The sequence below is a fragment of the Novosphingobium sp. SG754 genome (assembly GCF_013149315.1).
Classification (GTDB): Bacteria; Pseudomonadota; Alphaproteobacteria; order Sphingomonadales; family Sphingomonadaceae; genus Novosphingobium; species Novosphingobium capsulatum.
Genome location: NZ_JABGCC010000010.1, coordinates 1 through 103,705, shown reverse-complemented (window position 1 = coordinate 103,705; position 103,705 = coordinate 1). Strand labels below are relative to the sequence as shown.

Genomic DNA, 103,705 nt, shown 5'->3' with positions numbered 1-103,705 from the left:
GTGAAAACACCGTCGATGACGCGCGACTGCATCATGCCGCCAGCGAACAATCAAAACCGATCAGACCGGAACAGCGACCTCATGAATAAGACGGGTTAGGGCGCTTATTGATATAATAGGCATATTTTACATGCATTTACTACAGCAGTGAGTCTGTCAGCACTCCACATAACTATACTTTCTCGTGATGGTTCAGCATCGTGAGGAGAGCAATATGGACGCCGACAAACGTAATCACTGGTTCCTCGATCCGGGACCTTTGCTGCCATGGATCGATCGTTTCGCAGCCGATCTTGCCGCTCAGAGATACACACATCTGACCATCGGGAACTACACGGACGCGGCTCGTCATTTTGCGGCCTGGCTTGGCATCGCAGGCATCTCGGTCGACTTCATTGATGACGACGTCGTTCGCCGCTTTGCCGACCATCGGTGTCGATGTCCCGGTGGGCGACAATGGTCGCGTGTTTCACAAAAATATTCGCGCCGTGTCGGGCGGTTCGTTGTTTTCCTGCAAAAGGCGGGTGTCGCGCGACCAACCGTGATGGCCGCGTCACCATATCCCCTGCTTGAAGATTATCGGAGCTGGTTGCGCGCTCACCGGGGACTGTCGGAACGGACTATCGCTCGGCATCTTTACCACCTGCATAAGCTGATGCCGGAGCTTGGTACGGCGACCCATGACTATGATGCCGCCCGGATCCGTAATGTTGTCCGCGAGTGGCGCGAGCGTACCGGATCGGCCGACCTGAGGACCATAACGAGCGCCTTGCGCAGCTATCTTCGCTTCCTCGCGGGCGTCGGCCTGTGTCGGCCCAACCTCGACCACGCCATCCCGCCCGTCTTGCAATGGCGCCTTTCGTCGTTGCCACGGTATCTGACCTCCGCCGATGTCGAACGGGTTATTGCATCCTGCGATCAACTCACCAGAGGGCGCCTGCGGGATCGCGCGATCCTGCTACTGCTGGCACGCCTGGGACTGCGGGCCGGGGATGTAGCTGGGCTCAGACTCAGCGATGTCGACTGGACGTCTGGCATGCTCCGCTTGAGTGGCAAAGCGCGTCGCCAGGTTCGATTGCCGCTGCCGCAGGACGTTGGAGATGCGCTTCTCGCGTACATCGAGCAGGAACGCCCGCGCGTGCATCAAGAGGCGGTATTTCTCATGATGGTCGCACCCTACCGGTCATTTGCGCAGTCCAGCCATGTCTCCACGATCGTAGCGCTGGCGCTGAAGCGTGCGGGCATTTCCGATCCTCCGTCGACCGGAGCCAGTCTGCTGCGCCACTCTGCAGCAACCTCGATGCTGCGATCGGGCGCCACGCTTGAGGCTGTCGGCACGGTACTGCGTCACCGCTCGCTCGATATGACCGCGCATTACGCCAAGGTCGACATTGCGATGCTGGAGCAGATTGCCCAGCCTTGGCCGGGAGAGCTGGCATGCTGAGTCAGCTCCTCGCCGACCACGCAGCGTTACGCCGCGCACTGGGATTCAAGTTCCGGACCCCGGGCATCCTCCTGCGCAACTTTGTCGCCTTCGCCGAGCATCGCGGCGAGCATGTCGTAACGACGGCGACTGTGCATGAGTGGGCGCTTCAGGCGCCATCGCCTGAGCAACGACGTAACCGTCTGCTGACGGTGCGCCGATTCGCGATCGCGCTGCACGCGGAAGATCCGCGCCATGAGGTTCCCTCGGCCGACCTCTTCGGCCGCGCCAGTCATCGGCGCCGCACACCCTATATCTACGATCCCGGGGACATTCGGCGGCTGATCGATGCCGCGCTTCGCCTTGGGCCCGAGGGCTCGATCCGACCGATTACCTATGCCACGATGTTCGGGCTGATAGCGGCCACCGGCATGCGCGTTGCCGGCAGCGGCGATCGGACTGTGAAAACCGAGATGCTCGATGCACCCAGCGTTGGGACGCATAGTATCGATGTGCGGGTCGATGGTGATACAGTCGAGCAGGTCACCCTCGACATCCGGTTCAAGCGCATCCACGTGCGCCCACCGATTGGCAAACAGAAGCGCTATCCTGCGCTCGACCTGACCGTCATCCATGCCGCCGAGATCGGAACTCCGACAGGCCGCAAGCCGATCTTGTGGAAGCTCGTCACCGACCTCAAGGTCGATAATCTCGAAGACGCGCTCGAGAAGATCCGCTGGTACGCGATGCGCTGGAAGATTGAGGTCTTCCACAAAATCCTGAAATCCGGCTGTCGCGCCGAGGACGCCAAGCTGCGCACTGCTGATCGTCTGGCCAATCTCGTGGCACTCTTTTGCATCGTCAGCTGGCGCGTACTCTGGATGACTATGGCAGCCCGGGCAGATCCCGAGGCTAGCCCGACAGTTGCGTTTACAGCAAGCGAGATCATCATCCTCGACCAACTCGTTGCCGAAACCGGCAACCGGAACGCAAAGCCAGCCACCATCGAGCTCTATCTCATCAAGCTGGCGCGTCTCGGTGGTTACCTCGCCAGAAAGGCCGACCCGCCACCAGGTAACACAGTCATATGGCGAGGCATCAGACGCCTCGCCGACATCCAGATCGGCGCTGAGCTCGGCAGATGTGGGTAATCGCAAGTCACGCCGGATGGGTACGATACCGCTCACCGACTGCTTCAATCAATTCCCTCCGCGTCGCCATGCTCACCTTTCGCATCTTTCCCTCCCGGCATTGGCCGGGAGCAGTTTAGACGAGGCAACGGCAGCTTTGCCGGGAGCATTTTAGGCGAGGCAATGCGTTTTTCACCCTGAATGTCGCGCGACACTAGTCCGTGCAAATTGTGGACTTTGGCAAGCTTGAGGGTTGCTGAGCGAGGTGGGCCGCCTCCTGAGTCAACGCCGTGATGCGAGCATTATTGGAGGGATGGGTAAGGCCCCAGCGCAGGGATCCGCTCTTGGCGAGGGCATTAAACAGCATGGCGCCCCCCGAAAGGCTATAGCCTGCTGCCTGAGAGAAACGCAGGCCAAGGAGATCTGCCTGGCTCTCTTCCTGGCGAACGTGGCCGGCGCCGATGCCGAAAGCGGCGAGCGGGCGTTCCGCCTCTTTGGCATGACCAAGCGCAACATGAGCGAGTTCGTGTGCCATCGCGAAGGCGAGCGCATCATCTCCAACGAGATCTGTCAGCCCGGCTGTTACCGCGAGATAGCGTCCGTCAGTCCACGCGTCTGGCTTTCGGCCAGGCAGCAATGCGAACGACACATCGCAGCCGGGTTGCTGGGCAAGGATCACGTCACGCTCCTGTCCGGCATGAACGATCCTGAGGTGAGCAGGCCCGTGCGACAGGGTTTTGGATAGCGTTGCAGTGAAGGCTTCAACCCTTGCATAGGTTGCCCCGGCGCTTTCCAGATCGGTCCGCCATTCCGTAAGGGGCGCCCCGTCCAGTCCGATGATCTCGTCCCCTGCGGTTAGTCCTGCCGCGTCGGCCGGGCTGCCGGCGACGACGCCAAGTATGCCAAAGCCGTTTCCGAGACCGGTGAGCGTCCGGCGCGTTTTTTCGCTGTAGGCAGCGCGATCATGCAGCAACAGCCCGGACAACATCGCGTGTGAGGGACAATCGGCCTTATTTGCAACAGCCAGCTGATAGCCGATGGTGGCAACGCGCAAAGCTGGCGAGCCGGCTGGCTTTGCGGTGATGCAAGGCGGAGGCTCTGGCATTGCGGCAGGCTCCAGCAGTCCCGCGCCTGCCGCCAACGCTTGGCTCGCGGCGCATGCCAGCACACAGCCTACGGCGACCAGCAGCGTGTCAGGCTTCAGCAGGCGCCCGGCAATATCAGCGATGATCATCGGCTTTATGCTTCACGCAGTTGTCCCTTCAGAAGGACTTGGCTAGTCCATTGGTGACATGGCGGACTTCATACAAAAAATCGAGCAAGGCAAGGCCACTGCGTATAGCGCTGTCCGCCCCGGTGGCACGAAAGCGATTGGCGAACGATTGTCGCTGACGTTCTTTTGCGCGGCCTTGCTGTTAGGCGGAGCGGGAACCGCCTATCCCCTGATCTGGTGGGGCATTCTGCTCATGGCGATTGCCGTTATCGGGCTCAATCTTGCGCGCCACCCCAGCGCGCGACTTCCAGGCGTGGCGAAAGGGGGATTAGCGCTCGTGGCCGCATATTGGCTGCTCCTGGCAGGGCAAGTCGCGCCGCTTCCGCACGATTTGTGGGCTAGCCTACCTGGCCACCACCTCGCCGCCGAGGTGGCCACCACTGCTGGCGTAGATCCATGGCGCTCGTGGAGCCTGGCGCCAGGGCGTAGTCTGCAAAACCTTCTCGACGTGCTGGCTCCGCTTGCAGCCCTTCTGCTGCTCGCGACTGCCAGTACGCGCCACCGGATCGTGGTGTTGAGGCTGCTCGTGGCGGTCGCGCTGTGCAACGCATTGCTTGGTATTGCCCAATTCGGTGCAGGTGCCGATGCTGCCCCGATTATCTTTCAGACGACCCATCGCGGCGTAGCGGTCGGGCTGTTCGTCAACCGCAACCATACTGCCGTCTTCCTGATGGTTGGCATGCTTTTGTCGGTGTTGCCCGGTGTCGTGCGGCTGGCAGGACGTGACGAGGGAGGCGCGGTCCAAGCGGTGCGCGCGGTGATCGTGAGTGTATTGGCACTCAGTGTACTGGCGACGCTGTCGCGGTCGGGGGTGTTTCTGCTGCCCGTCGCCCTCGTAGCGGCTGCTCTGCTCGCCCGCCCGCGCCGACTGCGTCTGCATTGGATGATAATTGCCGGGCTGGGCTGCGTGATCGCTATGGCGCTGATCGTGCAGACCGCGCCTGTGCAGGAGCTGGCGGCGCGTTACGCGTCGGCGGCAGATGACGCCCGGTTCGATTACTGGCGTAATACCTGGTTGGCGGTGCGCGATTCGTTTCCGCTGGGGACCGGGTTTGGATCGTTCCAAAAGGTCTATCAAACCTTCGAACCGCTTAATCAGCTGTCGCCGGCGACGGTGAACAAGGCGCACAACGATTTTCTCCAATTGCTCTTGGAGGGCGGAGTCGCCGGCCTGGCCCTACTGGCCATGGCGGTGGGCTTGATCGGTTTCCAAGTGGTCCTGGCGCGCCGCCGCGCCGGCGATCGTTTTGAGCGGCGCCTGCCGGTCGCCGTGGCCGTCAGTCTTGGCATCATTGCCGGTGCGAGCAGCGTTGATTATCCGCTCTACGGCGCGGCGATGAGTACTACTGCCGGCGCGCTGATCGGTTTGCTCGCTCCTTCCCCAAGCAGAAAGCGGCGCAGCGACATCACACCACGGGAGAGATGGGCTCGCATCGCAGGCGGTGGAGCGCTGATCTGCCTAACCATTTGGGCCACTATGGTCTGCTGGTCGCAACATTTGTTGCTGACCGGCAACGCCTCCTTGGCGGCTCGTCTTCAGCCGCTCAACGCAGCGGCCTGGTCAACGCTTGCCAATGAGCGCGAAAATGCCGGTGATGCCGATGGCAGTCTGAGGGCCGCCAGACACGCTTTGGCGCTTGACCTTCTCGATGCTTCGGCCCTGCGTGCGGTGGGTATGGCGCGCCTCCAGCAGGGCGATCAGGCTGGCGGCGCAGCTGTGCTGATGTTGGGGGCGCAGCTTGGCTGGCGGGACGCTTTTACGCAAATCTGGCTGGTGCAGCAGTCGCTCGCGGCCGGCGCCTACGGCTTTGCTGTCCAGCGCATCGATGCCTTGCTGCGCACCCAAACCCTGTTTGAGCAGATGATCGCTCTGCTCCCCCCGCTGATGGCTGAGCCATCCGGGCGGCAAGCCCTTGCAGAGCAGATGGGCTATGATCCTGGCTGGCGCATCTCTTTCTTCAACACGGCAGCCAGATCGCAAGGGTACGCGCTTTCCGACTTGTTCGCCTTACTGGCCGAAATGCGCAAGGGACCCAAGCCCGTGCGCCCCGACGAGACTGCCCTGATCCGCGCTGTCCTGGGGCAGCAGGGGCATTACGGCGCGGCCCGCGAAGTGTGGCTGGCCAGCGGCGGTCACGGCAACCTGGCAGATCCTGGGTTTGAGACGCAGACGAATTTCACGACTTCCACCGGGCCATACGTGTGGCAGGCGACGCAGCTGCCGGGCACCAGTGTCCGTTCCGACCGCGCGGGATCCCCGCTATCGGGGCGCGCGCTTGCGGTTGCTTCGGACGGGGCCGCCGCTGGCGCGGTATTAACCCAGACAGTCGCACTGCAGCCGGGGCGCTACCGCATCGGCCTCACGGTGCTCGCGCGAAACACCGCCGTGGCGAACCGGATCGGGCTGACCCTCGCATGCCTGTCTGACGCAGTGCCCGAGCGTGCCAATCTGCAGGCAGGCACAGCCCCTGCGGCGTCACCAGCGACCGTTGTGGGTTTGGCCTGGCAGCAGCGGTCCGGCGGCGTCCTGGTGGGCACTGGCATTGCCCAAGTTGATGCGCATTGCGCGGGCCAGCGTCTCGCGCTGACCGTTCCGGTCTGGGATGAAGGGCCGTATTCGGTTTGGGTTGACGATATCATTCTCGCTGCGATGAAATAATCGCGAATCCCGCGTAGTTGGAATTTTTGAGAGACATCCAGGGACGCACGCGGCATAGGTGGCTAGCGTTAGGGTGGCGAGCGTTGGCTGCTCGTGCGCAAGTGCGCCGTGCGGGCGGTTGGCAAAGGTCAAGGGGAATTGCGAAGCATGGTTCGACCAATCTGGTGTGTGGCTGCAGGTATGCTTGCTTTGACCGGCTGCACGCCCAGCTACGTCAGCCCCCAGGTTCGCACCGGCAAGGCCGCGAGCGACCTAATCCCTGCGCCGACCGCAAATCAGGTTGGTGAAGAGTATGTGATCGGACCACGCGACACGCTCAATATCTCGGTTTTCAACGAACCGGAAATCTCCGGCCAAGGTGTCCCGGTGGACGCAGTGGGCAACGTGGCGCTGCCATTGATCGGCCCCGTCCATGTGAGCGGCATGACGACAACCCAGGTATCTGCGCAACTCCAGCAGCTGTACGATCGGTTCTACGTCAAACCCCAGATCACTGTGCTAGTCACCAGTTCGGTTTCGCAACGTGTCACCGTTCAGGGCGATGTGATGGAGCCGGGTGTCTACGATTTCCGTGGGACCTACACCCTGCTGGATGCCATCGCGCTGGCCAAGGGCGAGAGCCAGAATGCCAAATTGCGCGAGGTCATTATCATTCGCCAGATTGGCGGGAAGCGCATGGCCGCCGCTTTTGATCTCACTCGCATTAGGAGCGGGATCGATCCGGACCCTGCTGTTTTGGGGCGTGACGTCATCATTGTAGGGCATTCGAACACCAAACAGGCCTGGAATGACCTCCTCAAGGCCGCCCCGCTGCTCAATGTCTTTGCCCAGTTCTGAACCGGATACCCATGATGCGTCCTATGACCCTGCCCAGCGGCCGTCCTTACGAACTCGAACCGGGTGATCTTGCAGACCCGGCAGAGGAGCGGCTGTTTACGGTTGATTCCGGACGCCGGCTGATCGATCCGCGCGTCATTTGGAGTGCGATCTATCGCCATCGCCTGGCAGTTGGCATTATATTGCTCGTTGCTATCCTTGCCGGCATTGCTTCGATCGTCTTCATGCCGCGCGTTTATGAAGCGACGGCCAGCGTTCAGATTGATCAGCAGACCACCAAGGTGCTCGGCACCGAGGATGTCGAGCCCACGGTGAGTGGCTCGGATGCTGACCGTTTCCTCCAGACCCAGATGGATATCCTGGAAAGTCGCGGCATGGCCAAACAGGTCATTGCGCGGCTAGGGCTGGACAATGACTCGTCGTTCTTGGCCGGAATGGGAATCACCAGCGTTGAAAAGCTGTCGCCAGCGGAAAAGGATGAACTTCTGCTCACGACAATGCAGAAGAATCTCACTGCTGAGCTGCCGCTCAATTCGCGCATTCTGAAAATCAGCTTTCGCAGCCGCGATCCCGAATTGTCCGCGAAAATCGCCAATGCTTATGCCGATCAATTCATTCAGGCGAACATCCAGCGCAAATTTTCAACCGGTGAATATTCGCGAACCTTTCTCAAGAACCAGCTCGACAAGGCCAAGGAGCGTTTGGAGAACTCTGAACGCGATTTGATCAGTTACGCCCGCGCGGCGGGACTGATCGATGCCAGTGCCGGCGCTGCGCAAGCGGGCTCGCCAGAAGGTCCGCGTTCGCTCGTCACCGCCAATCTCGTGCAGCTGAACCAAGACTATGCCCAAGCCAATGCCACGCGGCTGGAAGCCGAGCAGCGCTGGAACCAGGCGAAAAGCGTCCCGGCCACGACCTTGCCGGAAGTTCTCGGCAATCTGGCGATGCAGCAGCTGCTGCAAAAGCGGGCGGAACTGAACGCGGATCTCAGCCGCATGCAGCAGCACATGCGACCCGACCATCCCAGCGTCCTGCAGGCTCAAGCGCAGGTCAAGGAATTGGATGGGCGTGCCAACGCGCTGGCCGAAAACATTCGCGCTTCGATTCGCAATCAGTATCTCACTGCGCTCAAGCAAGAGGAGGCGATCGAGCGCCAGCTCGGGTCACTCAAGACAGCAACGTTGTCCGAGCAGGACCGCGGCGTGCACTATACCATCCTCAAGCGCGAAGTTGATACCAACCGCGAGATGTACGAAGGGCTGCTGTCGCGCTTCAAGGAGCTGAGCGCGGAGGCCGGTGTCACGACCAACAATATTACGATCATCGATCGTGCCGATGCGCCGCTCAAGCCCTCCTCGCCAAAGAAGAAGGTGAACCTGGCCCTGGCCATCGGTGCCGGCTTGCTGCTGGCCTTGCTTTATGTCTACGCGCGTGAAAAGCTTGATGACGCCATCCGTGACCCGCGTGACGTCGAAGCCAAGCTGCACCTTCCGCTGATCGGTATCGTTCCGGCCGTTCCTGAAGGAACGATCATCGAAGCCCTGGGCAGCCAGAAGTCCACACTCAGCGAAGCCTACCATTCGATCCGCAGTGCGGTCGAACTCTCCTCGCAAGGCTTGCCGCGGTCGCTGGTTGTCACCAGCAGTGCCATGGGCGAAGGGAAGTCGACCACCTCCTATGCGCTGGCCTGCGACTTTGCGCGGGTTGGGCGTCGCGTGCTGGTCATTGATGCCGACATGCGTCGGCCTTCGCTGGGTAAGTACTTCGGCAGCCCCAAGGATGCGCCGGGACTTTCAAGCGTTCTTGCCCGTCTCACCGATGCCCAGGGCGCGATCATGTCCGCCCCGCAGCCCAATCTCTCCTATATGCCGGCCGGCCCGCTGCCGCCTGATCCGGCTAGCCTGTTCAGCGGCAATGGTCTGGTCAAACTGCTCGAAGCCTTGGCAGACGATTATGATCTCATTGTCCTGGACGCACCGCCCGTGATGGCGCTGGCTGATTCTGTTCAGATCGCCTCGGTCGCCCAGGTCACGGTTTTCGTGGTCGAAGCTGGCAGCGCGCACTTTGGTCAGGCGCGCAATGCTGTGACCCGCCTCTTGCGTGCCAAGGCGAATGTGATCGGTGGGGTCATTACCAAGTACGATCCGCGCACATCGGGCTTCGATCAGACGTACGAAGGCTACACGATGGAATATGGCTGAGCGGGTTTGGTTCCTAGCAGAAGCGGAGCGCAGCGTTCCTAGCAGAAGCGGAGCGCAGCGCTGGCGGCGCTCCGCTTGAGCGTTATGGGCCCGAATGGCTTCAACTGACGACCACGGAAACGCCGTAAAACAAAAGTCTTGAGCGATCCGCTCAATGCAAGCGGAACGGATCGGTCGCGTGCAGGGCTAGCGTTATTGCTGGACGTTGATGGCGGCAAAGCGCCCCGGCCGTAGGGCTGCTTTGTCGCGTGGATGCTTATGGTTTGGGTGCAGCGCCAATAATCCAGCGATTGGCAAGCGCTGTGGAAGAGGTGGCGGCTGAGCCGACAGTCGCCCTGGCGGCAGCGGCCGGCGGCAAAGCCGCCTCCGGTGCGGCCACCGATGACAGTTCCTGGATGCGGCGGTCGGTGGCTTGGGCGGCAATGATCGGCCGCTCGCTGGCAGTAACCCGCGCGACGCCCTCGACGCTGGGCGCTGCGACTAGGGTCTCGCTGGTGGGAGGCGTCAATGGTGAAATATCCGGCTCTTGTGGCAGGACTCTGCTGGCGAAACTTGCACCGTCACCAACGGGGCCATTCCAGCGGTAGAAGATGTGTCGTCCGATAGTGACGAGCTTTTGCATGCTTTGCGCCCAATAGGGCACAACGTAGTTGGCGTGGTAGTGCGTTGACCAGCCAACTGGCGCGAAAACTGCTCCCTGCAGCGCTGCGGCGGCAACGCCTTCGGCCTCGCGCCATGCCGAGGCGTTTGGTTTGCGCTGCAGCGAGCCATCGCAGGTGAACGAGAACTGGCAACCGGTCTTCCGTTCAGAACCCTGGAACACGACGCCGCACACGCTGTGGGGATACTCCGGGTGCCGGACTCGATTGAGGACGACCTGAGCGACGGCACGCTGGCCGTCGAGCGGCTCGTTTCCGGCTTCATAATAGACCGCAGCGGCGAGACATTCGAGCGAGCGAGGAAAAGTCGCGCTTTGCGGAGAAAGCGCCAAAGGCGATGCCGGATGCGAGGCAAACGGATCGCCGGGGACTTTCGCGTTCCACAATTCGGCGTCTTGCGTCGACAGCGCGCGCAGGGACTTGGGCGCGAAAGGCGCATCAATCACCGGCGCCTTGGGGGTGATGAAGGAGGGGGGCGGCGTGGCAGTCCCGCGTGAAGGCGGGGTGCCAAAGCGGATATTGTGGAATTGCGGGGCTGCCAGGAGGGTGATGATGACGGCAGCCCGGCCATAGCGTAGCGCGCGTGCCTTGCGCCGCAGCCGTCGCGACGGGCTCAGCCAGGGGAACTCGTCGAGCAGGTGGGGCCGTGCAGCAAACATATTGGGCAGGGGCATGGTCACGGCGCTCTGCTTAGCGGCATCTGGCGGTTGTGACGACCCGAAAGTTTGCTAGGGCTGGACGCCAAGCGTGTCGCGTGCTGACGTGCCCTAGCGGATCTTAAGGAACGTTTGATGCTGCACTTTGCCCTGCTGACCCTCGTTGCGACAGCGATCCCGGGCCCCAAGCCGGTAATGGCTGGTGCTGTAGCGGCCAGCCCGCCCGTCGCACCGTCTGCAGCGCTTCCCGATTCGGTGCCATCTGCGGCACTGCCGCCAGCGCCTGCGGGGCGGATTGCCGCAACGCCGGCCTTCCTGACCGCAGGCGAACTTCACCGCAAATGCCAGGACAAGGCTTTGGCTGCGGTCTCGTACTGTTATGCCTATGTGACAGGCGTTCACGATGCAGTGAAAGCTTATGAAACCTGGCTCAACATGCGTGAGTTTTGTCGTCCGCTGCGCATGTCTCAGTCCGAACTACGGCAGGCCTTTTTGGAATACATGCAGCAGAACCCCCTTGCCGCTTCGGGCGAGGCGGCATCCGTGGTAGTTGTTGCGTTGCGACAGAAATATGCCTGTGATGCACCTACCGCCCCCGCGACCCCCTGACGCGACGTTGGCCCGGCCAGCCCGGCCCGCATTGCTGTCAGCAGGCGGGGCTGGGACGGGATGGGGCTTAGCAAGGCTGCAGGCCGATCATCTCCAGCGAGCCACGAGCGCGGGTCTGAGACGAGGTTGCGGCGCGCCGCCTTGCCGGACGAATCGCTGCGGATGATCCCTGCCCGCACGCGTGAGGGCGGCGCTGCTCGTTGCTGACCAATGCCGCAGGTGCAGCATCGGGCGGTGAGCGCGAAAGCACCTAGGCAGAAATGCGATTTCCACGTATCGTTGATGCCAGCTGTCGCTCAAGGCTAGTGAGGCAACGGGCTGTCGGGCAGGTCCGTATTCGGGCCATGCGTTGGCAGGCAGTTGCCATTGGATAGTTTTGGTTCCAGCGGCGGCGCTTCCTCCTCGCAGGCAGGTTTGAAAATGTGCTTCGGATCGAGGCCAGGGCGCAAAATCCCGCCGCGACGGCGCTAGTGGTTCAAACGTCGCCCGATGGCCTGGCAATGGCCAGTGTGGTTGACGGATGCGCGTGGAGCATCTTCCTGGGGTGGCTTTGGGGCACGACGACGATGACGGTGAAGGGGGGCAGATGAACCAGAAGCGGGAACTGATCGGTATCCAATTCCTGCGCGGTTTTTGCGCTCTGGGCGTGGTGATCGGCCATGCTGCGGGCATGCTGGCAAAGCCGAAATATGGCGGGCTGGAAATCCTGGGCGGGATGCTCGAGATTGGTACCCTCGGTGTCGATATCTTCTTTATCATCAGTGGTTTCATCATCGCTGTCGTTGTGCTCAACGGACCCGACCTTGCTCCGCGCATGTCTATCGGTGCGTTCCTGCGCCGCCGCTTCATTCGGATCGTCCCGATGATGTGGTTGGCGATAGTGTCCTATGCGCTGCTGCAGCGAGTGTTCGCGCGCGAAGGCATCGATCTTGGTGCGTACTTGCGTGCGATTTTTCTGGTTCCGTACTCGGTGGTCAAGCCTGACATCATCTGGACTCTGCGGCAGGAGCTGATCTTCTATATCGTGTTTGCGCTGTGCTTTTTCTGGCCGCGATGGGGGCGCTGGGTCCTTGTCCTGTGGCTCGTATCGCCAATTGCCTTCCTGCTCTCGCTGGGCTCGATCTGGCACACCACGGCGTATATTGACACGTTCTGGTCGGTGCTGTGCAGTACCGTCAACCTCGAGTTCGGCATGGGCCTTGCCCTAGGAATCCTGTGGGTCCGCCACGCACCGGTGCCCTCGCTGCGGGTTCCTGTTCACCCGTTCTGGCTGCTGGCCGTGGCATCCTGTGCGATCGTGGGCGCGTCATGGGCGCTGGGCTTGGCCAGCCAGACATTGCCGAGCGTTCTCTTCATTGGCTCGGTCGGCACGCTTGTTGTCGGACTGGCCGCGCGCGCCGATTGTCCCGACGGCTGGTTGACCGCGCTAGGCCGCCTGCTCGGTGATGCGTCGTATTCCATCTATCTTTTCCATCTGCATGTCCTGGCCGGATTTCTCGCGATCCGCATGAAACTGGGCGTATTCAACAATGCCCCTGTAGCTCTCGTGGTGACGGTGGTGGCGGCCGTTGCGGTCAGTGTCGCCATCCATCTCTGGATCGAACGGCCATTGACGCAACGTTTGCGGGCCAGATTTGCCGGCCGTGCAGCGCGCGGTCCACTCCCGGTGGCGGCCTGAGATCGGGTGATGGTGCACGCGTCGCCTCCAGCCCATGTTGAGCTACATCGGACTTTTAGGCAGATTGGGCTAATTTCCAGGTTGCGCCATTTTTGGAGGTTTATTGCAGGTTGCCTCGTGTGCGCGAAGCCGTCGTTGAAACGAGGAGGCTGCTTGCCGGCAGGAACGAAGCGTCAATGGGCAAGCGATCGGTTTCCCCAAGCGAGAGCCCCGCAGTGGTGATTGCGACGTCGCAGACTGTCCAGGGCCAAACGCGCTATGAGCAGTTGACCGCCTTGCGGTTTTTCGCCGCCATGCTGGTCATGGTCTCGCATGCTGCGATGCTGCCCCGCACAGATAATGCGTTGTCGTGGTTTGGGCGCCATGTGATCGATTATGGTCATGGCCGCGTTGGCTTTTTCTTCATGCTGTCAGGTTTTGTGTTGTGTCATGCGTATGAAGGCAAGCTGCTGCGGGGCCAGCTTTCGTACCGGGCCTTTGTGACACGTCGCTTCCTGCGCATCTGGCCCTTGCACATTCTGGTAGCCGTGCCACTCGCAGCATGGCTGCTGTGGCGGACCGGGGCTGCCAGCTTGCCGATCGTGCTGGTCAACTTCGCGTTGCTGCAGAGCTGGATCCCTGTCTACGACTACTATGCCTCGTTGAATGCGCCGTCGTGGAGCCTTTCTGCCGAGTTGTTCCTCTACACCGTGTTTCCGCTACTCGTCCTGATGTCGCCACGCCATTTGCGTATCTTTGCGGCGATGCTGGTGGTGTGGAGCGTTCTGGCGCCTGCGGTATTGGCGCTGTGTGGCTATGGGCATGTCATGAATGCGGATGGCACGGTCGGCTTCGGATACTGGTTCACGGGGATCAACCCGCTGATGCGGCTCACGGAGTTCGTCATCGGTATGGTGCTGTGCCGGTTTGTGCGCAGCAGCGAGCGTTATAGCTTGCCGGCTTGGGCGGATGGCGTTGCGCTTCTTGCCTTTGTCGGATCGATGGTGCTGTTTTCTTCTCTGCGCAGCGTCTTGCCCGATGTGTTTTTGAACCAGGCGTTCTATCTTCCGGGTCTGACGTTTCTGGTCTTGGCTCTAGCCGAAGGCAGGGGGCGCGCATCCCTCTGGCTGGCTCGCCAGCGGACGCTGCGTTTTCTCGGAGAATCGTCGTTCGCGCTCTACATCATTCATGGCCCCGTACTACGCCGCGGGTTCGATCTCTATTATCGTTTCCATGAGCCCATGCCGTTGCTGTCGTTCACAGTCCTTTTGCTGGCCGGCTGCGTCGCTGCGGGGTGCGTCATGCATCTGTACGTAGAAATGCCTCTGCAGCGTGCGGTTCGCGTCTGGCTGGATCGGCCCGGACGCAGGGTTGCTGCCTAAGCAGGAAGCGTTCTAGGCAGCCAAGCCTGGCGCCCAGACAACGTTTGTGGGCCGACTAACTTGGGCAGCCAGTATACTTGGCGATGGTCGACGCGGAGACTGTGAACCGGCCGACGCCATCGCGCGATACAAAAAACCCCGCCGGAACGTCCCGGCGGGGTTCTTTAAAATTCTGACCTCTGCGGCGCAGCGCATCAAAGCTGGCAACCGTACGGGCTACTCAAGCCCGCAAAGATCGAAAGCGTCCCGACCCGATTACTGCGGGCTGGCGTTGTTGTCGCTGCCGCTGCTCGCGAGGACACCGACGCCAACGCCCACCGCCGCAACAGCGCCGACGGCCAGAAGCGTGGAGGAGGCGGTCAGGCCCTTGCGCTTGGCGACTGCGGGGGTAGCCGGAGCAGTCTGGGGAGCAGAGATGAACGGCGCCGGGGCGGGGCGCTGATTGGCCGCGAAAGCGGTGGTGGAGAGGAGGGAGGCACCTAGGGCCATCGAAACTGCAAAAGTCTTCATGAGCTCAGCTCCTTTGTCGCGGCCGACACGATTCGACGGATTCGGCGCATAAAACTACGCCTCTTGCTTTGCCGCATCGCACAAGGCGGGGATTAAGTCAATCTACTAGGGTTTGTCTGGCGCTGCCCGCTGCGTAACTGGTCGCGGAGATTGGCTGAGTATGTCAGCCGCTCCCCCGATGACGGCAGGCTTTGCCGCATCGAACCCTTTTGCACTCACGCCGGCACGGTTGCCAGGCTCATCACCGATGGGGCGCCGGGCGGGCGGACATGTTTAGTCGCCGCCAGTTTTGGCAGGCGAACCCGGTTACAATCAGGGCGGTTGGTGTGACGGCGTGGCTCTCGCGTGGCAGTCCGTAGCGGCATTGCCGGGCTTTGCGCCATACTATTGCGCTCGGCGATGTCCATCACCCTTCCAGCTCTTGGCCGTGCATTTGGTCGGACGGCATCGTCGCCATTGCAGGGGTGCCCCACCCGCATCCTGGGATCGGAAAGTTGGCATGGTGGCGAGGCAGCGCTTGGGCTTGCCGTTGGCGGACCATCGTTCAGCCTGAGGCACCGCCAAGACCCGCGCCTACTGCATCAAAGCCGTGAGGAACGTGGTGGCGATGGCGTCGGTCGGTAAGCGCGTGGTTCTTGGCCAACCCCGTCACGTTCCAGATCGGCGTATCCATCAACAACCCGATAAATCGCCCACACCGCGTTATCCGGCGCCGCTCTGACCACGATGATTTTGTGCGCAGGCTGGATCACACCGAGGCGGCAAGGGTGCGGTCATTTTCCGCAGTCTGTCAAGTCATTGCCGTTGAGATCGGGCGCTGGCAGTGCGCGCATCACAGCGTCCGTAGTGAGCGCATGGCCGCTTAGCCTGTCACATCATACCCTATATGGATGATTGTTAAATTCCGTAATTTTTTCTAGGGAAGTGGCTAGAAAGTAACAATAAATTCCATATGCTCGGCGCTTGCCGCGCTGCGCGGACCTTTCTTGTCGCCAGCTTTCGAGGAAATGATGGACAGAAATTGGGATGAATTGGCGTGGTTGGAATGGATGGCGCCAGAAGAGGGGCGTGCTCTTGGGCGCGGGTATCAGCGTATCGGCAGCGTTCGGCCAGAGGCTCTGGCCAAGGTCATGCTTATGCTGCTGCGCTGGGAAACGCAGGATCGCAGTATTTTCCGGGTGGTCACGGAGAGTGGGGTGGTGATCGCCGGCGGCGACGTCGAAGCCGAAGCAGGTGAAGCCGGTTTCCCGTTTCGTCTGCCACAGCGTCAGCTTGATGCCACTGTAATGCCGATTAAAATTTAAAGGCTGTGTTCAAAATTTCCAGGATAATATGGGATTTTGTCGTCATAATCTGATGTATTTCAATATTAGCGATAAATTTATCGCTAATATTTTTTAAGGGCATTGTGCCGAGAGCTTCGGCCGCACCGGCAATGCGGGGCTGAGTGCAAGCACCATCCGCGCAAAATGACCACCGATCCGGCACTGGCTCGGCCCAGACTGCTCAGATCAACGCGGTAATCGAAAAGGCCGGTGTCAGCTCTGACCGCGGCATGCGAGGCTCTTGACCGGTTCCATGCCATGGTAGGCTCGAAAAAGGAGGTCCGGCGCGGTCGGCGGGTCACAATGGCGACCCAGAGCAAGCTCGCCGCCTTCGCTGCTGGCATCGAGGCCGACAGGGATGCGGCTGCCGCTGCGATCGCGATGCCGTGGTACAGCGGTCAGGTGGGAGGCGAAGTCAACCGCTTGAGGGCGATAAAGCGTCAAAGGCACAGGCGCGCCAACATCAACCTGCTCAAGGCCAAAGTTATGGCGCCAACATGATCCGAATATACCGAATACGAATCAGCTTAGGTTTGACGCACCGGTGGATAGGGTCGAAAGTATAGATATTGCTCCAGTAACGCTTGATGTAAATTTCGAGTTAAGCAGATATGAATTTTTCGGGAATTGTTGAATCATTAGGATTTGTCGGACGAGATTCGCCTGATTGGTGGGCGGTCATTGGCGTTCCGTAACGTTGAACGCCAGATTTTGGCCTCAATGAGGTGCGCGCTTGGAAAACATGTTCACCCAATTCTGCCGAGATCCCTAATCCTCCGGCGCGATTCGGACAAAAGCACCGTCATATTCCGCCGACAGCAGGACCTGGCAGGAAAGTCGCGAATTGGCGCTACGGTGGGCAGAGGAATCGAGCAAGTCGTCCTCGTCGCCCGAAATGCCGTTTTGGCCCAGCGGGCATTCGACATAGACATGACATGTGGCGCACGAGCAGCACCCACCACATAGGGCCAGCAACTGGTCGAAGCCATTGTCGCGAATGGCTTCCATCAAAGATGTGTTGGTATGGGCTGAAATCGCGGTAGTATTGCCCTGACGATCCACAATATTGAGTGTGATCACGAATATAAGGCCCTTAGACAGTGATCGTGCGGGCGCGTGCCAAGACGCGCCCGGCACAGTTTCAGTTGGTTCCCCAACGCAGGATGAACGGCTCGCAACCGCCGACGATGCCGCCGCGGTGGCGCAGCGTCTGGCCCGGTGCCAATTCGAACCGGGGGATGCGGGCAAACCACTCTTCGAGCAGCACTTTCATTTCCATGCGAGCCAGGAATTGGCCCGGGCAGGTATGGTGGCCGCTGCCAAAGACCATGTGGTTGCGCACCTTGCGGTCGAGGTCGAAGTCGAGCGGCCGCTCGTTCATTTTGGGGCTCAGCGCGTACAGTTCGGTGGGGGCGACCACCATGTCTCCCGCGCGCAATTGCACCCCATCGACAACCGTATCGGCGATCACTTCGCGCGCGGAGGAAACCAGCGGCAGGCGACGCAGAGACTCGTTGATCGCGGCGTGATGGAGGCCGTGATCGGTGGCGAGGCGGGCTTGGATGTCCGGCGCCTGGGCAAGGGCTCGCATGGTAAAGCTCATGAAGTTCACCACCGTGTCGAGCCCGCCGACCAGCACCTGGATTGCCAGGCGGGCTGCCTCGCTCAGCGTCATTGGGCGGCCGTTGACTTCGCTCGTCGCGATGTGAGTCAGCAGGTCGTCCCCGCCTGAAGCGCGCCGCTCCTCCAGGATTGGCGCGACATAGGCCTTGAACGCCTCGGTCGCCTGGGCCGGGGTAATGCTGCCGTCGGGGCGGGTGAACTGGTCGGCCAAGTGCTTGAGCCGGGGAAGATGCTCCACCGGCAAATCGACCAGTTCCATGAATACCCGCAAGGGCAGCTGTTCTGCGAACTCATGCACGAAATTGCAGCGTCCATTGGCGACAAAGCCGTCAATCAGGTCGGCCGTCAGCTTGCGCACCTTGGGCTCCAGCGGGTGGATTGCCGCACCATAGAGCTTGTCGTTCAAGACTTTGCGAAATGGACGATGCTCGGGCGGATCGAGCGAAAGCGGAATGAATTCGGCATAGGCTTCGCCTGCGGTCGACTTGGGCACCAGCACCACGCGGCTGGAAAAGCGCGTGGCGTCGGAATAGACTTGGCCGATCAGTTCTGGCGAAAGGGCGATCCAGTGCCCTTCGTTGTGCGGGGTCCACACGATCTCGTGTGGTGTCGATTGCTGCAACTCGGCCCAGGCCACGTGCAAGTCGAACTGGCCATGGAACGGGTTGTAGATATCGAAGTCGACGATCCGGTCCGGGGGCAGATCGACCGCCGGTGTGGCGAGCGTGGCGGTGTCGGTCATTCAAGCCTCCGCCTTGGCAAATGCGCCGCTGGGGAGTTTGGGTGCGATGTCCTGCGCCAGGCGGCGCATCGATTCGTTCCAGGGCGTGGGATTGTCGATGTAGTCGTAGCTGTAGAGCAGCATGGTGCCGAAGCCCCCGCCGAGCTTGTCAGTCCAGGCTTCCAGCTTTTCGGCCACGGTCTCGGGCGAACCGACGATCCAGAAGTTGTCGGCCAGGAATTCGGGCGTAACGTCGGAAACAGACTTGTCGGTGCCCTCGACCAGCGCTTCGGCAATGCCGAATGAGTGGTAGGTGGGCAGCAGATATTCGGTCCACGCCCGGCCCATACCCCCTTCCAGGGCCAGTTTGCGCGCCTCGGCATCGGTATCTGCAACGAACACGTCGCGTACCACGCGGTGCTTGGTGCGGTCTCCCGGGCGTCCGGCATCCGCTGCTGCCTTGGCGAAGATATCGAAATGGTCGAGCAGCGCCGAATTGCTCGAGAACACCGAGCAGGGCGAATACCCGTGGGCACCGGCATAGCGGATCGAGGGAGAATTGGGGCTAAGACCGGTCATCGCCATCGGCATGGTGCCACCCCATGGCTTCTGGTCGCGCACCGGGTGCGCCGCGTCACCCTCGGGCAGGCCGGCATTCCAGAATTCGCCTTCATATTCGAAGGGTTCGCCCTTCCACACCATTTCCATGATCTTGACGGACTCGCCCATCATGCGGTGGTTCTTCGACATGTCCTTGAGGCCGCGCAGCCGCGCATCGCTGGGATAGGCGCCGGGTGCCACGCCCATCTGGTAGCGGCCCTTGAGGATGTGGCTGAGCCAAGCGGCCTGGGCGGCCAGCGTGGCGGGGTGGTAATAGGGAAGCAGGTGGGCCAGCGGGCCCAGCTTGATCCGTTCGGTTTGGCGCGCGGCGGCGGCGATCACCAGTTCCGGGCTGGGAATGGCTTCCCAGTTCAGCGTGATGTGCTCACCGATCCAGTATTCGCTGAAACCCGCCTGATCGGCCGTAACAGCCTGCGCGACGGCCCAGTCGAACACTTCAGCGGGCGTGCGCTCGGGTGGCAGGAACGGCGTCTGGAACATACCAATTTCCATGGCATCTCTCTCCTTAGCGTAAATCAGCTTTGAGCAACTGAATTATTACAACTGTAATATAGGTATGCCGCTTATGCCGATTCGTCCAATCCTAATTCGGCGATATCGATGAAAAAATAGCACAGCCGTTATAGCGTTGACATTTTATCCGGCCAGATTAGGCCCTTGGTGATGCCCACCACGACCGCCCCAGCCCGCAAGGTCCGTCCGCTAGCCACCGGCACGCGCGAACGGTTGATTCTGGAAGCAGAGGCATTGTTCGGCGAGCGCGGCATCGATGGCGTGACGATGCGGATGATCTGTGAAGCGGCAAACCAGAAATTTGCCGGTTCAGTGCAGTATCATTTCGGGGACCAGCTCGGGCTGCTCTATGCCGTGTTCGAATATCGTGAGGAGCAACTTCAGCCGCAGCGCGAAGCGTTGCTCAAGGCTGGGCGCAAGACAGGACAGCTGGACAATTTGCGGTATCTTTTGCGGATTTTGTTCGAGCCCAATTTTGCCATGTATGAAGAAAAGGGCGTCATTTCCTATATGCGGTGCCATGCGGCCTATCTGGCGACGCACCGGCCACGTGGCGTGCCCCATCCGGTGGACCAAGGCAGCCCGGCGACGCGCGCACTGCGTGAGGCGATGACGCTGCTCGAAGCGAGGTTGGCCGCGCTGGGGCCGCAACTGGCCGCGTTCCGCCTCGAATGCGTGGGCGCGATGTTCCTTCAGGGGGTGACGCAATATGCATCCAGTCCTGAACATTCGGGCATGACCGCGCGGCAATTCTACGATGATATGCTCGACATGATGACGCAGGCGATTTCAGTGCTGCCGCGCACGCCGCCTAGGGTCTGTGGGGATTCAGCGTGAGTTGATGACGGCAGCGGCGAGATAGATCATGGCCGAGAAGCTCTGGTCTGTTTTGCAAGCGCGCATCGCGATGCGCTTGAACTCTTTGAGTTTGCAGAAATAGTTTTCGATCAGGTGGCGCCATTCATACATCTTGGCATCGATCTTGAGCTTCTGGGCGCGCGCGGGGCGCTGTGAGATGATCACTTGCGCGCCGCGCTGATTCAAGTCCTCAACGATCCAGTTGGAATCGAAAGCTTTATCGCCGAGTAAGGCATCGAATTGGATGCCTCTAATTAACGGTGCAACGCCGATGGTGTCGAACCGATGGCCCGGCAACAGCTCAAAGCGGACAAGGTTGCCCAAGGCGTCTGTTAGCGCCAAAATCTTGGTCGTCATACCGCCCTTGGAACGGCCAATGGCCTGGCTCTGAGTCCCCCTTTTGCGCCTTGGCCGTGCCGGTGGACCTTGACGATAGTGGCATCGACCATGGCGTATTCCATGTCCGGTTCTTCCGATAACGCATCGAAAATTCGCTTGAAAACATCAGCTTCACGCCAGTCACGAAATCGCCGGAATGCGGTGCTCCAGTTGCCAAACGTCGAAGGTAGATCCCGCCAGGGACTGCCCGTCCTGACAATCCACAGCACCGCTTCTACGAAAAGCCGGTTGTTCTTTCCGCTGCGACCAGGGTCAGCCGGCTTACCCAGACAATGCGGCTCGATCTTTGCCCATTGGGCATCAGTCAGTACGAAGCGATCCATTCGAAGTGTGAATCACATCTCCACCGTCTTGGGAATCCTAAATCCCCACAGGCCCTAGCCCAAGCGCGTCGCCTGGGAGCTAAAGAGCGGCGGGATCAGGGCCAATTCGTCTGCCGTGGCGGCAATGTCGAGGAAATTGCCCAAGGCGCGGATCGTTGCGGCATGGTCCCGCAAGCCTTCCGGCCCGTGGTCCGGATCGAACCAGCCTTGGCCCACGGCAAAGCCGACGCGCGCCACCTTGCCCGACGAACTGCTGAAGATTTCGCCGTTGATCGGGGTATCGCAATGGGCAAGCCACAGTACGGTGGGGGCAACAGCCTCGGGCGGGCCCATTGGGATCCGGCCCGCGCGCATGTCGGCGCGCCAGTCGCCGGCCTCGCCATTTCCCGCCCCTGACTTGCTGGAACCTGCGTCTTTCCCGCCGAAGAAGGCGTCGCGGTTCATGCGCGTGATCGCCATGGGCGCAACCGCGTTCACGGTAACGCCCGTGCCCGCCACCTCGTGCGCCAGGCACCGGGTCAGGCCCGCCACCGCCATCTTGGCGGCGCCATAATGGCCCAGCGTCGAGGCGCCGCCAAACCCGGCATTCGAGGTGGTGTTGACGATGCGCCCGCGACCTTGTGCCAGCATGTGCGGCAAGACCGCGCGACACATGAAGAACGTGCCATCCACGGTTACCGACTGCATGGTGCGCCAGGCTGCATCGTCCAATTGCGCGATCGGTGAAAAGTCGATGATCCCCGCATTGTTGACCAGCACCGTCACTTTGCCGAACGCGGCAATGGCGGCGGCGACCACGGCATCGGCGTTGCCCGGCTCGGTGATCGACCGGTGGTCGGCCAGGGCGCGGCCGCCTCTTCCGCGAATTTCGGCGACGACCTCGTCGGCAACCGGACGCAGCTGGCCTGCACCATCGGGTTCCTGGCCGATGTCGTTGACCACAACCGCCGCGCCGCGCTCGGCAAAGGCCAGGGCATAGGCACGCCCCAGCCCACGCCCCGCACCGGTGACGATGACGACATCGTCGTCGAACCGCATCGGCCCTTGGGCAAGCGCGGTCATGCCGGAATCTCGAACAGCCCGGCGGCGCCCATGCCGCCGGCGATGCACATAGAGACTACCGCATAGCGCACCCCACGGCGCCGCGCCTCGATCAGCGCATGACCGGCCAGACGGCTGCCCGTCATGCCGAAGGGGTGCCCGATGGCAATGCCGCCGCCATCGACATTCAGCTTTGCAGGATCGATGCCCAGCTTGTCGCGGCAGTACAGAGCCTGACTGGCGAAAGCCTCGTTGATTTCCCACAGGCCGATGTCGTCCACCGACAGGCCTGCGCGTTCCAGCAGCTTGGGAATGGCAAAGACCGGGCCGATGCCCATTTCTTCGGGCTTGCACCCGGCTGCCTGGAAGCCGCGAAAGATGCCCAGCACCGGAAGGCCTTCGCGCTCCGCCGTCTCGCGGTCCGTCAGCACTTGCGCCGAGGCGCCGTCGGAGAGCTGACTAGCGTTGCCGGCCGTGACGAAACGGCCTTCCTTCACAAGCTGTCCGTCCTTCCAGACCGGCTTCAGCTTGGCCAGGCCCTCGAGCGTGGTGTCCGGCCGCACGCCCTCGTCGGTGTCGAGCGTCATTTCCTCGCGGCCCGAGATTGTGCCATCGCGCTCGACCACGTTGCGCGTCACCGTGATCGGTACGATTTCGTCGGCGAGCCGGCCCTCACGCAGCGCCGCGGCGGCGCGCAGGTGGCTTTCAACGGCAAAGGCGTCCTGCGCATCGCGCGGTATGCCATAGCGTTCGGCGACGATTTCGGCCGTCTCGATCATGGCCATGTAGGCGTGGGGATCGCCGGCCAGCACTTCGGCCGGCTGGGCACGATAGGTCGGTGCGTGGGCGTTGCGGGTGTGGGTGATACTTTCGGTGCCGCCCGCTACCCCCACATCGATATCGCCCGCGATGATCGCGCGGGCGATATAGGCCAATGTGGTCAGTCCCGATCCACACTTGCGGTCCAGCGTGGTGCCCGGAATGGTTTCGGGCAGGCCCGAGGCAATGATGGCCGTGCGCGCCAGATTGGAGCCTTGCGTACCCCATTGTGTGCCCACCCCGATCGCCACGTCGTCGATCCGCGCAGGATCGATGCCCGCGCGTGCCACGGCGGCTTCGATCACGTGCGCGGTCAGGCGCGGGGCATCGGTGTCGTTGAAGGCGCCTTTGAAGGCGCGGGCGACGCCCGTGCGGGCAGTGGAAACGATAACGGCTTCACGCATGGTCATGGGTCCTGTTGTGGGCATCGAGAAACGCACGCGTTTCGGCGATGAACCGGGATGTGAACTGGTGGTGCAGCCAGTGACCGGCACCGGTATAATGGCTGATCTGATGGTGTTTCAGGCGGGCCAGGCGTGCCGGGCCGGGCACGGGCACCCAACTGCCCGTGCCGTAGAAAAGCCGCACGGGGCACGCGATGGCATCGAGCACGTCGTCCAAGTCGTGCGCGCGCTGGTCTTCCGGCGCGCGCAGGCGCACGCGCGGGTCGAACTTCCACCGCCAGCCTTTGTCTGCATCGTGCACCAAGGCGTGGGCTGCCAGTGCATCGACCAGCTCCGTCGCCAAGTCAGGGTGCTGTCCATGCATCCGGGCCATGGCCTCTGCCCGGGTGGGATAATGGCGCGGGCCACGCGCACGGGCCTGCGCGCGCCGGTCCAGCCATTGGCGCAGGCGCACCGCATAGGGCGTGGGCCCCGCTGCCTCATCACGCTGGATCGGCAATTCGATGCATTCGATTCCGGCCAGGGCCCATACGCGATCGGCGTCGGCCGCGGCGAGGCGCAAGGCAATGGCCCCGCCCAGGGAATGGCCGACCAACGCATAGCGCACCAGCCCAAACGCGCGCGCGATATCATGGACGTCGGCCACAAACGCTGCCAGGGCATAGCCATCCGGTCCGGCCCAGTCGCTGTCACCATGGCCGCGCAAATCCGGTGCGATGACGCGATAACCGGTGGCAAGCGCGGCGGCGACACGGTCCCAACTGCGGCCGTGATCGCGCAATCCATGGAGCAGGATCACGGCGGGCGCATCGCTATGGCCCCAGACGGCTACCTGGATGTGTCGCCCGTCGACGACCAAAGCCACCGTTTCAGGATGCCCGGTCATGACGCTGTCGCCAGGCTGGCCGCGCGATCACGCAGTGTGCGCCGCAGGATCTTGCCGGTCGACCCCTTGGGCAGTTCGTCGAGAAAGCGCACCGCGCTGGGCCATTTGTAGCGGGCCAGGTGGGCCACACAATGCGCTAGCACCTGATCGTCGCTCAGGGTGCAGCCCGGCCGCGTAGCGACAAAGGCAACCGGCACTTCGCCCAGCACCGCGTCGGGCTGGGCAACCACCGCCACCTCACTGATCCCGTCGATGGCGTAGATGACCTCCTCGATGTCGACCGGATAGATGTTCTGGCCGCCCCTGATAATCACATCCTTCTTGCGGTCGACGATCCAGGCAAGGCCATCGGTATCGAGAAAGCCGATATCGCCAGTGCGCAGCCAGCCATCGTGCATGGCGTGGGCAGTATCGGTCGGCGCGTTGAAATAGCCCGCCATGACATTGGCGCCGCGCACGACCAGTTCGCCCGTGACACCACGCGGCAGGATCATGCCATCGTCGTCCATCGACTCGAGCGTCACGCCGGGCAGTGCACGGCCGATGGCCTTGCCACCGGCCAGCTCGCCGACAGGATCGCACGATACCCGATGCAATGTCACCAAGGCGGTCGCTTCGGTCAGGCCATAGCCGGTGCGCACGTCAACGGCAGATCCGGCCGCGGTAACGATCCGCTGCAGCAACGCGGCGGGCACGGGGGCGCCCCCGGTCATAATGCGCCGCAGGCTGCGCAGCGCGCCGGCCCGCAGACCGGGATGATCGAAGATCTTCTGCAGCATCGTGGGCACGGCAGGCATGAATGTGCAGCCATGCTCGCCGATCGCCTCGATGCAGCGGGCCGCGTCGAAGCGGGGCAGCAGCACCATGCAGGCACCGGTGACCATGATGGCATTGATGCCCTGGTTGAGCCCGAACGTGTTGAACAGCGGCAGCGCGCAGAGGATCACATCCTCGGCGCCCAAGCCAAGCCAGCCGGGCGTGGCGTCGTAGTTGGCGGCGAGGTTGCCGGCGGTGAGCATGACGCCCTTGGATTTCCCGGTCGTCGCGCTGGTATTGAGCAGGAACGCCACGTCGGTCGGGGCGACGGTGGCGGGATCGGTCAGCGGCCGGGCCTTCGCCCTTGCATGATCGAGCGAGGCATAGCCGGGCAGCAGGTCCCGGCCCACGGCGCCCGCCGCGATCTTGATCGGCGGGGCCTGTGCGGGCATGCGGTCGCACCAGTCGGCGTGCAGCACGATGGCCTGCAGCCCGCAACTGTCGATCGCATGCGCCAGATCGGACTTCGTATAGGCGACGTTGAGCGGCGACACCGTGGCGCCCAGCAGCAGCAGGGCCTGTTGCACGACGATGAACTCGGGCTCTGCCGGAAGTATGATGCCCACCCGCGTGCCCGCGCCGATGCCCAGATCGCGCAGGGCACCGGCCGTGACGCGGGCGCGTTGCGCCAGCGTCGCAAAATCGATCCGCTCGGCCCCGGCGATGATCGCCATCCGCTCGGGCGTCTGTTGCGCCCGATGCAGCAGATGCAGGGCGCGGTTGAAGTTGCGCGGCTCAGCCATGGACCAGCCGGCCTGGCGAGACGACTGCTTCGGGGATGCGATAAAACCGGGCGGCAGTGCCGCTGAACAGCGCCTGGCGCTCGGCGCCGGAGGCAGAGGCTGTGAGACGCGCGAACGCGTTCCACAGTGTGCGATAGGAGTACATCGCCTTGTCGACCGGAAAATTGCTTTCGAACATGCAGCGATTGGCGCCGAACAGTTCGATGCAGGTTTCCACATAAGGCCGCCACGCCTGCGCCAGGGTGGCGGAAGAGGGCGGGCATTCCGCTTCGTGCCAGTGCGCCCCGCACACGATCATGCCAAAGCCGCCGATCTTGACCGAAACGTTGTCGCGCTTGGCCAGGTCGGCCATGTCGAGGCGCCAGCGCGCAAATAGTTCGCCGGCCCGGCCAGCATAAGGGCCGACACCCAGGATGCAGCCGATGTGATCGAGCACGATCGGCAAGCTGGGGAGTGCATCGGCCATGGCTGCCAGTTCGCCGATCTGCCCGTGATATAGCATGGCATCGTAGCCAAGGCCGAGCCGCTGGACCGTGCGCAGCCCCGCACGATAGGTAGGGTCGCCCAACAGTCCGGCGGGAGCAGGCCGGATCACCACGCCATCGGGAAAGGCCAGATCGCGTGAGACGCTGTGGCGGATACCGCGTAGCGCACCCTCGGCGGCCTGGGCATGGGCCTCGATCACGGTCTCAACCGCATCGCCCAGGGCAAGGTCGGCAAAGGCGACGATCGCCGACGCGACGTGGGGCAGCCTCTGCGCGCGGGCCGCGCGGGCGATAGCTGCCACCTTCTCGGTTTCGCCGATGGGGGCGAGGTGGGCGGGGCCGTTGTCGCGATAGCCATAGTGAGCCTGGACGAAGACGGTGGCCTTCACGCCCGGTACCGTGGCGAGATCGTCGGCCAACTGGTCGAGCAGATAGGGATGCCCATCCTGGACCCACAGGTGATGGTGCGAATCGATGATCGGGAGGTCCGGATCGAGCAGGGGCTCTTCGTGCCGCGCGAGCCAGGCAGCGTTGGGTGGCGGGTACCGAAACCGCCCCGTTACATCTAGTCCCACATTCCGCTCCCTCGCCTTGTTCTATCCGATAATGTTTCGGGGAAAATGAAATTGCAAGGCCCAAAAACCGCAGATATCACGGGTTGGATCGTGCATATACTGAAATTCCATCTCCAAAATTCCGACGAAACGTCGAATTTTGTTTTTGACATCGGCGACGCGCCGGGCATACAAGATGGGGGAGAGGCCGAAGGAGTCCGCAGCGGCGAATTTCGGCGAATGACAGGGTGAGGAAGCCAATGGGTCTCAGTAAGGTTGCGGTGCTCGCCTCCGCACAAACCGAGTTGCGTCCGGCGTGGCGTGACGCGCAGCACATCGATCTTATTTCGTCCGTCGTCGCCAACGTGTTCAAGGGCACCGGCCTGACGCTGGACGATGTCGATTTCGTCATCGACTCCGGCAGCGACGTTCTAGACGGTCGCTCGATCTCAAATTGCGGTTTCCTGGGCGCGCTTGGCGCGCACCACAAGGAAGAGGCGCGCGTCGAGGAGGACGGGCTGTGGGGCGCGCTTTATGGCGTCAACAAGATCCGCTCGGGCGCTTCGTCGATCGGACTGATCGTTGCTTATTCCAAGCCTTCGGAATCCGACATCGACCTTTACTGGTCGGCGATGGTCGAGCCGTTCTACCAGCGCCCGGTGGGCTTTGGCCAGAAGGCCGCCCTGGGTATCCAGGCGCAGCGCTATCTTGCCGCGCACGGGATCACCGATGAAGCCCTTGCCGCGATCGTGGCCAAGCGCTGGGCCGACGCGGCCGCCAACGGCAAGGTGGCAATCGATACCTTGCCCGATGCCGCGGCCGTGTTGGCTGGCGACGAGGCGGCCTGGCCGCTGACGGATTTGATGATTTCCCGCCCGCTCGATGGCGCGGTCGCCGTGCTGATTTGCAACGAAGACGTGGCGCGCCGCACGGGGCGTCCGCCGGTGTTCATTACCGGCATGGGCACCAGCCTGGAAACGCACAACTTTGCCGACCGCAGCATCAACCGGCTGGATTCGGTCGCGGCCGCCACGCGCATGGCGCTGGGCAAGGCCGGTTGGGACAAGGCGGCAGCCGACGTGGTCGAAACCAGCGGGAGTTCCGTCGTGGGCGAATTGCTCGCGCTTGAAGGACTGGGCCTGGCGGCTGCGGGCCGGGGCGCCGAGATCGCGCTCGATCCGGCGGTCAACGCTTCGGGTGGGGCGCTGCCGGCTGATCCGATCATGGCAACTGGCCTGGTTCGGCTGGCCGAGGCGGCCAAGCGGCTTTCGACGCCGGTTGCGGCAGGGGCAAAGGCTCCCGCGACCGCACTCGTTCATGGCACCGGCGGTGTCGCGATGCAGACCAACTGCGTCTTCACTCTCGAGGTTTGATCATGGGTCGCGAAGTAGGAATCGTTGGCGTCGGGCAGACGCATCACGCGCGTCGCCGTACCGACGTCAGCCAGGCAGGCCTTGTGCGCGAGGCGGTCGATCGGGCATTGGCCGACGCCAATCTGTCGATGGACGACATCGATACGGTGGTGATTGCCACCGGGCCGGTGCTGTTTGCCGCCGTGAACCAGCCCGAAAAGTGGGTGGTCGATGCGATCGGGGCGCAAGGCAAGTCAGTGGTGCGGCTTACCAGCGGTGGCGGCGCCGGGTTTGCCGGTGCGCTGGCTGGCTATTACCAGGTAGCCGGCGGCTATTCCGACCGGACGCTGGTGGTTGCCTACGACAAGCTGTCCGAAGGTCAGCTGCAGTACTCGATCTCGACGCTTTACGATCCCTTCTGGGGCCGGGAATTCGCGGTAGGGATCATGGGCTTTTCGGCCGCCTACTGGCGCGCCCGCATGGACGTGCTGGGTCACACCGAGGAAGCGGCGGCCATGGTTGCGGCCAAGAACCGCAACAACGCCCTCAAAAACCCCTATGCGCACCAGAAGAAGGCGGTGACGGTCGAGGATGTGCTGGCGTCCACGCCGCTGTGCTGGCCGATCAAGCTGCTCGACGTGCCGCCGATTTCCGACGGTGCCGCAGCGATCGTCTTGGCGTCGGACAAGGTGGCGCACCATTCGACCACGCGCCCGGCCTGGATCCGTGGCATGGCCTATTGCTGTGAGGCGGACAATGCGCCGGAGCGCTCGCTGATGCTGTCCGAGCCGCTCGCCATCGCATCGCGCCAGGTCTATCGTGCCGCTGGCATTACCAACCCGCGTCGCCAGTTCGACGTGGTCGAGGTGCAGGAACCCTACTCCTGCTTCGAACTGAACTATTACGAAAGCCTGGGCCTATGCCCGCCGGGGCAGGCGGCGGACCTGGTGGCTTCGGGCGCAACACAGGTCGATGGCGACATTCCGGTCAACCCCTCGGGCGGGTGCATGGGCGCAAATCCGATCGGTGCGGTTGGGGTCATTCGTCTGATCGAAGCGGCGACCCAGGTGATGGGCCGCAACGAGACGCACCAGATCAAGGACGCCAAGCTGGCGCTGGTCCAGTCCGGCGGAGGTTGGGCCAACTTGCGCGGCTGCGCCGTGCTTAGCGCCTGAGGAGGGATAGACGATGTTCTACGCACCTGAAACCGCACCGATCGATCTGCCCACGTTCAAGAGCACGATCTCGCTGCCCTACACGCTCACCCCCGGCAAGTCGGCGGGGACGTTCCTGGCCGAAATGCCCAATCGCCGCATCGTCGGCACGCGGTTTGCCGATGGCGCGGTGATCGCGCCGGCGCAGGATTTCTCGCCGGTCGATGGCGAGGAACCGGTGGCCCTCGTCCAGGCGCCGGAAACGGGCGAACTGACTGCCTTTACCCGCACCGGTGGCGGGGTTCTCGGCCTTGTCCGGCTGGACGGCTGCCGCAATGCCTTCGTGCACAAGATCCTTGCCGATATCGACACGCTGGCGGTGGGACAGCGCGTGGCAGCGCGCTGGTCGACCAGCGAGCAGTGCACGTCGATCACCGCGATCGAAGGCTTTGTGCCAGCGCCGGACGCTCCGGTTGGGAACGTGCTGCCACTCGATACCCCGGCCGAACCGCTTGGCGTAATCAACTATGCCATGGCGCTGCACTATGACCATGCCTACGGCCCCTATTACGGCCGCATGTTCGACGAAATCCGCCAGAATGGCGTGGTCATGGGGGTGCGTGGTTCCAACGCCGACGAGGCCCTGCTGCCCCCGCGCGAGATCGACGACATCACGCACAAGCGCACCGGCACGTGGAAAGCCTGCGCCGATACCGGCACGATCCGCGCCTGCTCGCTGATCAACATGGAAGTCTATGGCCAGACCCGGCCGGTTCCTTACGCTTACGCGGAGATCGTGCTCGACGGCGCTTCCACCAAGATGATCCACATCATCGAAATCGATGACCTGGAAACCGCCAAGCAGACGATCAAGCCCGGCACGCGCGTGCGCGCGGTGTGGACGCAAGGCGAACGCAAAGGTGCGGTTTCCGACATCGAGCGTTTCGAGGTGATCGGCGAATGACCCACTGGACGGTCACCACGCTGCGCATCGGCGAGCTATACCTGCAGCACGGCGGGGCCATCGTACGCGATCCTGTGCACGTGTGGCTTGTGCGCGGCGCGGTGGCCGGCAAGGCGGTGAACCTACTGGTCGATAGCGGCATGGCCGACATTCCAACCGTGCATCAGCGCCTGAAGGTCAAAGGTTGGGGCGGCGGCCACGCCGCGCTGACTGCGGCCCTGGGGCAAGAGGGACTGGGGCCGCAGGACATCGACTATGTCGTGTGTACTCACCTGCATTTCGACCATGCCGACAACCTCGACCTGTTTCCCCAGGCTTGCGTGGTGGTACAACGGGCCGAACTGATGGCGGCGGTCGACCCCGTGCCCTCGCAGCGGATCTTTTACTGGAAATCCACGCTGCGCAACCTGATCGAGCGCAAGCGACCAGCGCAGTTGCGCCTGGTCGAAGGCGACACCGACCTTCTCCCCGGCATCCGCGTGCTGAGCGTGCCGAGTCATACCGAGGGCATGCAGGTGGTGGTGGTGACGACGGAAAAGGGGCGCGTCGCGCTCGTTTCGGACCTGGGCGATCACTATCGCTATTGGTATCCAGCCGATCCGCGCGCGACCGACCACCCGCTGCGTTCGCTGTCCGACGCATTCCTTACCGGAAACATCCGCAGCGAGAGTGAGCGCGTGTGGCAAGCAGCCATGCGCCGCGTTCTGGACAATGCAGATATCGTCGTGCCCGCGCACGACTTCCGCATCCCGCTGCGCATGCCGGAACAGTGGTTTGCCATCCCGGACAGCACCGACGGCGATCTGGCGCACGTGCCGCCGGCCGACGACGAAAATTGACAGGGGCCGACATGGACTACGAGAACATTATCTACGATGTGAGCGAGCGCATCGCCACCGTTACGCTCAACCGGCCCGACGCGATGAACGCGACGACGGACCAGCTCTACAGTGAACTGCAGCATCTGATCCCGCGCATCGCCGCCGATCCGGGCGTGTCGGTGGTGATCCTGACCGGTGCGGGCCGTGGCTTTTGCGCCGGTGCCGATCTCAAGGCCAGCAAGGACAGCCTGACCCCGCTGCAACGCCGCGCGCGCCATCGCTGGATCCTCAAGGAAGTGCTCGAACCGCTCTACAAATTGGAAAAGCCGGTGATCGCTGCCGTCAACGGCGCAGCGGCCGGCGCTGGGGCTAACATCGCCCTGTCTTGCGACATCATCATTGCCAGCGAAAAGGCCAGTTTCATCCAGGCTTTCGCCAAGGTGGGCCTAATGCCCGATCTGGGCGGCATGTTTTTCCTGTCGCGCGCGGTCGGGATCAACAAGGCCAAGGAACTGTGCTTTACCGCGCGCAAGGTTCCCGCCGAAGAAGCGCTGGCGCTGGGCATTGCCAACAAGGTCGTTCCGCACGACGCGCTGATGGACGAGGCGCGTGCCATGGCGCGCCAGATCGCCGCTGGGTCGCCCACGGCCATGGCGATGAGCAAGCGGCTGCTCAACATGTCGCAGACCGCGACGTTCGAGCAAATGCTCGAATTTGAAGCCTATTCCCAGACCATCGCCTATCTCACTCCCGAATACCGCGAGGGTGTCATGGCGTTCCGCGAAAAGCGCGCGCCCGATTTTGCCGGGGCCGCGGACCGAGCTTCGGCGGGCCAGGACTGACAGGGAGCACCGCGATGGATTTCAACTACACGCCTGAGGAGAGCGCGTTCCGGGCCGAACTGCGGGCGTGGCTGGCCGATGCGCTGCCCAAGGGTTGGGGCGACACCGTATTCGAGCCCGAGGACGAGCACGAACGGGCGATGTTCCGGCTCGATTGGGAACGCAAGCTCCACGCCGGCGGCTGGAGCGGGATCAACTGGCCCAAGGAATATGGCGGGCGCGGCGCGACGCTGATCGAGCGCGGTATCTTTGCCGAGGAAATGGCCCGCGCTTCCGCGCCAGAGGGCATCAACATCATCGGCCACAACCTGGCCGGGCCAACCATCCTGGCCCACGGCAGCGACGCGCAAAAGCAACGCTTCCTGCCGCCGATCATTTCGTCCGACGAAATCTGGTGCCAGGGATTTTCGGAACCCAATGCCGGTTCCGACCTCGCCTCGGTGCGCACCCGCGCGGAGCTTGTGGGTGACAAGTTCATCGTCAACGGCCAGAAGATCTGGACCAGCTATGCCCAATATGCCCAGTGGTGCTTTGCCCTGGTGCGGACGAATCCCGATGTGCCCAAGCATCGGGGCCTGTCGTTCCTGCTGATCGACATGCGTTCTCCGGGCATCACGATCCGCCCGCTGCGGCAGATTTCCGGCGAATCCGAGTTCAACGAGACCTTCTTCGACAATGTCGAAGTGCCGGTGGAGAACGTGGTCGGGGCGGTCAACGAAGGCTGGAAGATCGCGATGACCACGCTGGCCTATGAGCGCGGCCCGGAAGACGCGCTGGGGCGCCAGGTCCGCTTCAAGCAGGAACTGGACAAGTTGGTCGCCACATTGTGCCAGACCGCGCAGGGCGGCCGCGCCGCGATCGACAATCCAGCGATACGTCAGCGCCTGGCGCGGGCCATCACCGAGATCGAGATCGTCCGTCTCAACGCTCTGCGCTCGTTCAGCCGCTATCTCGACGGTGCGGATCGCGGTGCCGATGCCTCGATGACCAAGCTCTACTGGAGCCACGCTGCCCAGCGCATGTACGAATTGGCGATGGACGCGCTCGGCCCTGTCGCGCCGATATCGGGTCACGATCCAGCCGCTCTCGCGCTGGGTCGTTTCCAGCTCAGTTGGCTGCAATCCAAGGCCTTCACCATCTACTCCGGCTCGTCGGAAATCCAGCGCAACATCATCGGCGAGCGCGTGCTCGGGCTTCCGCGCTGACGCGCGGCTGCTGCAAGGATACTGAACCATGTATTTTGCCTTTGACGAGGACCAGAAAAGCCTGGGCGATACCGTCGCCCGGCTGCTTGCCGACCAAGCCGGGTTGCGCGCGCCAGACCTGGGTCGCGATGCCGTCGAGCCGGCGCGTGCCGCGCTGGCCGAGCTGGGCCTGTTTGCCATGATGGTGCCCGAGAAACAGGGCGGAGCAGGGCTCAAGGCTGTCGATCTTGCTCTTTCGCTGGAAGCCCTGGGTGGCGCGCTTGCTCCGGCAGCGGTGCTTGATACTCTTCTGCTCTCCGAAGTGTTGGGTTCGCATGGCACGGCCGCACAGCGGGACGCATTCCTGCCGCCGCTTGCCGCTGGCGAATTGCGCGTTTCCGTCGCCCTGTCCGAAAAGGGCTGCGACGACGCGCCCCATGCGGTGCTGGCGCGCGTGTCCGACGGGAGGTTGACCGGAACCAAGCTGCTGGTCCGCGAGGCCGCCGATGCAACCCACTTTGCGGTGGTGGCACAGGGGCCCGCCGGGCCAGGTCTGTTCCTCGTGTCCGCGAACGCCGCTGGCGTCTCGATCCGGGCGCACCAGGACATCGATCCCACGTCGGGCCTGGGCGCTGTAACGTTCGACGATGTCGTCCTCGATCCCGACGCATTGGTCGGCGCTGGCCATTCCGCTGCGGCAGTCGAGCGCTTGTTCGATGGTGGGGCGGCAATGAGCGCCTGCCTGCAATTGGGCATCGCGGCACGGATGCTGGATGCAGCCGTGGAATATGCCCGAACCCGTGTCCAATTCGGCAAGCCGATCGGTTCGTTCCAGGCGCTCAAGCATCGCTGCGCCGATCTTGCCGTGGCATTGGAGGCCGCACGCTCGGCAACCTATTATGGCATCTGGGCTTATTCCGAGGATGCCCCCGATCGCGCCCGCGCCGTGTCCATGGCCAAGGCCTATGCCGGCGAAGTGGTGCGTGAGGTTTGCAACGAGGCCATCCAGATCCACGGGGGCATGGGGTTCACCTGGGAACTGGGCCTGCACCGCTATTTGCGTCGCGCCAAAGTGATCGAACATGCCTTTGGCGCCGCCATCTGGCACAACGAACGGATTCTGGTCGAAACCCTGCGCGACGAGTTTGGGCAAGACGCCACCGTCGATCGGAAAGTGGCCTGAGCGATGGCCGCCGCCGGTTCGATCCCGATCGATAACGAGTGATGGTTCCGCCTGCGGCATGACGTGGGCTGATGGAAGGGAGAGCGTGGGGTATGGCCCACATTGATTTTCTCGACGAGACGATGCGCGATGGCCAGCAGAGCCTGTGGGGCTTGCGGATGCGTGCGGGAATGGCCTTGCCGGTCACTCCGCTGATCGACCGCACCGGCTTCAGCACGATCGACCTGACGGGCGGCGGCATGCTCGACGTGCTGACGCGCTATTGCCAGGAAAACTATTGGGAGGGCCTCGACCTGCTGGTCGCCTCGATGCCCAATACGCCGTTGCGAGCGGGCCTGCGTGCCAATGCCAACGTGACGTTCGGGATCACTCCGCCGGCCTTGATGGACTTGTGGGTGCAGCGGCTTTGCGCGCACGGCATCCGTTCATTCTGGATCTACGATGTGCTGTTCGGCATGGACAACATGCTGCGCCTCGCCAGGGTTGCCAAGGAGGCTAATGGTGCCTGTGTGGCCGGGGCGATCATGTTCGCGCTTTCTCCGGTGCACACGGATGCATTCTTCATCGCGAATGCGAAGAAGCTGGCGGACAGCCCGCACATCGATTCCATCCTACTTTATGATACGGCGGGAGTTCTGGAGAAGGACCGGATCCAGCAACTCGTGCCTGGGCTGGTCCAGGCAGCCGGCGGCAAGCCGATCGAATTTCACTCGAACAACCTGCTCGGGCTTTCGGCCAAGGCCTATCTCGACGCGATCGACTGCGGGGTCTCGGTTATCCACACCGCCAGCAGGCCGATGGCCAACGGTCCTTCGGTGCCCTCCACCGAAATCATGGCGCGCAACATCCAGCTGCGCGGCCACAGCCACAGTCTGGATGAATCGCTGTTCCAGCCCGTGGCCGACCATTTCCGGGCGGTGGGCAAGGCATCGGGCAACCTTGTCGACCAATATGCCGAATACGACGAGTTCTCGATCCAGCACCAGATTCCCGGCGGGATGATGGGTACCTTCAAGGCCCAACTGGCCATGCACAAGATGATGGACAAGCTGCCCGAGGTGCTCGACGAAGTCGCCGCCGTGCGTCGCGACTTGGGCTATCCGGGCATGGCCACGCCATTCAGCCAGCTGGTCGGCATCCAGGCGGTGCTCAACGTGGTGACCGGCAAGCGCTATGGCACCGTGCCCGACGAAGTGATCCAGTATGCGGCCGGTTTCTATGGCGAACCCGTGGCGCCGGTCGATGCCGATGTGCTGGACCGGATCATGGCGGCGCCGCGCGCCAAGGACCTGATCGCCCAGCCGCCGGAAATGCCCGATCTCGACACGCTGAAGAAGCGCTACGGCACGCAGGACGAGGACGAACTGCTTTACCGCGCATTCGTGCCCCAGCCCGATATCGACAAGATGCGTGCGGCCGGCCCGGTGCGTCGCGACTATCCGCTGCTCTCGTCGCCCGAATTGGAAGATGTGCGCAAGCTCATGCAGGTCGCCACGCTGCCGGTGGTGGAACTGAAGTCCGAAGGCCTGAGCCTTAGCCTTCGCCGTTGAACGCGCCCCTACGGGGGCAGACCGCCACGCCACGGCGTGCTGAAAACCAACACCAGAGGATGGTTCTGAGCCATGACGCACAAACCAGTCATCGACAATCCGGTCGATCAGGTTCGCCTGCTGATCGAGGAGTTCACCCGGTCCGGGATCGCGACGCTGCACATGCGGTCCGGCCCGTTCGAACTGCTGCTGTCCAACGATCCGGCGGCCGGCACGCTGGTCACTGCCCAGCCGGCCGCAGCCGCGCCGACTACGCCCGCTGCTGTCGCAGTTGTGGCGCCGGCAGCAACGCCTGCGGCGTCAGCGGCGCCAGCCGCAGCACCCCCGGTGACCGCGCCTGGTGCCATTCCCGAAGGCGCAGTGATCATCGTTGCGCCCAATCTCGGCACGTTTTACCGCGCGCCCAAGCCCGGCGCGCCGGCCTATGTCGAAGTAGGCGGCAAAGTGGGCGGCGAAGATGAAATCTGCCTGATCGAGGTGATGAAGCTGTTCACGGCCGTCAAGGCGGGCCAGGCCGGCACCATCGTCGCCGTGCTGGCTGACGACGGCGCGATGGTTGAGGCGGGGCAGCCGCTGTTTGCGCTGGCGGCCGACTGATGGCGATCCGGCGCCTTTTCGTCGCCAACCGTGGCGAGATCGCTTTGCGCATTGTCCGCGCCGCGCAGGCGCTCGGGATCGAGACGGTCGTGGCCGTGTCCGATGCTGATCGTGACAGCGCGGCGGCGCGACTGGCCGATCGGGCGGTCGTGCTGGGGCCGGCACAGGCTGCGCGCAGCTATCTCGATCCGCGTCTGGTGGTCCATGCGGCCAAGGCCAGTGGTTGTGATGGCCTCCATCCCGGTTATGGCTTCCTGTCGGAACGGGCCATCCTGCCCCGGCTCTGTGCTGAAAACGGGATCGCTTTTGTCGGCCCGGAGCCCGATGTGATCGACTCGCTGGGCGACAAGATCCAGGCGCGGGCCATGGCGCGCGCGGCCGGGGTGCCGCTGGTGCCGGGCTGCGATGGCGTGGCGACGGCGGCCGATGCCCGCCGCGAGGGGGACAGGATCGGCTATCCCGTGCTGCTCAAGGCCGCAGCCGGCGGCGGTGGGCGCGGCATGGTCATTGCCTACAATGGCGACGAGGCCGAAGCCGGCTTCCACCGCGCCTCGGCCGAAGCGGTTGCTGCCTTTGGCGATGGCACGCTGTTCATGGAACGCTTCGTGCCCCAGGCCCGCCATGTCGAGGTCCAGTTGATGGGCGACGGCAAGGGCGGGGTGGTCCATTTCGGCGAGCGCGATTGCTCGGTGCAGCGCCGCTACCAGAAGCTGATCGAGGAAGCGCCCTGCGTGGCCATGCCCGATCACTTGCGCCAGCAGCTGCACGAAAGCGCCTGCGCGCTGGCAGCTTCGGTCAACTATCGCAACGCCGGCACATGCGAGTTCCTCTATGACGTGGCGCGCGAAGAATTCTACTTCATCGAGGTCAACGCCCGCATCCAGGTGGAGCATCCGGTCAGCGAGATGATCGCGGGCTTTGACCTGGTGCAGGAGCAGTTGCGCATTGCCGGAGGGTCGCCCCTGTCCGTATCGCAGGACCAGGTCAGGCTCACGGGCCACGCCATCGAATGCCGCATCAACGCCGAAGACACCGCACGCGATTTCATGCCCTCGCCCGGGCGGATCACGCGCTGGTCGCCGCCGACCGGCGAGGGGGTGCGTCTCGATAGCCATATGTCGGAAGGGGCGATGATCCCGCCTTACTACGACAGCATGATCGGCAAGCTGATCGTCCATGCGCCAACGCGCGACCTGGCGATCGACCGGCTCGATGCGGCGCTTGCGGAATTCCGCGTGGAAGGCATTGCCACGACCATCGGCTTGCACCGCGAAATCATCGCGCACCCGGATTTCCGGGCCAATCGCATCCATACCCGCTGGCTTGAACAAGTGCTGCTGGCCGAACGGAAAGGGGCCGCCGCATGATCGCACTGGACGACAATGCCCGCCGCATGATTACCAATGCGCGCGCCTTGCTCGACGCGATGCTGGCGGGCGGCTGGCAGCGGGTTTGCCTGCAAAGCGCGGAATGGGATTTCTTCCTGGCCCGTTCGCCGGGGACGTCCAATCCGCTGCTGGCCCCCGCACCCGTGGTGGCGCCGGCCGTGTCGCCTCCGCCGCCGGCGGTCGCCGCCCAGGCTTGCACGATCAGAGCACCGCATGTCGGCACGGTGGCATGGTTGCTGCCTGTCGGGAGCCAGACGGGCAAGGGCGACGCGGTGGCGCGGCTGGCTGTGCTCGATACGCTGGTCGATGTGCCCGCGCCGCTGGCCGGGGTGGTCGTATCCCATGGGATGGCTGCGAACGACCTTGCCGAATACGGCACCATCCTGCTCGGCATGGAGGGCTGATATGGCGTCGATAGCGCGCATTGATCCCTCCGTCCGCACCGACTGGAGCCGCGAGGAAATCGCCGCATTGTTCGACTTGCCGTTTACCGAGCTGGTGTTCCGCGCCGCCGCCGTGCATCGCGACCATCACCGCGCCGGTGAGGTGCAGCTGTGCACGCTGCTGTCGATCAAGACCGGCGGTTGCCCGGAAGATTGCGGCTATTGCTCGCAAAGCGTCAAGGCTGACAGCGGCGTGGCCGCGAGCAAGCTGATGGATGTGCAGGCCGTGCTGCAATCGGCTGCCCAGGCGCGCGACGCCGGGTCCAAGCGGTTCTGCATGGGCGCGGCCTGGCGCAACCCCAAGGATCGCGACATGGACGCCATCGTGCAGATGGTGAAGGGCGTGCGCGAGATGGGGCTCGAAACCTGCATGACGCTGGGCATGCTCACCCCCGATCAGGCCAGCAAGCTGGCCGAGGCGGGCCTCGACTATTACAACCACAACATCGACACCTCGCCCGAACGCTATCACGAGGTGATCACCACCCGCACCTTCCAAGACCGCCTTGATACCTTGAGCGTGGTGCGCGAGGCCGGGATCAACGTCTGCTCGGGCGGCATTGTCGGCATGGGCGAAACCCGCGCCGATCGCGTCGGCTTTGTCCACGCCCTGGCCACGCTAGAACAGCACCCGGAAAGCGTGCCGGTCAACGCGCTGGTGCCGGTCAAGGGCACCGTGCTGGGCGACATGCTGGCCGATACGCCCATGGCCAAGATCGACGATATCGAATTCGTGCGCACCGTGGCGGTGGCGCGCATCACCATGCCGCTGTCGATGGTGCGCCTGTCGGCCGGCCGCGAAAGCATGAGCGAGGCCACCCAGGCGCTGTGCTTCCTCGCGGGGGCCAACTCGATCTTCACCGGCGACAAGCTGCTGACCGCGCCCAATGCCGGCGACGACAGCGACGCGGCGATGTTCGCGCGCCTGGGCCTGAGGCCCATGGCAGGCGAAGAGCCGCTGCGCGCGATGAAAGCGGCCCATCCTGTTCAAGTGGGCGGCTGCTCGGGCGGCTGCGCGGCCTGAGCTGCACCGATTCAAGAACACCGGAGAGTGAGACGTGAACGAGGTATCCAGGATCGGTGTCTGCGGTGCCGGCACGATGGGCAGCGGCATTGCCCAGGTCGCGGCCCAGGCCGGCCATCCCGTCGTGATCTATGATGTCGATGCGCTCTCGCGCGATCGCAGCCGCGACCAGATCACCAAAGGTCTCGCCACTCTTGTGGCGCGTGGAAAGCTTGAGCCCGGGCAACCGGAGGTTATCCTGAGTACCTTGGTCTGGACCGACGAACCGGCCGGATTGCGCGATTGCGACCTGGTGATCGAGGCGATCGTCGAGAACCTGGCGATCAAGCAGGACCTGTTTGCGGCGCTGGAAGCCAACTTGCGCAGCGATGCGGTGATTGCCAGCAACACGTCCTCGCTGTCCATCGCACGATTGGCTCGTGGGCTTGCCCACCCTGGCCGGTTCATGGGGATGCACTTCTTCAACCCGGCAACGGTGATGAAGCTGGTCGAACTGGTCTCCGGACCGGCGACCGATCCCGCCGTGGCGGCGCGCGTGGCCGATGTGGCCAAGCGCTGGGGCAAGGTCGGCGTTCCGGTTGCCGACGTACCCGGCTTCATTGTCAACCGCGTGGCGCGGCCATTTTATGGTGAGGCATTCACGTGCCTGCAGCAGCATGGCGCGCCAGCCAACGTGATCGATCACCTGTTCAAGCACGCCGCCGGCTTTCGCATGGGGCCGCTGGAACTGACCGATTTGATCGGCCAGGATGTGAACTTTGCCGTCGCGCGTTCGGTGTTTGATGCCTATTTCGGGCAGACTCGGTTCGTGCCCCAACTGGCGCAGTCGGCCCTGGTCGACGCCAACTGGCTGGGCCGCAAGACCGGGCGCGGGGTCTATGATTATGCCCAGGGTAAGGGCTTTGAGCGACCGATTGCGCCTGGTGCCGCGATACCGCCTGACGTTGCGCCCCAGCCGGCCGAATTGCACTGGTGCCTGCCGGCGTTCGACATAGGCAAAGTTCAGGTCCGGGTTTCGCGTGGGCGGACTGCGCGGGACGAAGCCCGCGAGATCGGCCGCCCGGTGGTGGTGCTCGACTGGTTCGACGAGAGTTGCGCCGGTTCGATCGGTTACGCTGCCAGCGACGATGATGCCGCGACTGCGGTGGAAGCCAAGCTGGCGGAATGGGGGCTTGAGGCCTATCGCCTTGCGGATCGGCCGGGGCTGGTCGTGCTGCGCACGTTGGCCCAGATCGCCAATGCTGCGGGCGATGCCGTGCTGGAACAGGTCAGCGACGAGGCCGGTATCGATGCGGCGCTGCGCTTTGGCGCCAACTATCCTTTCGGGCCCTGCGCCTGGGCGCGTCGTTTCGGCGTGGCCGCGCTGGTCGAGGCGCTGCGCGCGATTGCTGCAGCGACCGGACAAGCGATGTACCAACCTTCGCAATATTGGGTGAATTTGGCATGACCGACAATTCTCGCCTGCTGCTCGTCGATCGCGCGCCATCGGGCGTGCTGACCCTGACGCTGAACAATCCGGAAAAGCGCAATGCCTTGGCAACCCCACTGCTGGCGCTGGTGGCCGAGGCACTTGACACCGCAGCAGGTGACGCTGCGATCCTGGCGGTGGTGATCACCGGCTCTGCCAAAGTGTTCGCCGCCGGGGCTGACATCAACGAATTGATCGAAAAGGGCGTCGCCGGGGCGCTGGCCGATCCACGCCCGGCAAACTGGGCCCGCATCCGCGCTTTTCCCAAGCCCATCGTGGCGGCGGTCGAAGGGTGGTGCCTGGGTGCGGGCAATGAGTTGCTGATGTGCTGCGATCTGGCCATTGCCGGGGCCAGCGCCCGCTTTGGCCAGCCGGAGAGCAACCTGGGGATCATCCCCGGGGCAGGGGGGACCGCCACCCTGCCACGCGTGGTTGGCCGCATGGCGGCGATGCACATGGTGCTGTTGGGCCAGCCGATCGATGCCGTCACAGCGCAGCGACTGGGGCTTGTCCTGGAAGTCGTCGAAGACGGCGCTGCTCTTCCGCGCGCCACGGTTCTGGCCGAAGCCATCGCCGCGCGCGCACCAGTGGCAGTCCGCCAGGCCAAGAGCCTGGTCAACGCCGCGTTCGATTTGCCCCATGCCGCGCATCTAGGCGCCGAACGGCAGGCGTTTTCCGCTTTGTTCGGAACCGCCGATAAGCGCGAGGGCATTGCCGCGTTCCTGGAAAAGCGGCAGCCGGACTGGACCGGCGCATAAAGACCCGCCCGGCGCGAATCCCCAGTTCGCACCGGCCTACGCGCAGCCGGTGTCGGAAACACCCGCGCGCGGGGGTGTCAGGCTTTCGCGCCTTTGCGTTCCCTGCCTCGGCGCAGGGCGGCGAGCACGGCCGCTTCACTGGCGGGATCTTCGACGAGCGCCGAAGACAGCTCCTGCGCTTCGAGATAGGCGTCCATCCATTCCGACCCCTCCCATTCGAGCGAGGCCAGCTTGCGGGCGCGCAGCACCGGCATGTTCTTGCGGGCGATTTGTTCGGCAAGGTCCAGCGCAATGGGCAATACGGCCGGACGCGGTACCACGTAGTTGAAGAAGCCAGTCGGTTCCAACTCGCGCGCGGTGAAAGTGCGGCCGGTGTAGATCATCTCGCGCACTTTGGCTTCCGGCATGCGCAGCGTGGCAAACAGACCGGCACTGCCCCCGATCAGCCCATAGTCCACTTCCGGGCACGCAAAGCGGGCGTTTTCGCTAGCGACACGCAGATCGCACATGCCCGCCAGCATCATGCCAACGCCCATGGTCGCCGCTTCGATCGCCGCGATCATCGGCTTGTCGATCGCGTGAAAGCGCGGCAACTGCGCATTGATGAAGTGATAGCGTTCCTTGCGGCGCGCGGCCGTCATGCCCTTGAACTCGTGCAGGTCCGCCCCGCCGCACCAGGCTCGGGCACCAGGTGGGGCGGTGATCACCAGCACCCTGACACTGTCGTGCTGCGTGGCATAGTCGGCCAGGCGGCCGATGTCTTCATAGACGGTCAACGACACGGCATTGACCGGCGGACGCGAGAACGTGACGATCACCACGCCGTCGTCACGATGTTCGAGGACGAAGGCCCCGAGATCGATCGTCTGTGACATCATCATGCCTCTGCCAGTTCAAGCCCGGTAAGAGCGCGCAGCGTATCCAGCGTCATGCCCTCAACCATTTCGATCACGTGAGCGCCGTCGGGGCCGACATCGAATATCGCGACGTCGGTGTAGACACGCGACACGCACGCCAGCCCGGTCAACGGATATGTGCATTGGCGCACCAGCTTGCTCTCGCCCGACTTTGTGAGCAGGTCCATCATCACGAACACGTCGCGGGCACCGATCGCCAGGTCCATGGCGCCCCCTACGGCCGGAATCGCATCTGGCGCGCCGGTATGCCAGTTCGCCAGGTCTCCATGGATCGAGACCTGGAATGCGCCCAGCACGCAGATGTCGATATGGCCGCCGCGCATCATCGCAAACGAATCGCCATGGTGGAAATAGGAGCCGCCGGGCAGGATGGTGACGGGCTGCTTGCCCGCGTTGATCAGTTCCCAATCGATATCTTCGGGCTCCGGTGCCGGCCCCATGCCAAGCAAGCCGTTCTCACTTTGCAGGAAGATGTCCTTGTCCTTGGGCAGGAAGTTGGCGACCATGGTGGGCGCGCCGATGCCAAGGTTGACATAGGCCCCTTCGGGAATGTCGCGCGCGACGCGGGCGGCAAGAGCATTGCGGTCCATGCGCTGCATGTCAGGTCTCCTGGTGGTCAGACGGTCGGCGCGGGCTGCATGGCCACGACGCGATCGACGAAAATGCCGGGGGTCACGATGGTTTCGGGATCGAGTGCGCCCAATTCGACGATCTCGGCGACCTGAACGATCGTGGTCTTTGCGGCCATCGCCATGATCGGGCCGAAATTGCGGGCCACCTTGCGATAGACGAGGTTCCCCCAGCGATCGCCCGCGCGCGCTTTCACCAGCGCAAAATCGGCGTGGATGGGATATTCCAGCACATAATGGCGGCCATCGATCTCGCGGGCTTCCTTGCCCTGGGCCAACATCGTGCCATAGCCGGTCGGCGTGAAGATCGCGCCCAACCCGGCACCCGCAGCCTGGATCCGGGCGGCGAGGTTGCCTTGCGGGACCAGTTCCAGTTCCACTTCGCCCGCGCGATAACGTGCGTCGAAGTGGTGCGAGGCGGCTTGTCGCGGGAATGAACAGATGACCTTGCGCACGCGGTTGGCCCGCATGAGCGCGGCAATGCCGGTTTCGCCGGCGCCGGCGTTGTTGCTGATGATTGTGAGGTCCGTGGCGCCTTGGGCGATCACGGCCTCGATCAGTTCCGCCGGAGCCCCGGCATCGCCAAAGCCACTGATCATGATCGATGCGCCGTCCTGCATATCGGCAACGGCCTCGGCCATCGAGGCGACGATCTTGTTAATCATTCCGCTCGGTCCTCTCTGCCACGCATATTGTTATGGGCTATGTTGTATGGGGCAATGTTCACGCGGGCACGGCTGATGCGAATTTGCCATCTAAATAGAGCAGCGCTGCCGCAGTTGCATTGCGGTGCATCGCGCCCACCTTGCCGATCAGGATCGTGTGCGTCCCGTGCGAGTGGGTGGCTTCCAACGCGCACTCGAACGCCACTGTCGCGCTTTCCAGCAGGGGTTGGCCGGCGGGCCCGCGTCGCCATAATCCCGGGGCGAAGCGATCCTTGCCAGCCAGCGCGGCCTTGCCGGCGAATTGGCCCACCACGGCGCTGTCCTGGGCCGAAAGCAGGCTGAGCCCGAACGCTCCGGTGGACAGGATCAGATCGTGCGCGCTGGCCGAACGGTTGACGCACGCCAGGAGCATGGGGGGATCGGCGCAAAGCGAGGACCAGGCGGTTGCCACCAGCCCGCCGGCATCGTCGTCTTGCGCGCTGGCAATGATGGCAACCGCGCCGGGCACTTGGCGCATCTGTTCCAGAAAGGCGGTGCGCAAGACCGTGTCGTCGGGCGCAATCGAGCTCGCGTTGTCCATCTTTGCCTTGCTCATAAATCCGAAAAAACGTCGGATATAACTAGCGAGCGCGGCGTGCTGCGCAAGTGAAATCGTGTCGCACAGGCGCCGCCTGCGCCCGCGCGACACCCGGTTCACAAGGCTGTGAGGCCGCCGTCGATGATGTATTCCGATCCAGTGATGAAGCCGGATTCGTCGGATGCGAGGAAAACCACGAGGTTGGAGACATCCTCCACTTCGCCCACCCGCCCGATCGGGACGGAGGCCGATGCCACGCGGATGCCGTCTTCGTCGAGCGCGTCCGTCATCATTTTCGTCTTGATATAGCCGGGATGGACGGAGTTGGCCCTGATGCCCTGCTTGCCGTATTCGATGGCGACTTGCTTGGTTATGCCGCGCACTGCGAACTTGCTGGCGGCGTAAGCGACGTTGGGGGTGCCATAGATCGCCACGATGCCCGAGATCGACGATATGTTGACAATCGAGCCGCCGCCGGCGCGGATCATTGTGGGGATCACGTGCTTGGTGCCGAGGAACACTGCAGTCTGGTTGATAGCGCAAACGCGCTGGAATTCAGCTTGCGTGAGGTCTGCACAACGTGTGGGTGAACCGATGATGCCAGCGTTGTTGACCAGCGCGGTGACAGGGCCAAAGCGGGCCTCGGTAGCACCGACAACCGCTGCCCAGTTCTCTTCGTCGGCAACGTCGAGGCGATAGAACGCAGCCCTTTCGCCCAGTTCCCGGGCAAGCGCTTCGCCACGCTCCGCATCGATGTCGGTAATCGTGACGGCGGCGCCTTCGGCCAGAAAGCGCCGCGCGTGGGCAGCGCCCATGCCCTGTGCGGCACCGGTGATGATGGCAACTTTGCCCTGGAGTCGTCCCATGAAGCCTCTCCCAATTAATCTCGACGATAATTCGGATATTATGGCAACGAATGGACGGGTTGGGAAGCGTGTTCACACGCGTTGGCTGCGCAGCGCTGAAGGGGGGGTAGTCAAAAGCGGGCGTCGGAGGCGCTGGTTGCGCCGGCAAGGGTGTCAGGGGCGTTCGTTGGCGATCATGGTGATCACGCGATCGGCCATCTCCGCGCTGGCTTTCGTCAGGTTGCGCGGGCGCCGGTACAGCAGCCAGGTGATGATCACCTGGTTGACCGCGCCGAGCAGCAGTGACGCTGTTTCATAGCTGTTCCGGCCGGCGGGAAATTCACCCTGGCGGACGCCTTCGTCGATGAGGTAGCGTGCGATCCGCGCAAAATCATCGACGCTGTGGCGCAATTCGGTTTCGCTGACGAGCACGCTGGGCCAAATTTCCAGATAAAACAGGCGGCCCCAATCGGCATGTTCCCGCGCGAAATCGGCGGACATGGATAGGTAGAGTAGCAGCTTTTCCCGCGCGGATGTTTTTCCGACAACCGCGGCGCGATACTCCTGAAAGAAGCTGACCAGATGCGAATTGGGCAGGTCGTACGCCAGGTCTTCCTTGCTCTTGTAATACTCGTAGAGCGTGGACGTGGATATCCCGGCTTCGGCGGCGATGTCGGCGATGCGCGAGCGCGAGATGCCGTCCCGCGCAAAGACGCGCAGGGCGGCATTGAGAATTTGCTGTTCCGTGCGCTTGCTGCGGTTCTGCTTGCGGTCAGGAGCGCGCTTGGGGCGGCTGGTGACGAGCTCGAGCAGCGTGTCCCAGGCGTGGTCGCCGGCTTCGGCCCGATCCTCGGGTGCAGTGTCGTTGCAGTCTTGCGCGTCAATCCCGCGGGTCGATAGGGGCATTCGAGCAGCCTTATAGTGGGGTTGTATGCTACTATCAGGATATTTGTTGCCGACCAAGAGTCGGTTTGGAATGATAATATCGTCTAAAAACAATTAGATAGTACTTCATTTCCAAAATAACCCGACAAAACGTCGAAAAAAATTGACGACGTCCTTTCGGGAATCTAGGCTCCTTGCAACAAACAGCAGGGCTCGAATCGAGCATTTCCGCAAGCGCGGTGGAGATGCGCGCTGCATGCGGCAATGCATGGGTTCGGAGAACCACCTGAATTCGCGGAGAGGACGATGGCCGACCTTGCCAACCGTGCCGAGCGCTTGATCCAGGCTTACAATGCCAAGGATTTCAATGCGATGGCAGATATGATGGCACCGGATGTGGATTTTGCCCATTACAACCGCGACTTCACGTTGACGTCGCGCGACGCGCTGCTCGAGGTCTTGCGCGGCTTTGCCGAAAATTATGTTCCCGATCGTCATTTCGAAGATGCAGACTTGGTCCTGGAGGTCGGTGACACGGTCATCCGCCAGGCCTGGTATGTCGGCACGCCAAGCGTGGACTTGCCCGGTTTTGGCAAGGCCGGGGCAGTGTTCCGGCTCAAATTCTGCAGTTTCATCCGCTTTGATGGCGATGGCTGCATCATCGAATGGAAAGATTTCGGCTGACGGCAGGCCCGGCTTGCGGGGCCGCGCTGTGACGTCCGACCAACGAGGTGATCCCATGAAAATTGGCATGTTCCAGACCCCGTTTCTCCGTCCCGAGCGGACGGCAAAGCAGGTTTTTCACTGGGCAGTACAGCAGGCGATCCATGCCGACCGCGTCGGCTTCAGCGAATATTGGGTTGGTGAACACGGCACGCTGGACTGGGAAAGCATTCCCAGTCCGGAACTGGTGATCGCCGCTGCCGCAGCCCAGACGAGCCAGATCAAGTTCGGCCCGCTGGCGCATCTGCTGCCCTACCATCACCCCGCAACTCTGGCCATTCAGACGGCCTGGCTCAGTCAGGTGCTGGAAGGTCGCTATATGCTGGGTGTCGCCACGGGGGCCTATCCCACTGATGCGGCGGTGCGCGGCATTACGGATATGAGCAAGAACCACGCCATGATGCTCGAGGCGATCGCCATTATGGAGCGGGTGTGGAACAACGAACCGTTCCAGATGGAAGGCCAGTTCTGGAATGCCGGCTATCCGAAGAGTGATCCGGCCCACCCGTTGCGCGATACCCGCCCGTGGGGCGGGCAGATGCAGATGGCGATGACCGGTCTGTCTGCACCGTCGCCCTCGATCACTTTCGCCGGCCGGCATGGCTTCATTCCAGCCTCGGTCTATGCGGGCAATGCATTCCTGCGCAGCCATTTCGAAACTTATCGCGAGGAAATGGAGCGGGCCGGGCGGCCGAGCGACCGCTCCGCCCACCGTGTGGTGCGCGACGTCGTCGTTGCCGAGACCGACGCCGAGGCGCGGAAGCTGGCGCTAGAGGGCGGGCTGGGCCTCGCTTGGGAAAGCTACATCAAGCCGACGTACAAGCGGTTTGGCGTGCTCAAGGGCCTGCTGCACGATCCCTCGGTTGATCCCGACACGGTCGATGCCGAATACCTCGCCGAGCATGTGTGGATTGTCGGGTCCGTCGAAACGGTACGCCAGAAGATCCAGGCCTGGTGCGACGACCTGGGCGGTCCGTTCGGCACGCTGCTGGTCTACAGCCACGACTATATCGACAATCCCGAGCCATGGGAGCATTCGATGAAACTGCTGGCGCAGGACGTAGCGCCGCAGATCGCCGCCCCGGCCGTGGCAGGAGTGGCCTGACCATGTCGCGCCTTGCCGGAAAGGTTGCGATCATCACCGGCGCCGCGCAAGGCATGGGGGAGGCCCATGCCCGCGCTTTCGTGCGCGAAGGGGCGCAGGTGGTGCTCACCGATGTCAATGCTGTGCGCGGTGCAGCCATCGCGGCCGAACTGGGCGAAGCTGCCTGCTTCGTCGAGCATAACGTGGCCGATGCAGCAGGTTGGCGGCGCGTGGTGGGCGTGGCGGAAGCGCGATTTGGCCCGGTCACCGTGCTGGTCAACAATGCGGGCGTGATTGGCCCGGTCAAGGGCGTGCTCGATCTCACCGAGACCGAATTCCTGGAGGTCTGTGCCGTCAACCAGTTGGGGACATACCTTGGGATGCAAGCCGTGCTGCCGGGCATGCAGAGCGCAGGCGGCGGCTCGATCGTCAACGTATCGTCGATTGCCGGGATGGTCGGCGCGGCCGCCTCGTCGAACGCCGCCTATTGCGCCAGCAAGTGGGCCGTGCGCGGAATGACCAAGCTGATGGCGGTATGGCACGGCAAGGATGGCATCCGCGTCAATTCCGTGCATCCCGGCTACATTCTTACGCCAATGATGGTGGCCGCCACCGACGAGCGCGGCGGGGGTGCCGCAGCGGCCATTCCCCTCGGGCGGCTGGCCGAGCCGCATGAAGTTTCCAATGTCGTCGTATTCCTGGCGTCGGACGAGGCGTCGTTCGTTTCCGGTGCCGAGCACGTGGTCGATGGGGCGATGATCGCCGGTTGAGCCGACGCCCCACGGCAACGCGGATAGATGCCTGCTTACCTGATCTAACAGAAAAAAATGGGAGGTAGAGATGCGCCTGAATAAACAATATCTGTTCGGCGGAGCCGCCGTTGCGCTGGCGATCCTGTCGGCCGACACCGCGTTGGCCCAGGCAGCCGCCAAGCCCGACGCCAAGCCGGAAGAGGCACCCGCTGCACCAGAAATCATCGTGACTGCCAACAAGCGCGAGCAGTCGGCCAACAGTGTCGGGCTGACCATTTCTGCGGCATCTGGTTCGGAATTGCTTCAGCGTGGCGTTTCCGGCCCGGCTGACCTCGCCAAGCTGGTGCCCGGCTTCACGTTCACCCAGTCGCTCTATTCCACGCCGGTATTCACCCTGCGCGGCATCGGCCTTTATGACGCGACCTTTGGCGCGCCGCCGTCCGTTTCGGTCTATACCGACCAGATCCCGCGCAACGTGCCGGTCATGTCTGACGCGCTCGATCTCGATATTGAGCGGGTCGAAGTGCTCAAGGGCCCACAAGGCACGCTGTTTGGCCAAAGTTCGACCGGCGGCGCCGTCAACTACATCGTCGGCAAGCCCACGCCTGACTTCCATGCTGGCTTCAACGCCTCCTACGAACGCTTCGATCGCGCCGAAATCGGCGGTTTCGTCAGCGGTCCACTGGGCGACAAGATTTCCGCACGGCTTGCAGTCAAGGGAATCAGCGGTGGCGCCTGGCAGCGCAGCCTGTCCCGGCCCAACGACGACAACGGTGATGCGCGCAAGATCATGGGGCGCCTGACCGTCGACATTGCCCCGGCCGATGGCGTTAAGATCGAACTCATGGCCACCGGCTCGCGCGATCGGTCCGATCCGCTGGCCCCGCAATATGCTGGCACGATCTACAATATCTATGGCAGCCAGTCGCAACTCGCCGCGTCAGGCAACCCCTATGGCTACGTTGATGCCAAGCGCTACGCCGATCTGACCACGCCCGGTTCGGCCGGGTATAGCGGCAGCTTCCTGGGTGCCCAATCCACCCTGGTCAGCCGGCTCAATGGCGCGGATCCGGCCGTGGCTGCTGGCGCCCGCGCCGTGCTGGGCACGAAGATCAGCAACAACGCGCGCGATGCGGAATGGACGCAAGGGCTGCTGGGCAAGTCAGACAACAGCTATTACCAGTTTGCCGGGCGCATCGATGTGGATGTGACGGACACGATCACGGTCACGTCGGTCACGGCCCTCGCCAAGCAGAAGTTGGCTTACAACCAGGATCTCGACGGAACCACTGCCCGTGCGGTCGATGTGCCGCTGTTTGGCGATGTGCGGTCGTTCAACCAGGAACTGCGCCTGGCAGGCAACTCGCCGACCTTGCACTGGATCGTCGGGGCTAGTTATGACAACGTGCGTACATCACAGAACAACTATTTCCAGCTGAACGATTATTCGGGAAATCTGGGACTTATTACGCTCACCTTGAACAATTACGCGTCCAGAATGCGCTCCTATGGGCTGTTTGCGAACGCCGAAGCCGAAATCGTCCCTAATCTGACGATCCAGGGCGGTATCCGCTACACCAACAACAAACAGAGCGCGACCTACTGCTACAACGACCCTGCCATCGACACCGCGCAGGGTACCGCGACGATCTATGGTGCAGCGCTCAACAGCGTGCCTATCACCATCCTGCCCGGCCAGTGCTTCCCGACATCAGGCGATCTGCTGTTGGGTACGGCCAAATCGACGCTCAGCCCGGTCACCAGCCACCTGCAGGAAGACAACGTGTCGTTCCGCGCAGGTGTGAATTACAAGTTCGACCAGGGCACGCTGCTCTATGCCACGGTCAGCCAAGGTTACAAGGCCGGCACGTTCTCGGCGATCGGCGCCTCGCGTATCCTGCAATATACCCCCGCTACCGAAGAAAAGGTGCTGGCATTCGAAGCCGGCTTCAAGGCGCCGCTGGCGGATCGTAAGGTCCAGCTCAACGCGGCGGCGTTCTACTACGACTATTCCAACAAGCAGGTCCGCGGGCGCATTGCCGACCCGGTATTCGGCCTGCTGGAGAAGATGCTCAACGTGCCCAAGTCCTATATTTTCGGGATCGAGGGTGAACTGGTGGTCAAGCCGCTGGCTGGCCTGCACTTGAGCGCGAGCGCGACCTACCTCAAGGCCAAGGTGACCTCGGACTATTCCAAAACGCCTGACGGGCAGGCAGTTTATAACGCTGCTGGCTATACCGGCAATTTCCGCAATTCGGAGTTGCCCTATACGCCCAAATTCAGCGCGAACGTCGACGCACAGTACGAACGCTCCATCGGTGACAACCTCGTCGGCTTTCTGGGCGGCACACTGACGTACCAGGGCCGGCAGAACACTACGTTCCACAATGCGGCGCTGCCCGCCGACGATTTCGAGATCGCCGGCTATGCCACGCTCGATGCGCGGATTGGCGTGGGTTCCGCCGACGGGCGTTGGCGCGGGACGATCTATGGCCGCAATGTGACCAACAAGACCTATACCACGGCGATCTCGACCTATCTCGACACGCTGATCCGCTATCGTGGCAAACCGGCGGTCTATGGGGCGTCCATCGCCTATCGCTTCTGATCGTGACCTGACCCGGTGAGGGCCAGGCAAAAAATCCCGGGGCCGCTCCATCGTGGGCGGCCCTTCGTTTCTGTCCATGCCGTTGATGAGAGTGCACTGCAATGAAAGCCCTGGTCTGCGTGAAGCGGGTGATCGACTACAACGTGAAGCCGCGGGTGAAGGCGGATGGCACGGGTGTCGAGCTGGCGAACGTGAAGATGAGCATGAACCCGTTCGACGAGATTGCGGTCGAGGAAGCCATTCGCCTGAAGGAAAAGGGCGTGGTGAGCGAGATCGTGGCGGTGTCGGTCGGGCCTGCCAAGGCAACTGATACGCTGCGCACGGCGCTGGCGATGGGTGCGGACCGCGCGATCCTGGTGCAGAGCGATGACGAGGTCGAGCCGCTGGCCGTGGCCAAGATTGTGACGGCGATTGCCGGCGAGGAACAGCCGGGCCTGATCATCACCGGCAAGCAGGCGATCGACGACGATTCGAACCAGGTGGGCCAGATGGTCGCCGCGCTGCTCGGCCGGCCGCAGGGCACCTTTGCCAATGAAGTCAGCGTCGAAGGCGATCACCTGATCGTCAAGCGCGAGATCGATGGTGGCCTGGAAACGGTCAAGCTGGCGCTGCCGGCGGTGGTAACCACCGACTTGCGCTTGAACGAGCCGCGCTATGCCTCGCTGCCCAATATCATGAAGGCCAAGTCCAAGCCGCTCGCCACCAAGACCCCGGCGGACCTCGGCGTCGATGTGGCGCCGCGCCTCAAGACGCTGAAAGTGGCCGAGCCGCCGGTCCGCGCGGCCGGCGTCAAGGTGGCCGATGTCGATGCGTTGGTGGCCAAGCTCAAGGAACTGGGAGTCGCGTGATGGGTAAGGTTCTTCTCTGGGTCGAGCATGACGGCGCGGCCATCAAGGACGCGACGCTGAGCGCGGTGACGGCAGCGGGCCAGCTGGGTGACGTGGTCGCGCTGGTCGCGGGCGAAGGCATCGATGGCGTGGCCCAGGCCGCCGCGCAGATCGCCGGCGTGGCCGCCGTGCTCAAGGCCGATGACGCGGCCTATGCCCATGCCTTGGCGGAAAACGTCGCGCCGCTCGTCGCCGGGCTGATGGCCGATCACGACGCGTTCGTGGCGCCGGCCACGACCACCGGCAAGAACGTCGCGCCGCGCGTCGCCGCGCTGCTCGACGTGGCGCAGGTCTCGGACATTCTCTCGGTCGAAGGCGCGAAGACCTTCACCCGGCCGATCTATGCCGGCAATGCCATCGCCACGGTCGAATCGAGCGATGCCAAGCTGGTGGTGACGGTGCGTGCCACGGCCTTCGCCAAGGCCGAGGCGAGCGGCGGCAGCGCTGCGATCGAGGCCGTGAGCGGCGCGGGGGACGCGGGCCTCTCCAGCTTCGTCGGCGCGGAAATCGCCAAGAGCGAGCGGCCGGAACTGACCAGCGCCAAGATCATCGTCTCGGGCGGCCGCGCCTTGAAGGACGCAGAAACCTTTGCCGCGACGATCACCCCGCTGGCCGACAAGCTCGGTGCCGCGATCGGCGCGAGCCGCGCGGCGGTGGACGCCGGCTATGTGCCCAACGATTACCAGGTCGGCCAGACTGGCAAGATCGTGGCGCCGCAGGTCTATGTCGCGGTGGGGATTTCCGGGGCGATCCAGCACCTTGCCGGCATGAAGGACTCAAAGACCATCATCGCCATCAACAAGGACGAAGACGCGCCGATCTTCCAAGTGGCCGACGTGGGCCTGGTGGCCGACCTGTTCACCGCCGTGCCGGAACTGGTGGGCAAGCTTTGATAGTTTACTTTGGCATTTGTAGCGCTGACTTTTAGAATGAAACAGAGGAGGGCGAGGCGAGTAACGCACCGTGTCACGTCATTGTCTGCCATGGGCAGCATGGCTTCTCAGCGGGCAGATTCCGAGATTATCCAATTGCCACAGCAGTAATACGGCGCCGAGCATGGCAATGCCGTTACCTCATCCCGCGATCAGTAGCCGACGTAGCGCAGCGTGCGGGTCGCTTGCCACTCGTGATTGCAGGTTGAAGATCATTGTCTGTCGCTGTGCCAGGTTATAGGCGGGCCAGGATGGGATGCCGGGGTGCTGGGGGTTTCCGGTTTTGGCGAAGGCGACCCATGCCGGATGCATCTGCGCGGCCATGCGATCGGGGCCGGGGCCCGGGCCGACAAAGTCACGGATGTTGTCATGTGTGCCGAAGACGAAGGACAACTCGACCGCGTGGCCGGCCTTGAGCCGTCCGCCGAACACCGGGGTTTCCCAGTCCATGCGATACATCCATACCGGCGACCCTTGTCGGACCTTGCGCTCTGCCAGCAGGATGCTGTTGGTCCAAAACATCCGGTTGCCGTTGAACGCGGTGATCAGGTCGCCGGGGCTATAGCCTGGATAGGCCTCGCGCAGGGCGGCGACCACTTCGCCGGTCTTGCGGGGCAGTAATTTGGCTATGGCTGCTTCAAGGTCTGCATCGGTCGCGGTGGCTAGGCTCTTGTCACCCAGAGCGAACATCGTACCTTCATCCTTGTTGGTGCCGATGATCAGCGGGATATCGGCGCAGAGCGGCGAGGCATCGGGCGTGAACGGGCCGCGCGGCAATGCCTTGCCATCGATGCTGGGGGTGAAATCGCCGGTCAGGAAACCGGTGGGAGCGAGCTTGGCGACTGCGTCGACCGCCGCTTGCTGGCTATCGAAAATCGTCTGGGTTGGAACGGCGGCAAGACCCTGGACGTCCCCTGGTTTGACCCCAAGTTTGTCGAGCAGCGCGCCGCCGAGCGCTGTGGCGTAGGCGCGTGGCGTGGCGTCGAGATCGGCACCGCTCTGGATCGCTGCCTTGTGAAACAGGCCTTTGGCATCGGGCATACCCATGAGCAGCGAAACTTTCGCGCCGCCGCCGCTTTCACCAAACAGCGTGACATTGGACGGATCGCCGCCAAACTGTGCGATATTGTCGCGCACCCAGCGCAGTGCCGCCACGATGTCGAGAAGGCCGGCAAGGCCGGACGAGCGGTAATCGGGGCCCCAGCTATCGGGCAACTGGGCGAAGCCGAAGACGTTGAGGCGATGGTTGACACTCACCAGCACCACGCCATCGCGTGCGAAATGATCGCCCCAGTAAGTGGGACGCGTGCCGGCGCCCGACGAAAAGGCGCCGCCGTGCAGCCAGACCATGACCGGCTTGGGTTGGTCGAGCCCTTGCGTCCAGACATTGAGGAACAGGCAGTCCTCGCTTTGCGTCTCGTCGAACGGAGCATCGCGCTGGCCGTGGGCCTGGATTGCCGAAGCACCGAAGCGGCCGGCATCGGCCACGTCGGTCCAGGGCTGGAGTGGCTGGGGCGGGCGGAAGCGCAACGCGCCGACCGGTGGTGCGGCATAGCGCAGGCCCTTGAATGCCAGCGTCCCGCTCAATTCATAGCGGCCGCGCACCGGCCCATTGGTGGTCTTCACGATCGGCGTGGCTGCGCCGAAATCTCCGGCAAAAGCAGGGCTGGTGAACGAGCGGCTGGCGAGGCACGTGGCCAGAGCGGCCGTGGCGCCGAGCAGGCTGCGGCGGGAAACGGAACATGTCATGCGAATGGGGTCCTCTCGCAACCGAAAGCGGCTTCTTTTATTTTCGAAGAGATCGAATATGAAGTTATTCGAAAGTGGTCAATCGGCTTTTCAGCCGACGCGGCGGGCTTGGGATGGCGGCTGAAGATGGCCGCATTCAGCAGATTAATTGGTTTCTTGAGACTGCTCAGGATGGGTAGGACCTCCCTGTGCAAATGACACCGTGGCGTCATGTCGCACGCCCGGAATAGGGCCCACCGCGATCGATTGGTTGTCGAAAACGAAATCAAACGAAAGAATCGGTTGATCGATTGGCAACGAGTCATTACGAGTCCCGACAGAAAGCACCCTTTTTTAAATGGCCAAAGCCAGGTGCGAACCAGGAGAGGAACCGCATGAAATTGCCACAATTTCGTGCCGCCGCGCTGTCAGGCAGCGCCATGGCGGCGGGGCTCTGCGTATCTGCGATGGTCAGCCCGGCTGCGGCCCAGGCCGTGCCTGCTGCCGATCCGCCAGCCGCCTTGCCGTCAACGGCTGCCAGCGCCGATGCCACCAGCGAAGCGGACAACACGCAAGTGCGCGAAATCGTCGTGACGGGCACGCTTATCCGAGGCGTCGCTCCGGTTGGCACCAATGTGATCGGCGTGTCCACCGCCGACATCCGCGCGACGGGCGCCTCTTCGACCAACAACCTGCTGGCGACCATTCCCCAGGTCAGCAATTTCAACTCGTTCCCATCCGGTTCGGCCAGTTTCGGCCAGCCCATCGCACAGACCAACTTGCGCAACCTGGGTGCTTCGGGCGGCACGACCACGCTGCTCCTGCTCAACGGGCATCGTTTGGTCGGCTCGGGCATTCTGCAGACTTACGCCGATCCCACGATCATCCCGCCCGGCATTATCGAGCGGGTCGAAGTCGTGCCCGATGGCGGTTCGTCGATCTATGGCTCGGATGCTATCGGCGGGGTCATCAATATCATCACCCGCAAGCGCAGCTCTGGTGTTGATATCGCTGCCAATTACGGTTTCGCCGACGGCTACGCCACGCTCGACGGCAACGTCACGGCGGGCAAGGATTGGGGCAGTGGCTCGTTCACGCTATCTTATGCCTATGCCTGGCACAACAATATCCAGGGCATCGAGCGCGACTACGTTACGCAGAACAACACCGCCAACGGCGGTAGCGATCGCCGCGTTACCACGTGCGCGCAGCCCAATCTGATCGTGGGCGGCGTCACTTACGCCATGCCCGGTCTGGTGGCCGGCACACGCAACCTCTGCAGCAACACTGATTATGCCGACATTTACCCGCGCGAGCGTCGCCATACCGTCTTCGGCACACTCGACCAGGACCTGAGTGACAAGCTTTCGTTCAACCTTACCGGCTATTTCTCGGAACGCGTCACGCATACCCTGACAGCGCCGCTGTCCACCAACAGCACGATCACGTCGGCCAACCCCTATTTCCGTCCGATCGGCACCGAAACCAGCCAGCAGGTGCTGTTCGATTACAGCCCGGTCTTCGGCAAGGGGACCGACAATCCTGCACGCTTCAATTCCTGGGGCTTTACGCCGACTTTCACTTATAGCCTGCCGCACGACTGGAAGCTGCGCGGCATGCTCAATTATGGCCAGAGCTACAATTCCACGACCGAGCGTTCGATCAACACCGATGCGGTCAATGCGGCGCTGGCTGCCACGACGACTTCGGCCGCGCTCGATCCCTATGATCTGAGCCAGACCAACCCGGCCGTGCTGACCGGCATTCGCGGTTACACCAACTTCTCGGAAGCCACCCAGAAGTTGGCCGAAGCGCGGATCGTGGCCGATGGCGCGGTGTTGAGCCTGCCGGGCGGCGATCTTCGCCTGGCCGTGGGGAGCGAATATCACTGGGAAAAGATCGACGCCCATATTGCATTCGGCGCCGATGCCAGCCCCAAGCAGAACCGCGCCATTGCCTCGCGCAACGTCGCGTCGATCTATGGCGAAGTGCTGGTGCCGTTGGTGGGACCCGGCAACGCCATGACCTTGGTCCAGGCGCTCGATCTCACCGGATCGGTCCGCTATGACCATTACGACGACGTGGGCGGCACCACCAATCCCAAGATCGGGTTCACGTATCGCCCGGTTCACGGCATTTCGTTCCGCGGCAACTGGGGCACCTCGTTCCACGCGCCCAGCCTGGCCGATACCACCGGCGCGGTTGACGCGCGCGTCTCGTCGATCCCGATCGTGCTGAACCTGGCGCCGGGCAGTTCGCCTGCCGATATGTTCCGCCCCATTCTCTACATTTCCGGCGGCAACCCCAACCTGCGGCCCGAACGCGCCACGACCTGGTCGCTCGGCACCGATATCCAGCCCGATTTCTTCAAGGGCCTGACGATCAGCGCGACCTATTATAACGTCGATTTCAAGGACCAGATCAGCGTCAATATTGGCGGGCTGTTGGGCGGAGCCAGCTTCTATGCCGATCCCACCAATGCGCCGTTCTATATTCTCAATCCCACGCTGGCACAGGCAACGGCATTTTCTGGCGGTGTGCGGGCGGACAATTTCACTTCGCTGGCCTCGTTCTTCGCCGCCAACAATCCGTATGCGATCTACGACTTGCGCCGCTACAATCGTGGCCGGCTCAAGCAGGACGGGATCGACTTCAATGTCACGCTGCGCCGTCCCGTCGGCTTCGGCACGATCAATGCCGGGTTCGCGGGCACCTACACTTTGCATCGCAAGACCAAGGATTCGCCGACTTCGGCCTTTGTCGAGCGCCTCGACAACGGCGTTAGCCGCTTCAACTTCGTCGCCTCGCTGGGCCTCGATTCCGGGGCACTCTCGAGCCGGGTCTCGCTCAACCACTCGGGCGGCTACCCGATTATCGGCGAACCGCTGCAGCCGCGTGTCGGCGCGTTCAACACGGTGAACCTCTTTGCCGCGCTCGATCTGGAAAAGCTGGGGCTGAAGCGGCCGGTGTCGCTGTCGCTGACGGTCAACAACCTGCTCGATCAGGATCCGCCGTGGCGCAATGCCGGTTCGGGCTATGCCAATGGCTCGACCCTGGGGCGCCTGGTGCAGTTCGGGCTGCGCACGAAGTTCTAAGCGTGTCGGACGGCGGGGCAACCCGGCCGAAAGACTCTAGGCCGGGGGCAGGCGGGATGGGGAAACCTCGCCTGACCCCGGCCTTTTTCGTGGCGTTAATCCGTGACAGTCACGACCACGCGGGCATAGTGGGTCAGGGCCGGCGTTCCATCATCGCTCGCTTCGGCAATCAGGTGCAGGGTCTGGCCCGGCTTGGCATCGGCAGGCACCTGAAAACGCAAGACCGAGCCCGTGCCGAGCGTGGCGGGCAGCGTCCCGGGATAGGTTCCAGCGGCGGCATAGGGCCACCAGCGCAAGGCCAGGCGGTTGCCATCGGGATCGCTGGCTCGCACCGACAGGTCGAGCAAGGCGCCGGCACGCGCGCTGCGCTGGACCGGACCGGCAAGCTGCACCACCGGGGCATGGTTGGCATCGGCGCGGCGCGGCGTGACGGCCCAGAGGAGACGCGCGGCAAAGTCGTTCTGCACGGCGCGGAAGAAGGGTGACGTCGGCGCGCGCGGCACGGTGACCTGCGCAGCAGGATTGGCCAACATGGCCCGAATTGCCGCTCCGGCCTCTGGCGAGACACCGTAACTCTCGCTGTGGGAATGGACCCCGCCCCATCCGCCGAAGCTGCTGTCTCGCCAGCCTTGCAGGCCATTGTTGACCAAGTTGAGGAATGTGGGCGTATCGCCTTCGGAAATGAACGACCCGGGCGCCATGATCGGTGCCCAGACGTGATAGCCTTCGGCGCGCAATTGGGCTGCGGTCTTGCCGGCGATGCCGAAGTAATCGTACTTGTCGCCCGGCACCATCTGCTTGCCATCGCCCCAGACGCGATAGGCCGCCCCGATCGGGCCGCGCGATGAGATCCATCGGCGAGTCCAATCGGCGCCCAGCAGCGCGGCATCTTCGGCGCTGAGAGTCAGCTGCGAGAAGTAGGCCAGGCTCGCGCCATCGGACTGCTGGTTATAGCGGATCTCGGGCCAGTGCGGCTTGATGTATTTGGCGTAAGTATCGTCTTGATCGCCCGAAGGCTGGATCACCGCTTTGCGGATGACCTTGGCGCGGATTGCCGCCCATTCGGGCTTGCCGGCATAATCGTCCTCGATCCGCTTGAGCGCGCGGGCGATCGTGCTCTGGCCGCCCCAGGCATGAAGATAGACCGGCGCTTCCTGGTCATCGAGTAGCAGCTTGCGGATCAGTTCACTGCCCGCGGTGTCCTCGCTTATGTCGCCATCGAACGCGACGTTGCCCCAGCGCACTTTGGCGCGCAGCGCGGCCGGGCTGGGATAGGCCGGGTTGTGGACGCGCAAGTTGGGCCAGGCCTGGGCATAGAGATCCAGCGCCTTGTCGATGAACCGCTCGCCCTTTGCCCAGCGCCACGAGGTGCAGGGGCAGGCATCCACCCCGCCACGGTTGTACTCACGACCGGGAAACGTGCGTGCGGTGCCCTTGCCATCGCCTTTCCAGTGGAACTGGCTGCTGGCGTAGACCAGGCCTTCCACCTTGAAATCGGGCGCGTAGAGCAGGAAGCGCAAGAGCGAGTTGAAATCGTCCAGCTCGGGATCGGTGGTGATCACTACGCGCGGACGCGCACTGGCGGGCGGCTCAGCATAGGTCGGCCCGGCATGCATCGTGCGGGCAGGCGCGGCACTGGCCGGCGTGCCAGCGAGCACGCTCAAGGGCAGAAACGCTGCCACTGCGGTGAGGACCAGGGGACATGAAGGCATCGGATTTCCTCTCCTTGCGACGGCGTCCATGGCCGTTCGTTATTGTGGCGGGATCGCTGGGTCAGGTCGGCGATTCCATCGTGGCGCGCGCCACCGCCAGGCCCCATGCCGCGCGCGCTGCCTGTCGTGGTTCTTCGGCAAGGCACGGCGCAAAGCTGCGGTCGCGGGCACGCAGGCTTTCGGCCAGCGGCCGGTCGATCGCGTCGGCTGCGAGCATGGCGGCACCCAGTGCGCTCAGCGCAGTCTGCGCCGGACGTTCGACCGTGCGGCCCGACAGGTCAGCCAGCATCTGCATAAGAAGATCGTTGGCCGCGGCCTGGCCATCCACTGAAATGGCCGCGAAAGGGCCGCCCAGGTCTGCTTCCAGGGCGGCGAGTACGTCGCAGATCTGGTGTGCGATGCCTTCGAGCACCGCGCGCGCGACATGGGCCGGGCGCGAGGCCAGCGAAAGGCCGCAGATGAGACCGCGTGCGTCGGCTTGCCAGTGCGGCGCGCCTAGGCCCGCGAGCGCGGGCACGACCTGGACGCCGCCAGCATCGGGCACGCTGGCCGCCAAGGCGGACAGAGCCTCTGGCCCATCCAGCCCCAGCATTTGCGCGCCAAAACTGGCGGCGTGGCCCGACACGATGATGTTGCCTTCCAGCGCGTGGACCGGCGCGGCATCGCGCTGCCACGCAATCGTGGAGGACAGCCCGTGCGTCGAGCGGGTGCGGGCAGACGTCGGCGCCATCAGGGAGGATCCGGTGCCTAGCGTCACTTTGACCCGTCCGGGGCCATCGATCGCATGGCCGAACAGGGCGGCGTGGGAATCGCCCATCATGGCGTGGATTGGAATGCCTTCGGGCAGCGCGGCAAAGCCGCCGACGGTATGGCCGAACAGCGCGTTTGAGGCACATACCAGGGGAAGGATGCCGGCGGGAATGCCGAACAAGTCGAGCAAGCGCGGGTCCCAGTCGATGGTGTCGAGATTGAGCAACTGGGTGCGCGAGGCATTTCCTGCGTCGCAGGCATGGGCCGCGCCGCCGGTCAGCGCCCAGAGCAGCCAGGCATCGACGGTGCCGGCCCGCAATTCGCCAGCTTGCGCCAGGTCGCGCGCGGTGCCGCGTGGGCCGGCACCATGGTCGAGCAGCCAGCGCAGCTTGCCTGCCGAAAACATCGGATCAAGCCCCAGCCCCGAGCGCGCGGCCACTTCGTCGGCATGGCCGGCCTGGCGCAAGGCATCGCACAAGGGCGCGCTGCGCAGGCACTGCCAGATCACGCAAGGGCCCACCGCTTCGCCGCTCACCGCATCCCAGGCCACTACGGATTCGCGTTGGTTGGAAATGCCGATCGCCAGGATCGCGGCATCGCCCGCCTGCGCGCGTGCGGCCATGACCGCGGCGGCCACGCTGTCGCGGATCATCGCCGCCGGGGTCTGCGCCCAGCCTGGCTTGGGATGATCGACTCCGGTGGGAACGGAGCTGGTGCCCAGGATCATGCCATCGAGGCCCACCACCAGGGCCTTGGTGTTGGTCGTGCCTTGGTCGATCGCCAGGATGGCCGGCGTGCTGGCCATCAGCGCCCCAGCAGCGTGCGCACGGCCGAGGCGATCGACGGTCCGGTCAACCCGGCGCGTTCCATCAGGAATTCGGCCGAGCCGGTCGGCTGGAAGCCTTCGAAGCCCAAGAGTTTCATGCGGCAAGGCTGGTTTTGTGACACGATTTCGGCAACGGCGCTGCCCAGGCCACCGCGCACGCTGTGTTCTTCGGCCGTGACGATCGCGCCGGTCTGGGCGGCGGCCAGGATTGCCTCGACATCGATCGGTGACATGGACGCCATGTTGACCACGCGCGCGGCGATGCCCTGTTGCGCCAGTTCCTCGGCAGCGGCGAGCGCGCGGCACACGACCGTGCCATTTGCCAGGATCGCCGCATCGTTGCCTTCGTGCAGCACTTCGGCCTTGCCGATCGTGAATGTGGCGTCGGCCGGGCGGGGCAGCGCGGGCACGCCCATGCGGCTGATACGCACGAAGACCGGGCCATCGAGCGCGGCGGCGGCGCGGATCGCCTGTTCGGTTTCCCAGGGATCGGCCGGCACGATCACCGTGATATCGCCCATGGTGCGCAACCAGGCCACGTCTTCGATCGAATGGTGCGTGGGGCCCAGTTCGCCATAGGCGACGCCACTGGAAATCCCGCAGAGCTTCACATTGGCTTGCGAATAGGCGCAATCGGCCTTGACCTGTTCCAGCGCGCGGCCGGTGAGGAAGCACGCAGCGCCGCTGACGAATACAATCTTGCCGCCATTGGCGAGGCCCGCGCCGACGCCGACCATGGCCTGTTCGGCAATGCCCACGTTGATCAGACGCTCGGGGAACTTGTCGCGAAAGCCGCCGAGCTTGCTCGAACCGACACTGTCGTTGACAACCGCGACCACGCGCGGATCGGCGGCACCCAGCTCTTCGAGCGTGGCAACATAGGCATCGCGGCAGTCATACAAGCCGGTCTTGGCCGGGGCGGGGCTGCTCATGCGTCGAGTTCCTTCATCGCTTGCGCATACTGCTCGGCATTGGGCACACCATGGTGCCAGCTGGCCTTGTTTTCCATGAACGAAATGCCTTTGCCCTTGATCGTGTTGGCCACGATGCAGAGCGGTCGGCTGCGGGCGGCCGATCCATCCAGCAACGGGATCAGTGCAGCGACGTCGTGCCCGTTCACTTCGGCCACGTCCCAGCCAAAGGCACGCCACTTGTCACCCAGGGGTTCCAGACCGACGGTCTCCTCCGTGCCGGCACCCTGCTGCAGGCGATTGCGATCGACGACCACGGTCAGGTTGGAGAGCTTGCGATGTCCGGCAGTCATTGCCGCTTCCCAGTTGCTGCCTTCCTGCAATTCGCCATCGCCCGTGAGCACGAAGACGCGATAATCGGCCCCGTCGATCTTCCCAGCATCGATCTGACCGGCAATCGCGATGCCCACTGCCACCGGCAACCCGTGGCCCAGCGGACCGGTGTTGGTTTCGACGCCGGGGATCTTGACGCGGTTGGGGTGGCCGTTGAGCCGCGAGAGCGGCTGCATGTAGGTGGTCAGTTCTTCCTCGGGGAAAAAGCCGGCCTTGGCGAGTGTGCTGTAGAGCGCGCCGGTGGCGTGGCCTTTGGACATGATGAAGCGGTCGCGCGCGGGATCGGCGGGGTGGCTGGGATCATAGCGCATCGAATCGAAATAGAGGGTGGCCAGCACGTCGGTGGCCGAAAGGTCGCCACCGGGGTGTCCCTGGCGGGCTTCGAAGACCATCCGCAGGGCGCGCTTGCGGATCCAGCGAGCCATTTCGCGGACATGAAGGACGCGTTGTGCGAGGTCTGGGCGGCATTCTGCCAGCACTTGCGGCATGGACTCTAATCTCCCTTTTGCCGGCTGGCCATTATCGTAACCGAAAGAGAGGGGCAAGCTTTACCCTTTCGATTTTTTTCGAATTTCTTTCATTTAGCGAGTCTGGCGCTTGAAGCTCCGGCGGAAACTCGGTAACGCCAACTCCACTGCGGCAGACGAAGGACCGCAAGGAGAGGTGGCTGGATGGCAAGCGCAGTTCCCCGCATGCAAACGATGACGCGATCGGGGACGCGATCGGGACGATTCGCGCTGGCCATGGTTGCCGTGTTGTTGTTGGCCGGCTGCAAGGTACTGACGGTCGAGGAAAACCGCCGCCTCAAGGCTGCGGCCGGACAGGGCTTCGATGCGGTCGCGTTGGTCGATCACGATTGGCAGAGCAAGATCATGCCCGCCGTCACCCAAGGTGCCGTGCCCTTTGGCGATCTGGCGAATGCTGCGCGCGCCGGGCAACTGAACGCTTTCGGCGCCGCCCATGGGCATCGTCCCTCTGATACCTCTGCCTACCGGTTCTTGGTCAGGGGCCAAGGGGTGGTTGCCGGCCGCGACCTGGCCGATCCGGCGGGCGGCATCGATCTGCGCGTGGATGGCGTGGGCGACGTTCGCCTGGAAATGGGCCCGGTGCTGATCGACACCGCGCTGCGCGATGCGCTACCGCTCTACCCCTTCAACGACATGCCCGACCAGATGGCCTTCGGCGCGGTGGCCAGTCAGCTGAACCTGCATGCGCTGGGCCAGACCCGCCCGGTGGCGGCCCATCTTGCCCCTGGTTCGGTGGTCTCCTTTATCGGCGCGGTGCGTGCGCCACAGGAGCCGGGCGAAGGCTGGCGCGTGGTGCCCGTGCGCCTTGCTGCGGGAGCCGCGCTGTGAAGCCGCTGATGCGGGCGCAAGGCGGGGGTGAGCGCCCGCTGATGCGGGCGCAGGGCGTGGTCAAGCGCTATGGTGTCGTGACCGCGCTGCACGGCGTGGACTTCGTGGTGGAGCCGGGCCAGGTCCATGTGCTGATCGGCGAAAACGGCGCGGGCAAGTCCACGCTGATGAAGATCCTCGCCGGCATCGAGACGCCCACCGAGGGCGAAGTGCTGATCGACGAGCAGCCCGTGCGCCTTGCCGGGGTGCGCGATGCCGCGGCGCGCGGCATCGGCATGGTCCACCAGGAACTCAACTTGTGCCCCAACCTGACGGTGGCGGAAAACATCTTCCTGCTAGGCACGGGCAGCGAATGGCTGGGCCGGCTCGACCGCGCGCGCGAACGCGACATGGCCCGCGCCGTGCTCGCCCGATTGCGCCAGGACATCGATCCCGATCGCCGCGTCGACAGCCTGTCGATCGGCGAGCAGCAGATCGTGGAAATTGCCAAGGCGCTGGCCGAGGAATGCCGCGTGCTGATCCTGGACGAGCCCACTTCGGCCTTGAGCGAAGCCGAAGTCGAGGTGCTGTTCGAGGTCATCGCCGATCTCAAGCGGCAGGGCGTGGGCCTTGTCTATATCTCGCACCGGCTGGAAGAACTGCTGCGCGTGGGTGACCGCATCACCGTGATGCGCGATGGCCAGGTGGTGGCCGCAGCCCCGGCGGCGGACGTTTCGGTGGCCTGGATCATCGGCCAGATGCTGGGCGAGGAAGGCCAGCTCGAACGCGCCAAATCCCTGCTCATCGATGGGCCGGCGGTGCTTTCGTTGGAAGGCATCCGCTCTCCCCGCGATCGGGTTTCGGCGGCGCTGCATGGCATCGACCTGGATGTGCGCGCGGGCTGCATCCTGGGAATCTATGGCCTGCTTGGCGCGGGCCGCACCGAACTGCTCGAAGTCGCCATCGGCGCGCGCAAGGCGGCCGAAGGCCGGGTCACGTTTCAGGGTGCGGACATCTCGCGCCTCTCGGTGGCCGACCGGATCGAACGCGGGCTGCTGTTCGTGTCGGAAGACCGCAAGCAGCAGGGCATCTTCGCCAATCTCGACGTGGGGCGCAACATCTCGCTGAGCGACCTGGCAAGTTGCGCCCGCCACGGGGTCGTGTCTGATCCGGCCGAGGCCCGCGCGGTCGACGGGATGATCGCTCGCCTGGGCGTCAAGGCTGCTTCGCGCCTGTCGGCGATCACCGCCTTGTCTGGCGGCAACCAGCAGAAAGCGCTGATCGGCCGGGCCCTGTTGCCCGGGCCCAAGGTGCTGCTGCTGGACGAGCCGACACGCGGCATCGATGTGGGCGCGCGCGCTGAAATCTTTTCGACGATCCGCGAGCTCGCCGCCTCTGGCCTTGCCGTAGTGTTCACCAGTTCGGACGTGCTGGAAGTGCTCGCGATTGCCGACCGCGTGGTGGTCTTGTCCAAGGGCCACCTCACGCTTGACCAGCCGGTGGGCCAATGCAGCGAAGAGATCTTGATCGCGGCGGCCAACCAGGCCGCGCCGGCGCTCGTGGCGCCGCAACCGGCAATCTAGGGATGAGCGCGAACGTGAAGGACCAAATCGTGAACGGGAACGGCGCCATGGCGATCGTGCTGCGGTTTCGCACCCTGCTGGCGCTGGCCGTGGTGCTGGCTATCTTTTCCGTGCTGGCGCCCAATTTCCTGACCGTGGCCAATGCCATGATCATGCTCAAGCACATCGCCATCGTGGCGATCCTGGCGATCGGCATGACCTTCGTGATCCTGACTGGCGGCATCGACCTGTCGGTGGGCTCAATCGCTGGGGTTTCGGGCATGGTCGCAGGCGCGCTGATCCTCGACGGCTTGCCGCTGACAGTACTGGGCTATGTCGTCTACCCCTCGATCCCGCTGGTGGTGCTCATCGTGGTGGCGCTCGGTGTCGGGCTCGGGATGATCAATGGCGTGCTGGTCAGCCGCTTCAAGGTGGCGCCGTTCATTGCCACGCTGGGGACGCTCTATATGGCGCGTGGCGCGGCGCTGCTGCTTTCGAACGGCGCCACGTTCCCGAATCTTTCGGGCAATCCGGCGCTGGGCAATCAAGGTTTCGGCTGGCTGGGTGCCGGCGTGGTGCTCGGCGTGCCGGTGCCCGTCTGGCTCCTCGCGGTGCTGGCGGCCGGCGCGGCGGCGGCGGCTGGAGCCACCACCTTTGGTCGCCGCGTTTATGCCGTGGGCGGCAGCGAGCGCGCTGCGCTGCTGTCTGGCGTGCGGGTCGATCGGATTAAGTGTGCGGTCTATGCGATTTCGGGCGCGACCGCCGCGTTGGTGGGCCTGCTGGTCGCATCAGATCTTGTCGCGGCGCATCCCGCTTCGGGCGAGGCTTTCGAACTCAACGGCATTGCCGCAGTCGTGCTGGGTGGTGCCTCGCTGGCGGGCGGACGCGGCACGATCGGCGGCACGCTTGTGGGCGCTTGCGTGATCGGTGTGCTGGGCGACGGCATGGTCATGGTCGGCATCAGCGAATTCTGGCAGATGGTAATCAAGGGGGCCGTGATCGTGGCCGCCGTGGTTCTCGATCGTCTGCAGGAAAGGCTTGGTTGACGGATATGACGCAGGGCAAGCGTGACACGGAAGGTTCTGTTGAGGCTCGGCGCGCCGATGGCAACGTGCGCTTTGCCGAAGGCCGCCGCGCGGAAATTCTCGAATGGATTCGCGAGGAAGGCAGCGCGCGGGTGCGCGAACTGTCGAAGGCTTTTGGCGTATCGGAAGTGACTATACGCCAGGATCTCGAACGACTTGAAGCCGACGGCCAGATCGAGCGGGTCCATGGCGGCGCGTTTCTCAAGTCCGTGCCCCAGCAAGTGCGGTCCATGGCGCTGCAGCACCACGAGAACATGGATGTGAAGCACCGGATCGGCGTGGCGGCGGCCGCGCTGGTGGAGGATGGTGAGACGATCACGCTTGATGCAGGCTCCACCACCACCCAGGTGGCGGCGAACCTGCTCGAGCGGCGTGATCTGACCGTTATCACCAACGGGCTCAACATCGCGTTGCTGCTTGGGGCGCAGCCGGCGATTTCGGTGCACATGCCCAGTGGTCATTTCAAGGCACCGACGCTGTCGCTCAGCGGCGAGGGATCGGCGGACTATTTCCAGGGCCTGTTCGTCAAGCGCTTGTTCCTGGCGGCGGCGGCGGTTTCGATCGAGGATGGCATGAGCATCCCCTCGCTGGCCGACCTGCCGATCAAGCGCGCGATGATCGCCAGCGCCGAAAAGGTCTATCTCGTCGTCGATTCCTCCAAGATCGGCCGGCGTTCGTTTTCATCAGTCGGGCCGATCGGCTTGGTTCATTGCCTGATCACCGACAACGGCATTTCCGACAGCGACCGGGCGCGCTTCGAGGATGCGGGCATAGAGGTCATCGTGGCATGAAGCAGGTGCGTGGTGGTGTAAAAGCCTGGCTTATTGGGCTGGCTGTGGTCTTGGTCGCGGGTCTGGCCTGGTGGGGCACCGCTGGCCACAAGCCTTCGCGGCTGATCGTCATCATCACGCCTTCGCTCGATAACCCCTTCTTTGGCCAGGAAGCTGCCGGTGCCGAGGCGCGCGCGCATGAACTTGGCTATGCCACGCTAAAGTTCTCGCATGGCGACGATGCTTTCAAACAGAGCGAACTGGTCGACACCGCCATTGCCCGCAACGCTGCTGCAATCATCCTCGACAACGCCGGCGCCGAAGCCAGCGTGGCGGCCGTGCAAAAGGCGCGCAGCGCCGGCATTCCGGTCTTGTTGATCGACCGCGAAATCGCCGTGCGCGGCGTGGCGACGGCGCAGATCGTGTCGAACAACTATCAAGGCGCGATGCAGGGCGCTTTGGCCCTGGCCCAGGCGATGGGTGGCAAGGGCCCCTATGTCGAACTCGTCGGCAAGGAGTCCGATACCAACGCCACCGTCCGCTCGCGCGGGTTCCACGAAGTACTCGACCAGTATCGCGGTCTTGTGCCGATCGCACGACAGTCGGCCAACTGGAGCCAGTCCGAAGCCTTTACCCGCATGCAGTCCATCCTCCAGGCACACCCCGAAGTGAAAGGCGTGATCGCGGGCAATGACACCATGGCTATGGGGGCGCTCGCTGCGCTGCAAGGTGCGGGCCGCAGCGACGTGCTGGTTGTCGGTTTCGACGGTTCGAACGACATGCGCGACGCCATTCGTCACGGCCAGGCCGTGGCCACTGTGTTGCAACCCGCCTGGCAGCAGGCGCGCTATGCTGTCGATCTGGCCGACCGCCAGTTGCGCACCGGCAGCACTGGGCAGCCGGAAAAGCTGATCATGGATTGCGTACTGATCACGCGGGGCAACGCGGCGCGCGTTGCCGATTTCGCCTTGCAGCCAGCGGGATAGCTTCCGCAACTCGCTGACTTTTCTTGCCACTCTCCAAGGGATTCCCGATGAGCAAACTGACCTTCGGTGCCGGCATCTGGCACTTTGCCACTTATGTCGATCGCTATGCCACCGACGGCTATGGCCCGCCGCGCGACCTGATCGAGATGATCGACCTGGCTGGTCAGGTGCGCGATCTTTCTGTGGTCGACATCAACTTTCCCTGGAGCGCCGCTGTCTCGGCCGACGCGGTCGAGACAGCGCTCAAGCGCAACAATCTTTCGGTGATCGGGATCACGCCGGAAATCTATAACCGCGAATTCTCGCGCGGGGCTTTCACCAATCCTGACGCCGGCGTGCGCCGCCGCGCCAACGAAGTGTGTAATCAGGCCGCAGACCTCGTGCGCCGTTTTGGCGCGTCTTACGTCAAGCTCTGGCCGGGCCAGGATGGCTGGGACTATCCGTTCCAGGTCGATCACCGCAAGCTGTGGCGCCTGTCCATCGACGGCATTGGCGAACTGGCCAGCCAGAACCCAGACCTCAAGTTCGTGATCGAATACAAGCCGCGCGAACCGCGCGTGCACATGGCTTTCGATTCGGTGGCGCGCACGTTGCTGGGGATTGAAGCAATGGGCCTACCTAACGTGGGCATCCTGCTCGATTTCGGCCATGCGCTGTTTGCAGGGGAGAGCCCGTCCGATTCCGCGCAGCTTGCCATCGACCATGGCCGCCTGTTCGGCATGGATGTGAACGACAACCTGCGCGCCTGGGACGATGACATGGTGGCCGGCACGGTGCATCCGATCGAACTGTTCGAGTTTTTCTACACTTTGCGCAAGAACAACTGGGAAGGTGTGTGGCAGCTCGACCAGTTCCCCTTTCGCGAGAACGGGGTGGAAGCGGCCGATATGGCGATCGATTTCCTTAAGCACATCGACACCGCCCTTGACCGGCTGGATTTCGAGGCCTTGCAGGCCGCGCAGGATCGCCAGGATGCGCTGGGCGCGCAGAAGCTGGCGCGCAAGGCTTTGTTCGGCATCTGAACATTTTTGTTTGAACCAGACTGCGGGGCGGGGCGTCGGCTGTTACAGCTGGCGCCCCGACTTGCTCTGACATTCGGGAAGCGTGGTGATGCAAAATAGACACGTTTCGATATAGCGCTAAATTCTCTTTCGATTGCTTTCGAATTTATCTTGCTTGCCCTTTCGTAGTGCGTATATCGGCCCTCAAGCGCCGGGCCCGAAGGCGGGTCCGTAAGGTGCGCATTAAAAGGAGGGAGGGTGACGTGAGTTCTCGAATTCTGATGATCGGTGCATGCATGCCGGCTCTGGTGGCAGCCGTTCCGGCCTTGGCGGCCGAGGCCCAACCGCAAGACCAATCCCAGGCTGTCGATAGCCAAGAGATCGTCGTCACCGCGCAGAAGCGTTCGGAAAATCTCCGCGATACACCCGCTGCCGTCGCTGTGGTGGCACCGGTGCAATTGACCCGCGCCGGTGTGACTACGATCGATGATCTGGGCAAGGCGGTGCCTTCGCTGGTCGCGCAGCCCGCCTCCACGACGCTGCGTCCCTTCTACACCTTGCGCGGCATCAGCACCGCGGTTGTGACCGTCGGTTCCCCCAGCGGCGTCGCGGTCATGCTCGACGGTGTCACGCTCGCGCCGGAATCGCTGGCCGCACGCCAGCTATCGGATATCGCCAGCGTTGAAGTGCTGCGTGGCCCGCAATCGACGCTGGGTGGCCGCGCCGCTTCGATCGGCGTGATCAACATCGTGACGCGCAAGCCCACCGACACGTTCCAGGGCCAAGCCAATGCGACGATCACCGCAGACGGCGAATATCGCGGATCGGCATTCATCTCTGGTCCATTGGGCGAGTCGGTCGGGTACACGCTGTCTGGCTTCGGCTCGCATACCGATTCGATCACGCGCAATCTCACCACCGCGCAGAAGGACTATTCCGAAAACTTCGGCGTGCGCGGCAAGCTGCAGTGGGAGCCCCTCGACGGGCTGAAAGTCACGCTCTCGGGCAATTACATCGACACGCGTGACGTCGGCGCTTTTCAGGCCTATTCTTACGTTGATCCGACCGCCAAGTTCCGTGGGACTTATGCGCAGTCCGCAGCGCTTCCGGGTATTACACCCAGCGTCAGCAACACCGATTACGCTACGATTACCACCCCGGGCCAGCACTCTAAGGATCAGCTCTACAGCCTGGCGATCGAATATCGCGCGGGCAAGGTGACATTCACGTCGCTAAGCGCTTATTCCAAGGAAAATCGCGACTTACGCTATGACGCCTACATGGAAGCGCTCGATTGGGCATCGCTGGGCTCGGGTGGCCAGTACAGTTGGAACAACATCCAGCGCTCGCAACTCAACATCCAGGGCTTCAACCAGGAATTGCGCTTCGCTACCGACCAGTTGGGCCCGGTGCGCCTCCTGGGCGGCCTCTATTACGATTATAGCAAGACCGGCTTCCAGTTCGATCGTCCGGCATTCGGCACCTTCATTCCGTTCGGTGCCTATCGCGTTGCGGAAAACAACTCCTATGCGGCGTATCTGCGCGCGGATTGGACGCTAGCGCGCGGCACGACGCTGACCACCGGGCTGCGCTTCAACCGCGACAAGATCGCTTATCAGTACAATCTGCAGTACAACACCACGCCGGCGAGCGCGACCAGCCAATTTAGCCGCACGGGGTCGGATAGTTTCAGCACACTGGTTGGCGATGTCACGCTCAAACAGCAGGTGTCGCAATGGGTGAACGTCTATGCGAAGTATTCGCGTGGTTACAAGCCCAAGGTTTATAACCTAGACGGCACTTTCACGGCAACCAATACTATCACGCCTGTCAACAAGGAGCGGGTGGATGGTGCGGAATTGGGCATGAAAGGTGATTTCTTCGATCGCCGCCTGTCGCTCAATATCGCGGCGTTCTATGCCGTCTACCATAACTTCCAGGTGCAGAGCGTCGATCCGACCGTTTCCGTGCCGACTTTCCAGATGACCAACGCGGGCAAGGCCAGCACGCGTGGTATCGAAATGGATGCCACGGTGCGCGCGGGGCAGGGCCTCTCATTCAACTTTGCCGGTGCCTATACCGACGCGCGCTATGACAGTTTCGTGGGTGCCAATTGTTATTCCGGGCAAACGGCGGCAACGGGGTGCACCATTTCGGGCGGCACCAGCTATCAGGACCTCTCGGGCAAACGCCTGCCCAGCGCTCCGCTTTGGAAGTTCAACGCGGGTGCCGAAAAGCGCTTTGCGTTAAACGAAGCTCTCGATGCCAACCTGGGCGGGGTAATCACCTACCAGTCGGCAATCGCATTCAGCTCGAACTGGAACGTCGGATCGGTGCAGGGCGCTTATGCCTTGCTCAATCTGTCGGCTGGTATCGCCGACCACGACGAGCGCTGGAGCGTGACGGCCTTCGTCAACAACGTCACCGACAAGCGGTATGCCTCTTCGATCTCAGACGTGGGTGGCCGCTGGGGCAACAAGCCGGTATTCAACAGCTGGTACGGGCGTGACGCGCATCGTTATGCTGGGGTGCGACTTGAGACGAAGTTTTAGACCAGAGTAAATCACTCGCGCCTGGATAATTCGAGGCCAGCGCGCGCAGGTACGTTGTGGCAGCGGTTTTCGTGGTTCCGCAAATTAAAGCTTCGAGCATTGCGAAAAAGCGGGAACCGTTGTTCGCGCGATACGAAAAAAGTAACTAGACCATCCTGCCTGATTTCGAAATCAGGCAGGATGGTCTAGTGCGTTCGCGTTCAAGATGCCGTTCGTGGGTGCGTCCTTCGCGCCTCAGCGTTCTTGGACACCCGGCCCGATGCGTCGACGCTGATTACCTCACGGCGGTCGTCCTCGAGATAGAGCGCGGTCAGCAGTCCGGTGGTGTAAGCGCCGGTGTCAATGCCTATCCGGTTCGGGCGATCGACAACGGCGCGCGAAATGGTGTGACCATGCACGATCACTGCTCCAAAATCGTCATCGGCATCGAGAAAATCCGAGCGGATCCACAGCAGGTCCTCGCGGGCCTGGCGATGGAGCGGTACGCCTGGTCGCACCCCGGCGTGGCAGAAAAAATAATCTCCTGATCGTGCGGTCAACGGCATCGTCCGTAGCCAGCGGGTGTGGCGCCGCGGCATGTGGCGGCGGAGTTGCCGCGCATAGCGCCGCAGGTCTGTGCTGGGTTCCGGCAGATCCAGGCCATAGCTGCGGATCGTTTCAGCGCCGCCCACCTCGAGCCACTTCTGCAGGACCATGATGTCACCATCGAGCGCTCTGAGCATCGCTTCTTCGTGATTGCCCATAAGCGCGATCACCTGGTCCGTGTCGCTCTCGAGCCCGGCGACGAGATCGACCACGCGGGCGCTGTCCGGGCCGCGGTCAACCAGGTCTCCCAGAAAGACAATGTGCAAGCTTTCCGGTGTCCCCTGCGCACTCGAATGGGCGCCGACGGCGTCGAGCAGCAGTTTCAGCAGGTCGTAGCGGCCGTGAACATCGCCAATGGCGTAGATGCGTTCACCCGGATCAGTTCTCGGCAACGATATCTCTTTTCCATTTGGGGCGCCCGCGAGCGGCGCACATGCCATGTCTCTGCTACGGCCTGCAGAGTCGCGGACAAAATTGGCTTTCGCTATGTCGGGAATTTGCGCGGGTTTGTCCAGAGTGCGACCAATGTCTCGCTCGTTATGGCGCGTGCGCGCCATCACTGCCTTGCGCGAAGATCATAGCATGGTATTCGGGTCAAAGCAGGTGCCCAGAGCCAGCTACTGCCGCATGCGATCTCATTCACAAGGAAACGTGCCGAAGGTTATGCAGCAAGCCCTCGAACTGGCCCTTGACAACACCGTCATACCTTTTCGAGCTAGGCGGCGTGTTCTGCTCGTCGCCTCGGGCGGAGGGCATTGGATCGAACTCACGCGATTGGCGCAGGCGTTTCAGCACTGTGATTGTGATTTTGTTAGCACCGTGCCCAATCTCACAGCGCCGATCGGGGAACGGCCGGTGCAAACCATCATCGACAGTTCGCGGCATACCAGAATGAACTTGCTGCATTCGGTCCGTCAGATTTGGAAAATCATTCGCGAGGTGCGTCCTGATCTGGTGGTCTCGACCGGTGCGGCTCCTGGCGCTGTCGCCGTCATTCTGGCGCGTATGAGGGGTATTCAGACCATCTGGATCGATAGCATCGCCAACAGCGAGGAACTTTCGCTGTCCTGCAAGGCCGTTCGTCCTTTCGCCAGCCTGCGGTTGACCCAGTGGCCGCACCTTGCGCAGACGAATTCCGCTGTGCGCTATTTCGGACGCATTTTGTGATCCTCGTCTCGGTAGGCACCCAACTGCCCTTTGACCGCTTGATCCAGGCCGTTGACAGCTGGGCAGAAGCCAATGCGCGCACCGACGTGGTCGGCCAGATCGGGCCGTCGCGCTACACGCCCCGCGCGATGCGGTGTTTTCCGTTTATAGAGCATCGCCAGTTTTACGAACTGCAGAAGCAATGTACGCTGATGGTGAGTCATGCGGGCATGGGCTCGCTGATCGGCGCCATGGAACTGGGCAAACCGATCATCATCCTGGCCAGGGATCATCGGCGCGGCGAGCATCGCAATGGTCACCAGTTGGCGACACTGGGCCAGTTCCGCAACTTTCCTGGCGTCTATGCGGCCAACGACGAGCAGCATGTCAAGGAATTGCTGGACCGCAGTCACGAACTGACCGCAGCGCCATCGCTTGATCCTCAGGCGTCCACGGAGTTCATCGAGCGGCTGGCCGCCTATGTCGAAGACACGGCGCCGGCGCGGCTGCGCCTTGCCGACCGCTGGCGCAAGCGCCGCGGCGCTGGGGGGGCGGTGTGAGCGCAGCAGGCATGTTAGGTCGCGTGCCAACTGCCATCGCCAGAGTTCTTGCCAACCCTGTCTGGCTGCTGGCGGCGGCGGCGGCGGTGCCGATCGTCGCGTTTCAACACCCCCCGATCATGGACGCGCCCAACCATCTTGCGCGGATCTGGCTCGAAACCCAGAACCCGTTGCCTGGTGTGCTCGGCAAAGCCTACATCGTCGACTGGTCGCGCGCTTCATCCAATATTCTCGTTGATCTGCTCGGTGCGCCGCTGTTGCGTGTGATCGGATTGAACGCCTTCTGGGTTGTCGTGACGGCGCTGATGGTGCTGGGCCCATCGCTTGCCGCGATCTTTATCGCGCGGCAGCTACACGGCCGGGACAACCCCTGGCAGGCGCTGGCGCTGAGCACTGCCTGGGGGCAGTCAACCATTTCGGGTTTCATCAGCTACACCCTGGCCATCGGGCTAGCCCTGGGTTTTTGCCTGCTCAATCTCAAGCTCGCGCGGTTTCTCGATGGCAGGGTCCGTTGCCTGATCTGCTCGCTCGAAGTCCTCGCGATCTACCTGACGCATCCTTTCGGGGTGGCGCTGTTCTTCGCATTCGCGTTTGCGATGCTGTTGGGGCCTGATCTTCGCGCCATGCGCCAGCTAACGCGGGGCAGGGTACTTGCCGCGTTCGGCGGCTATGCGGTGATGATCCTCCCGACGATCGCGTACATTGCCTTGCACCGCGGCAACAGCCCGCTCGAGCTCAGCCCCATCGATTATCGCGGCGTGGTGTCCCATCTGGTGTCGCTGGTCTCGCCGTTCTTTGCCTATGACGAAAGCGTAGAACTGGCGCTGTTCGCGGTAATGGCGTCGTGCTGTCTGGTGGCCGTGTGGCGCGGTCGCCTGGCGTTTCATGCCGGCCTCCTCGTCTCGGTACTCCTGCTAGGCGTGCTGGCGATGCTGATCCCCGACGGCGTGGGCAATGCCTCGTTGCTGACCAGGCGTTTCCCGCTGATGGCCGCGTTGCTGCTGTGCATCGCGGCGCGTCGCAAAGATCCCGACGCTGCGCCTCGCACCAACTGGCTCGCGCTGGCATGTGCGCTGGTGATCCTGGCGCATAACGCGTGGATTTTCGGCGTGTGGCGGCAGCGCGAGGCAGATTACGCCGCGCTTGTCGACGTTTCCAAACGCATTCCGGCCGGGAGCAAGGTGCTCGTTGCGGTTGCCGATGTCCCTCCTGGAAGCGCCTTGCCACCTGGACAATATGTCCACAGCTTCTTCATCCGCGCGCATCTGCCGGCTTTGCTGGTGCCGCTATCGGCCAGCTACATTCCCAATCTCTTTGCCGTTCCAGGTCAGCAGCCGCTTGCTTTTTCCGCTTCGTTTGCACGGTTGCAGGCGCAGATGGCGACTATTCCCACTGACGCGGAAATTCGTGCGCGCACGCCGCCGTTCGCGCAGGATCGCTATCTGGAGGCGTGGGAATGCGATTTCGATTTTGTGGTGATGATGAAGCCGGATCCGACCCGCGCGCCGTTGCCAATACCCTACGCGCAACGCGTCGCGCGCACACCGTTTATCGATCTTGACCGGATCGACAGACCTGCGACCTGCGGGAAGGCTCACTGAGCCGTAGCACCGGCCCGGGTACTGGCAACTTTCCGTGCAAAGCCCGCGCAATGTTCTACCCCCAAGCTTCGTCGGTCAGGCCGACACCGTTTCAGGGCGAGCGGGCGCGCGGGAATTCCAAAAGGGCCGACGCGCACTGGGGTAACGCAACGCCAGGCACGCGGTGCACAATCGCAAACAAAGCGTGATCCGCGCCGCCTTGCCATAAGGCGGGCTGCGTGGCCGCTATGCTGGCCGCCTGGGGCAGCGATGCGTCGGGTAGCAAGTACCAGGCCTTGCGCAAATGGCGCTGCCCTTGCTTGCAGCCATCGCCCATGCTGAATATCCCGCGCCAGCCAGCGCCCACGAAAGTCATACGCCATGCCCAAGGCGCTTCCCGCCATTACTGACGATCTGATCGCCGACCTGGCTCAGACACCGGGAATGGTGCGCTCGGGGCAGGACTATGCACGGCAGGGGCGGGTTGCGGACATCGAGATCGACGCGGATCTGGGCATGGTTTCGGCAGCGGTGCGCGGCAGCGGCCGCAACGTCTACATCGCTACACTATTCTGGACAGAAGCCGATCTGGGATTGGACAGCGAATGCACGTGTCCGGTTGGATTTGGCTGCAAGCACGCGGTGGCGCTGGCCTTTGTCCTGCGTGATAGGGCCCCGGAAACACCGCGCCTGATCATTGCTGCGGCACCGCCAGAGCAGGCCATGGCGGCAGAGGTGGGCCAGTGGTTGGCACAAATCGAAGCCGAGCGCATGGCCGACAGCCGGCTGGTTCAACCAGTTTGCTTCGTGATCGAGCCCAAGCGCGTCAACAAGGCGCCCAAGCGTGCGAAGGGGGCAAAGAGCCAGCCAGACCCGACCCGCCACCGCATTCTCGCCACCTTGCGCGCGTTCCGCCAGCGTGCGCCGGACGATTGGGTGCCGCTCCATACCTGGGAAATCGCGCAATCCCGCCTCAACCTCGCCCCCGAAGCGCTGCGCCTGCTTGCGCGAATGACGCCGGTTGCGGCGGGCGGCGATTTCAGCACCGACAAAGTTCCCCAGGGCCGCTATGGCTGGCAATGGCTGGCCGAGGCGGCAGGGCTGGGCCTGCTGCATTGGAAATCGCCTGCCGGGCCGGCGTTGACCGTAGCGCCTGACAACCTGTCCGTGCGGTTCGCGTGGCGCTGGCTTGATGATGGCAGCCAATTTCTGGACCTGGAAGGACTGCCGATCGGCACCCATGTCGCCGTGGGTGACCCGCCATTGGCCATCGACGAGACTGCTGCCACGATTACCCTTATCGACACTGGGCTGCCTTTACCGCAGGCAGGGCGGCTCCTGGCGATGCCGCCGATCGCGCCTGCCGACATCGCGGCAATCGGGGCCCGCTGGGGTGTTATCGCAGGGGATGCCATCCCTGCACCCATGCCTCCAACCCGGGTCGAGATTGCGCAGCGTCCCCGCCCGGTGCTGCGTTTTCTGGTCGAGAAGCTCGACATGCGCGAACGGTCGCGCAATTGGTATGCCAACAGTTGGCGGACAACGCCGTGCAAGCTCATGCGGCTGGCTTTCGATTATGGCGAGCATCGCCTGACTGCGCCCGTGTCCGCAGGCCAAGTTATAGTGCGCAGCGCCGACGGCCCGGCCTGCCTGATCCGCGCTCTGGACGCAGAACAGGCAGCGGCCGACCGTTTGGCCGAACTCGGGCTGGTGGCGCTCACTCTGGTGGATGATGTGCGCCTGAAACCAGCACAAGCCTGGGATCATGGGCTGACAAAGACGGGGGGCAGTTATCCGGCCTTCCTTGCCAATGCCGCCGCCACACTCGAGGCCGAGGGCTGGCGCATCGAATATGCCGATGATTGGCCGCATCGTCTGGTGCCCCGCGAGGAGACAGCGCTGGGGCTGACCCTGGGGCCGGCTGACGGTGCAGCGGCCCGTGGTCAAACCGGCGATGCGATCGATTGGTTCGATCTGGAACTGCCCGCACTGGTGGCCGGCGCGCGCATCGACATCTTGCCCGCTTTGCGCGCGATCCTGGCCGACGCGGGCGAGGCCATGCTTGCGCTCGGCGACGATTACCTGATTGCCGTGCCGATCGATGCGACGCGGTTCACCACGGTGCCGCTGGGCACGGTGCGCCCCTTGCTGGCGGCGCTGCTGCGGCTTGCTCTGGCCGAGCGCAATGCCGCTACGCTGCGGGTCAATCGCTATGACCTTGGCTCCATCCATGAACTGGGCGGCGACGGCGTCAACTGGACCAGTGGCGATGCGCTACGCCGCCTGGCCAGTGCGTTGCACGATCCAGCACAGGCGGATGTTGTTCCACCCAAGGGGCTGACTGCTGATCTCCGGGCGTATCAACGCACCGGTGTGGCGTGGCTGCACGCGCTGCATCTTGCCGGCCTGGGTGGCATTCTGGCCGACGACATGGGTCTGGGTAAGACCTTGCAGGCCATCACCCACCTCATCGGCAAGGCTCCGGCGCTGGTAGTGGCGCCAACCTCGGTGCTGCCCAACTGGCAGGCCGAACTGGCGCGCTTTGCTCCTGGCCTGCGTTGTCATGTCTGGCACGGACAGGCCCGGCGCGAGGGCGCGGCAGCAATGGTGGAAGCCGATGTGGTGCTGACCAGCTATCCCTTGCTGGCCCGCGACAAGGATATTCTGGCGGACCGCGCCTGGGCGCTGGTCGTGCTGGACGAGGCGCATGTGCTAAAAAATCCTGCCACGGCCGGGTTCAAGGCTGCAGCCGCACTGCGTTCGGCGCAAACTATCGCGCTGACTGGTACGCCGGTGGAAAACCGCCTCAATGACATCTGGGCCTTAGCCAGCCTGACCAACCCCGGCCTGCTTGGCAGTTTCGATACGTTCCGCAAGGCCTATCGCACACCGATCGAGAAGCACGGCGATGCCACCGCGCGCCAGGCGCTGGCTCGCCGCCTGCGTCCGTTCCTGTTGCGCCGAACCAAGGATGAGGTGGCCAGTGAGCTGCCGCGCAAGACGCTGATTTCCGAGCGGATCGCGCTGACCGACGGGCAACAGCGGCTCTACGAGAGCCAGCGCCTGTTGATGCAGACGCGCGTGCGCGAGGAGATCGCCCGTGTCGGCTTGATGCGGGCGCAGATCATCGTGCTCGATGCCATGCTCAAGCTGCGCCAGATCTGCTGCGATCCCGGTCTGTTGCCCGGTGGCGCCGGCGAAGGGGTGGCCTCGGCCAAGCGGGAGCGTCTGCTGGAAATGGTGACCGAGCTGGCCGGTGAAGGCCGGCGGGTGATCGTGTTCAGCCAGTTTACCGCGATGCTCGATCGCATTTCCGCCGACCTGACCGCCGCAGGCCTGCTCCATGCGCAACTGCGCGGCACCACCCGCGACCGCGCCGCGCCAGTGCGCCAGTTTCAAAGCGGTGAAGTGCCGGTGCTTCTGGTCAGCTTGAAAGCCGGTGGGGCCGGCGTCAATCTCACCGCTGCCGATACAGTGATCCTCTACGATCCGTGGTGGAACCCGGCGGTGGAGGCCCAGGCGATCGACCGCGCGCATCGCATCGGCCAGACCAAGCCGGTGTTCGTCCACCGCCTGATCGCAATGAACACGATCGAGGACAAGATCCTGGCCTTGCAAGCACGCAAGCAGGATCTGGCCGATCTGCTGTGGCGCGAGGGTGGCGACGCTGGCGCTAGCGGCCGCGCGCTCGATGACGCCGATATCGCGTTTCTGCTGGGGGGTCCCGGCTAAAGGGTATTGTCGACTTATGACTGCAAACCGCATCGAGGGTTTGCATGCAACCATGAGCTGCGTCTGATCTTTTTCGACGCGGCATGGTCGCTGATCGTACCCACTATCTGACGTCGCAAGGTGATGGAACCAGCCAACGCGAACACACTTCGTCGGCGGTACAGAATGTCGGGCAACCTGCGTGACCACAGGCGCACTGGCCGTGTCACAGGCTGCGCCTGTTTCGCGGCAGCTTCGCGGGTTTAGCATTGTCCCGCATCATGAGGACGCAGAACGGCGCACGTGGTCTATAACCGCTTCCAGCCCTTATCTGGATACGCATAACCCATCTGGCCGTTGGCAGGCGGAAGAAACCAATTTGACTGTTTCTATTGCCGGGAATGACGAGAGGAATTACAGGAGAGCCGGACCCGTAAGATAGCGGGCCTGCACGAACTTTGCGCGCCGGCATCCACCCCAAAGAACCAGGATGCTGGCGTGCTGTTTTCTGTGCTATAACAGCAGATATGCTTAGCCAGCAGGTGGCGGGCACTGTGCCCCTCGCTGTCTGATCTGCGCCCAGGGCATGCACTTGCGGCGCAGACAAACCGGTAGTCTGCGCTGTGCTTCCCGCGGTCAGGCGCGGGCCTTAGCAGTCGGCCATTTGCTATCCTGTCGACAAAGCCGGGCGGCTGGGGCACGCCCAGTCCGCGCCTGTTTGGCAGTGGGGCGGAACACGGTGGGAACAGTCATCCGGGTGGCCTCTTATGGATCGCCGGCTCGCGGCGTGGTCGCCGGGGTAGCATCTTGCGTGCAAGGTCCTTGGCGAATGCAAAGCGCCAGATCACCAGAGGGCAGGCATTAGTGTTCGTGCGAGGTGATGATGCTCTGTGCCCTCTTCAGCAGGCTGGCTGTGAGGGTGCGGATCGTGTCATCGAGAAGGAAGCCCAGACCGAGTGCACCTATGCACCCTGCGGCAGCGACAAGGATCGCTAGTGGTAGCGAGAGGGGAACGAACCGGGCAAATACGATCGTCGCGAGCAAGGTCGCCGCCATCGGCAGAAGTCGGAGCAGGGCGCCGGCTGCATGCCGGCTGACAAAGAAGAACAGCAGGCTGTCGATCGCCATCCGGATCGCCATTGCTATCGCCGTACCGGTCAGCCCGAATGTGGTGGTGAGATACCACAGCAGGCCAAAGAATGGCGCTAGTTCCAGCGTGAACACCAACGCCGGGAGATAGGGGCGCCCTTGCGCCTGAACCAGCTCGAAGGGTATGAACGAGAGGCCATTGAACCACGCTCCGAGGAACATGATTTGGGCCAGGGGGGCAGCCACGTCGGCAAACGTGGGACCCATCCAGATTGTGATGAACGGCCGCATCATCACGATTGCGCCGACACATATTGCTCCATACCCGTAGCCGAGGCCGCCAACCGTGGCCTGAGCGAGATGGTTTGCTTCTTCTGCGCTGACGCGCGACATGCGCGGAAACAGCGTGCGCGAGGCTGCGGCCGCAAAAATCTGGCTTTTCATGATGAGGCTGAAGGGAATGGCATAGTAGGTTACCGAAGCAACCCCCAGCGCTGCGCCCAGTACCATCTGGTCCATCGAAGTCAGCAGCGGGTTGAGGGTATTGCCGATGCTGACCCAGCTGCCATAGCGCAACAAGGCCTTAGCCGTTGCGAAATCCAGTTGAGGAAGTGACCCGCTTCGCTCCGACCACCAGGCAAACGCCACCACCAGGATGACCGCTCCGCCACGCGCACAGACCGCTGCCGGTACGACGATCTCGAGACGCGGAGCGATCAGCAGGGCGCACAGTAAGGGCACGATCTGAATGGCCAGCGTTCCGATCAATTGCAGGAGATTGGCTGCAAGAAAGCGGTCTCGCGACTCCAGGCTGCCGATTCCCGCGCCGTTCATCAGGGCGAGCGGCAGCAGGCCCGCGACCCACGGTATCGCTCGACCCACTTCGGGGGCAATTTGCGGTGGGACTGAAATGACATGTGCAAACAAGGCTATGCCGCCCGCGGCCAAGAATGCACCGCCGATGCATCCCATCAAGCCGTTGATAGCCAGGGCGGTAATGAAAATGCGCTCGCGTTCGCTCTTTTGTACCGGATCGATCCTGGCCAGTGCGTTGGTAGCGGCGCGCGAGAGCCCGAGATCGAGGAAACCCATTGTCCCCAGCAGGATCCAGATGATCGACATGACGCCATACCGGGCCTCGCCGATGTGACCGACGAAAAGCGGGACGGTCACCAGCATCAGAAGGAGCGTCGCGACCGCTCCACCCACGTTGACGATGAAGTTCGCCCGAAATCCCTTGCTCTGCATGGGCGCACCCTTACTCGACCAGGCATCTGGTTCAATCCAACAAATGCACGTGGCGCAGGAGATCGCGGACCACGCCGTGCCATCGGCATAGCTTTCACCGCAGAGCCGGAACCGTCACATACTGCCCGCGTCGCGGCGGGTCGGTCTCCTCGGCGGCCGGCGGAGATGGGGGTGAGGCGAGCCAGGCGCCGAACGGCCAGGGCAGTCAGGAAAATTTCGTACCTTTGGCAGCCCATGGCCGCTGTAACGGCTGGCGGCTCACGCAGATTGATCTATATAGGCGGCCATGGTTTCCCGTTCCGACACTCTGAACTCCCGCATCCTGATCTTCTCAGGTCTGGCTTTCTTTTTTTTGGTGCTGATCGGTCCGGTCATCACCAACATGGATGGCCAGAACGGGACGGAAAGTGGCAGTTTATTGCGTCAGGTCGGCTATATCCTGACCTTCGGCCTGCTGGTCTTTGCCGTGTGGCGCGAAGGGCATGGCACTTGGGCACTGCGGATGCCGCTTCCTATCGTTATCGCCCTTGCGTGGTGCTGGCTTAGCCTGGCCTGGGCGATCAACATCGAGATCGCTTTGCAGCGCGTGGTTCTAACCACGATTTCGGTGTGGTTTGCGTTTATCCTGGTGCGCGGCGGTGGGTATCAGCGCTCACTCGAGGTTCTGCGCGCAGTCTTGGTCCTAGCACTCGTAGTCAACTACCTTATTGTTTGGCTCTACCCCCAATTCGGGATGCACTTGTCCCAAGACACCACGACCCTATACGGGAGCTGGCGCGGAATGATGGGCCACAAAAACTTTGCGGGGGCTGTGGCGGCCATTACGATCCTGCTGTTCGTGTTTAGCCCGGGCACGTTCCGCCCGGCCGTTCGTTTCGTAATCATCGCGGCGTCAACGTACTTTCTATATAATACTCAGTCGAAGACGTCCGGCGGCATGGTGGTTATGGCGCTTATCGCGGGCTGGGTATTCCTGCGGTTTGACTGGTCGATTCGGCGCTTTGCCATCCCACTGCTCATGGTGCTTTCGGCGGCGATGCTGTTCATCGACAGCATTTTCTTTAGCGCGTCATACGATCAAATTCTTAGCCCGAGGGCCTTTACTGGGCGTGGCCTCATCTGGAGCACGCTGTTACGTTATGCTCAGGACAACTGGCTGCTCGGCACCGGCTTCGGGTCGTTCTGGAACGTCGGGTTTGAAAGCCCCGTCTATACTTATGGCACCGGGTTCGTGCGCGATATTTCGGTGGGACACAACGGTTACCTCGACCTCCTCGTCACCATCGGTGCGCCTGGTTTGGCGCTCGCGCTGATTGCGACCGTCATTGTCCCCACCATGAAGCTGCTCGCCAGCACGATGCCGGCTCGTCGCGGCGCGCTCACCGTTGCTCTGCTGGTCTTCTGCGTGGGGCATAACTGCACCGAGAGCAGCCTTTTCGAGCGTGACAGCTTTGTCGGCGTCATAATGATGATTGCCGTCGCTTATGCGCAGAGCTGGTACGCCCGCGACGAGCAGAAGGGGCCATCAACGGGCGGTCAGGATGTCTTTGCAGCGCTGCGCAAGCGCACCAAGACCGTTACCCACATCTAACGAAAACCGGCCTGCGTTGCGATGCTTGCGGCCATCTCGGCCGCAAGTTCCGGGGTTACGTGCGTGCGATCCATGTGCAATGGACCTCCTGTCACGCTGAAACGGCGGCAGCGTCCATTTGGGCATTCAATGGCAAACCACGAGACGTAGCGTGCACCGGTCGACGGGATCAGCTGACGCATGCGCACATCAAGCGGCGCGCGGTCGGCGATCCTGAGCGTTTCAAGATGCGAAAGATCATTGTTCAGCATGGCGCGCGCAAGGGCATCCGGCACGTCCGCATCGTACTCAACCACCGGTCCCACGACCACCACGCGAGATCCGCGCGCGCGCAGATATCCGATCGTCTTGACCAGGGCCGTCATGTCTTCGCTGTACCAGCGGCCAGCCAGCACTACCGTTCCGATCTTGCGGAGATCCACCTTGTGATAGGCCGCGTTCACGATGGCGCGACAACCGGGGAGCCCCGGTCCCTCCAGTAGCGGCCGGCAGCCTGCAGCCGTTGCCTGAACCAGATGCGCGCCTGGCATCGCCTGGCGCAGGGCGAGGGAGAGCTGCCCGGCATGACTATCGCCAACCAGCATGACGTTGGGGCGGTCCGTGGCAGGAACCAGGCAGGTAGGATCGTAGGCGCGTCCGGTGGGGATTACGAAGCAGTGATCCAGGTCGAACTGCGCACGCCCTGCAGGCGTGCTGTCAAAACTCTGGTAGGCAGCAACTTTGGCTACTGCAGGAGGCAGCGCGACGATCTGCCAGGCAGCACCAGCAATGACGAGGCCGGCTACGGCAAAACACGCAATCCCGGCAAATGCGGTGGCGACGAGGCGGATCGGCGAGCCGGCAGGCAAGCCTGGATCGCGAACACCGCGCCACCGCCGCAGGGCCGGGCGCTCGACGAGCCAGTAGGACAGGGTCGCCGCTGTGAAGGACATCGTCAGAAGAATCGCGCTGTCGGTAAAGCTCAGCGTCGCAGGCCGATCGATCATGTAGAAGGCGATGATCGGGCGATGCCACAAATAGAGCGAGTAGGAGAGACGGCCGATTGCGCGCAGCGGCCGGGTCTCGAGCAGGCGCGCAGGAGCCGTGCTGGGCAGATAGGCCAGCAACACGGCGGCGCCGATCACGGGGGGGAGGGCAAAGGGAACAGGGAACGGCCATGTCGCGCCAATCCGCACCGCGCATACCACGATCGCGACCAGGGCGAACACACACAGCATTGATCGCCATCGGGCGGATTCGATACGCGGGTAGCAACGCAGCGCGACCAGCGCGCCGAGCATGAGTTCCCATGCGCGCGAGGGCAGCAGGAAATACCCGCCGTTCGGATCGCGCGCGGCAAACCACCCGCCGATCAGGAACGAAGCGATCGCGATCGCTCCGAGTGTCCGGATCAGAACCCTGCGTTCTGCGCTGCGCAGTGCCAGGAGGAGAAGCGGGTAGAACAGATAGAATTGCTCTTCCACCGCCAGCGACCAAGTGTGGATCAAAGGCTGGAGTTCAGCCTTTTGCGCGAAGTAGCCGCTGGTCAGGTAGAAATAGATGTTGGAGCCGAACAGGCTGGTCGCAGCCGCACTCTTGCCAAGGTCCTGGAGAGAAATCGGCAGCAGCAGCCAGCATCCCGCCACTAGCGTTGCGGCGATCATGAGGCCCAAAGCGGGAAGGATTCTCACTGCGCGGCGTTGATAGAACCCCAGAAGCGAGAATTGCCCCTGCGCAGTTTCGCGCGTGATGATTTCGGTGATTAGATACCCCGAAATCACGAAAAAGACGTCGACGCCAACAAAGCCGCCTTTGATGAATGTCAGCCCGCAGTGCAGCAGGAGAATCGGCAGGATGGCGACAGCGCGCAATCCATCGATATCCGGGCGATACCTCAATGGTTCACGGCTGAAGTGCGGTCCGCCAGCGAGATCGTTACGCTGAGCGCTGGCAGTAGTCGGCAAGTTCGCCCCCATGAATGTGCCAAGACCCGTGGAACCTGCTCGACGCCAAGAGGTCATCCTGATAGACGCTTGGCAGCGCCAATGGGGGGCCGTCAAGCAGCGCGGCGGGAATAGCATTCGGATCCATGATTTCAATCGCAACGCCACATAGAGCTTCGGATTGGCGCGCGGAGGGCAGGCAGGTCCGCCCGCGGGTACTCCAGGTCATTACCAAACTCGATATGGGCGGGGCTGAAGTCATTGCGCTTGATCTGGTGAGCGCGCTGCAGCGATCGACCGATTTCGCGGTGGCTACCGTGCTCGACGTGGAGCCGACCCCTGTAGGGCGCGCCATGCGCGCGCAACTCGCCGACCTCAACATCCCGATTTTTCTGGGCGCGCGTGGCCACTACAAGAAAGGCGGCGCGATCGTCGCGGCCTGGCGTCTTGCACGCGCGGTCTCGCATTTTCAGCCGGACGTTGTGCACTTGCATACCGAAATGCCCGAGCTCACCTGGGCGATCGCCCGGATGCTGTTCCCGTGGACGCGGCGCGTCACCATGGTGCGCACCGTGCACAACAGCGAATTGTGGATTGCTTGGGGCGGGATCGGGCGTTGGGTTACGGATCGACTGGCGACAGCGCGCGCTGTCGCAGTGTCGCAGGCCGCCGCAGCGGCCGATGCGGCGATCGGCACGCGGCGCCCGCGACCACAAGCCGAGGTGATCTACAATGGCGCGCGGGTGCCTCCGCCGGCACCTGGCGGGGGCGGGGCTTCCGGCAGCGCGGTTGGCGATGGAGGCGGCATGGGGCCGGCAAGGGCTGCGGTTAGCGTGCTCTTCGCGGGCCGGTTAATCGCTCAAAAAGGCCCCGACCTTCTCCCAGCGATCCTGGCATCAGCCTATGCCGCGTGCCCTAGAGCGGACGTCAAGGTTCAGATCGCAGGAACCGGACCGCTCGAGGAAGCCCTGCGCGCTGCGCTCGTCGGGATTGCGCCACCAGGCTGGGTGATCGAGATGACCCCGCCCATCGGCGGGCTATCGCTGCGCCTTCGCGAGTTTGACGCTGTGCTGATGCCATCGCGTTTCGAGGGATTCAGCGTGCTTGCCATCGAGACGCTCCTCTCCGGGGTGCCGCTTGTTGCGACACGCGCCCCCGGGCTCGTTGAGGCCTTGCCCGCTGATTATCCGTTCTGCGCGGCCGTGGACGACGCGCAGATGCTGGGATTGACGCTCGCGAGGATCCTGGAGGCGCCGCAAGCCGCCCAGCAACAGGCTGCTGCGTTCGTTCCCGAACTGACCTCGCGGTTTGCGCCCGAGGCGATGATCGCGCGCTACAGCGACATCTATCACGAAGAGCATCGCAGGAGGGCTCCATGAGCGCGTCGCCTCTGGTCTCTATCGGCATCAAGGCCTTGAACGAGGAGGGCCATATCGCCGCGGCGGTGACCAGCGCGCTGGCCTCCCTTTCGGATATCGACGGCGAAGTCGTGCTCGCGGACAGTGGTTCGCATGACCGCACTGCGGCCATCGCTCTGGAGTTCGCCGCCCGCGGCGCCCCGGTTCGTGTCTGGCAGCTCAGCAATCCGGCCGAGCGGTGCTGCGGGATCGGTGCCCAGCTCGCCTACCAGCAGGCGCAGGGCGAGTTTTTCTACCTGCTTGACGGTGACATGGTGCTCGATCCGGCTTTTATCAGCGCTGGCCTCGCCTTTCTGCGCGACAACCCGGACTATGCCGCGGTCGGGGGGCGTGTCATCGAAGCGCAGACGCAAAGCATCGAGTTCGAGTTGCGGGCGCGTTCTGATCTTGAAAAAGGTTCCGCTCTTGCTGGCGATGTTGATCGCCTGGACTGCGGCGGACTTTATCGTTGTGCTGCGATTCGCTCGGTGGGATACTTCGCTGACCGCAATCTGCATGCGTTCGAGGAATTCGAACTGGGCGCGCGATTGCGGGCGCAAGGTTGGAAGTTGGCCCGGATCGATCAACTAGCAGTCCACCACTATGGCCATGCCGTCGGTGGCTACCGCCTGATGCTCAAGCGTCTGCGCAGCGGCTATGCTGGCGGCCCAGGGGAGGTGGTTCGCGCGGGATTGCGTCGCCGACATCAAGGCCAGATCGTGCGCAATTTCTCGCAATTGCGCAACGGCATCGCGGTCTGGGCGTGGTGGATATGCCTTCTTGCCAGCATGCTGTGCGGGCAATGGGGGCTATTCGCTGGGCTGCTTGCGGTACCTATTGCCTTTCTCTCTTGGCGACGCGGTGGCTTGCGTCTCGGACTCTATTCTTTGGCGACGTGGAACGTGAATGCGATCGGATTGATCCAAGGCATGGTCCGTGCGCGTACAGCCCCAACGCAGCCGATAGCGGCAAAGGCGCTGCACCCATGACAGCGGACCGCACTGGCAAGCGTTTGCTCATCGTCCATTCTGCTGGTGATTTTCGCGAAGCATGGCGGTTGCGAGCGCGATCCGGAAGCGAGGTGTATTACGGTCACGGCTATATCCTCGATCAGCTTGCGCACATGGCGGAGCGCTTCGAGGATGTCGGTTACCTGTGCTGCGCGGCGCCACTCTACGATGAGCGCCTGCCTAATGGCGCGCGCGTGCTCGGCGCTGGCGCGGATCCCTACCGCGACCCCAAACCGGCATTGGCGGTGATGGCACGGTTCGATCCAACCCATGTCGTCATCCATGGACCCCTACCAGCCTTGCTGCGCTGGGGGCTGGGCCGGCGTATTGCGGTTGGCTGTTTGCTGGCCGATTCGTTTCACCTCGACCCGATCCGGCGCTGGTGGCGCTATCGCCAGTTGCCTCGATTGCTGAATATGCCGGGTGTCAGCCTCGTTGCCAATCACGGCGTAAATGCTGCACGTGGCCTGGTTGATCTCGGCGTCTCGGCGCGCAAGGTACTGGCGTGGGATTTTCCGCATGAGCGCTCACCGCGAGACAGCCTTCCCAAACAGCTCGCACCCGGGCGCACGCGGCGCTTGCTCTATGCCGGATCCATTGTGCGGTCCAAAGGCATTGGCGAGCTGATTCGGGCAGTGGCTCGACTGACCCCGGCGCACGACATTCACCTTGATATTGCAGGCGCCGGGAAGGTGGAGGCCTATCGCCAGCTTGCGCGGCGCCTGGGTGTTGCCGATCGCGTCACATTTCTTGGGCTTATCCCCAATACGGCGGTACGAGAGCTTATGCGGGCTGCCGATGCTGTGGTCGTGCCCAGTCGTCATGCCTTTCCCGAGGGATTACCTCTGACATTGTACGAAGCGCTGACGTCACGGACACCGCTCATCGCCTCGGATCATCCGATGTTTGCTGGACATTTGCGGGACAGGGAGAGCGCACTGATTTTCCCGGCGGGGAGCGTCGCGGGCCTGGCCGATGCAATCGGGCGGCTGTTCGGCGACACAACGCTTTACGCAACCCTCTCGCGACAATCGCACTTGGCCTGGGAGAGGATGCAGTGCCCGGTGAAATGGGGAACACTGATCGAGCGGTGGGTCAACGATGATGTCGAGGATCGCGCTTGGTTGCGTGGGCATACTTTGGCCGCCGATTCACCCGGGGAGTTGGTGACGTGAGCGCGAGGCTGCCGCGCGGCGGTTGGTACTTTGCCATGACGCACAGCGCGCCGGGAGGGCTGCGCGAGATATGGAACGATGTGGCAGACGGCCTGGCGCAGCGCGGCCACGTGGTTGGCCGCTTTGTCCTCTATCCTGACGGTCGGGGTGGGGATGGCCGGGACGCGCAGCGAGAAGGGTGGCACCACGTGATGCAACGTCGACCGGCTGGGCCAGTTGGCCTGTTTCGGCTGATGGTTGCGCTTATTCGCTGGTTGCGCTCTGCGCGGCCCGCTGTGGTTGTGACTGCCATGCCGTTCGCCAATGTTGTCGTGCCAGTAGCTGCTACCCTTGCCAGAACCGGCACGCGTGTCGTCGTCACCCACCACTCTCCGCAAGCGACCCACCATCGGGTCACCGCTCGGCTGGACGCGCTCTCGGGCTGCCTTCCCGCTGTGAAGCGGATCGTCTGCGTGTCAGCCGCTGTTGCCAATTCGTTTGCGGCAGTTTCGCGGCGGTACCGAAACAAGCTGGAGGTCATTCACAATGCTCTCCCTCAGCACATTGAGGGATTTGCTGATGAGCTTTATGCCACCCTCAGGCAGACGGCGCCGATCCCAGGTCGCTGCATTGCTGTCGGGCGTCTCAGCCACCAGAAAAACTACCCGCAACTGCTCCATGCTCTGGCAGCGATGACGAGTGGAACGCTGGATATCGTCGGCGGCGGCGAGGATGAAGAGACCCTGCGCGCCTTGGCAGGTGATCTCGGGATTGCGCATCGGGTCAATTTCCTCGGACAGATGAGCCGCCTTGACGCGCTACGCCAGTGCGCGAGGGCGCAGGTGTTTGTGCAGGTAAGCCATTACGAGGGGCATAGTCTGGCTTTGATCGAGGCCGCGCGCTTGGGTCTGCCGCTTGTTGTGTCGAGCGTACCCGTGCAATGCGAAGGCATCACCGACAAGGCAGGCAACCTATGTGGCCAAGCCGTTGCGCTTGGCGACCCAGCAGCGTTGGCAGCCGTACTGCACACATTGCTGGCCGACGATAGCGCGCGCGGTGTCTGGGCAGAGCGTGCGCGGCGCCTCGGCCTGGAAATTAGCAGCGCGGCGATGGTCAACAAGTATGAAACTCTGCTCAGCAGAATCGCGGCGTGATTATGCCTCGACACATGCGCAGCCAGTGGGCAGGGTCGGCGGCGATGACGCGTAGACCATTGTCTTTTTGCCGAGCGCTTCCGACCCGCGTGATGCCGGGCGTTGCGCCATGGTAAGGCTCTCCACTGGCGCAAGGCGCCTGATGCTGGAAGACCGCCGCAATGTGGAGATGGCGAGGCGTCGCTTGCTGTCCGTCGGCGCGTTCGTCCTGTTGATGATGACGGCAGTGGGAACCAGCTTGTTCTTCGCTACGTCGGCCAGCGGTGACAGTGCAGGTGGCGATGCCTTTCGCCAGCTGGGCATGCTGGGGGCCTGTGCGCTTCTGCTCATTGCGCAGATCGATTTCGAAGGCACCCGGCCGCCGATGGCCATGCCGCTGACCCTGTGGTTACTCCTTGGCTATTGTCTGCTTTCGATCAGTTGGTCTCTCGTTCCGCTGATCTCACTTCGCCGGTTGATCTCGTTCGGCCTCACCACGTGGGTGGTGGTTCGGGTAGTCGGTGATCTTGGTGCTGTCCGCACGCTCAGCTTGTTGCGTTGGATTCTCGTCGGGCTCGTGCTTGCCAGTTTTCTGGCTGTCTTTTTCAGCCCTCTGGCAGTACACACCGCCGTGCTGGGCGATACCGATACGACCGCGGGCGACTGGCGCGGGGTCTTCAGTCACAAGAACGCTGCAGGTCCGGTCATGGCAATGACGATCCTGCTCTTCCTGTTCGATCGCCGCCGCCTGTCATGGCTCATCTGCATTCCGGTGATCCTGCTGTCCGGCTTTTTCCTGTACAAGACCAACTCCAAGACCTCGATGCTGGTGCTGCCGCCTGCGATCTTGGTTGGATATCTCATGCTCTATTATAACCCGCGTCAGCGCTTTTTCGTGTGGGCCGGAGCGCTCACGGTGCTATGCGTGGGTATCGCGTTCTTGGTGTCTTCACCGAGCGTCGCGCGGATGCTCGACGATCCGCGCGCGTTTACGGGGCGCGGACGAATCTGGCATATTCTTTTTGAATATGCGCGCGAGAATCCTTGGTTTGGAACCGGCTACGCGGCGTTCTGGCAAATTGGGCCAGCCAGTCCGGTCTACAAGCTCGATAGCGGCTGGGTCGCAAAGTTTGTTGGCCATGGTCATAATGGATATCTGGACATGCTGGTGACAATCGGTCTGCCCGGTCTGACGCTTGCCATCTTCGCAATGCTAGTCTGGCCAGTATTCAAGCTGCTGTCCGCTTGGCAGATCAGCCGTTCACGTCGCGCGATTCTGGCTGCGACCATCTTTTATTGTGCGATGCACAATTTGAGCGAGTCGTCGTTGCTGGGTAGCACGCCGGTGCAGATCATGCTGCTGGTGGCTGTCGTCTTAACTCATCATCTGGCGGCGCAGAGTGAGGGCCAGCATCAGGTTTTGCAGCGGCGGCTGCAGCAACGCTTTTCCTTTCGTGGTATTCTGAGCCTTGGTGTGGGAGCAGGCCGATTTGGCCCCCAGGACGTACGCCGCTAACGTTAGCCGGTCGGGAGACAAGGCGTTCGCTTTTTGACAATCACCGTCTATAAGTATTGCGGTTCCGAGGATACCGCGTCCGGTGAGGCGATACCGCGGCTGTCTTATTCTGTTGCATTGCGGCAAAATCGTTGCAAAGAGGTCATTAACTGAACCCCGCTCAGGGCTCCCGAGGTGCACGCTTGATCGATAAATCCGACGATCTGGAATTGAGCGCCGAAGTGATCCGCGTGTTGGATTCTGCCGACTGGTTCTCCCATCCCGAGACTGTCACGGTCGCCGGACTGCCAATCGTGCGTTTGACGCGCGAACAGATGTGCCGCATCATGGTGCGCGATACCGCCAGAGCGCGATCGGGCGACCTGCAACGGCCACGGGTCATTACGTCTGCCAACGGCAATACGATCGCAATGTACCACTCGCAGCCAGCCTTCCGCGCTCTGATCGATCAGATGGACCTGATCAACGCTGACGGCATGCCGTTGGTCTATGCGAGCCGGATGTTTTGCACCCATCCACTGCCCGAACGCTTGGCGACAACAGATTTTATTCTTGATGCCTCGGCGGAGGCGGCGCGCGCTGGTACTCGCTTTTACTTCCTCGGGGCGCGTGCCGGGGTGGCTGAACGCGCAGCCGCGTATTTGCAGGCGCGATACCCCGGCCTTGAAGTTGTTGGCGCTCGCAATGGGTACTTCGAACATCGTGAGCTTGCTGGTATCTGCGCCGACATTCGCCGTTCCGGTGCCGATGTTCTATGGCTGGGGCTTGGCTGTGGACTTCAGGAAGCCATTGCCCTGGAGTGTCGCGATCAACTCGAAGGCGTCGCCTGGATTCATACCTGCGGCGGCTTGTTCGATTACTATGGGGCAGGGGTCTCGCGTGCGCCGATCTGGATGCGTCGGGCTGCGCTCGAATGGGCATACCGGGGAGCGCGCGAGCCGATCCGCCTGGGATGGCGCTATCTCACGACCAATCCCAGGGCCTTCTGGTACCTTGCCACCAAGACTCATGACTGAAGTCGCGACGACCTCGTGCGCCGGCTTTTCTGACGCCATTTGCCCGGGACAACCAAGGAAGCAGCAGTGCCCCGCGATCGCCAGAACATTCGTTTCGAACAGTTCGTTCAGCCCAAGCGCCGGGGGCGCAAAGTAATGGCCTGGAGCGGGGCGGCTCTGGCCTTGGCCGCCATCGCGGCAGGCGCGGCTGCCTATCTGCATCGCAACGATCCTGAACCTCTGGCCACGACGCCCCCGCCGGCTCTTTCACAGGCCGGCGGCCCGGTTGCCAACGAGGCCTATCGCTGGTCGGCCGTGGCTGTCGGCGGTGGTGGCTTCATCACGGGCCTGTCCATGGATCCGGCTGGCAAAACGTTTGTTGCGCGAGCCGACGTCTACGGCGCCTATTTGTGGGACAGTGCGGCAAACCGCTGGGTGCAGCTCGTTACATCTGCGACTATGCCTGCGATGAACCGGGTCCAGGACGGCGTTGCCACCGGCGCTTTCGAGGTTGCTGTTGCGCCGTCCCGCCCGGACCGCATTTACCTGGCAATCAAGGGCCAGGTCTATCGCTCGGACGACCGTGGCCAATCCTGGGTTGTTGCAAGTGAAGGCAATCCATTCCCGCTGACGTGGGATGCCAATAGCGATTGGCGTCTCTACGGACCATTCCTCGCTGTCGACCCAGGCAATCCGGATATCGTTCTGCTCGGTTCGCCAGCCGATGGGATGTGGCGCAGCAGCGATGCGGGCCGGTCCTGGCGTCGTGTAACCTCGCTTCCTGCGAGCGTCGATCGCAATCCGCAGGCCGAGGGCATGCAGGCGCCGGGCTCCCAGGTCTGGTTCGACACGGCAAACAGAGCGTCTGGCGCACGCGTCTTTGCCTTCGTTTCGGGGCGCGGCATGTATGTCTCGCGCGACCAGGGCGCTACTTTCGCGCCTTTGCCCAGTGCCGGCATCGCTCCGACGTCGCTCAACCGTGGTGCTTTCGATCACAAGGGCGGCTTCATTGCTGCAGACGGGACCGGCAAGACAATCTGGCAGTACAGAGATGGCGTCTGGCACGATCTGGTGAAGGAAAAGAACCTGCGTGCAGCGCCTTACGCTGCCGTTGCAGTCGATCCCCGGAGCGATCGGATCGTGGTCTCCGATATTTCTGGCAGCGGCTATGTCAGCGAGGACGCGGGCGCGAACTGGGCAACGCTCTCGGCGTCGGCAAAGGTGGGGCAAGGTGATCCGCCTTGGCTTAAGATCGCCAATGGCTCCTTTTTCTCCACGGGCGACCTGCTTTTTGATCCGGTACGCCCCAACCGAATCTGGGTGGCAGAAGGTATGGGCGTTTTTTACGCTGACCTTCAGCCAGGTACGACCAATCTCGAGTGGGTCAGCCAGACGCGCGGCATCGAAGAACTCGTCGCCAATGACATAACCCAGGCGCCGGGACACGCGCCGCTGTTTTCCGGCTGGGATTTCGGCACGCACATCAAAGCGGATCTTGCCGCCTTTTCTACGCGGTTCGTCCCGCGTCGGTCATTCATTGCGGTACAACAGATAGACTGGACGCCGGCAGACCCGAGTTTCCTGGTCACCAACGCTTCCGACACCCGGCAATGCTGCTCGGACGACGGCAATGCGGTCATGGCTGGCTACAGCACGGACGGCGGCAATAGCTGGACGAAGTTTGCAACATTGCCAACGCCGCCCGGAACCAAGCCGGACGATCCGTGGCGTATGTCTTACGGAACCATCGCCGTGGCGTCAGACAACCGCGACAACATTGTCTGGGCGCCAGGGCGCAACCGCACGCCATTCTATACGACTGACCGGGGCGCCACCTGGCATCCGGTACAGCTCGAGGGTGCGATCGGTGACAATACCGGTTCGTTCTTCGGGACATGGAACCAGCGCAAGACTCTGGCCGCCGACAAGGCTAAGCCGGCGACGTTCTATCTTGTGCACAGCGGGGAAGCGCCGAACGAGCGTCTTGCCGGGCTGTGGCGGACCACAAATGGCGGTGCCTCTTGGACGCAGGTATACCATGGCGAGATCGCCCCCAGCAGTGGCTTTGCTGCCAAGCTGCGTGCGGTGCCAGGCAAGGCAGGGCATCTCTTCTTCACCTCCGCCTTTCCCTACACCACGGATACTCGGTTGCGCCGCAGCACCGATGGCGGGGCGCACTGGGAAGTGGTGAACGACGTCTCGCGCGTCGACGATATCGCTTTGGGCAAAGCGGCGAAGGGCGCGGACTATCCCGCTATTTATATCTCCGGCCGTGTGGTCGGTCAGTACGGAATCTGGCGATCTATCGACAATGCCAGGACATGGCAGCGACTCGTCGAATTTCCTGTAGGTTCACTGGATATGGTGACCGTTCTCGGCGCTGATCCCGATGTCTTTGGGCGTGTCTATATTGGCTACAAAGGCTCAGGCTGGATTTGGGGTGAGCCTGCCCCTTGCCACCCGGTGCCATTGAAGCCCTTTGCAACGCAGCAATGTAGTCGGGTAGGCGGGTAATGCGCCAGCATGGCCGACGCGTTTGTTCAGCGCTGGCCCGGCACACAAAGGTACCGGCGTTGAGTAAGTCGGGCACAGTCATGGGGTGTCGTATGTGTAGCCGAGGCCGGACCCATGGCGTGGGTGGGATTGATTTCTGGGAAAGATGCATATTGCGCCTGCGAAGAAGCGCGCTTGAGCCGCTGCGCTCGGTGTTCGTTGTGGGGTCAAGGTGGCAATTATTTATAAAAGTAATTATAGAAGAAGTGAAATAAAAAAAATGACATATGCGGTAAAAAATCAGTAAATATTGAAGTGTGGATTTGAAGTTTAGGTATAATTATTGGATGATTTCATCAAAATTTTCTAGAATTCAGCGGAATTTTTTCAGAAATTCCGTTTTTTGTTACAATTTGTTCTTGGCGATGCGCCTTTGACGTCGGTTTGCTGGCGATAATTCGGGGCTTGAACAATTTGAATTAGCTGATTACACGCTTAGAGGTAGGCCAAAAATCGGAAGGGCGTTAAATTCGTGGGATTGTGTAGGTATCTGACATTCCTGGCGCTCGTGGCCCTTGCTGGCTGTGCGGGGGCGAGCGGTTTGCGCGTTTCGTCGGGTGAGCGATATCAGCTCGCGGCCGATGTGAACGAAACCTATCTGCTTGGCGCAGGTGACAAGGTCAGGGTGACCGTGTTCAACGAGCCCAACCTTTCTGGCGAGTTTGCCGTGGGATCCGATGGGACGATCTCGCTGCCACTGGTCGGCGATCTAGTAGCTCAGGGGAAAACTACCAAGTTGGTCGCGGATGAGTTCGCGGCAAAGCTGGCTGATGGTTATCTTCTCAAGCCTAGCGTGGCGATGGAAGTGTCGGTTTACCGACCATTCTTCATCCTCGGTGAGGTCGAGAAGCCTGGTCAGTATCCCTATGCGAATGGCATGACTGCGCTTAATGCGATTGCTACGGCCGGCGGGTACACTCCGCGCGCGAAGCGGACCGTGGTCTTCATTCGCAAGTTCGGCGAGGCGGCGGAAACCGAATATGATCTGACCTCCTCGCTTCGGATCTTGCCGGGCGATACAATCCGCCTTGGCGAGCGTTATTTCTGAGCTGGTGCATGCCAGAGGGGGCACATCAAAGCGGAGGCGTTGTCCGGCTGCTCGAAATTGATCGCTGTGATGCCGGTTGGCCTGCGCGGCGAACTTTGCGTTGCGCGTATGTCCCTTGGCAGTCAGTTCTGCCGAAATCTTACTTTGCTCTGTCACTTGCTGCGATCATCGTGTGTCCGACGGTAGGCCATGCCCAATCCGTCACCACCCTCGTCGATCCATTTGTCCCGGTCGATTTCGATCGAGGCCGGAATAAGAGCGTCGTCGAGGACGTCGATCCGCATTTCCTTCCAGTCGGGGTTCGCGCTGGGGGGGTCGAGCTTTTTCCGGCGATATCATTCGCTTCTGGCGCGACCGACAACGTCTATGTCAACAACGTCGGTAAGGTCTCTGATGCGCTATTTACGCTCAAGCCGCAGTTGCGGGCGTATTCGGACTGGTCGCGCCATAATTTTTCGTTGAATGCCGGCATGGACATTGTGCGTTACCTCCATCAGAGTTTGCGCAATCGGCAGGAATACACGATCGCTAGCGTGGGCGATCTGGATATCTCAAAAGAACTTAAGCTTCGGGCAAAACTCAATCTCGACCGCCAAGCCGAAACGCCGTACCTTAGCGAACTGACCGTCAATGCTTCCGTGCTGTCGCAGTACACCCGCTTCAATCCGGCGCTTTCAGTTGTCTACGAGGCCAGCCAGGCCCGCTTGACTGGGGCTGTCGAGCATTATTCTTTCCGTTTTAACAACGTCACTTTCACAGACGGTTCCGTTCGTAGCCAGGCTGAGCGTGATAGAAATATCGAGCGGGTTGCGCTGCAGGGCGATTATGCGTTTACGCCTAGCATAGCAGTGTATCTGCAGGTCAACGCCGACCATACGCATTATCTCGCGCTGAGGTCGGATGGTTCCGCCAACCGTGATGGTAATACTTATCGCTTGATCGGTGGTCTGTCGTTGGATCTCTCAGGCCTGCTTCGCGGCAAGGTGGGGCTTGGCTATACGCGTCGACTATATGATGCTGCACGCTATGGAAATGTGGGTGGACTTACCTTTGAATCCAATCTTCAATTGTTCGTTTCCCCGCTGACAACGGTTACTCTTGGGGCCCGTAGTGCGTTTCAGGACATCAATTACAACGTTACTACCGGTGCATACCGCGATGTGACCTGGTCTGCTGGGGTGGATCATGCGCTGTTGAGGAACTTGTTACTATCGGCCAATGCGTTGTTGATACAGCGTAGCCCCGTTGAAAAAAGTGATCGTCTGGGCCAGTCCATCGCGCAGGTCCGCTTTCAGGGCGCTTATCAAGCCGATCGGTATACCACTCTGACCATTGGTCTGGGCTTTGGGCGCGGGCGCCCCACGAACAACTCGGGAAGCGTATCCTTCAACGAGTTTAGTGGACAGGCAGCCATCCAGCTAAGGCTATGATCATGTATATGAATTTTTTCGAAATTATGCGAAGTGTGTCACGGCAAGGGGCGACGCAACAATGAAAGTCATGAACGACACGGCAAACTACGAGGCACGTCTGGCCGATGTCATTCGCACGGCCCGCGATGTCGTGAAACGCCGGATATTGACGCTCGGTTTGGTCGCCGCCGGCGTGACAGTGCTTGGCGTGGCTGCAACATTGTCGTTGACGCCCGTATACGAAGGCTTGGTCCGATTGCAGATCGATCCCTCTCGCAACCCCTTGGCCCGCAGTGCGTCCGATGCGCAGGCACAGCTTGCAAGTGAGGCGATCGAGACTGAAGTCTCAGTGATCAATTCGCTCGATCTTGCGCGGACGGTGGTGAAGCGTCTCAATTTAACCCAGGATCCAGAATTCAGCCAAGGATTTATCAAGGCGGAAAAGAAGGACGCGCCCCTTAGCGAGTCTGAAAAGCTCGACCAGGTGACGCGCCAGGTCATGGGGAACCTCTCGGTGAGCCGTGAAAAGCTCACCTATATCATTGGCATCCGCTATCGTGACCGTGATGCGGCTAAGTCGGCAGCGATCGCCAATGCCTTCGCCACCGCCTATCTCGACACTCGCGTAGATACCAACATTGGGACGGCAGCAAGGCAGTTCCAGTTCTTCGAGCAGCGGTTGCAAGAGCTTGCCAACGAAGCCCGAGCCGCCGACGATAAGGTTGCAGCGTTCCAGGCCGAGCACAGCATCGTCAAGAGCGGCAACAACGCTCAGACGACGATCCTCGACCAGCAGGTCGGTCCCCTCGCAACGCAATTGAGTGTCGCGCAGGCTCAGGCAGAAGCCGCTAGGGCGCAGGCCGCGATGGCCAAAGCACAGGTGCGCGCAGGCCGCATCGACGCCGTTGCCGATGTTCTTGACTCGCAGACCATCATTGATCTGCGCCGTCAGCGCGCTGAAGTGACCCGCGACCTAAGCCAGATTGAAAATCGCTATGGTCCGCGTTACCCCGACGCAATTCGTGTCAAGGATCAGCTCGCCCAAATTGATGTGCAGATCCGGGACGAAGCAAGCCGCATCATTCGTTCGCTGGAAGCGAAAGCAGTAGCTGGCGATGCGCAGGTTCGCGGGCTCCGTCAGGAGATGGCAGGGCTAGAAAGCCAGCAGGCGCAGGACGTGCGGGCGCGAGTAACCGCTGATAGCCTTCAACGTGACGCCGATTCCAAGCATTCCGCCTATGACAAGGCAGCCTCACTCGCAATGGAGAGCCGCCAAGCGTCGCAGAACTCGATTGCTCAGGCACGAATTATTGACGCCGCTGAAACGCCGGCTGCGCCGGCATTTCCGAACAAGCCGCTTCTGTTCCTCGTTTCCCTGCTTGTTGGCCTTGGCGCCGGTGTCGCCGTGATTACGGCGCAGGAACTGATGGTCGCAGGCGTACGCAGTGTCGAGGACATCGAAGGCACGCTTGGTATCCCGCTTATCGGTGCGATTCCGGCGCTGAAGAAAACGGAGCGTCCGGCTGACAACCTGCTGGAGAAGCCGACGTCTCAATTTGCCGAGGCACTGCGGAACATCCGCGCATCGATTGTGGGTGTTAAGGCAGGGGTCGCGCGTCCCAAGCTGATTGCGCTGACGTCGGCAATGCCATCCGAAGGCAAAACTACGACGGCCTTGGCGCTGGCGCGCACGATGGCTCTGAATGGCAGCAAGACTATCCTTCTCGATGTCGACGTCCGCCGGGCTCAGTTGCGTCAGATTGCGAGTAACGTTTCGGACATTGCCGGGACCGTGGAGTTGCTGCAGGGCTCGATCACACTGGACGAGGCCATCCAGCCTTCAGGTTTGGATGGGCTGGATCAGATCCTTGTCCGCGCGCCTTATTTCAGCTCCGAAAATCTGTTTGGCAATCAGACAATGAACGACTTGTTGAGCGCGCTATCCGAGCGCTATGAGGCCGTCATTCTCGATTTGCCGCCTCTCTTGGGACTTGCTGACGGCCGATTTATTGCTGCACTTTCTGATGCAGTCGTTCTAATCGTCAAATGGGACGATACCCCGCAGCATGTTGTTGAATCGGCAGTCAACGCGCTTAAGAGCGATGGCTCCAACTTGGTGGGTGCTGTGCTCTCGATGGTTGATCCTGGTGCACGGTCTGTGGGCAGTTACTATTATGATGAGAAATATTCTCATTACTACACTCCAGGCAAAAACTAATCTTCAGTTTAAATTGCGTATACTCTGATCGCCTGAATCATTTTTGCTATCGATAAAGGTTAACGCGGATCGTTCCATGTAAGCATTTCTGATTCAGACGAAGCGTACAGATAACGAAGGGAGTGGTCTCGTCGTAGTGACGTAAGGAACGTAGATGAGACCTAATTCCTGCTGCGCAAAATCGGTTGCCAAGCCAACCCGAAGCCCGTTGAGGCGGTGGTGAAGGATATTCCCCGCGCTACTCGCCGGCATTTTTCGACTGAAGGCAAGGTAAGGATCGCGCTCCAAGGCCGGAGAGAATCGCAGAGCTAATACCAACCTGCGCAGTGACTGACTCACGGGGGATTCCCAAGGCGGCTGAAATCTGACTCAATGGCGCCGGCACATTGGAGATCGGCGCCATGGGGACAGCGATTGGTTTGCGGGGCGATTTTGATGGTGCGTCACTGCGCCAATTGTCGCGGACGACGAAGAGCGCGAATCAGGCGCGTCGCCTACTGGCCCTGGCCGAGATTTACTATGGCGGGAGCCGGAGTGCTGCCGCGCGGATGGGTGGTGTCGGACTTCAGATTGTGCGGGACTGGGTTCTGCGGTTCAATGCCCGTGGTCCCGACGGCTTGCTTGATGGCAAGGCACCCGGCCCCCGTTCGAGGCTCAACGATGCGCAGCGCCAGGCATTGATCGATATTGTCGAGCGCGGCCCGATCCCGGTCGTCCATGGCGTCGTGCGCTGGCGCCTGATCGATCTGGTTCAGTGGCTCCATGACGAATTTGCCGTCTCGCTCGACGAGACCACTGTCAGCTGGGAGCTGAAGAAGCTGGGCTACGTGAAACTTACCGCGCGACCGCGTCACCACGCCCAGAACGAACATGCGATGGAGGCCTTCAAAAAGCGGGCTTCGCTGCCGACCTGGCAAAGGTCAGAACCGCCCTCCCGAAAGGCAAGCCCATAGAGATCTGGTTCCAGGACGACGCCCGCGTAGGCCAGAAGAACAAGATCACCCGGCGTTGGGCAAGACGTGGGACACGGCCGTCGGCGCCCAAGGACCAACGGACGAAGTTGGCCTACATCTTCGACGCGATCTGCCCGGAACAGGACAAGGGTGCCGGTCTCGTTCTGCCCTTCTGCAACACCGAAACCATGGCCTTGCACCTCGCCGAGATATCGCTCGCCGTCGCGCCGGGCGCGCACGCGGTCGTGCTGATGGATCAGGCCGGATGGCATACCACTGGCAAACTCGCGGTGCCCGGCAACATCACCATCATCGCGCTTCCCGCCAAACGTCCCGAGCTCAACCCGGTCGAAAACATCTGGCAGTTCATGCGCGACAACTGGCTGTCGAACCGCATCTTCAAATCCTACGACGACTCTGTGAGTGCTGGTCGTAATCTCCCCAAATGTGCTGGTTGAAAATTCCCCAGTTTGAGGACTGCACGTGATCGTCATGGGGGCATGCCCCCATGACGATCACGCGGCACATTTATCCCTGCTGATGCCGAAGGAAGGGCGGGCAGGTGATAGGACTGAGGGAGGTCGTTTTGATCCAGGAACTCAAGAGGCAGGGTCTCAGTATCAGCGCCATCGCGCGCCAGACCGGGCTCGACCGCAAGACGGTGAAGAAATATCTGGCAAGTGGGTTGGAGGTGCCAGCCTACTCTCCGCGCAAACCGGTAGTCAGTGCGGTGGAGCCGCATCGCCAGTATCTTCTGGACCGGATGGCAGCCTATCCTGGCCTGTCTTCGCGCAGGCTGCATCGCGAGATCCGTGATAGGGGCTACAAGGGAGCCTATTCGTCGCTGACGGAATATCTGCGCCAGATCAGGCCGCCGGTGCCCAAAACCTATGAACGGCGCTTCGAGACGAGCGCTGGTGTTCAGGCCCAGGTCGATTTCGCGGAATTCCAGACGGTCTTCACCAGCGAGCCAGGCGTTGTGCGCAAGGTCTGGCTGTTCAGCATGGTGCTGGGGCACAGCCGTTGGCTATGGGGGCGGTTCTGCCCCAATCAGGGGCTGGAAACGGTGATGCGCTGCCACATCGCTGCCTTTGAGGCGATGGCGGGCTGCTGCACGGAAATCCTCTATGACCGCATGAAGACCGCCGTCATCGGCGAGGATGCTGCTGGCGTGGTGACCTACAATGCCTCGCTGGTGGCGCTGCTGGCCCATTATGGCAGCGCACCCAAGGCCTGCCAGCCCTATCGGGCCAAGACCAAGGGCAAGGTCGAGCGGCCTTTCCGCTACATCCGGCAGGACTTTTTCCTCGGCCGCAGCTTCCGCGATCTCGATGATCTCAACGCCCAGTTCGATGTCTGGCGCACGGACACCGCCAACGCCAGGCAGCATGCCACCACGGGACGGATCGTGCGCGAGCATTTTGCGGAGGAGCAGCCTCATCTGCGCCCATTGCCGGCCCTGCGCTACGATGCGGTCCTGACCGTCGAGCGGCGGATCAGCTGCGAGGGGATGGTCGCGGTGGCCGGCAATTACTACAGCGTGCCCGACACCGTCCGCCGTCGCGTGGTGGAGGTCCAGCACCATACCCATGAGGTCCGGATCTTCGAGGAGGGGCAACTCATCGCCCGACATCCCGTGCTGGAAGGCAAAAACCGCAAGCGGATCGAGCCAGGGCATCGCAAGGCCCAGCCGAAGAAACGTGCCGAGATGCTACCCGCGACACCGACGGTGCCGATCCTTCAGCGCCCTCTGGCCTTTTACGGCGCAGTGGGTGAGCGCCTCGCCAGCCTCAATGCCAAAGGTGCCGCATGATGTCAGTTACCGAACGCATTCGGCAAAGCCTGCTGGCTCTGCATATGGCACGTGCGCTCGAAACGCTCGATCACACGCTGGGCAGGCTGGAAAAGGGCGAGATCAGCGCCATCGAGGCCATCGACGATCTGCTGGCCGAGGAGCTGAACCTGCGCGAGGGGCGACGCATTGGTGTGGCGCTGCGCACCGCCCGCCTCATGCCGATCAAAACCATCGAAAGCTTCGACTTCTCCTTCCAGCCCTCGCTCGACCGGCATCGCATCACCGCGCTGGCCCAGCTCGAGTTCATCAACCGGGCCGAGGTGCTACATTTTCTCGGGCCGCCCGGCACCGGAAAGTCGCATCTGGCCACCGCCATCGGCGTGGCCGCCGTCAGGGCCGGGCGCAGCGTCTATCGTTGCTCACTGGCCGAGCTGATCGAGACGCTTACCAAGGCCGAACGTGAGGGCCGTCTGGTCGAGAAAATCCGGTTCTACACCCGCGCTTCGCTGCTGATCGTCGATGAAATCGGCTATCTGCCCATCACGCCGGGCGGCGCCAACCTCTTCTTCCAGCTCGTCAACGCCCGCTACGAAAAGGGCGCCATGATCCTGACCTCCAACCGCGGATTTGCCGAATGGGGCGAGGTCTTCGGCGACCCTGTCGTCGCCACCGCGCTGCTCGATCGGCTGCTTCACCATGCCGTCGTCGTTCAGATCGAGGGGGCTAGCTATCGTCTGCGTCAGCATGCCGATCTCATCCCCGAACACACTCGGGCCCATGCCAACCTGATGCCGCCGCCCGCACCAAAGCGCCGTGGCAGGCCGCCAAAACATGGAGCTGTCGATCAACTCAATGGCTGATCACCACATCCGCGCTGGGGAATTTTGCGCCAGCACTTATGGGGAAATTTGAAACAGTATTTACAACATCTTGAACCGTCCCGGGTTTTCCGGAGGCAGTTTCAATAGGGTTATGCAGCCATATCGCGGTTCTCAAGTGCTGCATAGTAATTGGCTTCGGCCTCG

The 103,705-nt window shown here is 62.7% G+C and carries 81 protein-coding genes and 2 pseudogenes; 57 read left to right on the top strand and 26 right to left on the bottom strand.

Annotation, left to right across the window (positions count from 1 at the left end):
- Positions 1-214 precede the first annotated feature (214 nt).
- Together FHW97_RS19175 and FHW97_RS22170 are read left to right on the top strand one after the other, a co-directional pair.
- Positions 215-1,444 carry a tyrosine-type recombinase/integrase gene (locus tag FHW97_RS19175; protein ID WP_171799515.1) on the top strand — a complete coding sequence of 410 codons (1,230 nt, stop codon included), beginning with the start codon at positions 215-217 and terminating at the stop codon, positions 1,442-1,444.
- Positions 1,438-2,574 carry an IS4 family transposase gene (locus FHW97_RS22170; protein ID WP_253941887.1) on the top strand — a complete coding sequence of 379 codons (1,137 nt, stop codon included), beginning with the start codon at positions 1,438-1,440 and terminating at the stop codon, positions 2,572-2,574. Before FHW97_RS19175 ends, FHW97_RS22170 begins: the two co-directional genes overlap by 7 nt.
- 193 nt (positions 2,575-2,767) lie before the next feature.
- Here FHW97_RS22170 and FHW97_RS19165 read toward each other — a convergent pair whose 3' ends face one another.
- Positions 2,768-3,787, bottom strand: a complete 1,020-nt coding sequence (locus FHW97_RS19165; protein ID WP_171799514.1) for a M48 family metallopeptidase — start codon at positions 3,785-3,787, stop codon at positions 2,768-2,770.
- A gap of 58 nt (positions 3,788-3,845) precedes the next feature.
- On the opposite strand from FHW97_RS19165, the gene FHW97_RS19160 reads away from it, so the two are divergent.
- The 3 genes from FHW97_RS19160 (at position 3,846) to FHW97_RS19150 (ending at position 9,523) form a co-directional block, all read left to right on the top strand.
- On the top strand, positions 3,846-6,485 hold the full coding sequence (locus FHW97_RS19160; protein ID WP_171799513.1) for an O-antigen ligase family protein: 2,640 nt from the start codon (positions 3,846-3,848) through the stop codon (positions 6,483-6,485).
- 168 nt (positions 6,486-6,653) lie between these two features.
- Positions 6,654-7,322: a polysaccharide biosynthesis/export family protein gene (locus FHW97_RS19155; protein WP_158441958.1), complete on the top strand. Its 669-nt coding sequence runs from the start codon at positions 6,654-6,656 to the stop codon at positions 7,320-7,322.
- Between the two features lie 23 nt (positions 7,323-7,345).
- A complete protein-coding gene (locus FHW97_RS19150; protein ID WP_171799512.1) occupies positions 7,346-9,523 on the top strand; it encodes a GumC family protein in 2,178 nt (725 codons plus the stop codon).
- Positions 9,524-9,779: 256 nt separating this feature from the next.
- On the opposite strand, the gene FHW97_RS19145 is transcribed toward FHW97_RS19150, so the two are convergent.
- Positions 9,780-10,856, bottom strand: a complete 1,077-nt coding sequence (locus FHW97_RS19145) for a cell wall hydrolase (RefSeq protein ID WP_171799521.1) — start codon at positions 10,854-10,856, stop codon at positions 9,780-9,782.
- A gap of 117 nt (positions 10,857-10,973) precedes the next feature.
- Here FHW97_RS19145 and FHW97_RS19140 point away from each other — a divergent pair, with 117 nt between their 5' ends.
- From FHW97_RS19140 to FHW97_RS19130, 3 genes are all read left to right on the top strand, one after another.
- Complete coding sequence (locus FHW97_RS19140) at positions 10,974-11,447, top strand: Rap1a/Tai family immunity protein (protein ID WP_171799511.1); 474 nt, start codon at positions 10,974-10,976, stop codon at positions 11,445-11,447.
- Between the two features lie 526 nt (positions 11,448-11,973).
- Positions 11,974-13,125, top strand: a complete 1,152-nt coding sequence (locus FHW97_RS19135; RefSeq protein WP_171799510.1) for an acyltransferase — start codon at positions 11,974-11,976, stop codon at positions 13,123-13,125.
- A gap of 176 nt (positions 13,126-13,301) precedes the next feature.
- Complete coding sequence (locus FHW97_RS19130) at positions 13,302-14,486, top strand: acyltransferase (RefSeq protein WP_171799509.1); 1,185 nt, start codon at positions 13,302-13,304, stop codon at positions 14,484-14,486.
- Positions 14,487-14,741: 255 nt separating this feature from the next.
- Here the strand turns inward: FHW97_RS19130 and FHW97_RS19125 are convergent, their stop codons facing one another.
- Positions 14,742-14,996, bottom strand: coding sequence for a hypothetical protein (locus FHW97_RS19125; RefSeq protein ID WP_171799508.1), 255 nt, complete (start codon positions 14,994-14,996; stop codon positions 14,742-14,744).
- Positions 14,997-15,982: 986 nt separating this feature from the next.
- Here FHW97_RS19125 and FHW97_RS19120 point away from each other — a divergent pair.
- Both FHW97_RS19120 and FHW97_RS19115 read left to right on the top strand, forming a co-directional pair.
- Positions 15,983-16,300, top strand: coding sequence for a hypothetical protein (locus tag FHW97_RS19120; protein ID WP_171799507.1), 318 nt, complete (start codon positions 15,983-15,985; stop codon positions 16,298-16,300).
- Positions 16,301-16,624: 324 nt separating this feature from the next.
- Positions 16,625-16,822: a hypothetical protein gene (locus tag FHW97_RS19115; protein ID WP_171799506.1), complete on the top strand. Its 198-nt coding sequence runs from the start codon at positions 16,625-16,627 to the stop codon at positions 16,820-16,822.
- Between the two features lie 267 nt (positions 16,823-17,089).
- Here FHW97_RS19115 and FHW97_RS19110 read toward each other — a convergent pair whose 3' ends face one another.
- The 3 genes from FHW97_RS19110 to FHW97_RS19100 form a co-directional block, all read right to left on the bottom strand.
- Positions 17,090-17,401 (bottom strand): 2Fe-2S iron-sulfur cluster-binding protein, encoded by a 312-nt coding sequence (locus tag FHW97_RS19110; protein WP_171799505.1) that lies wholly within the window; start codon positions 17,399-17,401, stop codon positions 17,090-17,092.
- Positions 17,402-17,462: 61 nt separating this feature from the next.
- Positions 17,463-18,686, bottom strand: coding sequence for a cytochrome P450 (locus FHW97_RS19105; protein ID WP_171799504.1), 1,224 nt, complete (start codon positions 18,684-18,686; stop codon positions 17,463-17,465).
- Complete coding sequence (locus tag FHW97_RS19100; RefSeq protein ID WP_171799503.1) at positions 18,687-19,778, bottom strand: LLM class flavin-dependent oxidoreductase; 1,092 nt, start codon at positions 19,776-19,778, stop codon at positions 18,687-18,689.
- Positions 19,779-19,949: 171 nt separating this feature from the next.
- Between FHW97_RS19100 and FHW97_RS19095 the strand changes: the two genes are divergently transcribed.
- A complete protein-coding gene (locus FHW97_RS19095; protein WP_171799502.1) occupies positions 19,950-20,636 on the top strand; it encodes a TetR/AcrR family transcriptional regulator in 687 nt (228 codons plus the stop codon).
- Here FHW97_RS19095 and FHW97_RS19090 read toward each other — a convergent pair.
- The 6 genes and pseudogenes from FHW97_RS19090 to FHW97_RS19065 form a co-directional block, all read right to left on the bottom strand.
- Positions 20,628-21,379 (bottom strand): annotated as a pseudogene (locus FHW97_RS19090) (IS5 family transposase). The gene FHW97_RS19095 and the pseudogene FHW97_RS19090 sit on opposite strands and share 9 nt — an antisense overlap.
- A gap of 54 nt (positions 21,380-21,433) precedes the next feature.
- The gene (locus tag FHW97_RS19085) at positions 21,434-22,441 is read right to left on the bottom strand and encodes an SDR family NAD(P)-dependent oxidoreductase (protein ID WP_171799501.1); all 1,008 of its coding nucleotides are present in this window, start codon (positions 22,439-22,441) and stop codon (positions 21,434-21,436) included.
- A complete protein-coding gene (locus tag FHW97_RS19080) occupies positions 22,438-23,643 on the bottom strand; it encodes a thiolase family protein (protein ID WP_169041796.1) in 1,206 nt (401 codons plus the stop codon). The genes FHW97_RS19085 and FHW97_RS19080 overlap by 4 nt, the downstream gene beginning before the upstream one ends.
- Complete coding sequence (locus FHW97_RS19075; protein WP_216647776.1) at positions 23,636-24,529, bottom strand: alpha/beta fold hydrolase; 894 nt, start codon at positions 24,527-24,529, stop codon at positions 23,636-23,638. Before FHW97_RS19075 ends, FHW97_RS19080 begins: the two co-directional genes overlap by 8 nt.
- On the bottom strand, positions 24,526-26,088 hold the full coding sequence (locus FHW97_RS19070; protein WP_171799500.1) for a class I adenylate-forming enzyme family protein: 1,563 nt from the start codon (positions 26,086-26,088) through the stop codon (positions 24,526-24,528). Before FHW97_RS19070 ends, FHW97_RS19075 begins: the two co-directional genes overlap by 4 nt.
- The gene (locus tag FHW97_RS19065) at positions 26,081-27,148 is read right to left on the bottom strand and encodes an amidohydrolase family protein (RefSeq protein WP_171799499.1); all 1,068 of its coding nucleotides are present in this window, start codon (positions 27,146-27,148) and stop codon (positions 26,081-26,083) included. The genes FHW97_RS19070 and FHW97_RS19065 overlap by 8 nt, the downstream gene beginning before the upstream one ends.
- Before the next feature lie 239 nt (positions 27,149-27,387).
- On the opposite strand from FHW97_RS19065, the gene FHW97_RS19060 reads away from it, so the two are divergent.
- The 14 genes from FHW97_RS19060 (at position 27,388) to FHW97_RS18995 (ending at position 41,855) form a co-directional block, all read left to right on the top strand.
- Positions 27,388-28,500, top strand: a complete 1,113-nt coding sequence (locus FHW97_RS19060; RefSeq protein WP_169041799.1) for a 3-ketoacyl-CoA thiolase — start codon at positions 27,388-27,390, stop codon at positions 28,498-28,500.
- Positions 28,501-28,502: 2 nt separating this feature from the next.
- The gene (locus FHW97_RS19055; protein WP_171799498.1) at positions 28,503-29,654 is read left to right on the top strand and encodes a propanoyl-CoA acyltransferase; all 1,152 of its coding nucleotides are present in this window, start codon (positions 28,503-28,505) and stop codon (positions 29,652-29,654) included.
- A 13-nt stretch (positions 29,655-29,667) separates the two neighbouring features.
- Positions 29,668-30,597, top strand: coding sequence for an OB-fold domain-containing protein (locus tag FHW97_RS19050; RefSeq protein ID WP_171799497.1), 930 nt, complete (start codon positions 29,668-29,670; stop codon positions 30,595-30,597).
- Complete coding sequence (locus tag FHW97_RS19045; protein WP_171799496.1) at positions 30,594-31,436, top strand: N-acyl homoserine lactonase family protein; 843 nt, start codon at positions 30,594-30,596, stop codon at positions 31,434-31,436. Before FHW97_RS19050 ends, FHW97_RS19045 begins: the two co-directional genes overlap by 4 nt.
- 11 nt (positions 31,437-31,447) lie before the next feature.
- The gene (locus FHW97_RS19040; RefSeq protein WP_171799495.1) at positions 31,448-32,260 is read left to right on the top strand and encodes an enoyl-CoA hydratase/isomerase family protein; all 813 of its coding nucleotides are present in this window, start codon (positions 31,448-31,450) and stop codon (positions 32,258-32,260) included.
- A 14-nt stretch (positions 32,261-32,274) separates the two neighbouring features.
- Complete coding sequence (locus tag FHW97_RS19035) at positions 32,275-33,465, top strand: acyl-CoA dehydrogenase family protein (protein ID WP_171799494.1); 1,191 nt, start codon at positions 32,275-32,277, stop codon at positions 33,463-33,465.
- Positions 33,466-33,493: 28 nt separating this feature from the next.
- Positions 33,494-34,627, top strand: a complete 1,134-nt coding sequence (locus FHW97_RS19030; protein WP_171799493.1) for an acyl-CoA dehydrogenase family protein — start codon at positions 33,494-33,496, stop codon at positions 34,625-34,627.
- Between the two features lie 92 nt (positions 34,628-34,719).
- Positions 34,720-36,177, top strand: coding sequence for a pyruvate carboxylase (locus tag FHW97_RS19025; protein ID WP_171799492.1), 1,458 nt, complete (start codon positions 34,720-34,722; stop codon positions 36,175-36,177).
- 72 nt (positions 36,178-36,249) lie between these two features.
- The gene (locus FHW97_RS19020; RefSeq protein ID WP_171799491.1) at positions 36,250-36,774 is read left to right on the top strand and encodes a biotin/lipoyl-containing protein; all 525 of its coding nucleotides are present in this window, start codon (positions 36,250-36,252) and stop codon (positions 36,772-36,774) included.
- Positions 36,774-38,141, top strand: coding sequence for an acetyl/propionyl/methylcrotonyl-CoA carboxylase subunit alpha (locus FHW97_RS19015; protein WP_171799490.1), 1,368 nt, complete (start codon positions 36,774-36,776; stop codon positions 38,139-38,141). The genes FHW97_RS19020 and FHW97_RS19015 overlap by 1 nt, the downstream gene beginning before the upstream one ends.
- Positions 38,138-38,566 carry a hypothetical protein gene (locus FHW97_RS19010; protein WP_171799489.1) on the top strand — a complete coding sequence of 143 codons (429 nt, stop codon included), beginning with the start codon at positions 38,138-38,140 and terminating at the stop codon, positions 38,564-38,566. The genes FHW97_RS19015 and FHW97_RS19010 overlap by 4 nt, the downstream gene beginning before the upstream one ends.
- A 1-nt stretch (position 38,567) precedes the next feature.
- On the top strand, positions 38,568-39,629 hold the full coding sequence (gene bioB, locus FHW97_RS19005) for a biotin synthase BioB (RefSeq protein WP_171799488.1): 1,062 nt from the start codon (positions 38,568-38,570) through the stop codon (positions 39,627-39,629).
- A gap of 34 nt (positions 39,630-39,663) precedes the next feature.
- Positions 39,664-41,076, top strand: coding sequence for a 3-hydroxyacyl-CoA dehydrogenase NAD-binding domain-containing protein (locus FHW97_RS22390; RefSeq protein WP_171799487.1), 1,413 nt, complete (start codon positions 39,664-39,666; stop codon positions 41,074-41,076).
- Positions 41,073-41,855, top strand: a complete 783-nt coding sequence (locus tag FHW97_RS18995) for an enoyl-CoA hydratase-related protein (RefSeq protein WP_171799486.1) — start codon at positions 41,073-41,075, stop codon at positions 41,853-41,855. The genes FHW97_RS22390 and FHW97_RS18995 overlap by 4 nt, the downstream gene beginning before the upstream one ends.
- 77 nt (positions 41,856-41,932) lie before the next feature.
- Here the strand turns inward: FHW97_RS18995 and FHW97_RS18990 are convergent, their stop codons facing one another.
- From FHW97_RS18990 to FHW97_RS18965, 6 genes are all read right to left on the bottom strand, one after another.
- The gene (locus FHW97_RS18990) at positions 41,933-42,736 is read right to left on the bottom strand and encodes an enoyl-CoA hydratase/isomerase family protein (protein ID WP_253941886.1); all 804 of its coding nucleotides are present in this window, start codon (positions 42,734-42,736) and stop codon (positions 41,933-41,935) included.
- Complete coding sequence (locus FHW97_RS18985) at positions 42,733-43,371, bottom strand: 3-oxoacid CoA-transferase subunit B (RefSeq protein ID WP_171799485.1); 639 nt, start codon at positions 43,369-43,371, stop codon at positions 42,733-42,735. The genes FHW97_RS18990 and FHW97_RS18985 overlap by 4 nt, the downstream gene beginning before the upstream one ends.
- A 17-nt stretch (positions 43,372-43,388) precedes the next feature.
- Positions 43,389-44,066: a 3-oxoacid CoA-transferase subunit A gene (locus FHW97_RS18980; protein ID WP_171799484.1), complete on the bottom strand. Its 678-nt coding sequence runs from the start codon at positions 44,064-44,066 to the stop codon at positions 43,389-43,391.
- A 58-nt stretch (positions 44,067-44,124) separates the two neighbouring features.
- The gene (locus FHW97_RS18975) at positions 44,125-44,661 is read right to left on the bottom strand and encodes a flavin reductase family protein (protein WP_171799483.1); all 537 of its coding nucleotides are present in this window, start codon (positions 44,659-44,661) and stop codon (positions 44,125-44,127) included.
- Between the two features lie 98 nt (positions 44,662-44,759).
- The gene (locus tag FHW97_RS18970; RefSeq protein ID WP_171799482.1) at positions 44,760-45,509 is read right to left on the bottom strand and encodes a glucose 1-dehydrogenase; all 750 of its coding nucleotides are present in this window, start codon (positions 45,507-45,509) and stop codon (positions 44,760-44,762) included.
- 153 nt (positions 45,510-45,662) lie between these two features.
- Positions 45,663-46,394 carry a TetR/AcrR family transcriptional regulator gene (locus FHW97_RS18965; protein WP_107719140.1) on the bottom strand — a complete coding sequence of 244 codons (732 nt, stop codon included), beginning with the start codon at positions 46,392-46,394 and terminating at the stop codon, positions 45,663-45,665.
- Between the two features lie 285 nt (positions 46,395-46,679).
- On the opposite strand from FHW97_RS18965, the gene FHW97_RS18960 reads away from it, so the two are divergent.
- From FHW97_RS18960 to FHW97_RS18935, 6 genes are all read left to right on the top strand, one after another.
- Positions 46,680-47,057: a nuclear transport factor 2 family protein gene (locus FHW97_RS18960; RefSeq protein ID WP_107719142.1), complete on the top strand. Its 378-nt coding sequence runs from the start codon at positions 46,680-46,682 to the stop codon at positions 47,055-47,057.
- A gap of 67 nt (positions 47,058-47,124) precedes the next feature.
- Positions 47,125-48,201, top strand: a complete 1,077-nt coding sequence (locus tag FHW97_RS18955) for an LLM class flavin-dependent oxidoreductase (protein ID WP_253941885.1) — start codon at positions 47,125-47,127, stop codon at positions 48,199-48,201.
- A 2-nt stretch (positions 48,202-48,203) separates the two neighbouring features.
- Positions 48,204-48,950 carry a glucose 1-dehydrogenase gene (locus FHW97_RS18950; protein WP_171799480.1) on the top strand — a complete coding sequence of 249 codons (747 nt, stop codon included), beginning with the start codon at positions 48,204-48,206 and terminating at the stop codon, positions 48,948-48,950.
- A 70-nt stretch (positions 48,951-49,020) separates the two neighbouring features.
- Positions 49,021-51,540, top strand: coding sequence for a TonB-dependent receptor (locus FHW97_RS18945; RefSeq protein WP_171799479.1), 2,520 nt, complete (start codon positions 49,021-49,023; stop codon positions 51,538-51,540).
- A gap of 101 nt (positions 51,541-51,641) precedes the next feature.
- On the top strand, positions 51,642-52,388 hold the full coding sequence (locus FHW97_RS18940) for an electron transfer flavoprotein subunit beta/FixA family protein (RefSeq protein ID WP_169048733.1): 747 nt from the start codon (positions 51,642-51,644) through the stop codon (positions 52,386-52,388).
- Complete coding sequence (locus tag FHW97_RS18935; protein ID WP_171799478.1) at positions 52,388-53,320, top strand: electron transfer flavoprotein subunit alpha/FixB family protein; 933 nt, start codon at positions 52,388-52,390, stop codon at positions 53,318-53,320. Before FHW97_RS18940 ends, FHW97_RS18935 begins: the two co-directional genes overlap by 1 nt.
- A 180-nt stretch (positions 53,321-53,500) precedes the next feature.
- Here the strand turns inward: FHW97_RS18935 and FHW97_RS18930 are convergent, their stop codons facing one another.
- Positions 53,501-55,108, bottom strand: coding sequence for a carboxylesterase/lipase family protein (locus FHW97_RS18930; RefSeq protein ID WP_171799477.1), 1,608 nt, complete (start codon positions 55,106-55,108; stop codon positions 53,501-53,503).
- 374 nt (positions 55,109-55,482) lie between these two features.
- On the opposite strand from FHW97_RS18930, the gene FHW97_RS18925 reads away from it, so the two are divergent.
- A complete protein-coding gene (locus FHW97_RS18925) occupies positions 55,483-58,182 on the top strand; it encodes a TonB-dependent receptor domain-containing protein (protein ID WP_171799476.1) in 2,700 nt (899 codons plus the stop codon).
- Positions 58,183-58,277: 95 nt separating this feature from the next.
- Here FHW97_RS18925 and FHW97_RS18920 read toward each other — a convergent pair whose 3' ends face one another.
- From FHW97_RS18920 to FHW97_RS18905, 4 genes are all read right to left on the bottom strand, one after another.
- Positions 58,278-59,894: a DUF1593 domain-containing protein gene (locus tag FHW97_RS18920; RefSeq protein WP_216647775.1), complete on the bottom strand. Its 1,617-nt coding sequence runs from the start codon at positions 59,892-59,894 to the stop codon at positions 58,278-58,280.
- Between the two features lie 61 nt (positions 59,895-59,955).
- On the bottom strand, positions 59,956-61,449 hold the full coding sequence (locus tag FHW97_RS18915) for an FGGY family carbohydrate kinase (protein ID WP_171799475.1): 1,494 nt from the start codon (positions 61,447-61,449) through the stop codon (positions 59,956-59,958).
- Positions 61,449-62,402 carry a transketolase family protein gene (locus FHW97_RS18910; protein WP_171799474.1) on the bottom strand — a complete coding sequence of 318 codons (954 nt, stop codon included), beginning with the start codon at positions 62,400-62,402 and terminating at the stop codon, positions 61,449-61,451. The genes FHW97_RS18915 and FHW97_RS18910 overlap by 1 nt, the downstream gene beginning before the upstream one ends.
- Positions 62,399-63,199: a transketolase gene (locus FHW97_RS18905; protein WP_253941884.1), complete on the bottom strand. Its 801-nt coding sequence runs from the start codon at positions 63,197-63,199 to the stop codon at positions 62,399-62,401. The genes FHW97_RS18910 and FHW97_RS18905 overlap by 4 nt, the downstream gene beginning before the upstream one ends.
- 327 nt (positions 63,200-63,526) lie before the next feature.
- Between FHW97_RS18905 and FHW97_RS18900 the strand changes: the two genes are divergently transcribed.
- The 7 genes from FHW97_RS18900 (at position 63,527) to FHW97_RS18870 (ending at position 72,064) form a co-directional block, all read left to right on the top strand.
- Positions 63,527-64,129, top strand: coding sequence for a DUF2291 family protein (locus FHW97_RS18900; RefSeq protein WP_171799472.1), 603 nt, complete (start codon positions 63,527-63,529; stop codon positions 64,127-64,129).
- Entirely contained in the window at positions 64,126-65,691 is a 1,566-nt protein-coding gene (locus FHW97_RS18895; protein ID WP_171799471.1) for a sugar ABC transporter ATP-binding protein, read from the top strand. Before FHW97_RS18900 ends, FHW97_RS18895 begins: the two co-directional genes overlap by 4 nt.
- 29 nt (positions 65,692-65,720) lie before the next feature.
- Positions 65,721-66,716 (top strand): ABC transporter permease, encoded by a 996-nt coding sequence (locus tag FHW97_RS18890; RefSeq protein WP_216647774.1) that lies wholly within the window; start codon positions 65,721-65,723, stop codon positions 66,714-66,716.
- 5 nt (positions 66,717-66,721) lie between these two features.
- Complete coding sequence (locus FHW97_RS18885) at positions 66,722-67,546, top strand: DeoR/GlpR family DNA-binding transcription regulator (protein ID WP_171799517.1); 825 nt, start codon at positions 66,722-66,724, stop codon at positions 67,544-67,546.
- Positions 67,543-68,511, top strand: coding sequence for a D-ribose ABC transporter substrate-binding protein (locus FHW97_RS18880; RefSeq protein WP_171799469.1), 969 nt, complete (start codon positions 67,543-67,545; stop codon positions 68,509-68,511). The genes FHW97_RS18885 and FHW97_RS18880 overlap by 4 nt, the downstream gene beginning before the upstream one ends.
- 47 nt (positions 68,512-68,558) lie before the next feature.
- Entirely contained in the window at positions 68,559-69,533 is a 975-nt protein-coding gene (locus FHW97_RS18875; protein ID WP_171799468.1) for a sugar phosphate isomerase/epimerase, read from the top strand.
- A 275-nt stretch (positions 69,534-69,808) separates the two neighbouring features.
- A complete protein-coding gene (locus FHW97_RS18870) occupies positions 69,809-72,064 on the top strand; it encodes a TonB-dependent receptor (protein ID WP_171799467.1) in 2,256 nt (751 codons plus the stop codon).
- A gap of 200 nt (positions 72,065-72,264) precedes the next feature.
- Here FHW97_RS18870 and FHW97_RS18865 read toward each other — a convergent pair whose 3' ends face one another.
- Entirely contained in the window at positions 72,265-73,206 is a 942-nt protein-coding gene (locus FHW97_RS18865) for a metallophosphoesterase family protein (protein ID WP_253941890.1), read from the bottom strand.
- Between the two features lie 106 nt (positions 73,207-73,312).
- Here FHW97_RS18865 and FHW97_RS18860 point away from each other — a divergent pair, with 106 nt between their 5' ends.
- The 4 genes from FHW97_RS18860 to FHW97_RS18845 all read left to right on the top strand — a co-directional run bounded on the left by FHW97_RS18860 (position 73,313) and on the right by FHW97_RS18845 (position 79,667).
- On the top strand, positions 73,313-73,816 hold the full coding sequence (locus FHW97_RS18860; protein ID WP_022675821.1) for a glycosyltransferase: 504 nt from the start codon (positions 73,313-73,315) through the stop codon (positions 73,814-73,816).
- Complete coding sequence (locus tag FHW97_RS18855) at positions 73,813-74,355, top strand: glycosyltransferase (protein ID WP_022675820.1); 543 nt, start codon at positions 73,813-73,815, stop codon at positions 74,353-74,355. Before FHW97_RS18860 ends, FHW97_RS18855 begins: the two co-directional genes overlap by 4 nt.
- A gap of 23 nt (positions 74,356-74,378) precedes the next feature.
- A complete protein-coding gene (locus FHW97_RS18850; protein ID WP_171799466.1) occupies positions 74,379-75,956 on the top strand; it encodes a hypothetical protein in 1,578 nt (525 codons plus the stop codon).
- Between the two features lie 360 nt (positions 75,957-76,316).
- The gene (locus FHW97_RS18845; RefSeq protein ID WP_171799465.1) at positions 76,317-79,667 is read left to right on the top strand and encodes a DEAD/DEAH box helicase; all 3,351 of its coding nucleotides are present in this window, start codon (positions 76,317-76,319) and stop codon (positions 79,665-79,667) included.
- 840 nt (positions 79,668-80,507) lie between these two features.
- On the opposite strand, the gene FHW97_RS18840 is transcribed toward FHW97_RS18845, so the two are convergent.
- The gene (locus FHW97_RS18840; protein WP_171799464.1) at positions 80,508-81,983 is read right to left on the bottom strand and encodes an oligosaccharide flippase family protein; all 1,476 of its coding nucleotides are present in this window, start codon (positions 81,981-81,983) and stop codon (positions 80,508-80,510) included.
- 286 nt (positions 81,984-82,269) lie between these two features.
- Here FHW97_RS18840 and FHW97_RS18835 point away from each other — a divergent pair, with 286 nt between their 5' ends.
- Positions 82,270-83,574: an O-antigen ligase gene (locus tag FHW97_RS18835; RefSeq protein WP_169042178.1), complete on the top strand. Its 1,305-nt coding sequence runs from the start codon at positions 82,270-82,272 to the stop codon at positions 83,572-83,574.
- On the opposite strand, the gene FHW97_RS18830 is transcribed toward FHW97_RS18835, so the two are convergent.
- Entirely contained in the window at positions 83,571-85,517 is a 1,947-nt protein-coding gene (locus tag FHW97_RS18830; protein WP_171799463.1) for an acyltransferase family protein, read from the bottom strand. The two genes, FHW97_RS18835 and FHW97_RS18830, sit on opposite strands and share 4 nt — an antisense overlap.
- Before the next feature lie 125 nt (positions 85,518-85,642).
- Here FHW97_RS18830 and FHW97_RS18825 point away from each other — a divergent pair, with 125 nt between their 5' ends.
- From FHW97_RS18825 to istB, 13 genes and pseudogenes are all read left to right on the top strand, one after another.
- Positions 85,643-86,875 (top strand): glycosyltransferase, encoded by a 1,233-nt coding sequence (locus FHW97_RS18825; protein WP_171799462.1) that lies wholly within the window; start codon positions 85,643-85,645, stop codon positions 86,873-86,875.
- Entirely contained in the window at positions 86,872-87,882 is a 1,011-nt protein-coding gene (locus tag FHW97_RS18820; RefSeq protein WP_171799461.1) for a glycosyltransferase, read from the top strand. The genes FHW97_RS18825 and FHW97_RS18820 overlap by 4 nt, the downstream gene beginning before the upstream one ends.
- A complete protein-coding gene (locus FHW97_RS18815; RefSeq protein WP_171799460.1) occupies positions 87,879-89,078 on the top strand; it encodes a glycosyltransferase family 4 protein in 1,200 nt (399 codons plus the stop codon). The genes FHW97_RS18820 and FHW97_RS18815 overlap by 4 nt, the downstream gene beginning before the upstream one ends.
- A complete protein-coding gene (locus FHW97_RS18810; RefSeq protein ID WP_171799459.1) occupies positions 89,075-90,211 on the top strand; it encodes a glycosyltransferase in 1,137 nt (378 codons plus the stop codon). Before FHW97_RS18815 ends, FHW97_RS18810 begins: the two co-directional genes overlap by 4 nt.
- Before the next feature lie 142 nt (positions 90,212-90,353).
- Positions 90,354-91,706, top strand: a complete 1,353-nt coding sequence (locus FHW97_RS18805) for an O-antigen ligase (RefSeq protein WP_171799458.1) — start codon at positions 90,354-90,356, stop codon at positions 91,704-91,706.
- A gap of 182 nt (positions 91,707-91,888) precedes the next feature.
- Entirely contained in the window at positions 91,889-92,722 is an 834-nt protein-coding gene (locus FHW97_RS18800; protein WP_253941883.1) for a WecB/TagA/CpsF family glycosyltransferase, read from the top strand.
- A gap of 66 nt (positions 92,723-92,788) precedes the next feature.
- A complete protein-coding gene (locus FHW97_RS18795; protein WP_171799457.1) occupies positions 92,789-95,215 on the top strand; it encodes a sialidase family protein in 2,427 nt (808 codons plus the stop codon).
- 622 nt (positions 95,216-95,837) lie between these two features.
- Positions 95,838-96,302, top strand: coding sequence for a polysaccharide biosynthesis/export family protein (locus FHW97_RS18790; protein ID WP_370525476.1), 465 nt, complete (start codon positions 95,838-95,840; stop codon positions 96,300-96,302).
- An 8-nt stretch (positions 96,303-96,310) separates the two neighbouring features.
- Positions 96,311-97,732, top strand: a complete 1,422-nt coding sequence (locus FHW97_RS18785) for an outer membrane beta-barrel protein (RefSeq protein ID WP_169042170.1) — start codon at positions 96,311-96,313, stop codon at positions 97,730-97,732.
- A gap of 61 nt (positions 97,733-97,793) precedes the next feature.
- Positions 97,794-99,932, top strand: a complete 2,139-nt coding sequence (locus FHW97_RS18780) for a GNVR domain-containing protein (RefSeq protein ID WP_169042169.1) — start codon at positions 97,794-97,796, stop codon at positions 99,930-99,932.
- A gap of 401 nt (positions 99,933-100,333) precedes the next feature.
- Positions 100,334-101,298 (top strand): annotated as a pseudogene (locus FHW97_RS22150) (IS630 family transposase); the annotation flags it as partial.
- 149 nt (positions 101,299-101,447) lie between these two features.
- Entirely contained in the window at positions 101,448-102,698 is a 1,251-nt protein-coding gene (gene istA / locus FHW97_RS18765; protein WP_171799454.1) for an IS21 family transposase, read from the top strand.
- On the top strand, positions 102,695-103,540 hold the full coding sequence (gene istB / locus FHW97_RS18760) for an IS21-like element helper ATPase IstB (protein ID WP_169042310.1): 846 nt from the start codon (positions 102,695-102,697) through the stop codon (positions 103,538-103,540). Before istA ends, istB begins: the two co-directional genes overlap by 4 nt.
- Positions 103,541-103,705: the final 165 nt, after the last annotated feature.

Excerpts from the sequence above, each read along its gene's own strand:
- FHW97_RS18880 (WP_171799469.1), top strand. The coding sequence starts at position 67,543 with ATGAAGCAGGTGCGTGGTGGTGTAAAAGCCTGGCTTATTGGGCTGGCT.
- FHW97_RS18920 (WP_216647775.1), bottom strand. The coding sequence starts at position 59,894 with ATGCCTTCATGTCCCCTGGTCCTCACCGCAGTGGCAGCGTTTCTGCCC.
- FHW97_RS18980 (WP_171799484.1), bottom strand. The coding sequence starts at position 44,066 with ATGATTAACAAGATCGTCGCCTCGATGGCCGAGGCCGTTGCCGATATG.
- FHW97_RS19040 (WP_171799495.1), top strand. The coding sequence starts at position 31,448 with ATGGACTACGAGAACATTATCTACGATGTGAGCGAGCGCATCGCCACC.
- FHW97_RS19035 (WP_171799494.1), top strand. The coding sequence starts at position 32,275 with ATGGATTTCAACTACACGCCTGAGGAGAGCGCGTTCCGGGCCGAACTG.
- FHW97_RS19175 (WP_171799515.1), top strand. The coding sequence starts at position 215 with ATGGACGCCGACAAACGTAATCACTGGTTCCTCGATCCGGGACCTTTG.
- FHW97_RS19025 (WP_171799492.1), top strand. The coding sequence starts at position 34,720 with ATGGCCCACATTGATTTTCTCGACGAGACGATGCGCGATGGCCAGCAG.
- FHW97_RS18985 (WP_171799485.1), bottom strand. The coding sequence starts at position 43,371 with ATGCAGCGCATGGACCGCAATGCTCTTGCCGCCCGCGTCGCGCGCGAC.
- FHW97_RS18945 (WP_171799479.1), top strand. The coding sequence starts at position 49,021 with ATGCGCCTGAATAAACAATATCTGTTCGGCGGAGCCGCCGTTGCGCTG.
- FHW97_RS19100 (WP_171799503.1), bottom strand. The coding sequence starts at position 19,778 with ATGGAAATTGGTATGTTCCAGACGCCGTTCCTGCCACCCGAGCGCACG.
- FHW97_RS19145 (WP_171799521.1), bottom strand. The coding sequence starts at position 10,856 with ATGCCCCTGCCCAATATGTTTGCTGCACGGCCCCACCTGCTCGACGAG.
- FHW97_RS18915 (WP_171799475.1), bottom strand. The coding sequence starts at position 61,449 with ATGGCCAGCACGCCGGCCATCCTGGCGATCGACCAAGGCACGACCAAC.
- FHW97_RS18930 (WP_171799477.1), bottom strand. The coding sequence starts at position 55,108 with ATGACATGTTCCGTTTCCCGCCGCAGCCTGCTCGGCGCCACGGCCGCT.
- FHW97_RS19020 (WP_171799491.1), top strand. The coding sequence starts at position 36,250 with ATGACGCACAAACCAGTCATCGACAATCCGGTCGATCAGGTTCGCCTG.
- FHW97_RS18925 (WP_171799476.1), top strand. The coding sequence starts at position 55,483 with ATGAAATTGCCACAATTTCGTGCCGCCGCGCTGTCAGGCAGCGCCATG.
- FHW97_RS18905 (WP_253941884.1), bottom strand. The coding sequence starts at position 63,199 with ATGGCTCGCTGGATCCGCAAGCGCGCCCTGCGGATGGTCTTCGAAGCC.
- FHW97_RS18835 (WP_169042178.1), top strand. The coding sequence starts at position 82,270 with ATGGTTTCCCGTTCCGACACTCTGAACTCCCGCATCCTGATCTTCTCA.
- FHW97_RS18935 (WP_171799478.1), top strand. The coding sequence starts at position 52,388 with ATGGGTAAGGTTCTTCTCTGGGTCGAGCATGACGGCGCGGCCATCAAG.
- FHW97_RS19015 (WP_171799490.1), top strand. The coding sequence starts at position 36,774 with ATGGCGATCCGGCGCCTTTTCGTCGCCAACCGTGGCGAGATCGCTTTG.
- FHW97_RS19075 (WP_216647776.1), bottom strand. The coding sequence starts at position 24,529 with ATGACCGGGCATCCTGAAACGGTGGCTTTGGTCGTCGACGGGCGACAC.
- FHW97_RS18845 (WP_171799465.1), top strand. The coding sequence starts at position 76,317 with ATGCCCAAGGCGCTTCCCGCCATTACTGACGATCTGATCGCCGACCTG.
- FHW97_RS19050 (WP_171799497.1), top strand. The coding sequence starts at position 29,668 with ATGTTCTACGCACCTGAAACCGCACCGATCGATCTGCCCACGTTCAAG.
- FHW97_RS18860 (WP_022675821.1), top strand. The coding sequence starts at position 73,313 with ATGCAGCAAGCCCTCGAACTGGCCCTTGACAACACCGTCATACCTTTT.
- FHW97_RS18995 (WP_171799486.1), top strand. The coding sequence starts at position 41,073 with ATGACCGACAATTCTCGCCTGCTGCTCGTCGATCGCGCGCCATCGGGC.
- FHW97_RS19165 (WP_171799514.1), bottom strand. The coding sequence starts at position 3,787 with ATGATCATCGCTGATATTGCCGGGCGCCTGCTGAAGCCTGACACGCTG.
- FHW97_RS18840 (WP_171799464.1), bottom strand. The coding sequence starts at position 81,983 with ATGCAGAGCAAGGGATTTCGGGCGAACTTCATCGTCAACGTGGGTGGA.
- FHW97_RS19060 (WP_169041799.1), top strand. The coding sequence starts at position 27,388 with ATGGGTCTCAGTAAGGTTGCGGTGCTCGCCTCCGCACAAACCGAGTTG.
- FHW97_RS18975 (WP_171799483.1), bottom strand. The coding sequence starts at position 44,661 with ATGAGCAAGGCAAAGATGGACAACGCGAGCTCGATTGCGCCCGACGAC.
- FHW97_RS19095 (WP_171799502.1), top strand. The coding sequence starts at position 19,950 with ATGCCCACCACGACCGCCCCAGCCCGCAAGGTCCGTCCGCTAGCCACC.
- FHW97_RS18910 (WP_171799474.1), bottom strand. The coding sequence starts at position 62,402 with ATGAGCAGCCCCGCCCCGGCCAAGACCGGCTTGTATGACTGCCGCGAT.
- FHW97_RS18885 (WP_171799517.1), top strand. The coding sequence starts at position 66,722 with ATGACGCAGGGCAAGCGTGACACGGAAGGTTCTGTTGAGGCTCGGCGC.
- FHW97_RS18870 (WP_171799467.1), top strand. The coding sequence starts at position 69,809 with ATGCCGGCTCTGGTGGCAGCCGTTCCGGCCTTGGCGGCCGAGGCCCAA.
- FHW97_RS18955 (WP_253941885.1), top strand. The coding sequence starts at position 47,125 with ATGTTCCAGACCCCGTTTCTCCGTCCCGAGCGGACGGCAAAGCAGGTT.
- FHW97_RS18970 (WP_171799482.1), bottom strand. The coding sequence starts at position 45,509 with ATGGGACGACTCCAGGGCAAAGTTGCCATCATCACCGGTGCCGCACAG.
- FHW97_RS19085 (WP_171799501.1), bottom strand. The coding sequence starts at position 22,441 with ATGACCGCGCTTGCCCAAGGGCCGATGCGGTTCGACGACGATGTCGTC.
- FHW97_RS19010 (WP_171799489.1), top strand. The coding sequence starts at position 38,138 with ATGATCGCACTGGACGACAATGCCCGCCGCATGATTACCAATGCGCGC.
- FHW97_RS18805 (WP_171799458.1), top strand. The coding sequence starts at position 90,354 with ATGCTGGAAGACCGCCGCAATGTGGAGATGGCGAGGCGTCGCTTGCTG.
- FHW97_RS18940 (WP_169048733.1), top strand. The coding sequence starts at position 51,642 with ATGAAAGCCCTGGTCTGCGTGAAGCGGGTGATCGACTACAACGTGAAG.
- FHW97_RS19070 (WP_171799500.1), bottom strand. The coding sequence starts at position 26,088 with ATGGCTGAGCCGCGCAACTTCAACCGCGCCCTGCATCTGCTGCATCGG.
- FHW97_RS19055 (WP_171799498.1), top strand. The coding sequence starts at position 28,503 with ATGGGTCGCGAAGTAGGAATCGTTGGCGTCGGGCAGACGCATCACGCG.
- FHW97_RS18990 (WP_253941886.1), bottom strand. The coding sequence starts at position 42,736 with ATGATGATGTCACAGACGATCGATCTCGGGGCCTTCGTCCTCGAACAT.
- FHW97_RS22170 (WP_253941887.1), top strand. The coding sequence starts at position 1,438 with ATGCTGAGTCAGCTCCTCGCCGACCACGCAGCGTTACGCCGCGCACTG.
- FHW97_RS19140 (WP_171799511.1), top strand. The coding sequence starts at position 10,974 with ATGCTGCACTTTGCCCTGCTGACCCTCGTTGCGACAGCGATCCCGGGC.
- FHW97_RS19125 (WP_171799508.1), bottom strand. The coding sequence starts at position 14,996 with ATGAAGACTTTTGCAGTTTCGATGGCCCTAGGTGCCTCCCTCCTCTCC.
- FHW97_RS19115 (WP_171799506.1), top strand. The coding sequence starts at position 16,625 with ATGGCGACCCAGAGCAAGCTCGCCGCCTTCGCTGCTGGCATCGAGGCC.
- FHW97_RS19080 (WP_169041796.1), bottom strand. The coding sequence starts at position 23,643 with ATGCGTGAAGCCGTTATCGTTTCCACTGCCCGCACGGGCGTCGCCCGC.
- FHW97_RS18875 (WP_171799468.1), top strand. The coding sequence starts at position 68,559 with ATGAGCAAACTGACCTTCGGTGCCGGCATCTGGCACTTTGCCACTTAT.
- FHW97_RS19030 (WP_171799493.1), top strand. The coding sequence starts at position 33,494 with ATGTATTTTGCCTTTGACGAGGACCAGAAAAGCCTGGGCGATACCGTC.
- FHW97_RS18950 (WP_171799480.1), top strand. The coding sequence starts at position 48,204 with ATGTCGCGCCTTGCCGGAAAGGTTGCGATCATCACCGGCGCCGCGCAA.
- FHW97_RS19105 (WP_171799504.1), bottom strand. The coding sequence starts at position 18,686 with ATGACCGACACCGCCACGCTCGCCACACCGGCGGTCGATCTGCCCCCG.
- FHW97_RS19160 (WP_171799513.1), top strand. The coding sequence starts at position 3,846 with ATGGCGGACTTCATACAAAAAATCGAGCAAGGCAAGGCCACTGCGTAT.
- FHW97_RS18865 (WP_253941890.1), bottom strand. The coding sequence starts at position 73,206 with ATGGCGCGCACGCGCCATAACGAGCGAGACATTGGTCGCACTCTGGAC.
- FHW97_RS18780 (WP_169042169.1), top strand. The coding sequence starts at position 97,794 with ATGAAAGTCATGAACGACACGGCAAACTACGAGGCACGTCTGGCCGAT.
- FHW97_RS19130 (WP_171799509.1), top strand. The coding sequence starts at position 13,302 with ATGGGCAAGCGATCGGTTTCCCCAAGCGAGAGCCCCGCAGTGGTGATT.
- FHW97_RS18960 (WP_107719142.1), top strand. The coding sequence starts at position 46,680 with ATGGCCGACCTTGCCAACCGTGCCGAGCGCTTGATCCAGGCTTACAAT.
- FHW97_RS18785 (WP_169042170.1), top strand. The coding sequence starts at position 96,311 with ATGCCAGAGGGGGCACATCAAAGCGGAGGCGTTGTCCGGCTGCTCGAA.
- FHW97_RS18820 (WP_171799461.1), top strand. The coding sequence starts at position 86,872 with ATGAGCGCGTCGCCTCTGGTCTCTATCGGCATCAAGGCCTTGAACGAG.
- FHW97_RS19045 (WP_171799496.1), top strand. The coding sequence starts at position 30,594 with ATGACCCACTGGACGGTCACCACGCTGCGCATCGGCGAGCTATACCTG.
- istB (WP_169042310.1), top strand. The coding sequence starts at position 102,695 with ATGATGTCAGTTACCGAACGCATTCGGCAAAGCCTGCTGGCTCTGCAT.
- FHW97_RS18825 (WP_171799462.1), top strand. The coding sequence starts at position 85,643 with ATGATTTCAATCGCAACGCCACATAGAGCTTCGGATTGGCGCGCGGAG.
- FHW97_RS19150 (WP_171799512.1), top strand. The coding sequence starts at position 7,346 with ATGACCCTGCCCAGCGGCCGTCCTTACGAACTCGAACCGGGTGATCTT.
- bioB (WP_171799488.1), top strand. The coding sequence starts at position 38,568 with ATGGCGTCGATAGCGCGCATTGATCCCTCCGTCCGCACCGACTGGAGC.
- FHW97_RS18815 (WP_171799460.1), top strand. The coding sequence starts at position 87,879 with ATGACAGCGGACCGCACTGGCAAGCGTTTGCTCATCGTCCATTCTGCT.
- FHW97_RS18965 (WP_107719140.1), bottom strand. The coding sequence starts at position 46,394 with ATGCCCCTATCGACCCGCGGGATTGACGCGCAAGACTGCAACGACACT.